The following is a 115343-nucleotide window of genomic DNA, read 5'->3' as shown; positions in this document are numbered from 1 at the left end:
TGATCGTCGCGCCGCTGTCGATGGTCTGTTCCAGTTCCTGTGCATCATGCACCTCCACCAGCGCATCGAGGCCGAGGCTTTCGGCAAACTCGCGCAAGCGGCGCAGCGATGCGGCATCGAGCAAGGCGGCGATCAGAAGAATCGCATCCGCGCCCCAGGCTGCGGCTTCGACAATCTGCGTCTCCTCAAGCGTAAAGTCTTTGCGCAAGACAGGCAGCTTCACCGCATTGCGTGCCGCGGCCAGATCCTCCAGGCTGCCCTGGAAGAAGTCGCGATCGGTCAGCACGCTGATCGCGCTAGCACCGCCGGCCTCATAATCGCGAGCAATCTGCGGCGGATCGAAACTCTCGCGAAGCAGACCGCGCGAAGGGGAAGCCTTCTTCACTTCAGCAATCACGGCAGTGCCGGCATTGCGGCGCAGATTGGCGCCAAAGCCTCGCTGCTTGCCGACGTTGTCCGCGGCACGCGCCTCCAGTTGCACCAACTGCGCGCGAGTGACCACCAGCTCCTGCTTTTTGCGATCAACAATCTTCGCCAGAATGTCGGGGACGCTCACATGTACTCCGGAACCGGAATGCCCAGCGTCGCAAGTGTTTTCTCAAGTTGTGCCGCGAAGTACTTGGTCATCCACAACAAAACGGTTCGGCGCGCCTCGTCGGTTTCGTCCAGAACCCGGAAGTCCGCGTAGAAGCGGCTGAAGGCTTGGGCCAACTGATAGGCGTACTTGGCCAGCGAGGCAGGCTCGCCGCTCTGTACGGCGCTGCGCAGCACCACGTCGAGACGCGAGATATCGAGCAGCAATTGCCACAGATCTTCGTTCTCCAGAACACGCGCGAACACTTCGCGGCTGAGGACGGCGCGGAAGTCCGGCATCGTCTCGCCACGTTCGGCAATCTTGCCCAGAATCTTGCTCGCACGCACAGCGGCATACTGCACATAGGGGCCGGTCTCGCCCGTGAAGCTAAGCGCTTCCTGGAGATCAAAGGCAATCACGGTGGTGCGCGTAAACTTCAGCATGAAGTAGCGCAGCGCACAGACGGCGATCTGGTGGGCGACAATCGCGCGGCTTGCCTCCGGCTTCTCGGCGTGCCGCGAATCCACCTCAGCACGAGCCCGTTCCGTGAGAGTATCGATCAGGTCATCTGCCTTTACACCCAAGCCTTTACGGCCACTAACCTCAACATAAGCACGAGCCGCATCTTCCTCGCTCAGCTCAATGCCAAGCTCGGTGCAAGTGCGCGGGCTCAGCGCCACCATCTCATAGCTGAAGTGGATCGAGCGATCGGCCTGCTCGTTGTAGCCAAGGGCGCGCAAGCCCGCCGCCACGACATCCTGCAGATAGCTCTGCCGCGAATCGATCACGTTATAAACGCTGCTGCCTGCCCCAAACTGCACCGGCTCGGCGCCCTCGGGCGTCGACTGCGACACATAGCAGCGATGGCCGCTCGGATAGGTGCGCGATTCGCGATAGTAGAAGTCCTTGCCCAGCAGACCGAACTTCCAGAGCTGATAGGCGATGTCCTTGCCGACATAGGTCACAATGCCGTTCGAGCGGACAATGACCTTCGAATCTTCCTCGCCTGCGTTCTCGCGGAACGCCGAACCAGGCATCACCCAGCAGCCCTTGTTCTTACCTTCTGTCTCAAGATAAATGGCTTTTTTCTCTTTGAGTTGCTCGAAACAATTCGACCAGAACTTGAGGTGCAGAATCTCGCTTTCACGCGGCAGCACGTCGTATTCAATGCCCAGGCGCAGCATCGTATTGAGGTGACACTCCACAATCGCGTCGGCGACCACATGCCCCATATCGGAGAGCGGCCCAACGCCTGCTTCAATCTCGTGCAGCGTCTCGGCACGCCACTGCTTACCGTCTTCGAGCTGCGAGATCTTCGCATAAAGATCCCAGCACAGATAGTCGAAGCGAGGCTGGCGGGTGAGCTCCAGAACCTCGGCGGCGCTCTTCTTCTCAAGAAAATGGAAGGCTGCCACAACGTCGGCCACCTGCACGCCGGTGTTGTCGATGTAGTTCTGCACCTCAACGCGCGTGCCCATCGCTTTCATCATGCGGACAAAGGTGTCGCCGAGGATCGCGTTGCGTAGATGCCCGATGTGCGCCGCTTTGTTCGGGTTGATGTTGGTGTGCTCGACAATCGTTTTCGCGGTGGAGAACTCCTGCGTGTCCTGATCGTGCCCGGTCAGAATCTGGCGCGCATACCAACCACGGTCGAAACGCACGTTGAGATAGCCATTGGCCACCTCGAGTGCGGCCACTCCTTCGATCTGGCCACTCAGGTCCGTCGCCAACTGCTCGGCGATGGCCTTGGGCGCTTTCTTCAACTGGCGGGCCAGCTGAAAGGCGACGGGCAGCGCGACTTCACCGAAACTCGTCTGCTTCGGCTGCTCGGCCACAACAGGAATTTCGACTTCAAACTGGCGCAGAAGGTATTGAGAAACGGCCCGTGAAATTGAGCGTTCGAGGCTATAAAACACTGTCTACGATGATAGCAATGCGTTCCTGATAGCCTAGTCTTTTCCGATGCCGAAAATCACACTCGCCAACGATGGCTCCACCTATGAGTTCAACCCCGCAGACGTGCCTTATGGCCGCCACGGCAAGCCGCTGAGCATCCTCGATCTGTCCATGCACTTCGACATTCCGCTCAATCACGATTGCGGCGGCAACTGCGCCTGCACCACTTGCCACATCATCATCCGCAAGGGCGCCGAGAATTGCTCAGAGATCGATCTGACTGAACAGGACACCCTGGGCATGGCCGACGGACTCACTCCCGATTCGCGCCTGGGCTGCCAATGCGTTATTTCGGGCGATGTTGAGTTCGAGATTCCAAGCTAAGCGGGATCGCAACGCTATACTAGGCTTTTAGCCTTCTCATGCCGAAAATTACTCTTCTGAACGACGGATCAACGTACGAATTCAAGCCTGAAGAGGTGCCATATGGAGGCCACGGGAAACCGCTCAGCCTCCTTGACCTGGCCGAGCACTTCGGCTTTCACATTGAGCACGCTTGCGGCGGAAGCTGCGCCTGCACCACCTGCCACGTCATCATCAAGAGCGGCGACGACAATCTTTCCGAGATGGAAGACGACGAACAGGACAAGCTCGACCTCGCTCCTGGCCTCACGCTCCACTCCCGCCTCGGTTGCCAGTGCGTTGTGACGGGTGACGTGGAATTTGAGATCCCAAGTTGGAATCGTAACTACGTCTCCGAAGGCGGCGGCTCGATCAACCTCGGCGATGCGATTCCTCTTCCGAAAAAGTAGACAGCTGTGTATTCTTGTAGCCGGACCCCAGCTACAGAATGCCGAATTCGAAGAAGCCGAGCATCACCCACCAGCGCGAACAGTTGAATCGCGACCTGATGAGGGCCGTGATTACGGAGCCCCTGCTTTCCAATGTCAAAAAGGAAACCAAGAAGCGCCACAATATCATCGTTGCGCTGAATGAGCAGTACCCCGACGGAATCGATGCAGCACGCGAGCAAGTGCTGGGCGTGCTGCGAGACTTTGACCCGAAGGCAAACGGCAGCCACCCCTCCTATGTCTTTGCCAATCTGACCGGCGAACAAATCCTGCAACTGGCCAAGGATTATGCGGCCTATCTGACCCAGGCGAATCAGCGTTGGGCAAGCCCCATCTACCGGATCTGGGAAGATCCGGCAATTCACGCCTGTGTCACCAAATCCATCGCGACAGTGAAGGCAGACGCAGCGCACCAATCCTTCCGCGCCCTGGGAGGAGACATCACCTTCGCCGTTCTCGATTCCGGCATCGATGGAACTCACCCCCACTTCAAAGATGTCATCGGCCCCGTCGAACGCAAGTTATCGAGCGACTTCCTCGCCGACCGTGATCACTACACCGACGAGTTTGGCCACGGTACCCACGTTGCGGGAATCATCTCGGGTTCCTATACGCCGAAAGAGCCGGAAGCGGTTGTCGCCGTCGAGTCGATGGTGGAGGGTTCGGATGATACCGAGGTACATCTCGAAAAGCTCACGGGCATCAGCGGCATCGCGCCGCAGACTCGCTTGGTAAGTCTCAAGATCCTCGATCGCGAAGGCGTAGGAAAAACCAGCGAAGTTCTGTTAGCCATCGAGTTCATCCAGAAGACAAATCAGTACGGCCGCCGTCTGCGCATCCACGGAGTCAATCTGAGTGTGGGCTACGAGTTCAATCCCCGCTGGTTCGGATGCGGGCAAAGTCCGCTCTGTGTCGAGGTCAACCGTTTGGTGAAAGCCGGGGTGGTAGTGGTTGTAGCCGCAGGCAATAGCGGCTTCTCCGCGCTGGGTCTGACAACGGCTGGCACCAATGAGCTCGGCTACCGGGCGCTGAGCATTAACGATCCGGGCAATGCCGAGTTGGCCATTACGGTGGGCGCCACCCATCGCGACATGCCTCACACCTACGGCGTTTCCTTCTTCTCCTCCCGTGGACCCACTGGCGATGGCCGCTGCAAGCCAGATCTGGTTGCCCCTGGGGAAAAGATCGTCTCTTGCGCGGCGGGCTCCTTCCGGGAGGGCTACGCCGCGAAACTCGGCAAAAAGCAGAAGGTCCTCTACCTGGACCAAAGCGGCACCAGCATGGCCGCTCCCCACGTCTCGGGGGCGATTGCCGCCTTCCTCTCCGTGCGGCGGGAGTTTATCGGCAAACCGGAAAACGTTAAAGAATTATTCCTGCAAACAGCAGTCAACCTGAATCGGGACCGCTCCTTTCAGGGCCACGGCTTGCTGGACCTATTGAAAGCACTACAGTCGATTTAAGGGGCATCACCAACATGGAGCAAATCAAAGGCTTTGACTTCCAGGCGCTAGCCTGCGACGGCGATGGCAATCTCAAAGGCAACGGGATCGAGATCTTAGCGCAGCACATCAAGAGCACCGGAACCACCGATGTGATTCTGATCTGTCATGGCTTTCGCAATGACGAAAACGATGCGCGCACGCTGTATTCCAACTTCCTGGAAAACTTCAAAAAGAATAGTGATCTGGCTGGTGTGTCAGGTCAGTTGCTGGCTCGCAAGTTTGCAGTCGGAGGCGTCTTTTGGCCCTCGATGGTGTTCCCCGAATCCAACGATAGCGGTGGCAAGGCGCTCTCCGCCAGCGGCATGGCCAAGGAGACGGCTCGACTCGAAGCGTTGAAGCCCATGCTCGATGCGGCAGGCAAACGGCGCATCACGCAGATGACGAAGCTGCTCGAAGCCGCGCGCAAAGATGAGGCGGCCCAGTTGAAGCTGGTGCAGCACCTGCTCGAGTTGCTCCAGCAGATTGGCGTCCAAGACTCGAACGAATTTGTGACTGCTTTTGAGAAAGCGGAAGCGCAGACGATTCGCGATTCCCTGGTGGCGGGCGAAACCATCGCCGTCTCCAAGCCCAAAGCCGGGTCCAGCGGAACCGGCATCCCCAGCCTGGCGGCAGCCACCACGCAGAACGGCGCAGCCGCTTCCTTCTTCGGCAATGCCTTCGGTTTTGTTCCGAAGTTCTTGAATCTGACCACCTTTCTCTTTATGTTCAACCGCTGTGGGAAGGTCGGGGAGAATGGAATGGCGGCAGCAGTGCGAAAGTGCAAGGAAGCAAAACCAGCCGTGAAGATCCATCTGGTGGGCCACAGCCTCGGCGGCCGCGCGGTGACCGCCTGCGCCAAGAGCCTGTGCACCGCTCCGATGGTGAAGATCGATAGCCTGATGTTGTTGCAAGCCGCTTACTCCCATTTCGGACTCGCCAAGCAAGGAACCAGCGATTCCGGCGTGAAGCACCCGCGCGGCTTCTTCCGCGACGTCATCGAGAAGAAGGTAGTGAAGGGGCCGATTCTGGCCACACACTCCGAGTTCGATTCGGTGGTCGGCTTTGCCTATACGACGATGGCCGCCGCCAGCCTGAATAACGCCAAAAAGTTTGGAGACCAAACCAGCGCCTTCGGCGGTATCGGCCGCAACGGCATTCTTGGTCCCATCGAGTTGACGGCCCTGGGGCTCAAACAGCCCGGCGAGGCTTACGCCTTTGAAGCCGGCAAGGTCTACAACCTCGACGGCAGCGCCAAGATCAACGGCAAGGCGCTGGTCTCCGAGCACGGCGATGTCACCAACCCGGTCGTCACCTGGGCCTTCGCCTCTCTCGTCGCCGGCACTTAAGCCTTAGAGGCGCGGAATGGGCGGCTTGATCACCGTCGATGCAATCAGCCCTTTCCGGCGCAACTTGCGGCGGAAGACCTTCTGCCGATTCGTCGTATAAAGATAATCGAAATTCGGTCCGCCAAAGCAGCAATTCGACGGCTGCAGATTTTGCGGGCAATTGAAGATGCCCACGACGCGTCCCGGCGGGTCCATCACCTGAATCCCCAGTCGCGTGGCGACATAGAGATGGCCGGTGGTGTCGATCGTCATGCCGTCGCCGCCCGACTGCGAATCCTCATCCCAAGTCTCGAGGTAGTAAAACCGCTCTCCATGCGCGAGCGAACCGTCGGGCTGCACCTGGAAGTTCCAGATCCAGCGCGAGCGCTTATCGACGCACTGCAACAGGCTCTGATCGGGCGACAGCATGATGCCATTGGGGAACTCGATGCCCTCGTGCACCACCCTCTTGCTGCCCTTGCCATCCGTGTACCAGATCCGATGGCTGGCCGGGTCTGTCCACCAGACTTCCCCCTTCGCGTTCACCACCAGATCATTGGACGCAACATCGGTCGCCAGCACGTCTTCTTTGCCGTCGGGACGGATCGCAATAATCTGCCGCTTCTTCGCCTGGCAGGCATAGAGCCGGCCATCGGGACCAAACAGCGAACCGTTCACACCACCGCTCGGGCTCTTGAACAGAGTCACCTTACCGCTGGCGTGGTCGATCTTGTGGATCTTGTCGTTTGGCGCATCGCTGAAGTAGACGTTGCCATCCTTGTCGGCTGCGGCGCCTTCCGTGTAGCTGTGCCCGGAGGAGATCTCCTCCCAGTCATGAGCCGGATCGAGGAACTCCGTGACATAGTGCCGCTCACTCTTCGGGTTTCCCTTCGAGGCCACAATCGGCTGCTTCCACTCCGCCCATAGCCACTGCAAAGACTCGACAAAGATCTTCGAAGAATGGTTCGAGTTATGACCATCCGTGCCCTGCACAAACTTGAAATCGTAACCGGCATACTCGAGCGAATTCGCCATCACCAGATTCGCCTGCCACCAGTTCCCTGCAAAGATATTCTGATCCCCTGACCCATCCTGCAGGAAGACGCGCAACGGCTTCGGCTCAACCTGGCGCAGCAGACTGGGATAAGCAGCGCCCCCGCGCAGATTCACATAGGACCCGATATAGGACAGCACGCGGCGGAAGGCATCCGGCCGATTCCAGGCAACCGTGAACGCGGCAATCGCGCCTGAGCTCGATCCGCCAATGCCGCGCCAATTCGGATCGCTCGTGAGCTTATGCTGCTTGCCGACTTCCGGAATCAGTTCGTCGATCAGGAACTTCGCCATGCGATCCCCCATCGCATCGTATTCGTAGGAGCGATTGTAGCGGCCCACCTGCGTCTCGGGAGACAAGGGGGGCATCACTCCAGGCGACAAGAAGAGCCCGGCCGTTGGAGGCATCTCGCCCGAGGCAATCAAGCGGTCAAACACCTCGGCCGCCTTAAAACGCCCCGTCTCATTGATGAAACCAGCCCCATCAAAAAAGACCATCAACGCATAGCCGCCCGGCGGCGCGGGAATGCCGGGCACATAGACCCAATAGTCGTGGACATTGCCCGGATAATTCTTACTGCCGGTGAACTGGGCTTTCGTCACCGTTCCTTTGTTGACGGTGACTTGAGAGAGCGCCGCGGTGGCGGCGGAGGCTTGGAGGAGCAGTCGGCGAGAGAGCACGACGCCTATTCTATCCGCAGCGCCATCATCGGTTCGATCGAGGCAGCGCGGCGCGCCGTGAGGAAGCCTGCCAGCATCCCAAATCCCGTAATCGTAGCGACGGCAATACTGAGACTCATCCAATCCATCGGCTGCACTCCGTACAGCAGCTTCGTCGAAAAACGCGCGAGCCCGAGCGCCAGCGGAATCCCCATCAATACGCCAATTCCCACGTATAGCAATGCCTCCCGCAGCACTCCGCCTAACACTCGCGACCGCTCTTCCCCGAGCGCCATGCGAATTCCAATCTCGCGCGTCCTGCGCTCCACCGTATACGCCATCACCCCATAGAGACCGATCACCGCCAGCAGCACCGCCACCAGCGCAAAGAAGCTGCTGACCCGGGCAACCAGACGTTCGAGCGAGATCTGATCCTCGAGTGTTGTCGCCATTGTCTGCTGTCTTGAGATCGGGACATTCGGGTCCACTCGCGCAACTTCCGCCTGAATCATCTTCAACAGAGCGACCGATTCCCCTTGCGCTCTCGCCGTGAGCGTCAAACTCGGCAGCCGGTTCTGCTGTGCATAGGGCACATACCAATAGCGCTCCGCTTCCGCCGTGATGCGTGCGTCACGCAGGTCTGCCACCACCCCCACGATGGTGAAACTTGGCTTCGTTTCCCGATTCCCCGGACCGATCATCCTGCCGATCGCCGAAGAATTCCCAAAGTAGCGGCGCGCAAAGGATTGATTCACAATCGCCACCTTCGGCGCAGTCTCCGAATTGTCAGCAAACTCAAAGTCTCGTCCTTCGATGAAACGCGCCCCGATCATCGAAAAGAACTTCGGCCCAACAGCGTTCCGCAGCGGCGCGGGCTCACCCTCCGGAATCACCACCCCCGCCACCTGAATGCCACTCCCCCATCGACTGCCCGCCAGCAGACCAACCGCATTGAAGCTTACGCCTGCCACACCCGGTACTTCGGCGACACGCTGCTCCACGTTGCGGTAGTAAGCCCGCAACTCCTCGGGTTTGCGACCGAGCAGGCCAGGCGTTAACTGCATCGTGACGAGTTGGTCGCGCACAAAGCCACTGTCAGCGGTTCGCAAATTCGAGAGCGTCTTCAGAAACAATCCCGCGCCCATCAAAAGCAGAATCGATAAGGCCACCTGGAGACTCACCAGCAGTTTGCGCCCCACCATACGACGTGGCGCACGAATCCCTTGCCGGTCGGCACTCAAGGCCGGTGCAAGCCCAAAACCAAACCCCGCCACGATTGTCAGTCCGAAACAGGCAAGTAAAACCAGCCAGGAAGGTCCACCATCCACCAGCAGTTGCGCATTCTTGCCATAGGCCTCGCGCATGAGCGCCCGTTCCAACGTCAACGCCAACGCCAACCCGGCAACACCACCGCTGGCAGCCAACAGCAGGCTCTCCGTCAAAAATTGCCGGACCAGACGCATCCGGCTCGCCCCGAGAGCAAGCCGGGTCGCAATCTCCCGCTGCCGGGCCGTCGCTCGCGCTAAGAGTAAGTTTGCGATATTGATACACGCAATCAGCAACACCGCGCCCACCACACAAAGCAAAAGTGTCAGAGGCTTCTGATCGCTTTCCACTCGAGAACGCGTCCCAAATCCCTGCGCGGCAGATTCCAGATGCACGATCAGAGTCGATTCCACTTTCTTTTGATACTCACTCTGAGACGTGCCGCCGTTCGCAGCGCGATATCGGCGATACCGTGCCGCTATTTCCGATTCCAGGCTCGCCAGCGAGACCCCTGGCTTCGTCCGCATCACCACACTAATCCAGTAACTCCCCGGATCCGTCGTCATCGTCGGCGAAGAACTGATGACCCCATCCATCACAATCGGAACGAAGAAGTTCGGAAGATTTCCTTTCGAGAATGAGAAGTAGTTCGGCGGGGTAATGCCCACAATCGTGAAGGGGTGGCCGTTGAACTCGACACGGCGGCCCACGATCTCCGGGTCCGAACCATACTCGCTGCGCCAATAATGATGCGACAACACGGCAACCGGATGCGCACCCGGATCCACGTTGTCCGCAGGCTGCAACAAACGGCCCAGCGCCGGCTGGATCCCCAACAGCGAGAAGTAGTTGCCACACACCTCCTCGACGGAAACAATCTTCGATTGCGCACCGCTACGTAGACTCACGGCCCCATTGGCAGAGCAGGTGACGCCTTGGAGCTGGGGGCTATTCTCCTGCAACTCTCGAATGAACGGATAAGAGTAGGAAGTATTAAATTGGCCAGCCTTTTGATTGCTGGTGCGAGAGAGGAGCTGGTACAGCTCGCTCGGAGCATGAACCGGCATCTCATCGATCAGAATCCGGCTGTACAGCGAATAGATCGCCGTATTGGCGCCAATCCCCAGCGCCAGACTCCCCACCGCGGCCAGCGTAAACACCGGACTCTTCCGCATCAGCCGGAGCGCAAAGCTCAGGTCCTGCGACAAGCCGGTCAGAAAGGCAAAACTCCGCTGGGCCCGCGTCTCTTCGCTCACCGCGGCCACCCGTCCCAGCGCCAGATGCGCCTGCCGCGTCGCCTCGGCAACACTTTCCCCGCCCGCCACCCGCGCGTCAATCTCATGCGCCAGATGAGCCGCCAGTTCGTCGTCCAACTCGACATCCCGGCTGCCGGAATGAAACAGACTGCTCCAAGCCCGTTTGAGCCGCCGCAGGGTGCGCATCAGGATTGCTCCATCACAAGCTGCACGGCACCCGACAAACGATCCCACTGCTTGCGTTCTTCTTCCAGGCGCGCCGCGCCTTCCGGAGTGAGCGAATAGAACTTCGCCCGCCGCTTGTTCTCGCTCTCTCCCCAAGCCGCCTCGATCCAGCCCTGCTCCTCCATCCGATGGAGCGCCGGATAGAGGCTCCCCTGCTGTACCAGCAATACATTCTTCGAACACTCTTCAATCCGTTGCGCAATCGCCCAGCCATGCAGCGGCTGCCAGGCCAGCGAACGAAGAATCAGCAGGTCCAGCGTTCCTTGGAGCAGATCAGCGGGTTTACCCATGCCGCCAGTCTGTCATCGCTCTTGTAGATAGTCAAGGGGAGCAACCAAATTGAACTGGGCCCAATGGGAACGTGTTTCAATTCGGGAACCAGATCGATGGAGTGTAATGTTTTCTTAGGTTTAGACTTTGGCATGCCACTTGCTAAAAGACAGATGTAGACGTGACCGATAGGCTCTCAGAACATAGGGTTGTTCACCGCATCACCCAATCCGCTGTCGAACCCACCACCAAACGACCTGCCAAACGAACCCACCATTACACCCCACCCAACCAGGTCTGAGAGCCTCATCGGGATATTTCTTCACTCCAATAGCTATTTTCATCTTCAGATTTTTGCCCAGTAGTCCGATTAGACACTCAGGCAAGATATGAAACAGCAATCTGCACAGGAAACAGCACAACAGGCTATGGATCAGGTACGCTTCCAACTGGATCTGATGCGGTTGACCGCAGTCCCTCTCGCGATGCGAGGACCCAAGAATGCGGCCCAGCAAGAACAACAGATTGAAGCCACACAAGTGATGGAAGAATTACAGTCCGTCGCCGCTCACGTTGCCAGCCGCTAACACTCGCGCCAAGGCCCTGCTCCATCTCTTAGACTAAAGATGGAATGGCGGAAGCAAGTGTCGACAATCGGATTGCGCTGGTGCCCCAAGGCCGGTGCAACCCCACAGTCAACCTGCGCGCCATCGGCCTTCCCCGCTCGTGAAATTCAACCCTACTCGCGCGGCGCTGCTGCTCTCACTCCTGTTAGTGGTGCATCTGACGCTGTTTCCGTTCCACTTCATTAGCAGACCCCGGCTTCCCTTAGCCTGGAGTTCTCCAGACACCCCGGGCGACTGGCTCGATGTGGTGATGAACCTCTATTTCTATCTGCCACTCGGCCTCTTTGGAGCCCTCAGCTTCCCGGGTTGGAGAGGGTTCCTTCTCACGCTGACTGGCGCGTCGCTACTCTCCACGGGTCTCGAATACCTCCAGGCCTTCGAGCCCATGCGCGTTTCCTCGGCTCGCGACGTGCTACTGAACTCCATGGGAGCCGCACTGGGAGCCCTGCTCGCGCGAACCAAGCTCGTGAGCTGGCTCTCCAAGCGCTTTCGTGGTTTGTCCTGGACCGAAGACCGGAGCGCCATCCTCGTCGTCTTCCTTTGGGCCATCGCCCGCTGGGCGCCCTTTGTCCCCAGCTTTCGCCGTTCGTCCCTTTACAGCATCCACTCCGAACCAGTCGATTCGCCGGAAGCAATCATCCAAATCCTCGGCCTTGCCTTTGCCGGTTTCGCCATTGCCACGCTGCTCAAAGAGACCTTTGCCCTACGCGTCGCCACCATCGCCGGCATCCTGCTGCTGGCCGCTCTTCCCCTCCAATTGCTGCTCATTGGCAGGCCCATGGGAGCGGAGAAGACGATTGCCTCTGCCGTGGGCCTGATCCTCGGGCTCATACTCCCTGTCGCCGGCAACCTTGTCCTGGCGCGATCGCTTGCCCTGGCCACGCTACTGATCCTCGCCCTCCGCCAGACAATGCCGTTCGAGTGGTCGGACCGCGCCGCCCATTCGTTCTCCTGGATGCCGCTTTCCGCCGCGCTCGGCCTGGCCCGTCCCGATGGCTTGTCTATCATCGCGGACAAACTCTTCTTTGCGATCTACGGCATTCGGCAGTTCCAGATCGCGTTCGCACTTCCGCTCGGGATTGCCACGCTTCTCATCACGGCGCTGGTCTTCGCAGGCGAAATCTCGCAAATCTATCAACCGGGCCGGATTCCGGATATCACCGACATCCTGCTCTGTCTGGTAGGAGCGCTGCTGCTCCGTTGGGCCCAAAGCGAGCAGCCGCTTAAGGCTTAAAGCGCGTCGACAAATACTCGATCAGACTTGTTTTCTGATCGGTTGGCACCTGTGCGCCCCAGCGCATCATCTTGTCGACCTCACGCTCCCACTGGCTTCGAGTCAGCTTCTGACCGCGAATGATATCTTCGCCATGGCAACTGGTACAGCTATTGCGATAGGTTGTCGACAACATCGGCGTCACTTCCACGCGGACCGTCTGGATCACATTCCACAGATACCCGCTCGGGTTCCACTCTTGCTCGGTCGGTTGGCTATAGCCATTGGCGTCAGTCGCCCGGGCCTGGATCCGGTAGCTGCCCGGCGTGGCGTTCCAGGAGTAGTCCCAGGTCTGCCACGCCCAGCGCCCATTCGAACTGGTCAGCCGGGCAATCGACCAGGAGCGTCCCCCATCCGTCGAGACCTCCACTTTCGCCAACGGCACTTCCCCCGACCACGCCGCACCGGCAATCCGGGTTGTTCCCTGCCCGATCACGGCATTGTCACGTGGCATGGCAATGACACTCTTCGCGCGTACGGATTCCACCGGCTTCATCTGCGCCGGATCGATGGCCGTACCAGGAACCACCGGCTTAGTTGGATAGCGATAGGCAGTCTTCATAAAGAAGCCATCAAACTCCCGGTCCAACGCTTGAATTCCCACCAACCACTTCACCCACGAGTCGCCGCCCCAGCCCGGCACGATCAGACGCAGCGGAAAGCCATGCGTGGGCGTCAGGGGCTTACCGTTCATCTCAAAGGCCAGCATCGTATCGGGATCCATTGCCTTCTTCAGAGGAATGCTGCGTTGGAACTTGGGCATCGATCCGATTGCCACATCGGCTCCATCAAAAAGAATATGCTTCGTGCTCGCTCTGACATTGGCCGTCTTCAGCACGTCCGCCAGCCGGACTCCCGCCCAGCGCGCATTCCCCACTCCGCCATGAGTCCATTGCAAACCGGGAAGTCGTGGCGTGTAAAAGCCGCGCCCATTCCCAGCGCACTCCATCACTCCCACTAACTCGATCCGCGGCAGCTTCTTCAAATCCCGCAAAGTAATCGAATAAGGCGATGCAACCTCGCCACCAACTCGAAGGGAGTGACGCTCCAGATCTACTTGAGGGGTGTAGTGATGACTACGCACATAGAACAGCTCTGTCGGAGTGATTGCCTGGAGAAAACCTTCCAGAGGCATCTCATAGTCCTCCGGCCTCCGAGAGTGAATGATCATGCTCGGAGACTTACCCTCAACCAATGGCCCTGTCATCTGCGCCGCCAACGAGGCAGCGAAGTTCGGAACAAAGAGTGAGCCCGCCATACCGAATAGAGAGCGGCGGCCGAGTTTCAACTGGGAGTACATATTATTGATTCCAATTTACGGTAAGAGTTTGTACCGCACCATTTCGGACGGTCAGTTCCTGCGACTGAACAGGAAAACCTTCTTTAACAACTTCTAATGTATATTTTCCAGGCGCCAATTTCAGCAAGGCTGGAGTTTTCTGCCCGGTATCTTTGCCATCGATCCGAATCGTAGCACCGCTTACATTGGAATTTACAGCAACCGTTCCTTGCGGTTTCTCGAATGAAAGGTACACCCGGCTCTGGTCCGGAACACGCACGCTCCGCACCACGTCCGGATAACCGGCCAGTTTCCCGCGAATCTCAAAACTCCCCGCCGGCAATTCGAGCGTGCAAGGGGTCTGAGGGCAACGATCCTGGACGCCCCCGCTCACCGCCACCTCGGCGCCTTCCGGACTGGAGAGGAAAACAACCGATTGCACGCCGCCTGGCACCGGCGGGCGCGTTTCCTGAATGGCTGCGGTTCTGGGCGGAGCAGCAGGCTTCGTTTCAGAAACCGTTTCTGGCGCGGGAGGATCCTCAGCGGGGGGTTCCTGCTTCGGAACCTCCACTTTCTCCCCCATGGCACTCGGCTTGGCTTCGCTGGCCACTGGCTCCGGCATCTTCGTGGCGGCCACAGGCGTCTCCTCGCGTTGCCCAAAACTGAGCCAAAGCACCGCCACAATCAGACTGGCGCCAAACAACACGCCCAGAATGGGCTTCCATCGCGAAGGGGCCGGCGGAGGCGGCAGATGCAACACCGGAAGAACCGGCGCGGCCATCTCGACCGTCTCCACCTGAGCGATCGTCGGTTCATCGCCGCTGGTCTCCCGGACAGGAGTCGCGGCAAAGGAGGTGGTGCCCAATGCCTGGCCGAGCGCCACCACAAAGGCGACACAGTTCGGATAGCGATCTTCGGCCTTCTTCGCAAGCACTTTCTGTAGAACCTGATTCACCGGCACGCTCAGCCGGTCAACAAAGGCGGGCGGATTCTGCGTGATTCGGAACAACAGATTCGCCAGATTCTCATTCTCGAAAGGCTTCACACCCGCCAGATACTCATACGCAATGATGCCCAGCGCATACTGATCCGCAGCGCCCGTAATCTCGCCGCCTGCCACCTGTTCCGGGCTCATATAGCTGGGCGTGCCCAGCAATGCACCCGATTGCGTCGAATCGCGATGGCGCAAGCGGGCAACCCCAAAATCAGTGACCTTCACCTGCTTGCCGGACAGCATCAGGTTCGCCGGTTTGATGTCGCGGTGGACAATTCCCTTCAAATGCGCATAATCCAGCGCCTGGGCGGTCTGCTCGAGAATTGCCAGAAGATCCGGCATCGGCATGCCACGCGCAAAGGAATCGAGCGTCGTCCCCTGGACATACTCCATGAAGATGTACGCATTCGCCGAATCCTCGGAGATGTCGTAAATCGTAACGATATTGGGATGGGAGAGAATGCCCGCCGACTGCGCCTCGCGCAACAGCCGCTCCCGCAGCGCCACCCGAGCCTGCGGATCGCCCAACTCATCGAGCCGGATGGTCTTAATCGCAATACGCCGTCCGATCGCGGGATCAAAGGCTCGATACACGACCCCCATGGCCCCACGACCCAACTCGTGTTCTACCTGATAGCGTCCAATTTTCTGCATCAGCCCGTCAACCGAGTTTCCCACACGCAGCGAAGTGACAAAATAGGAACTTCGATGAACGGACCACGATTGAAACATTGGGCGGCAATTCTGTTTCCCGTCGTTGTCACCCTAATTCTGTACCGTAAGAGCTTCCGCATCTGGTTCCTCGCAGATGATTTTGCCTGGCTCGGACTCCGCCTCAGCGTGCAGTCGCCGTCCGACCTCTGGCAGGCGCTCTTCAGCCCCATGGCTCAGGGAACCATCCGGACCTTGAGCGAACGCCTCTATTTTCTCAGCTTTGAGAGCATGTTCGGCCTGGAATCGCTGCCCATGCGCATTGGGATGTTCCTGACCCTGGCGGTGGCGGAGATTCTCCTGGTCCTCGTGGTACGCCGCCTCAGCGGCAGTCTGTTCACCGGCGTACTCGCCGCATCCCTCTGGGCACTGAACTTTGGCCTGAGTGTCGCGATGAGCTGGATTTCCGCTTACAACCAGGTCCTGCTCTCTGCCCTCGTCCTCGGGTCTCTGTTGTGCTTTTTGTATTACGCCGATACCAATCGCCGCGGCTGGCTTCTCGGCTCCTGGGCCTGTTACCTGCTCGGCTTTGGCGCGCTCGAGAATATCATTGCCCTGCCCGGCATCCTGCTGGCCTGGGCCATTCTTTTCGAGCGGCGGCGGATTTCTGCCGCGCTGCCTTACTTTCTCCCCGCCGCCGCCTTCCTGGCAGCACACCTGTGGCTGATTCCGAAGCTCAAAGATGCCCCGGCCTACCGGATGCACTTCGATATGGCGCTTTTTGAAACACTTGGGGTCTATTGGCAGTGGTTGCTGGCTGCGGTCAAGCTCAAAAACTTCGGTCCGGACTGGAACTGGCTCGAAATGCCGGTGCGCTGGATCCTCACCCCCGCCATCCTCGGTTTTACCCTCTGGCGCACCCTCCGGCGCGATTATCTTCCGCTCTTCGGCATGATCATCAGCTTGGCGCTCCTCACCCCTGTACTCCCCTTGCGAGACCATCGCACCGACTACTACCTCGGTTCCGCCGCCTTTGGCATGATGATCGTCCTCGCCACCATTCCCCTGCGCCTCCCGGGCCCGGCCCGTTGGGCGGGCGCAGCGCTTCTGATTCTCTACATCTGGCCGAGTTGGCTGGTACAGAATGCAACCTTTGATTGGTATCTCGCCCGCAGCGGATCGGGACGGGTTCTCGTTCGTGGTCTCCAGTATGTGGTGGAGCACCATCCCGGCAAGCTCATCCTTGTCGAAGGAGTCGATCCGGCCCTCTATGAAAGTGTTTTTGTGGACAATGCTCTCCGTCTCGTCCATGCAGAGGGCGTTCGCATCGCCCCTGATCCAAGCCTGCCACGGAATCCGCTCACAGCAGCACCGGGGATTGTCCGCACCGCGTTTGAACAGGATGCGATTCTCGTCTACCGTCTGGAAGGCGCTCATCTTCGGGATGTCACCCGGGAATGGGCGCACAATCAAGCACTCTCACTCGGCAACGGCTTCTCTGCCAATGTTCTAACCGGCGATCCCGCTTACGCGACGCAGTTTGGCAAAGGCTGGTATCAGATCGAAAGCGGCAATCGCTGGATCGGCCGCGACGCCCACCTCCGGCTGGGAGGTCCTTTTTCTACTTCCGCAACCTTGTTCGTGAAAGGCTACACCCCGGAAGCACTGGGCGAGGCGAAACTGACGCTCAAGGTGAATGGTGAGGAAATCACAACCACCCCAATCCACCCCGGCCCGCTGCAACTGAGCTTCCCGCTACCGGCGAAATTCCAGGGGCAGACAGAGCTCGAAATCGAGTTTCAAGTCTCAAAGACCTTCCACCCCCCGCAGGACAACCGCGACTTGTCCCTTGTACTGGGTCAAATTTCGATCCGCTAGAGGGGATCCCATAATTTTCAGCAACTTTCATGCGAAAACTACGTCATTAAAGAGACACGTTATTGAAGCGGACAGAACATCCGATATGACAATGCAAGCGTAGGATAAACAGCGCTTGCCGCAGTAGCGAATCGCCAGGGATTGGCGGAGATCTTTCCAGTTAGAACAAAAAAAATGACCCATCAAGAGCTCGTGTGACGCGGATTGGGAGGTGATCTTTTTATGGAATTTTCTTTAAGATCAGCAAGGACAGCTCTTGACAGCCATGCTATACTTCACTGAGTCGATTGGCGACCCGCGCTCGACCTTGACCCCACAAGCCTTTGTGGAGCGTCGTGAGTTTTGAGAAGCTTCGGAGCGCTGATTGAATCCTGCCTTGCGGATGAGGAGTTACCGGGATCGAGCCTTGGGCGCACCGGTGATTCCAACAAAACTGAAACAAATAGGCATTGACACTATGATAGGATTCGTGTGCCCAAGATTAAGATGCGTTAAGCAGATCTGAGCCCAATCTACTGAGATATTTTGAAACTTTCGCCGCGTTTTCTCGTCTACCTGATAACAAGAGGCGCGAGCGGAAAAAGAGCCTCCAGAAATGTGAGATTTCGGGAGGGCTCTGACGGCCAGGCGGGTGCCGGAGGCCGGTAGTACTAGGTAAAAGAACGAAGGAGAACAAAAACAATGACAAAACAAGAACTCAACAAATTCAAGGACACTCTCGAAAAGAAGCAAGCCGAGCTTTTGCGTGTAATCGTCAACCGCGAAGGCATCGAAATCGAAAAGAGCCCGGACGCCCTGGACGAAGTCCAGCAGGCTGGGGAGCGGGAACTCGCCATCCGGAATCTCGATCGGGACAGTGCGCTGCTGCGCAATGTCCGCGCTGCTCTCGAGCGCTTCAAGGACAACAGCTACGGCACCTGCCTCCACTGTGAAGAGGAGATCAGTCTCAAGCGCTTGCAAGCTGTGCCCTGGGCCGCTTATTGCATCACTTGCCAGGAGATTTCCGATCGCAACCAGGCCATGGGCCAGGAAAGTTTTGACGACCTGCTCGTCACCGCTTAACGACATCCCACACACGAGGGGAGCAAGGCGCTTTACTTTGCTCTCTTCGAACGCAAGCATAAAGCAAGCAAAAACAACCGCTCCAGGCACCTCCCTGGAGCGGTTGTTGATTTACAAACCGTTTTTTACGGCCGCAGGGCTTCGCAGGCCTCAATCAAAGTTTCCAGCTTCTCCGGCGTCAGTCCTGCCATCTGCCGGACATGCAAATCGCAGAGCGGCTCATCCATTTGGGACAGCAGCTCGAGTCCATGCTCGGTGATCGATGCCAGCACCACACGCCGGTCGACGCTCGACCGCTTCCGTAGAATCAACCTTCTCACCTCCAGCCGGTCAAAAAGCCGCGTCACGTCGGGATCATGCGTGATCATCCGCCGTGCAGCTTCCGTGCAATTCAGCCCCTCCGGACCAGCCCCCCGCAGAATCCGTAACATATTGTATTGCGTCATCGAAAGATGGTACTCGCGAAAAAACTCGGAGAGGGTCTGCGCGAGATATTCATAGGTGCGGGCAATATTGAGAAAGGCCTCTTCTTCCCGGCAGGTCCAGGGCTTTGCCTGTGCAATCTCTTGCAATAATTTTCCTGGCATCATGATCCAATCTATGGAATATTTAGCGTGCTTCCCTCGCGCACGCGAATCGTCTGGCTGCTCCCGTTTGCAACACGATAGCGGACGACGAGTTCCTTATCGGCGCCCACGGCCGGATCCCGGGAAAACATCGCATTCTCTGCCCGGATACTCAGCCGGTTGTTCTGCATCCGCCCTTGCAGCTCACGAGTTACATCCATCGTCCGATTCCCACTTCCCCAGGTAGCCGATTCGATCTGGAGCGCCGCATTGGAATTGGAGGAGCCATGCACCAGCCGGTCATTCTCGTTCGGCAGGTTCAGCAACATCCCCTCTTGGGTGTAGCTCTCATACTCACGTCCGCGATAGGAATAACGGACATAGAGCTCTTTATCGGGCCCTGGATAAGGGTCGCCCCCCAGATTCGCGTTGCTCACTCGCATGTTGAGACGATCGTTGCGCAACGCACTGTTGAGTTGGTTGGTGACGTTCTTCTTCCGGCCCTGCACGCCATAGCTGGCATCCAGAATCCGCAAACCGGACTCGTCCTGATTCCCGCTCCCCTCAGGAAGTACCAGTTGGCCACCTTCCGGAACCGTCAGATTCCGCTGCTGCCCCTCATAACGATACTCCACCCGCAGCGATTTCAGATTCGCTGGTGCCGGGTCCCCGCCCATCGTTTCATTCGTCACATTCATCCGAACGCCACCGCCTTGCATGGATCTGCTCACCAGATTCGTGACATCGGCCCAGCGATTGCCGGCCCCATACTCAGCGCGGGTGATTGCCAGCCCGCCCCGGTTGAAACGCCCTCCAGCATTGTTTCCTCGGGAAAAGTCGCGGCTCGGGTTCCCCAATCTCACATTCGCCAGATCGGGAAAACTCTCCGTGCGCATTCTGCCCTGGTAACTGTAACGGATACGCAAGGTTTTCTGCACACCGGGGAGAGGATCAATGAGAGTCTCCCCATCAACCCGAAACTCCACCCCATCCCCGCGGACAAGGTTCTGCACTCGCTCCGTCACATCGGTCCAACGGTTGTCGACACCGTACTCCGCTCTCAGAATTCGAAATTCCTGTTGCGCGAATAGCGAGAAGCAGAGGGCGCCAAATACCACAGCGCGGGTCAGAATCAGCATAAGCACCTCCAGGCAGAAAGCCCTTCACATTATAGTTCTGAAAAAATGCTCAGACTTCAAGCCTGCGATGGGTCACATACTGATAACTGCGCACTCGATTATATTTCCCCTCCACCCGTACCAGCACTTGGAAGTAGGGACTAGCCATCCGATCTTCTGCCAACTTCTGATGCAGTTCCCGCTGGTGGAGCGGGTCGAGGGCATATTCCGTCACGCCCAAAGTCGACCAGGTATGGGTGCCCGAAAGAGACAGAATCTTCGTCTCGCGGTCCTGCCCCGGCCAGACTGTGAGCAGTGCATGGGAGGTATCGACACCACCCCCGCCTCCGCTATAACGGAGAGGCTCCCCAGGACGGGGATCGAGATTCTTAAAACTGCCCGCAGCTTCAAAATCAAACTCAAACTTCGTCGGCAGCTTGTGCTCTGAAAACAAAGTCTGGAATCGAGTGGAAGAGATAATGACAAGGTTCTTTCCCACCAGCTCAGACATCCCCAGATAGTGCGAGTTGGCCACCGTAGTCTTCACCTGGTGTTCAAAGAGATATTGGCTGACGGCTTGTACCCCGGTGGCCTCACCTACCCCCAGATATACGTCCTCCTGCGGCACCAGATCGAGCCCGGATTTCCGCGCGATCGCCGCAATCCGCCCCTTCGATTGCTCGGTCGGCTGATTGACCAGGACGTCGCGAAAATAAATGCCATCCCCCGCATTAAAAAAGAGGGGCACGCCATAGCTCACAATCGTCTGCCGGCCCGGGACGAGAAAAGCGCCCCATAACTCGGCGCACTCCATTGAAGCCTCAGCCTGATTCCGGGCAAACAGCCAACTGGCCACTCCCCCGCCCAGGGCAAAGCCTCCCGCCGCCGTCAGCAGCGGCAAGAAATTCCGGCGAGATACGCTGGGTTCTACCGGCTCCACCGCAGAAACAAAAGCGGGCACATACCCGCCCCGGGGCAACTCGATTCGAAGCTCGCCGCGCACTCCCTCGTCGCGATAGAACAGGCTCAATTTCTTCCGCAGGGAACTCGCTTGTACCCGGACAATCGAGTCCGACCTCGGATCATAAGTCGCCGGACGATGGAAAACTCCGAGCCCTAAGGCATATTCCTTCAGACCTTCTTCCCGGCCGGCGAGAGTCTCTTCCACCACAAAACTAAGAAGACTGCGCAGCTGATGACTCTCTCGGAACAAACGGCTTTCGAGGATCCGAGCAAGCTCCTGCTGCACCAAAATTGGGGCGAAACGGCGTGTCACTGCGTCTTTCGAAGTTACGGCCACAATTGCTAACTCACACAATCTTAAAGCTTTTAACCGTTAAACCACTCCATTTTAACTCTTTCGTCACCCAGGTGGGCATATGATGCTCGGCCAAGGAGTATCAGGGTAACCATGAACGTACTGCGATTGCTCGCTCTCTGCTGGAGCACAATCTTTTAGCCACCATCTTTGTGACCGCCACCACCCGGCCCCTGGCCGCACAAGCACAGGCCCAGGTCACAGGTGTCATTCGAGACACTGCAGGTGGCGCTGTCCCGAATGCCAAGATCACACTGAGGAATCTCGCCACCGGAGTGATTTTCACCGCCACTTCCAATGAGGACGGCATCTACCGTTTCCTCTCCATCCCCGCCGCCCGTTATATGGCAAGCTCAACCGTCACCGGCTTCAAAACCTTTGAGCAGGGACCGATTACTGTACAGGTTGCAGACATCCTGAATCTGGACGTCACCCTCCAATTGGGCGAGGCGAGCGAAAAGATCGTCGTCACCGAGAGTGCCGAATCTCTCCAGACTCAAACCGCAACGGTCGGCGCCGTCGTCACCACGCGCGAAATTGAGAATCTTCCGCTGAACGTCCGCGATCCGTTGGCCCTCGTCGGTCTCACCCCGGGCGTCACCTTCGGCGCCAACTTCGGCAGTGGCGGCGGACAGGAGACCGGCCGTAACTTCTTCAAGAGCGACTTCAATGTCGGCGGTGGCCGCTCCGGCTCCCAGGAGCTCCTGCTCGACGGCGTACCCAATACAACCGCAGACGTCAATCGTGCCGTCATCAATCCCCCGGTCGACTCCGTCCAGGAGTTTAAGGTCCAAACCAACAGCTATGACGCGGAGTTTGGCCGCACTTCAGGCGGCGTGGTGAACGTCATCACCAAGTCCGGCGCCAATGATCTCCATGGCCTTGCCTACGACTTTGAACGCCATAGCTTCATTGAGGCGAACAACTTCTTCAACAACCGCTCCGGTATCCCCAATCCCAGCTTCAAACGCCATCAATTCGGCGGCAATGTCAGCGGTCCGATCATCAAGAACAAGACCTTCTTCTTTGCGGACTATGAAGGACTTCGCCAAGGCTTTCCCATCACCTTCATCAGCACGGTACCGACGGCTCTCCAACGCGCCGGCAACTTTTCACAAACCGTCGCGGCAAACGGATCGCCCATCACGGTCTATGACCCCAATACGCTGACCACTCTCGCCAATGGCACCCGGCAACGCAGTCCCTTCCCTGGGAACATTGTGCCAAGCGACCGCCAGGATCCCGTAGCCAAGAAGATCGCCAGCTTCTACCCGCTCCAGAACCTTCCTGGCGACTCCGTCACCGGGCAGAACAACTATGTCCGCAGCGCTGGATCCACCATTAACACCGACAAATGGGATGCCCGCGCCGATCAAAACTTTGGCGAAAACACTCGCCTCTTCGGACGCTATTCGCAACAGAAAGATGTCCGTCTGGTGCCGGGTCCTCTCGCTGGCGTCATCGGGGGTGGCCGCTCCACAACTGACACCTATCACCAGGCCGTCACCGACTTCACCCGCGTCCTCACGCCCAACCTCATCCTCACCGCGCAATTTGGATTCTCACGAGCCCTGGCCGCGCAGTTTGGGCTCTCCCGCGGATTCGATATAGCCTCCTTAGGAACTTGTTGAAAAATACCCCTCTACCGCGAATATGATGGTATCTGGATGAGGATGTATTGAATCATTGCTCAAAATTGAACCTGCCCGCGCTCCCGCGATAGGCCGAAAACCATTGATTTTGGGCCATTTTCCGTCATTTAGGCACACTGCTCCTGCAGGGTTTTGACTCGAAGCAGATTGTAAGCTGCGGCTGTATAAGTGACCAGCCATCCGACCTTATCGATTCCCCGCAGCTTGATCTTTTTCAGTCCGCCCGTTTGCTTCATCCATCCGAAGGCCTTCTCTACAAGCCACCTCTTGCTGAGGCTCATGCGATACCCTTCATGCCTTGTCGTACGCTGATCAATGGCGCTTCTGCGATTCTTGTTGTTCTGCGCCACATGTGGGGTCACTCCCAACTCGCGCACTGTTTTGACAAAGTCCTTGCGGTCATAAGCTTTGTCGGCCCCCAGCGTTATGCGTTTGCCGGGCCGCGCTATTTTGGCCGCCATCAATAAGGCGGCATCGGCTTCGCCATGACCATCGGCTTGCGTGCTCATCACCTCACGGATCAAACCATTGCGGTTCTCGATCACAATGTGGCCGAGGTAGCTGAGCTTGGCTTCCTGCCCATTCCCCTTCTTGTACAAGCGGGCATCTGGATCTGTCTTGGACTCGTGCGTTTCATTGCTGCGCTTCTCGCCGTGGAACTGCTTGCCATCTTTGGGGCCTTCGCCATCTTTTCGTTGAAATCTCTTCTGTCCTGCCCAGGCTTCGATCAGCGTTCCATCCACCGTGAAGTGCTCATCGGACATGAATCCAGAGGCCAACTCATTGACCCGGCTAAAGAACTTCTGCGCGACCTCTTCATTCAACAGCCGCTCCCGGTTCTTGCTGAATACGGCGTGGTTCCAAACCGGCTCATCGATCTCAAGCCCAATGAACCAACGGAACAACAGGTTGTAGTCCAACTGCTCCATTAGCAAGCGCTCGCTGCGCACCGAGTAGAAGATTTGCAACAACAACGCTCTGAGCTGACGCTCGGGCGGAATCGAAGGACGCCCCACTCGCGAATACATCTGCTCAAACTCTCCATCCATGCTCTTGAGCAACCCGTCTACCAGTTGCCGTACTTTCCTCAGTGGATGGTCCTCTGCGATCCGATCTTCAAGGTTCACGTAGCTGATCAGGGTTCTTTGTTGCTGGTCGGTTCCGCGCATAAAACATAGATGCTCTAAAATATTTCAGCGTCACATCCAGCGGCGAGTTTTTCAACAAGTTCTTAGGCTTTCCCGCAAGCTTCAACGCACTGGCGACCAACCAGTTCCCACAAGGGTCCGTTGCCGATATGACTGCAATTTCCAACGGCTCTGACTCCTTCATCCAATACCAACCCCGTAATAGCTATACAACACGAGCTGGCACGGCCTATACACATGGCTCGCACACGATCAAAGCCGGCGTCGATTGGCGCATCCTGAACTTCAACGAAGGACAGAACACCCAGCCTTCCGGCACCTTCAACTTCGCACGCACCTTCACCCAAGGCCCCAACCCGAATCAAAGCTCCCAAACCGGCGGCTTCGGTTTTGCAGACCTGTTGCTCGGTACCCCGAACAGCGGCTCGATTCGCCAACTGATGCCGATCTCCACGGGCGGCCGCTACTATGCCTTCTACTTCCAGGACGATTGGCGCGTCACCTCCAAGCTCACGCTCAACATCGGCGTGCGCTACGACATTGGCACCGGCAACTCCGAGAAGTACAATCGCCTCGCCTATTTCGACCCGAACACCATCAGTCCGCTCGCTGGGCCTGCCGGACTGCCGAACCTGCGCGGCGTCCTCCAATGGATCGGCGGAAGCAATCCTTCCTATACCCAGGCCACCCCGAAGCTGAACTTCGCACCCCGCTTTGGTCTCGCCTATAAGATCGGGCCCAATGGCGTTCTCCGCGCCGGTTATGGGATGTTCTACATTCCACGCAATATCCAGGGCAACGGCCAGGGCGCGGTTGCGGCCTTCCGGGACACGCCGATGAACACCACAATCGATGGCGGCCTCACTCCGGTGGACAAGATCAGCAATCCCTTCCCCAACGGAATCCTCCCCGCTCTCAACAATCGCGATCCGCTCACCAATGTCGGCGCCAGCATCCAGGCCGCAACGCACGACTTCAAAACCGGCTACACCCAGTTGTTCAGCATCGGCTACCAGCACCAGCTCCCGGGCCAGATCCTCGTCCAGGCAAACTATTGGGGCAACAAAGGCACCAGTCTGTTGACCAGCAGTTGGAATCTGAATCAACTCCCGAATCAATATCTAGCTCTCGGCACTCAGCTCAATGACCAGGTCACCAATCCCTTCTTTGGTCTCATTGCAAGCGGTGGCTTGAGCGGCCGCACCATCTCGCGCCGTCAGTCTCTCCTGCCCTATCCGCAGTATTTCGGCGATTCGGGCGTCCAACAAGTCCTCGTTCCCGCCGGCAACACCTCCTACCACGCCGGCACCCTGCAGGCCGACAAACGGCTTACGGGCGGCTTTACCTTGATGGCCTCCTACACATGGTCCAAAGCCATCGACGACATTTCCACTCCGATCGATTTCTACAATCGCAAGCTGAACAAGGCGCTTTCCGGCTTCGACACTCCGCACATGTTTGTTGGAAGCTGGGTCTATCAGTTGCCCTTCGGCAAGGGCCGCCGCTTTGGCAACAGCATGCACCGGGTGTCCAACGCCATCCTGGGAGGCTGGGACTGGAGCGGCATCGCCCGCATCCAGAGCGGCCAGCCGATCTCGGTCAGCACGCCAAGCCTCAACCTGGGCCGTAGCGCAAAGCTCGACAACCCCTCCATCGCCAAGTGGTTTGACACCTCGGCATTCACCAACGCCCAGGCTTTTACCTTTGGCAACATGGGCCCCCGGGTTCCTGATGTCCGCAACGACTTCATCATCGGGATCTTTGGGCGCGAAATCACCACGCAGTTCCGTGCGGAATGCTACAACGTCACCAACACCGTACAATTTGCCGCACCCAATGGCTCCGTCACTTCGCAGAGTTTCGGTGTCGTCACAGCCCAACGCAACACGCCGCGCCAGTTCCAGGCCGGTTTGAAGATTCGCTTTTAGGATGACTATGAAACCGTTTTTTCTTCTCCTCTGTACTCTCACTCTGAGCGCGCAGCGCAACTTTGATGTCGTGGTCTACGGCGGAACGGCGGCGGGGTTTACCACCGCCGTCTCCGCCGCCCGGCACGGCCAGAAAACCGTTCTTCTCGAGCCCCACAACCACATCGGCGGAATGGCGACTGGTGGCCTTTCGCGTACCGATGTCGGCCGGCGCGAAGTCATCGGAGGCATGGCTCTCGAGTTCTACTATCGGGTCGGCCAGCGTTATGAAATGGGCCGCTACAACAACCCTGTCGCCTGGTTCTATGAGCCCAAGGTGGGGGAAGACGTGATGCGCACCATGCTGAAGGAAGCTGGGGTAGAAGTGCTCTTCAACCAGCGGCTGAAAGAAAAGGATGGCGTCAAGAAAGAAGGCGCCAAGGTCACTGAAATCACAATGACCAATGGGTCTCGCTTCGCAGGCAAGGTCTTTGCCGATTGCTCCTACGAGGGTGATCTGATGGCCCAGGCGAAGGTCAGTTATACCTACGGCCGTGAAAGCAGTGCGCAATATGGCGAGACGCTGGCCGGCGTTCGCGACCGTACGCCCAAGCACCAGTTCGAAGTCGAACTGTCTCCGCGCGGCGCTGATGGAAAGCTCTTGCCAGAAATCTCGGACAAGCCTGTCCCGCCTCCCGGCACCGCCGACAAGGGCATCCAGGCCTATAACTTCCGCATCATTGCCACCAACGTGGCAGCGAATCGCCTGCCCTGGCCCAAGCCTGCAGGCTATGACGCCAAGCGCTACGAACTCCTCGCCAAGTTTCTCGAGGCCGATACCAAGCGCCGTGGCCGTGCCCCGGTGTTCCACGAGATGACGCTCATTGCGCCCATCCCGAACGGCAAAGCGGACTTCAACAACAACGGCCCCTTCTCCACCGATTACATCGGCAAGAACTACGGCTACCCCGAAGGCAACTACGCCGAACGCGACCGCATCTGGGAAGACCATGTCCGTTATGTGCAAGGCTATTACTACTTCCTAGCCAACGACCCGCGCGTCCCGAAGAGTCTCCAGCAGGAAGTCAACACCTGGGGTCTTCCGAAGGACGAGTATCTCGATACCAGGCACTGGCCGCACCAGCTCTATGTCCGTGAAGCGCGCCGCATGGTGGGCGAGTACGTCATGATCCAGAAGGATCTCCAGACCGATCTCAGCAAGCCGGACGTCATCGGCATGGGAAGCTACAACTCCGACAGCCACAACATCCAGCGCATCATCAATACAAAGGGTTTTGTCGAGAATGAAGGCGACATGCAGGTGGGTGTCAAGCCTTACCAGATTCCCTACCGGATGCTGACCCCCAAGCGGGATGAGGTCACCAATCTCCTGGTGCCGGTCTGCTTCAGCGCAAGCCACGTCGCTTACTCTTCGCTTCGCATGGAACCGCAGTATATGATTCTCGGCCACGCTGCCGGACTCGCGGCCAGCATCGCGATTCAGAATGCGCAAGCGGTCCAGAAGATCGACGTCGCCGCCTTACAGGCCACGCTCAAAAAAGAAGCGGGTGTATTCCAGTTCGTTGAAAACGACCAGATCAAGGCGATTGGAGCGATTCGCGAACTCCTCCGCCCGAAAGGCGTCCAGACCTTCAACTGGGAGTAGACTTCGTTCCCCAGCGCCTTTGCAAGAATCCACTTGCAAAGGCGCTTTTTTGTCTCGGAACTGTCACGCTATATCGATCGATCCGTAAGACTGGATTCCTAGACTAATAGCTTCCACGCTCCTCATGAAGTCCTTGAAACCCGCTCTGCTCCTCGGCCTTTGTCTCACTGGAACGGCCCAGGAGTTCCCCAAGACCTCTCCCCAGACCAAGCTCAACGAAATCCAGATCCTCGGCACACACAATAGCTACGCCCAATCCGTCGACCCACAATTGATGGAGTACGTGGAGCCGATCCTGGCCAGGCTGACCGCCGAGCGCGCCAAGCGCATGACGTCCGAACAAGTCCTTAGCTATGAAGAAGAACATCCCAATCGCGTGACCTTCACAGAAGCACTGAGCTATCGTCATCCCGATCTCAAGACGCAGCTCAACGCGGGAATGCGTGGCCTGGAGCTCGATCTCAATCCGGATCCTCAGGGCGGCCTTTTCCTCAATCCCGCCGGGTATCGTTTCCTTCGTTCCAAAGGGGCAAGCGACTTGGCGCCAGCGGATCAGACCGGGCTCGATCAACCCGGTCTCAAGGTGCTCCACATCGCAGACCTCGACTTTCGCAGCCACTGTCCCACTTTCAAGGGATGCCTGACGCAGATCCGCGAATGGTCCGATGCAAATCCCAAACACGTTCCCCTCTTCATCCTTCTGGAGGCGAAGAGCCAGGCGCTCCCAATCTTCCCCAATCCAACCCAACTGGCGCCCTTTGACAAGCAGGCATTTGACCGCATCGACGAGGAAATTCTGAGTGTGTTCCGCCGGGAGCGGCTGATCGTACCCGATGATGTTCGAGGTTCGCACGAGACGCTCAAGAAAGCGGTACTCGCCCAAAACTGGCCGAGCCTTGAGCAGTCACGGGGCAAGGTCCTGTTCCTGATGATCACAGCGAACGGCACAGCCTCGACAGCACCCTATCTCGAAGGGCATCCTTCTCTCAAGGGCCGGGTTGCCTTCTTACGCGCGTCTCCGCAAGACGACCATGCCGCATTCCTGATGTTCGACAACGCAATTCTGCGGGGTCAGGAGATCCAGGGCTATGTCCAGAGTGGCTACCTGGTGCGGACCCGCGCCGATATCGAAACCCTCGAAGCAAAAACAAATGACAAGAGCCGGGCGAATGCCGCCTTCGCCAGCGGGGCGCAGATCGTGTCGACAGACTTCTTCCGCCCGGGAAATGTCTACGGCACCAGCTATGTTGTCCTACTCCCGGATGGCGGCGTCGCCCGCTGCAATCCAGTCCTCAAGAGAGCTTGCTCCACAAAATAGTGGAGCGAGCCTCCTAAATTTGCGCGTCGCTGGCAGCCTGAAGAGTGGCTTGTACGGTGACCTTTTTGCCGCTCCGGATCAAAGCGATCTCAACGGAATCTCCCGCCCGCTTCCCACGCAGCGCCCGCGGAATCGAATTCCCATCCTCGGCCTGGCGGCCATTGATCTGCACCAGCAGATCGCCACCGATTTCAATGTAGTAGCGTCCAATCTGCACCGTGCGAGTACCACCCTTAATGCCGGCCTTTGCCGCCGCCGATCCTGCACGGACCTTCGTTACCAGCAAGCCACCTTCAGCCGGATAGCCAAGCTCCTGCGCCAGATCCCCGGCAATCGGCAGTACCTCGACACCGAGAATCGGCGGGGCATACTTGCGGCCGCTCGAGTAGGCGTCCAGCATTTCACGGGCGCGATTGATCGGCATCGCAAAACCGATTCCGATCGAACCGTTCGGGCCATAAATCGCGGTGTTGATCCCGATCACATTGCCCTGCGAATCCAGCAGCGGCCCACCAGAATTGCCAGGGTTGATCGAAGCATCGGTCTGAATCATACCCTCCAGCGTGCGGCCATTCTCATCGCCGATCGCACGTCCCATCGAACTCACAATTCCCGTTGTCAGCGTCCCCTCCAGACCAAAGGGATTGCCAATCGCCAACACCTTTTGGCCGATCTGGACTTTGTCGCTATCGCCCAACCGCAGATTCGCTAGCTTGGCGCCTTTCGTCTCCACCTGAATCAGTGCCAGGTCATTGTCCGGATCCTTATCGAGAACAACCGCTTTGTAATTCTTCTTGTCCGTTGTCGTGACGGTCAGTTCCTGCGATCCATTGACGACATGGAAGTTCGTAAGAATCTGGCCCCGGTCATTGATCACAAAGCCCGAACCCGTCGCCTTAGAGGGATAGACCTGGAGGAAAAAGTCCTGCCGCAGCGTTGTCGAGGTGATGAACACCGTCGCCGGATGCGCCATCTTGTAAATCTCGACGTTGTTCACTTCGTCGCTGGACAAACCAGCCCCCCGGGTCACCGAAGGCCCCGACCACAAGGGCGCGCCTGTATCGGCAACGGCCCCACCGGTGGCACGGCTCAACAGGCCCCGTGGATTCCACTTGGCAACCGAAGTTGCATAAACAAATCCACCTACAATCACCGCCACAAGTCCAATGATTCGCAATTTCATAAAGTCAGGCTCCGCAGCGCGGAATACACCGCGCGAGTTTGTTCCAATGTCGATTCCAGCGTATCCGACGTATCGATGACATAGTCGGCATACTTCTTCTTCTCATCGGCCGGCATCTGCTTAGCAATCCTGCGGCGTGCCTCCTCCCGCGACCAACCACCTCGCGCCATCGCCCGCTCCACCATCATGTCTTCAGGACACCAAGTCACAATCAGTTTGTCAAAATTCTTGTAATTCCCCGTCTCGATCAAAATTGCGGCTTCCACCACCGCAATCGCCTGCCCTTCCTCCTCTTCGCCCACTTGCCGCAACCATTCCGCCTCATAAGAAAAGACGGCGGGATGAATGATACTGTTCAATTTTTCCAGCGCGCCGCCCTCGTTAAATACCACCATCGCCAGCCGGCGGCGTTCGATATTCTCATTGGCGTCGAGTATCGCCCGCCCGAAAGCCCCCACCACGGCGTCATAGCAAGCCCCACCGCTCTCGAGTAATTTATGGCCCAATTCATCCGCTTTCAACAGATGACAACCCAGCCGCACGAGTTCCTGGCCCACCAGACTCTTGCCGGTGGCCATCCCACCGGTCAACCCCACCTGGATCATCCTGCGTTCTCGGCCGCCTGCACCGTATTCGCCATCAACATCGCAATCGTCAACGGACCCACCCCACCCGGCACCGGCGTATAGGCGGAGCTCAGCCGCGCCATCGCTTCCGGGTCCACATCGCCGGTCAACCGGCCGCTCACCCGGTTCATTCCGACGTCGATCACAACGGCGCCCGGTTGGATGTGATCGGAGCCAATGTACTCGGCCCGTCCGATTGCCGCCACCAGAATATCGGCGCGTTTGCACTCCTCCGCCAGGTTCACGGTGCGGCTGTGGCAGATGGTCACGGTTGCGTTTGCCTGCAACAGCAGAATCGCCATCGGCTTGCCGACAATCTCACTGCGGCCCACTACCACCGCCTTACGTCCCTCGATCGGAATCTTGTAGCGCCGCAGGAGTTCCATGATGCCCGACGGGGTACAGGGGCGCAAACCCGGTGCACCAGCCAGCAGACGTCCGGCATTGATCGGATGAAAACCATCGACATCCTTCGCCGGGGCAACCGCTTCGAGAATCCTTCCCGCGTCCACATGGGGCGGCAGCGGCAACTGCACGAGAATGCCGTGCACCTCGGGATCAAAGTTCAGTCCCCGGATCAGCGTCAAAAGGTCTTCGGTGCTGATCGAAGCGGGCGGCGACAACTGCCGGCTCTTGATCCCAATCGCCGCGCAGGCAGCGATCTTGTTCTTCACATAAACCTGACTCGCCGGATCATCGCCAATCAACACCACCACCAATTGCGGCGGCGCAGCCAAGGCCGCAACGCGAGGCTTCAGCTCACTCAAAATCTGGTCACGAATCAATTTGCCGTCGAGGATGGTTGCCAAACCGCGGCTCCTTTCAGTTGTCTTTGATAAAACAGCGCCCCCGCCCCAATGAAGAGACAGGCAACAAGTGCAATCTTCGGTTCAATCGTCAGCCCAAAGATGGTCATCCAGGCCCCCACCACGATGAACACAATGGGGAGTAAAGGCCAAAGGAACGAGACAGGCGCCAGCCGCTTCCATCCAGGACGCTTGCGGAAGAGAAACAGCGACGCCACGCTCATCACCGAGAAAAAATTCAGCGTAAACCCGATAAAAAAGAAGAGCGAGGGAAGCGTAGTGAGCGTCATCACCATCGCCACGATCGCTTGCATCAGAATCGCTGGTACCGGTGTCCGCCAATGGGGATCCACCTTCGCCGCCGTCGCAAAGAAGGCTCCATTGCGAGCCATCGCATACACCACGCGCGGCCCCACCGTCACCATGGCATTCACCATCGCCAACAGGGCAATGGCGATCAGCGCGCTAAACAGGCCTGCCACCTGCGATCCAAAGAGCCGCGAGGAGGCCAGCGACCCGATCGTCGCAATTCCCTTCATCGCACCCAACGGCGCGGCGTAGACATAAACCATGTTCAACACGAGAAATAACACGGTCACCAGCGAAGTTCCGATCATCAGCGCACGGGGCAGATTCTTCACCGGATCGCGAATCTCTTCCGCAATATAGGTCGCGGCATTCCAGCCGGAAAAGCTGACATAGACATAGAACAGGCTGATGCCAAACTGTGCCCCCAACGGGATGCTCGATTCGCGCAGAGTCGGTAAAGAGAAATTATCCCAATTACCGGTGCCCACCGTGAGCCCCAGCACCACAAACGTAGCAATGACGCTCAGCTTCAAACCAGTGAGAAACTTCTGCAGCGCAGCGGCCCGTTGCACGCCAAACAGATTGGCGACCGTCACCACGCCGACCGTCGCACAAGCCAGAATCTGTGCGCCGCCAATCTGCAAACTCCAGAGCCCGCTCCCCACATGCCAATACACATTGTTCTGTTTGAAAGCCGGAAAGAAGAAGCCGCAATAGTCGGCAAAGGCAAGTGAGGTGGCAGCGACAGGCGCGGCAAAACCGGCAATAAAACTCGTCCACCCGGTCATGAATCCCCACACCGGCCCATAAGCCTGCGTCAGAAAAACATACTCGCCGCCGGAAGACGGGAAATTCACACCCAGCTCGGAGTAGCAAAGAGCACCAATCAGCGCGATGATGCCCCCCGTAAACCAGATCGCAAAATAAAGCCGTGGATCGCCAAGATCCCGCGCCAGAAAGCCCGGAGTCGTAAAAATACCGGTGCCCACCATGTTCGAAACGACAAGGGCAACCGCAGCACTCAAGCTGATCTGTCGCAGAAGACTGGGGCCGGAGAGAGTCAAACTACTAGGATAGCGGTCCCCGGAAAAATCGGACTCACTCTGGCCCTATTGCAGCAGTTTCCCTACGGGAATTCCCGACAACTCGAGGCTCGGACCCAGCTCTCCCGGCAGCCGTTCCTTGCCAAACAGCATGCGCAGCCGCGAGTTGAAGATCTGAAAGGTCGGCGTGTCGCTCGCCAACTCCCACGCCTTGTTCACAAACTCTTCCGGCGTGCGCGGACTCTTCTTGCCTTCGGCAATCGCGAAATCCACGCAGTCGAAATAGAGTCCGATCGCCACTTGCGGATCAATTGCCGCATGCAGTTCGGCGAGCGTCGCCCACACCAGAATCGGAGCTCCACTTTCCCGTACAGCCGCAAGCGCTTCCGGCACTTGCCCCTCCAACAACAACACGTCGACATAGAGGCCGCGCGCATGTTCTTCGGCAAACTCCATCGCCCGGTCCCGCCACAGCTTCCCATGCCCGGTTTGCGCCGCCACGCCCAACAAAGCGTCATAGGATTCCCGAGTCGCATCCTTTTCAAATAGGAACCAGCGATACTCAAGCGCCTCGTTCACCTGCTGCTGCGCCTCCAGCCGCGTGGCCAGATAACGGGCCAGCGACGGGCTCGGCGCCTGCTCATAAGCCTTCTTCACCGCCTGAATTGCATCCATCGGCCGCTGCCGCGCATCGAGAAAATCGGCAACCCGCAGCACTTCATCCGGTAACCGCGCCATCGCCAGCAGAATCGTCACCTGCTCCTCGAAATCTTCGCTGATCACAGCCCATTCGTAGAGCATCATGCGCCGGTTGGAATACTTCCGCAATTCCGTCCGCGTTCTGGCGGTCTGCGCCGCCAGCTTCGCCACAATCCGGTAGGTCGGCTCGAGCAACTCGCGAAATCGCCGCAGTCCCGCGACACCCAGTACCGTTGCAAAACGCGCCGGCACATCTGGAAGGAGATTGGCCTCCGCATTCTCCCGCAACCCGAATAAGCGTTTGGCCAACTCCAGTGGCTCTGGCTGCAGCAACTCGCAAGTCGAAAGATATAGGGTCGTATACTCACGCTGCAACTGATCGAGCTGTGCCTGTGGCTTCTCATTGGCCACCATCTGATCCAGAGCCACCATGACGTGCTCAATCAACCCCAGCATCTCATCGCGAAAGCCATAGTCAAGGCAGGCCCGGATTGCTTCGAGCAGAAAGCGGCCGGTCTTCACAATCGAGGCCGGCGTCAGCTTCTTCCGCGAACCCACCAGCGCGCCAAACTCCGCAATCGCTCTGCGCACCGACTCCAACGCAACTTCCGGCGAAGTATGGGTTCCCGCATAGAACTCCAGCCGTTGCCGAAAATCAGAAGAATCCTTTGCGACTCCCAGAATCCATTCCGCCAACTCTTCCCTGGAGTGCGTCAGCAGAAACTGGCGCATTTCCTTCTTGATAAAAGCCACAGTTCTTTTAGGTTAACTTGAGCCATCGTACAAGCAATAGACCCGCCACAATCGCAAGTCCCGCACTGAGCCCAATCCAAAGCCCGGCAACCCCAAATCCGGCCCCGAAACAAAGCCAGGCGCCCAGCGGCAAGCCCAACACCCAATAGCCGACAATCCCCGCCAGAAACGGCGCATGCGTATCGCCCTTTCCCCGCAAAGCCCCGGTCGCCACAACCTGCACACCGTCAAACAATTGAAAGGCGGCAGCCCAGAACAGCAACGGAACGGCATACTCGATCACCCCGCGATCCACCGTATAGATCCCCAGAATGAATCGCGGCACCGTAAACATGAAGACGGCGGACAAGCTCATAAACAGGGCGCCCAACGCCAATGCCGTATTGCCCGCCAGGCGGGCGCCGCTCCCATTGCCCGCCCCAACCTCGTTCCCCACCCGCACTGCCGCAGCGCTCGAAATGCCCAGCGGCACCATGTAGGCCAGCGCCGCATGATTCAAGGTCACCTCATGCGCGGCAAGCGCAACCGGGGGAAAGCGGCCAGCCAGTACGGTCGCCGCGCCAAACACCGCAATCTCGAGAAAGATATGCCCCGCCGCAGGTGCTCCGAGCACGACCAATTGCCGCAGACGGGCCCACTCTGGCCACTCCCAACGCAGCAGACCGGTATCGGCCCGCCGCTCTCGCAGCCACAGCACCACAAATAGAAACAACGCCAAATAAATGCGAGCGCCCACCGTCGCCCAGGCGCTTCCGGTAACACCAAGTTGCGGAAAACCAAGATGCCCATAGATCAGCACCCAATTCAGAACCAGATTGATCAGGTTCGCACTCAAGAGTGCGGCCGTGATTGGCCGGACAATGTGCAGACTCTGCAGATAGCGCCGCTGCGCCGTATAGAAGGAAATCGGAAACACGCTCAGCGCCAGAACATAGGTGAAAGGCTCCGCCAGATCCATCACCCGTGCATCGATGCCCCAAAGGCGCATCAAAGGCACCAGCAACCACATCGCCACCAGCAACACCGGCGCACAGAATGCGGCGAGCCAAAGTCCCTGCCGCAGCGAATGATTCGCATCGTCAAGATCCCCGGCGCCATAAGCCTGCGAGATGAGCGTATCGAGCCCCAGCAACATCCCGATCGCAATCAGGCCAACCGTATGAAACAGAATGTTGCCAATGGCCACCGCGCCGATCGCCTCAGCGCCCAACCTTCCCACCATGATGGTGTCCACCACACCCATCAGCATCCAACCGAGCTCTGCCAGGATCACCGGAATCGCGAGCTTCGATAAAAGACGCAGTTCCCCCCGAATCGGATGAATTGACATTCTGTCAGTATCCCATCGGTCAGAACTTGTAATAATGCTCAGCAGTGCCTGAATTCGAATGGTGGCGATACGCCACGGGCGCGCTTTGCGCCTTCATGGTTGGGATCGCAAAAACGGGAGTTCCCGGCCTCAGCATTCTCACTGTCCCCGTCATGGTCTTAACCGTAGGAGATGCGCGCCTGTCAGCAGGCTGGATGCTCCCCATTCTCTGTACGGCGGACCTCTTTGCCGTCTACTATTGGCGGCATCACCCCGCTGCGGGCAAGCTTCTCTCCCTCGCCCCCTGGGTGCTCCTCGGCATGATCGGCGGCGCACTGACCTTGAGCCTGCCCGAAGCCTACCTGCGCCCCATCGTCGGCCTGATCATCCTCATCATGCTCTGCCTCTACCTTTGGAGGCGGCGTCATGCAGGTGAGGCCCCGGCCGCCCATCCCTTACCCTATGGAGTCGCGGCTGGATTCTCAACAACCGTCGCCAACGCCGCCGGACCGGTGATGAGCCTATACCTCTTGTCGAAACGCCTTCCCAAGGAAGAATTTGTCGCCACCGGCGCGTGGTTCTTCTTCTTTATCAATCTGCTCAAACTCCCGATCTACGTCTGGCAAGGCCTTATCAGCAAACAATCGCTCAGCTTTGGTGCCATGATGGTCCCCGCCGTCATTGCGGGCGCCCTCACGGGCCGCTGGGTCATCCAACACATCCCCCCCAAAGTCTTTGAGGCCACCATCATCGTTCTCACTGCTGTCTCGACGGTTCTTCTATTCCTGCGATAAAGAAGTCCACAAGAGATAAGCGAGCAGCGTCAGTACTGCTTAGGATAGACGCATGCAAATTCGGATACTTCTCGCGCTGACCCTCGCAATGGCGGGTGCCCTGCCCGCACAGAGTACATGGAATCAGTTGTCTTTCGGGATGAGTCTGGAGGAACTCCGCGCGGCTCTACTCCAGCAGCAACTCCACCTCCAGCAGTCGGACACAGAGTGGCAAGCCGTCCCCAGATGGGATCTCTCCTTGCCCGGCGTCAAGTTCCCCTTCCACTTTTCCGTTCGCTTCTCGTTCTCGAATGCCGATCGCCTCGAGCGTATTCGTCTCTTCCTGCAAACCGATCTGCACCGCGCCGAAGGAGTTTCCCCCAGCGACCTGGCAACCATCGCCGCCACCGCCATCCACGAACAGCTCCTTGCCAAATACGGAGCCCCCCTCAGCCAGTCCGGACTCTGTGATGCCCTCGTGACAGAGGATCTGAACGCAAAGTCACCGCACGCAGAATGCCGGGCTTTATGGCGAGCCGCCGACCAGACCATCACCTTGCAATGGAGCTACGGCGAGGAGAACGCGCGTGGCCGCAGATTTCTCCTCACCCTCAGCTACCTCGTCTCGCGCAGCGGCGGTCTCTAGCCAGCCTTCCCACGAGGCACAAACTTCAACGAGACCGAGTTCATGCAATAGCGCAGTCCGGTCGGCTTGGGACCATCCTCAAACACATGGCCAAGATGCCCGTCACAGCGGGCGCACAGATTCTCCACGCGCCTCATGCCGTAGCTTTGGTCCACCACGTCTTTGATGTTCTCCCGCGCGATCGGCTGGTAGAAACTCGGCCAGCCCGTTCCCGAATCAAACTTCGTTGCCGAATCGAACAAGGCCGTGTCGCAACAGATGCAACGATACAACCCATCCGCATAGTTCTTATTCAATTTCCCGGTAAAGGCCCGTTCCGTGCCGTGCTCACGCGCGACCTCAAACGATTCCTTGGACAGCAGCTTCTTCCACTCCGCATCGGTTTTGACAATGGGATCCACTTCCACTACACCAGTCCGATGGCCAGCGGCGTCGAACTCGACAATCTTGATCTTCTTCGGTGCGGCGGCCGCCGCACCGAGCCCAAATGTTCCCATGCTCATTAAGATACTCCTGCGATTGAAAAGGCGATCGAAGAGTCGCATTGCTATTTCCTCTTTCGGACACAACCCGGAAACATCTTCTTCAGCTTCTCCACCTTCGGATCGCTGACATTGACGATGTACGGATTCTGTCGATTCTGTACCGCGTAATTCTGGTGATAGCTCTCGGCGGTATAAAACTTGTCCAGCGGCTCAACCTTTGTCACGATCGGACTCTTGAAGACTTTGGCCGCATTCAATTGAGCGATATAAGCCTCAGCAATTTTCTTTTGCTCGGGATCCGTAAAGAAAATCTCACTCCGATACTGTGGCCCGACATCGGCGCCCTGCCGGTTCAGCGTCGTCGGATCGTGGGCAACACTGAAGAAGATCTTCAGCAGTTGTCCATAGCTCACTTTCGACGGATCGTAGGTGATGAGAATCGATTCCGCGTGCCCCGTGCGTCCTGTCGACACAATGTCGTACTTCGCCGTCTCCTTAGTGCCGCCTGCATAGCCGGAAATCACATCGTCTACGCCTTCCATGATTTCAAACACCGCTTCTGTACACCAGAAACAGCCGCCCGCCAGCACCGCGGTTGCTTTCCCTGGGCTCGTTGCCAGTTTCTGGTCGACTGCCGGTTCCGGAAAATCTGCTGCTGCCATCACGGTTCCTCCATGAACACTCATCAAAAGGCCCAATGCTGCGGGCATCCATCGCTGGCTAAAATTCTTCATTGCGTCGCTACCATCCATTCTCTTAGATGAAGATATCCTCTCTAAAATCTACATATTCTTCGCGAGGTGTGCGAAAACTTTCTTGCCTCATAGTGCATCCTATACTCAGCAGGCGCCTACGCAGCGCTGGAATCAAGTTCAAAGAGGGTAATAGTTTATGAAAATTAGTCAATTTTTCGTAGGAATTCTGGCCGCAACGCTCATGCTGTCAGCACAGAATGTCGCCAAGAAGGCCGCCGACGCAACCGGACACGGTGCGAAGGTGGCAGCCGAGAAAACCAAGGATGTCGCCAAGGACGTCGCGGAAGGCACTGAGAAGGGGACCAAGCACGCTGCAAAGAAGACGAAGGAAGTCAGCAAGGACGTAGCAGAAGGAACCAAAGAGGGGGCTAAGGAAACTGTCAAGGGATCCAAAGTCGTAGGCAAGGACATCGCCAAGGGGACAAAGAAGGTCGGCAAAGCCGTCGAGAAGCCCTTCGAAAAGAATTAAGTTCCAAAACAAGAACACCAAAACAAGAACAATCGAGAGGCGCTCCCACCGGGGCGCCTCTCTTGCTTTTGGATCGTCCCCGCCACCTCCCATTCCGGCGGATTGAAAATAGCCTCCAGAAGCGACATGTATTTTTTCGCCCACCGCGTCTTATGAGCAGGGAGGTTCCATAGAGAACTCATGAAAACAAAGATCACTTTTGCAACAACGATTTTGGCGATGAGCGCACTGTTCGCCCAAAGCACACCACCTGCAACAAACCAGGCTCCGACGAAGGCTGAGAGGTCCAAGTCCGGCAAGCATAAGAAGCACAAGAAGGACGCCGCCACGACTCCTCCGGCCCGCTAGACCGCCGATTCAAATTCGTTCTTGGAACCTGGGTGCCGCGCAAGCGGCACTTTTGGTGTTTCTCCTCCCTCCCAAGGCTTACACTGTTCACAATGCCTTTTCCCGCAAAAACAGAAGCTGCAGCAATTCTCCAGGCTGCGTTGGCCATTGTGGAGCAGCAGGGCTGGGAGTCGCTATCGATGCGGAATATCGCCGCTTCTCTGGGCGTCCGGGCCTCGAGTTTGTATCATCACTACGCGGACCGCGCAGCACTGGAATCCGCGCTCGGAGCGCTGGCCACCCGCTCTCTGCTCGAAGCGATGCAGTCCGCAAAAGGACTGAAAGCGATGTCTCTCGCCTACATTCGCTTCGCACAGGAAAACCAGTCGCTCTACCAACTCATCACCATCCCCAATGCCCAACCGGAATCAAAAGAGATCTGGAATGTGCTGCTCGCCGCGATCGCCAAACAGAACAAAACCCGGCGGGACCACACCCCTGCCATCCTCGCGCTCTGGTCCTATCTGCATGGCTACGTGACTCTGGAAAGAGCGGGTCAGTTTGGAACGGCCAACTCGCAATTGGCTTTTGAAAAAGGCCTTTCCGCACTCCTCAAGAGCTTTGCCTGAGGACCCGGTTATACTGACTGCACCGCCATGCTTCGTCGCAGTTTCCTTGCCTCCACCGCCGCCTCCCTGGCCTACGACCTCTCCGCCCAGACTTTCGATGTCCAGAAAAAACGCCGTGTCGGACTCATTGGTTCCGGCTGGTATGGCAAATCGGACATCCTGCGCCTGGTCCAGATTGCCCCTGTCGAGATCGTGAGCCTCTGCGACGTCGACACGGTCATGCTCGACAAGGCCGCTGACCTGGTCGCTTCCCGTCAGGCCTCAAAAAAGCGGCCCCGCCTCTTCACCGACTACCAGAAGATGCTTGCCGAAAAGGATCTCGACCTGGTCGAGATCGCAACTCCAGACCACTGGCATTCGCTCGCGATGATCGATTGCGCGCGTGCCGGCCTCGACCTGTATGTGCAGAAGCCGATTTCGGTCGACGTCATCGAAGGGGAAAGCATGCTGGCGGCTGCCCGCAAGTACAATCGAACGGTCCAGATCGGCACCCAGCGCCGCTCGACACCCCATCTGATCGAAGCCAAGAATCGCTACATCGACGAAGGCAAGCTCGGCAAAATCGGCCTCGTCGAAATTTATTGCTACTACCACATGCGCGCCACGCAGAATCCGCCAGACTCCACTCCGCCTGCGAATCTCGACTACGAACGCTGGACCGGGCCTGCGCCGATGCGTCCCTACAACTCGCTCGTCCATCCCCGCACCTGGCGCGCCTTCAATGAATATGGCAACGGCATCATGGGCGACATGTGCGTCCACATGCTCGACATGGTGCGCTGGATGATGAATCTTGGCTGGCCCCAAAGCGTCTCCTCGACAGGCGGCATTCTCATCGACCAGGCATCCAAAGCGAACATCCCGGACACCCAGGAAGCAAGCTTTGACTTTGGCAATGTGAAAGTCATCTGGACCCACCGCTCCTGGGGTGCCCCGCCCGATCCGAAGTACCCCTGGGGCGCCACCTTCTATGGAGACAAGGCAACACTCAAGGCGGGCGTCCAGGGATACGACTATATCCCGCTCGCTAAGGGCGAATCGCCGGTCCACAAGGACGTCACCTATGAGTTTGAGCAATACCCGGAAGACCGCACCGAAGCCGATCTCGAGCGTCATGTCGCGCCCGCCATCCGGGGACATATGCGCGATCTGCTCGCCGCCATCGACAATCGCTCGCGGCCCGTCGCCGATATCGAACAGGGCCACATCTCAACGGCATCCTGCATCCTCGCGAACATGGCAATGAAGCTCGGCCGCACGCTGCGCTACGATTCCCAAACGAGAACGGTCCTCAATGACAACGAGGCGACGGCAATGCTCCGGCGGCCCTATCGTGCTCCTTATATCCATCCGGAGCCAGACAAAGTCTAAGACTATTCCTGACTGCGAACCAGCGGAGCCGCCCCTTCAGCTCGTTTCCGTTTCAGGTGCAGAACCCGGGTCTTCTGGACTTCGAGTTCCGCGCTCCGCTCCGGATACAAGGTCAGGAAATGGTCGAGAATCTTCTCGCCCTCGTCATAGTCTTTGGCGGACATCTTCGCTTCATATAACAAGAGCGTGGCCTCAGGATGGTCAGGGGTGCGTGCAAGAATCCCCCGGAGCAACTTCTCCGCTTCGGGCAACTCCATGAGTTCCACCTGCATACTAGCCAGGCTCAGCCGCGCCGAGTTATTATCGGCAAACTCGATGGCGCGCTGGAAAAAATCACGAGCCTCGCGGTAGTTTCTCCGGCTCGCCTCAATGGTTCCAAGAGCGTTGAACCCGCGCCCGGCGAACTCCTTATCTTTGTCGGCAAGGGCATAATCGACTAACTTCCAGGCGGTCACAGTCGCCCGATCATACATGCCCGCTGTGAACAGCGATCCGGTAACGGCCTCTAACGCGGTGAGACTCTGCGGATCAACGGTGAGTTGCTGCTCATGCAGTTTCAAAGAGGTCTCGTAGTCGCGAGTCCGCAAATGGCTCACAACGGCTAAGGGAATCGCGACTACGGCAATCAAAGCAATCCGCGCCCAGGTGGGACGGACCCAGCGCCAGATCCCGATCACCAGCAAGGCCAGGAAACTGGCGCCCGGAAGATACATCCGATACTCCATTGCGGGTTCGTACGGAATCGGAATGAAAGTTGAAGTCGGCAACAGCACTAATAACGGAAATAACAGAACGATGCCAAGCCAGCGCGACTTCCGCAACAGGTAAACCGCGAGGCACAGGTAAAGAACAATTCCAATCAATTGCGGCACCCATTCCTGCCACTGCGCCACGGGCCGGTAGAACGGATAGAACTGCAGCTTCGTGGGCCAAAAGAGCTTCCGGAAATAGTCGCCGATGATGCCGCATTCCGTCTTGAAATACTCCCAGGGATGAGCAAGCGGCATTCCTGCTGCGCCGATCTGCGTCCGGCGCGAACCACGCAGATGGTAGGCAATCATCAACAGCCAGACCGAGGTCAACACGATGTAGTAGCGCATGCGCTGCAAGAGCGTCGGGATGATGCCAACCCCACTCCGCGCCCAGTCCACCATCAGGATCGCGCCGGGCAAAGTGACGGCCACCTCCTTTGATAGGATCGAGGCGACACCCAGCGGGATACTGATCCATTCCCAACCCCGCAGGAAGGCAAGCAAGGCGAGCACGTAGAAGAAGACCATCAACGATTCCGTGCGGCAGGTGACATAGGCAACCGGCATCGTGGAAAACGGATGCACGGCCCAGATGGTCATCAAGCTGATGCCCATCAAGACCCCTTGCAAAGTTAGATTCTTCTCAATCGTCTTCCAGACGGTGACAAAAAACAGGAGAATCAGCCCGCAGTTCGCCCAGTGGATGAACAAGTTAGTGAGGTGATAGCCAAAGGGATCGACACCGGACCAGGCATGATCCACCATGGAGACAAAGCCCGGAACGGCATGATGGTCATAGGCACGCGTGTCGGCATGGCCCCGGAAGAGCATCACCAGATTGTGAACGCTGAAGCTGCGGAACTCTGAGTTATTGACGATGCCAACCTGGTCATCGAGAAGAAATGGCGCCTGCAAGGCCGGGTAGAAAACGACCAGTAATAAAGGCAAAGTTGCGAGCCAGGCGAGCAGAATATAGAGGCGATTGCGATTCGGTGCAGCGAGTTCTTCCACGTCTCTAGCAGACTACCACCAAGCTAACGTTTTGGGACCTGAACCACCACTTCCCGCGGCTTCTCTGTCGCCGTCTTTGCCGATACCTGGATGCGATTGATCACCCGAGTCGCACCGGAACTCTTTGCCATCCGTGTTGCCGCGCCCTTATGCTGGGCGATCTTGACATTGCCCTCCCACTCCACGACGCCTTGCTTCACTTGGAACCGGAGCCCGTCACTCTTTAACTTGGAACGGGTCAACTTTGCCCGGAGCCGGGAGGAGATCACCGCATCAGAGTCGGCACTGTAAGCCAGGCAGCAAGCCAGCAACAGCCGAAGCACAAAGAACATCGCACGAGTATAAGCGATAATCAGGGCAAGGTGGCAGCGGAACTTAGCGTTGAAGAGCTCAGGCGCATCCCGGCATTTGCGGACTTGAGCGAGGCACAATTGCAGTGGTTTCTCGATCGCTGTGAGCTACTGACCTATGAAGCCGGGGACTATCTAAGCCATGCCGGAGATCCGGCCACCCACATGACGATCATCCTCGAGGGGAACATCCAGGTACGCAGCGACCGGCCCGATGGTCCCTTCTTCACCCTCCATGCGGGAGCGATTTCGGGCGTGCTTCCCTTCTCCCGGATGACAGCCTACCCGAATCCCTCCCGTGCCACGGCACACACACGTGTTCTGCGCTTTCCCAAGCAAGACTTCTCCGCCCTCTACCAGGAGTTGCCTGAGCTCATCCCCCGCCTTGTCGGGATCCTCACCGATCGCGTTCGCGAAGTAGCCCGCCAGACCACCCAGACGGAGAAACTGGCCGCGATCGGCAAGCTCTCCGCCGGTCTTGCACATGAGCTCAATAACCCTGCCGCCGCCGCGCGGCAAGCGACCACCAGTGCACAGAATCTTTTCGCCTGTTACCGGGAGACCCTCGACGAACTTGCGGTCAAGTGCGCTTCCGCCGAAATCTACGAACAGGTGCGCGCCTTGGAAGCGCGCGCCACACAAGCGGTGGCGAGTCCACCAGTGATGGATTCCCTCACCCGCAATGACCTTGAGGAGTCCATTGCCGAGTGGTTCCGGTCTATTGGAGTCGAAGAGAGCTGGCGTTGCGCTCCGGCCTATGTTGATGCTGGTTTTAATCTCCAGTCGCTCCAGGAAGCAGTGTCTGCCTGGCCGCCCGACATTCGCGAATTGGCAATCTATCGCGTGAGTTCCTCGATCGAGATGGCCCAGGTGCTCACCCAGATGGATCATGCCACCAAGCGGATCAGCGATCTGGTTTCGGCGATGAAGAGCTATTCGTTCATGGATCGTACGTCCTTGGCGGAATTCGATCTGAATCAGAGTCTCGAAACAACACTCACACTGTTCAGCTTCCGCACCAAGCATGGCTTCCAGGTGGTCAAAGAGTATGACTGCAAACTCCCGAAGATCTGTGCGCATGGCGGGCAGTTGAATCAGGTCTGGACGAATCTGATCGACAATGCGCTCGATGCCATGGAGAGTGACAAGCATCGGAAGTCCCCCTCCATTCTCCGCATCACCACCCGGCTGGAGGTCGACTATGCGGTGGTCGAGATTGCGGACAACGGCCCCGGAATTCCGGTAGAGTTGCAGGGGAGAATCTTCGACCCCTTCTTTACCACCAAAGACCAGGGAGAGGGCACGGGCCTGGGCCTCGATACGGTGTACCACATCGTCAAACAACACAACGGCGACATCCGCTTCACCTCTTCTGAAGAAGGCACCAGCTTCTGTATCCGCCTGCCGCTGCATCCATGATCCGCTTCACCGACGTCTTCTTTGAAAGCCGCATCCAGGGAGTGAGTTGCGAGTTTCCAGAAGGCCGCACCACCGCCGTGCTCGGAGGCAGCGGCAGCGGCAAGAGCACCTTACTGCGGCTGACCAATCGCCTGCTGCTGCCGACCAGCGGGACCATCCAAGCCACCGGGAAGATGGGATTTGTGCCCCAGCAGCTCGGACTCTTTCCGCATTGGACCGTGCGCCGCCAGATCGAACGCTTCGGCGGCGACGCCAGGCAGCTTGCCGCGGCGGTCGGCTTGAGTGAAAATCTGCTCGATCGCTATCCCCACCAACTTAGTGGAGGCCAGCAGCAGCGTGTTGCGCTCGCGCGCGCCTTATCCGGCAACCCACCGACCCTGCTGCTGGACGAACCCTTCTCCGCCCTCGATCCGATCTTACGGAGAGACCTGCAGCAACTTGTCCTTGGTCTCCAGCGCACGGTAGTATTTGTCACGCATGATGTGCGCGAAGCCTTACGAGTGGCAGGCCATTTCCTCTTTCTCCGGGAGGGCCGGGTGATCTATGAGGGTGCAGACATCCAAGCTTGTACAGACCAGGAAGTGCAGGCTTACTTCGCATGACGCGCACCATTGTGGCCCTGAGTCTTGAACATCTGGTGCTCGTGTTCGCCGCCGTCAGCTTGGCCTGCCTGGTTGCGATTCCTTTAGCGGTGTGGTGTTTCCGCCATCGATCGCCGGGGAGCCTGGTGTTGCGGCTGGCGGACATCATCCAAACCGTGCCGAGCTTGGCACTGTTTGGACTGTTGATTCCTTTTGCCGGGCTCGGGCCGAAGCTGGCGATCTTTGCCCTCTTTCTCTATGCGCTGCTCCCCATCTTGCGCAGTACCGTTGTTGGACTGGAGGGCGTGCCTGTCGATGTCTTGGAGGCGGCCACCTCTCTCGGGATGACCGCATCGGAACGTCTGCGGGAAGTTGAGTTGCCACTCGCTGCCCCATCGATTCTGTCGGGCCTGCGCATCGCTACCGTCACCACGATCGGCACAGCAACAGTGGCTGCGGCGATCGGCGCCGGAGGATTAGGCGTCTTGCTCTATCGAGGTCTCGCTACAGTGGAAACGAGCCTGCTGATTGCCGGCGCTGCACCGGCGGCGCTGATGGCAATTGCGGCAGATTTGGGGTTCCAATGGATCGAAGGAAAGTACTCTTACTCACGCCGCTCGCACTAACACGGTGTGGGCCCCACAGCGGGATCACCGTGGGTGCGAAGAACTTTGTGGAACAAGACATCCTGGGTGAGATTCTCGCGAAACAACTTGCCTCATTCGGCGTCCGAAAGAAGCTCCATCTGGGGGGCAGCTTTGTCGCGCATGAAGCGTTGATCAGTGGGGCGATCGACCTCTATCCGGAATACACTGGAACCGCGTTGAGCGCCTGCTTAAAGCTTCCGCTCACGCGGACCGGAGTATTTGAAACGGTGAAGAAGGTCTATGCGGAACGGTACCAGGTGGAGTGGGGTTGGCGGCTGGGTTTCGCCAATACTTTCGCCATGGTGGTGAAGCAAAGTGAGGGCATCAGGAGTCTGAGTGATGCAGTGCAACGGAAGAAGGGTTGGCGGCTGGGCGTTGGGTATGAATTCGAACAAAGGCCCGATGGCTGGCAGAGCTTCCGCAAGACTTATCCGCTCAGAACTAGTGGGGAATTAAAGACGATGGACCTGGGATTGATCTATCGCGCGCTCGCAAACGGGGATGTCGACATGGTGGCCGGCAATTCGACAGACCCGGCGTTGGTGGACGGCAACTTCGTCGCCCTGGTGGACGATCAGAACTTTTTCCCTCCCTATGAAGCGTGTCTCGCCGTGCGGCAAGACGCCTTGCAAAGAGTCAGTGGCCTGCGCGCAAAACTGGACCAATTGACAGGGAAGATCCCGGTGGAGCAGATGCGAAAATGGAACGCAGAGGTGAGTTCCGGACGCGCGAGTGCGGAATCCATTGCCGCGGGAGTGACCTTTGCCTAAGCCTTTCTTGCTGACTGTCGACGATGATCCAGCCGTCCTGCGGGCGATTGAGCGCGACCTGCGCAACCACTATGCAGCAAGCTATCGCATCCTCCGCGCGGACAGTGGCAAGGCAGCGCTCGAGTTGTTGGAGCAACTGGCGGAACGCAAGGAAGACCTGGCGCTGATCCTTGCCGACCAGCGGATGCCGGAGATGGACGGCGTACAGTTTCTAGTGAAGGCGCGTGAGATCTTTCCCGATGCGCGGCGGGTGTTGCTAACCGCTTATGCCGACAACAGCGCCGCGATCGCGGCGATCAATGATGTCCGCCTCCATCACTATCTGATGAAGCCCTGGGACCCGCCCGAGCAGAACCTCTATCCTGTGCTCGACGACCTGCTCAACGATTGGAAGGCTGAGTACGAGCCGCCCTTTCGCGGGATCAAAGTGATTGGACAACGCTGGAGCCCGGAGGCGCATCGCATCAAGGATTTCCTCGGCCGGCATCATGTTCCGTTCCGCTGGGTGGATGTGGCCGAAGCCGAACGGGACCCGGCCTTCATGGGCTTCCTGACCGACAAGAAGAAACTACCGCTGCTCGTCTTTGCCGACAACACTTGCGAGGACTGCCCGGCATCTGAGGCGCTCGCCGAACGGTTGGGCCTGCACATGCGCGCCGATACGCAGTTCTATGATCTGGTGATTGTCGGTGGCGGGCCGGCTGGGTTGGCCGCCGCTGTTTACGGAGCAAGCGAAGGATTGAAGACCCTCATGATTGATCGCGAGGCGCCCGGCGGACAGGCCGCGCTCAGTTCGCGCATTGAGAACTATCTTGGCTTCCCGGCCGGGCTGAGCGGCGGAGATCTGGCACGGCGCGCTGTCGCGCAGGCACGTAAGTTTGGGGTGGAGATTCTAGCTCCGCAAGAGTGTGTGCAGCTTCGGACCGATGGCGAGTACCGTTATTTGAAGATGGCGGATGGGGCAGAGGTTGCCGGTTCCGCCGTCTTGCTCTCGACAGGTTTGTCCTGGCGGCGGCTCAATGTGCCGAATATGGATCGGCTGACCGGCGCCGGGGTTTACTATGGCGCTGCCACCACCGAAGCCCCGAGTTGCCAGGGCGAGGAAGTCTATGTGATCGGTGGAGCGAACAGTGCGGGACAAGCCGCCATGCACTTCTCGAATTATGCAAAGAAAGTGATCATGCTGGTGCGTGGCGATGGACTCTCCGCAACCATGAGCAAGTATCTGATCGATCAGATTGCCGCAACGCCAAACATCGAAGTGATCTCGCATACCGAGGTCGTAGGCGTCGAGGGCAAAGATCAGCTCGAATGGATGACGCTAGCCAACCGGCAGACAAACGAAGAGCACCGCGTCCCGGCGAGCCTCCTATTTATCTTCATTGGTGCGCAACCCTGTACGGATTGGCTCCAAGGGACCTTGTGTCTCGACGACCATGGCTTTGTGCGCACGGGCCCGATGCTGAAGAAGGATGGGCAGGTGACGCAACGCTGGCCGCTCACGCGAGAGCCAATGCTCCTGGAAACTTCGATGCCCGGCGTGTTTGCGGCTGGTGATACGCGGAGCGGGAGCGTCAAGCGCGTAGCCAGCAGCGTGGGCGAGGGCAGCGTGGTGGTGCAGTTTGTCCACCACTTTCTAGCCGGAGTCTAAGCCATCCGGCCGAACTTGAACCGCTTCGGAGGCGTGGAGGGAGAGGGTGCCGGTTTATTCTGACGCAGGCGCAGAATGAGCGCCATGATGGCACTCTCAATCTGATCGCGAACCTCACGATGGACGGCTTGCACTTCTCCGATAGGGTCCCGGACCCGCCAGCTTTCTGTTGGGATGCCAGCGGCAAAGTGCGGCAGAGGCGCACCGCTCATGTTGATGATGAGAGCGGGCGGCGGCTTCATCGCGAGTTCGATCGGCTTCGGAAACTGCTCGTCGAGCGAGATCGATCTTTCCTGCATCACGGCCTTGGTATTGGGGTCGATGATCATGGCAGGCGAGAGACCGGCGCTGACGGCTTCGATGCAATCGTGGCCGTAGGCGCGGGCAAAGCCTTCCGCCATTTGGGAGCGGCAGGAGTTGCCGACGCAGAGAAAAAGGACGCGGGTCTTCATTGGGGTAGCGAGTTGAGAAAGTGGCGGTGGACCTGGATGTCGTCGGTCAACTCCGGGTGGAAGGTGGCGGCCAGGTGCATGCCCTGTTGGACCAGCACCGGCGTATCGAGATAGCTGGCTAGAACTTTGACCTCAGGCCCAATGCTGCGGATGATCGGCGCGCGGATGAAGACTGCCTCCAGCTTGCCGATCGTGGAATCGAGTTCGATGATGCGTGAATCGACCTGCCTGCCGTAGCCGTTGCGCTCGACTGCGATGTCGAGGACACCGAAGGATTTCTGCGCCGGAGAAGTGACTTCATTCGCCATCAGAATCGCTCCCGCGCAGGTGCCGAAGACCGGCTTCTGCTGGCAGAAGTGCTGGAGCGGCGCAAAGAGGTCGAAGTACTCCATCAAGCGCAACATCGTCGAGGACTCGCCCCCCGGCAGGACAAGCGCGTCGACCTGCGCGAGCTGTTCTGCCGTGCGGACCTGGATGTGTTTGGCACCAGCACGCTCGAGGGCGTGCTGGTGCTTTTCAAAATCACCTTGCAGGGCAAGGACGCCGATGACTTTGCCGTTACCAGCCACGGCCCGCCATCAACTCCTCTTGCGGGATCTGCTTGACGTCGAGACCCTTCATGCCGTCGGGCAGGCCGATCATCGACTCCATGACCTTCTTCGGGTCCTTGTAGTGCAGGGTGGCCTGCACGATTGCCTTCGCAAAGGCTTCGGGCTCCGAGCTCTTGTAGATGCCTGAGCCGACGAAGACGGTTTCCGCGCCGAGGCTCATCATCAGCGCGGCGTCGGCCGGGGTGGCGATGCCACCAGCCGAGAAGTTTGGCACCGGCAACTTGCCGTGCTTGGCACAGTACTCGATCAGTTCAAAGGGCGCCTGGTGGTTCTTGGCGGCAACCATCAGTTCGTCGTGATTGAGCACGGTCAACTGGCGCATTTCGCGGACGATGGTGCGCATGTGCCGTACAGCTTCGACAACGTTTCCTGTACCAGCTTCACCCTTGGTGCGGATCATCGCCGCGCCTTCGCCGATGCGGCGGAGCGCCTCACCGAGGTTGCGGGCACCGCAGACAAAGGGGACGGTGAAGGGGTGCTTGTCGATGTGATTCTCGTCGTCGGCCGGGGTGAGCACTTCGGATTCGTCGATGAAGTCGACTTCGAGCGCTTCGAGAATCTGCGCTTCGACAAAGTGGCCGATGCGGGCCTTGGCCATGACGGGAATCGACACGGTCTTTTGGATCTCGCGGATAGTTTCGACGGGCGACATGCGCGCCACGCCACCTTCCTTACGGATGTCCGAGGGGACCTTGATGAGGGCCATGACGGAGACGGCGCCGGCACGTTCGGCAATGAGGGCCTGCTCGGCGTTGGTGACGTCCATGATGACGCCGCCCTTGAGCATTTCTGCCAGGCCGATTTTCTTACGGAATGCTTCGTTGAGAATCATGATATTTGCTCCGGAGAGTGAGAGTTCTAGACCATTGCCATTGCGGGCAGAGGCTCTTGGTATCGGGAGGCGATGCGCGCCTCCTCTTCGAATAATGGGGCGAGCCGGCGGAGTCCTTCTGTGATCTGTTGGGGACTGAGACCGGCAAAACTGAGGCGGAAACTTTCGTTCATCGGGGCGCTGAGGCTGAAGTAGCGGCCCGGCAGATAGTTGACGTCAACGCGGCGCGCTTTCTCGAGCATCGACGCCGTGTCGCAGCCGCGCGGGAGGGTGACCCAGAGGTTCATGCCGCCTTCGGGACGGGTGAAGGTGGAGCCTTGCGGCAGAACTTGCTCGAGAGTTTTGATGGTGGTTTGCAGCCGAATGCGACCGGCTTCGAGTACGTTGCCGAGATGCTGCTGCAGGCGGCCGGAGCGCGCGAATTCGAGCATGATCGCCTGCGAGAGCTGATCGGAATGGAGGTCTGTCCATTGCTTGGCGAGGGCCAGCTTCTGGATGAGTGGCTTTGCTCCGATCACCCAGCCGACACGGAGCCCCGGGAAGGCGATCTTCGAGAAGCTGCGCAGGAGCAGGGTCTGGTTGCTTGTGCTGAGGGAGCGGATGGTGGGCAAGGCGTCGCCGGTATAACGGAGGCGCGAGTAGATGTCGACTTCGATCAGCAGTTCGGGTGAGGCAGCCAATTGGCTTCGTTCAGCGAGAGTCATCGTTTCGCCGGTCGGGTTGTGGAAGCTGGGCGTGACGATGCGGGCCTCGATACGCGGCGCGGACGGATCGACCGTTACCGATTGCGAAAAGGCGTTGCGCAGACCGGGGTAAATGGGTTCGCTGGTGAGAACGGCGGCACCGGCGGGGATGAGCGCCTTTTGGATGAGGTCGAGGGCCTGCTGGCAGCCGGAAGTGATGAGCAGGTCGTCGCGATCGGGGTGGAAGACGCCTTCTGCGATCGCTTCTTCGATCAGAAAATTGCGCAGCGGCGCGTAGCCGTGCGGGGAGCCGAGCTGGAGAATTTTCAACAGGTCGCGAGAGAGGACCTCCTGCGCAGTGGCCTGGAACTCGTTGACAGGAAAGAGGTCCGTGGAGGGCCGCGAGGTGGCAAAGCTGATCTCGCCGTCTTCAGTGGCTTTGTTTTGAACGAAACTGCCGCGGCCGACCTGGCCATTGACGAGACCATCTTCTTCGAGCAGCGCATAGGCGGCGCTGACGGTGGCGCGGTTCAGATTGAGCTGCTGGGCGAGGTCGCGGGTGGGAGGAAGACGGTCGCCGTGCTGGAGATCACCAGCCAATATTGACGATTTTAGAGCAGCATAGAGCTGCCGGTAGACCGGAATGTCCGATTGGCCGTCGATTGGTGGCAATTGGATCATGTCAATACAGGATTATGGTAGTCCAATTACGACGCGAAGGCAATCCAATTCTATTGAGAGTATTGCCAGAGCGGAGAAAGTCTGCGTAGTTGTCGATTTCCCCAAGTGGCTGGTTGACGGAGCAGTCCGGGTTAAAAAGCCAGTACCAGACCCACTCGCCAACGAACTTGAATCGTGACTGCAGCCCAACGCTTTTGCCTTGGAAGCGAATTCCATCGCTGGTCTGATTCCACTGCGGGGAGCTGATGGTGGTCCCGCGATGGTTCCCGAGAAAGAACGGGCCGTCGATGTTTCTGTGGAGACGTCCATCCGGATTTGCGGTAATCCGTAGGGTGGCTTCGTCGACGCTGGCCAGCCACTGGCCGGAGGGAGATCGATCGCTTGGGGACTGGAGTATGGAGCGCAGAATCGGAAGATCCAGCCGGGTGACAGGTGGCGGAGTTCGATCTTGCTGCTTTCGAAAGGCGGCAAGATCGAACTCATCGCCGATTGGACCGAGTTCCTTCCCATCGGCATCGAGCAGCCAATACCAACTCCAACGATCTGACCATTTGAACCGTCTCTCCCGCGCAACGATGTGGCCTTTGTAGGGTCCGGTTTGCAGGACATCGAGACTCTCGAGGTTGTCGATGAGCGAGATGCAGGCGCCCTTCAGGTCGCAGCGAACCAGAAAGTAGGACGTGTCCGTGAAAGAGGACAAGAAATAGATGTGGTCGCTCGCCGGATTCCATTGGAGCCCGCGGATGCGAACGCCCTTGTAGTTCTTGTAAGAGAAGGGCCCTTGGATCGTCAAAACGGTAGCTTCTCCGGGCAGCGATTGGATGGAGAGAGAAGGGTGATCCGATTCGCTCCCCACCACTGAGGCTCGCAGTTGCGCCGACTTGGGACACACTTGAGGGTTCTTCCTGAAACTGTGGATCTGGCGCGAAAGCGGTGAGCAGAATGGAGAGCCAAAGGGGTGTCATTGCCGTTTCTGGATTGAGTGTAGGGTAGGACAACACTAGAGGCCTTGATCTTTGGCCCATTGCAGAAGGTCGTCGACCGATTGTGGCGGCATTGGGTTTGCTTTCGCGTTTCGGAGCATCTCGTCCGCAATTTGCTTTACTTCCTCGGTCTGGTAAAGCAGGAACTGCGCGAGGTAGTTTGGGTTCGTTCGCTGCAAATTGGATTTTCGGATCTCTGTGATGGGCAGACTCTTCGGAATCGGCGCGTCCTGACCTAAAAGAGTGAGTTCAGCCTGGACCTCGTAGGCGGCGAAGCGGTCCTGTTGGAGAAGACGGAGCTGGCGGAGAGCGCGGTCGGCACGGCGTTCGTGGAGCGCGGCGATTTTGGCGATTCGCTCGAGGGCAGATAAGTATTGGGGGGCGTCGGCATTGGCCAGCCAACGCTCCTCAGTGAGAGTTTCGAGAATCCGGACGCGCTCACACTGATAGTTCGCCCAGACATAGCGCTGAAAGGCTTGCTCCTCGAGTGCGCTGCCGGGTTGGCAATCAGCGCGGAGCTTCGCTTCCAGGTTCTCGAGTATCGCATTGGATTCGGTGCTTTGCGCTGCCATCCCATCCTCTTTCTGATTCTGTTTTCGTTCGGCTCTCGCGAACAGTATAAGAATGGGGACCGAGCAGATTCGGCATCTGTTGGTTTGCTGGAGAAGCTAGGTGGTTGTGAGGATGGGAGTTAGGGCACGCGAAGAATATTTACTTTTCGTGTGACCGGGATTCTGGGGGATTGCGAACAGTATGATCGAGTGATGGAAATGCGGCCGATTGAGTTTTGGATGCAAGTAAGCCCAAAGGATGTCCTGTGCTTTCAATACGCTAATGCTTACAAGCACGCACATTCTCAACGCATATTCTCTATCTGCTGAGCACTTCTCTTTTCGGACTTGGGAGCTCGAAGTCATTCCGCTTCGTCGAGCTTCGATTACCAGTGGCAACGGATTCAGGATGTTACTGACTAGACCATTTCTTTCTGCTGTACTACACGCCCCGGCTGGCGGTGGTCTGCCCGAAGCGATCCTTCCGGGATGCGGGAGTTTCGAGCACTACTGCAAGTGAAAGCGGGCTTGCAACACAGGAGTGCGAGAGCGGTTGGTGCGCATTAGATAAAACAGGACTGAATGGTATAGTGACGTGAAATGGTTGCTTCCCGGATGGGTCGGCCAATGATTTTCAACCATACGCTGCGTTGGTATCGACATACTCGAAGCCCGCTGACCATTGATCGGCTCTCCTGAGGAGGATGGAATGATAGACACAGCATCGATTGAAGCGAGCATTCAATTAGAGTTTCATGATTTTTTGCGATTTCAGTACTTCCATACGCTCAGGCGGCTCTGGATCGGGCTCATTCTCCTTTTGCTCCTTCTGGTTGGTCTCATTCTGCTACTCGCCTTGACTTGGATTAGTTCCCCCAGGGAGATTTTTACAAACGTCTTTTCCAATTTTGGTCAGATGTTGTTTTTTGCTGGATTAGGGATCTTTTCGCTCCTTGGAGGACCTTACATCCACGCGCGTCGGATGATGCGGACAACTCCAGAGCTCCAGGAAATGACTGCGTTCCGAATTTCACCTGAACTGATCCAGACACGCAGCGCAACAACACGTATGGAATGCCAATGGGAGCGTGTCCACTTTGTGCAGGAGACGGCTAGCTTTTTCCTACTCTACTTTGCACCACAGATCGCGACAATCCTACCCAAACGGGCGTTTCATAGCCAGCAAGAGGTTCAGCAATTTCGAGAACTGGTCCTGGCGCAATTGGGACAGAAGAAGTTTCGCAAGCCAGGCGTAGTGGGACGGTGGTGTTAGGTTCTCCGCCTGAACCTAGACATCTCGCCCTTTCCATCGCGGATCTGAACCTGTAAAGTTCAGTTATTAGGAGTGGTTCGAGTATGAACTGGCTTCGATGGATCCAGGCCGGAGCGATTGCCACCACAATCCTCGTTTCCGGACAACAGGCCGACCTCGACATGCATTTCGAGCGTGAGGATCTGACCTTCAGTTTGCACGAACCTATTCTCGCTTCTCTTCGGGTTAGCAACCGCAGCAGTCAAAGTCTCAAGGTCGATTTTGGCGCAGGCTATCGCGAGGCTTTTCGGTTGAGCGTGATCGAACCCGATGGACAGAGGCGAGCGCTACCGCCCTATCCAATTCAAGAAGGAATGACAGAAGTTGGCCAGGAAGAGATTGCGTCTGGAAAGAGCTATACCCGGATGATGATCCTGAATGAATGGCTGGGGTTTACTACACCTGGTATCTATCAGTTGAGCGTTGCGTTGCCTGAGATTAGAGCGTCCGCTGAAATCCGCATCACCATCCTTGCTCGCGATGCCCGCCGTTTGAACAAGGTTTGTGCGGAACTCGCGCAGGCTGCGCTCAAGACCGATGATTTTGGCGAGGCGCTGCTCTTGACTCGCGCGCTTGGGTTTGCTGTCGACCCCGAAGCGGTGCCCTACCTGCAGAAGGTCGCCTCAAAGAATGATGGATTGACGCCACTTGCCGTTGAAGGGCTGATCCGCATCGGAAACCGCAATGCTGTCGACGCACTCCAGGATCTGGCCGGGCATCCTTCCGCCTCCATCGCCACCATTGCTCGCGGCGGCTTGGGAATGATCCGGCACAACACAAAAGACGCATCCCTGAAGAAGGTCATCGATCGGTTCCTGGCCAATGAAGTTCGGCTCTAAGGCGTCAAGCCGCACGTGATGGAATGGAGACTCTATGGGTCTTCCCTTCATTCGTAGCATTCGCGCTTATACCGTTCGGGGCGGCGGTGGAGATTATCATGACCAGGCATCCGGACATTGGATCGATGGCCAAGTGGCGACGCCGATGAGCAAGTACCCCGAGTATCGCCAGACCCGGCGGAGCTTTGGCTTGAATGTGCTCGGTTCCCTGGTGGTCGTCGTTGAGGCGAGCGATGGGAGCGTGGGATTTGGGGTCTCCACCGGCGGCGACATTGGTTGCTTCATTGTCGAAGAACACTTGTCTCGCTTTGTGATCGGAAAGCCTGTCGATGCAATGGAATTGATCTGGGATCAGATGTTCCATGCCACCTTGTTCTATGGGCGCAAGGGGATCGTCCTGAGTGCGATTTCTGCTGTGGATCTCGCGCTTTGGGATCTGCTCGGCCAGGTACGCCGCGAGCCGGTTTATCAGTTACTGGGCGGTCCGGTTCGCGAGGAGATCGAGTTCTATGCGACCGGAGTTCGACCGGATATTGCCAAGGAGCTGGGATTTCTTGGAGGCAAGATGCCACTTCGCTTTGGCCCGAGCGATGGGGATGCGGGGCTGCGGCAGAATCTTGAGGCACTCGCCCGGGTTCGCGACAAAGTGGGCGATGCCTTTTGGTTGATGCTCGATTGCTGGATGGGCCTCGATCTCGACTATGCCGTTGCGTTGGGGACGGAGGGCCGGAAGCTTGGCCTGAAGTGGATTGAAGAGTGTTTGCCGCCCGATGATTATTGGGGCTATGCAGAGCTGAAGAAACGGGTGCCGCGGGGCTTGCTGGTGACGACTGGGGAGCATGAGGCGACACGTTGGGGCTTTCGCATGCTGGTGGAAATGGAGTGTTGCGACATCATTCAGCCCGATGTGGGTTGGTGCGGCGGATTGACTGAGCTGTTGCAGATCACGAAGTTGGCGGCCGAGCGGGGCCTGCTGGTGATTCCGCATGGTTCGTCTGTTTATAGCTATCACTTTGTGGTGACACAGCAGTGCAGTCCGTTTGCCGAGTTCCTCATGATGTCGCCGGGAGCGGATGTGCTAGTGCCGATGTTTTCTCCTTTATTGCTCGATGAGCCTGTGCCTGTGGGGGGACGATTGCGGGTGCCGGATCGTCCGGGCTTTGGCGTGCGGCTGAATCCGGAGGTGAAATTGATCCGCCCGGTATCATGCAATCGATGATCGTTCGTGAGTTGAGTGAAACGCAGCGCCTGGCTGTCGATGCCTGGCAGCGTCCCGTGCTGGTAACCGCGCCAGTGGGGACCGGCAAAACGATGGCGCTGGCCGAGAGAGCTGCCGCCGCTATTGCCGGTGGGGTGAGCCCGGAGCGCATGCTGTGCCTGAGCTTTACGAACCGTGCGGCACGCGAGGTGGGGGAGCGGCTGCAGAATCGGGTGCAGTGCGCGACCTTTCATGCGCTTTGTTCGACGATCCTGCGGGGGGAGGCGGAATCGCTAGGCTTGCCGGGGGACTTTGTCATCTATGACGAAGAGGATGCGACCGAACTTTGTGGACGTCTGGCGAAGAAGTTTGAACTCGAAGTGCCGCAGATGTCGAACCGCGTTCGTTTTGCGATCTGGCAGGCGCTGAGTGCGGCCCGGATGGCGAAGTATGAGCAGCGCGAGCCTCGCAAGGCGAAGGATGTGTTTGCTGAGGAGTTGCTCAAGAGCGGCATCTGGCCTGCTTATCGCATGCCGGAGCTGAACTATGCGGCGATGGTGACCGAGTATGTCGCACTACTGCGCGAAAGCCATGCGGTGGACTTTACGGACCTGGTGCTGGGAGTGGTGACGCGCTGGGAGGAGAATCCGGAGAGTCTGGCCTTTTGGCAGCGCAAGTATGAATGGATCCAGGTGGACGAGGTGCAGGACACGTCTCGTGCGGAGTATCGGATTCTCGATGCCTTGGGCCGCGAGCATCGGCAGCTCAGTTTCTTTGGGGATGTCGATCAGACCATTTATGAGTGGCGGGGTTCTGCTCCGACTGAGATTCTGCAGGCTTATCAGCGCGATTACGCGCCGTTGGTGATTCATTTTGTCGAGAACTTTCGCTCGACGAAGCGGATTCTGGAGGCTTGTGAGCGGGTGATTGTGTCGCATCCGCAAGCGCTGACGACGCGCATCGTGCCGATGGTGGCTGCCGAGGGCGAGCCGGTGCTGGTGAAGAAGTTTGGCAGCGCGCAAGAAGAGTATGCCTGGATTGCCGATTCGATTCGCGGCTTTCAAGAAAGCGATGCAAAGCGGTGGAGCGATTTTGCGGTGCTGGTGCGGACGAACTTTACGGCGCGGGATGTCTCTGAGGCGCTGGAGCAGCGGCAGATTCCGCATGTGCGTGTGGAGGAGGAGAAGTTCTTCCAGCGGGCGGAGATCAAGACAGCGATTGCGCATTTGCGGATTCTGCGGAATTCGTATGAGGCGAATGCGCTGCATCGCTTTTTGCAGACGCCACCGAAAGGGATTGGTGAGATGACGCTACAAAAGCTGGCCGCCTTGCCCAAGCAGGCGGGCTTGCGTCTGGGAGACCTGTTGCGGCCCGAGACTTTCCGGAATGGCGAGCCGTTTGGGGCCTTATTGCGCCTGGATACGGTGGTGATGGATACGGAGACGACGGGGCTCGATGTCGAAAGCGATGAGGTGGTGGAGCTGGCGGCGCTGAAGGGAGGCGTTGAGTTTTACCGGCTGATCCGGCCTTCGAGCGCGGAGCATTGGAGGCGCCTCGAGGAGACTTCGCGGATTCATGGCGTGACGCGGGAGCGTGTGGAAGCCGAAGGGATGGACGCGGCGACGGCCTATGCGGATTTTGCTGCCTTTGTGAAGGGTTGCGTCGTGGTGGGCCATAACCTCGAGGCTTATGACTGGCCGCTGCTGCTGCGGCATAGCGGGCTTGATTTTGAGATTGCAGGCACCGCCGATACGCTCGACATCAGTCGGCGGATGTTGCGCTTGCCGCGCTACAAGCTGGAGAGCATTGTCGAGGCGTTGGGCTTGCCGAAGCGCGAGGCGCATCGGGCGATGGAGGATGTGCGGATGACCGTCGATGTGCTGGAGGTGTTGCAGGGCAAGCTGCGGGGGAGCGTCTCCGAACGCATGGATGTCGTTGCGGTGCTCGAGAAGCGCTTTGTGGAGCTGGCCGATCAGGTGTCAGAGTGGCGGAAGCGTTGCCGCAGACAGACGCCGCTTGAGAGTCTTGATATGGTGCTGCGTGAAGGGATGATTCGAGAGCATTTTAGCCGCGAAGAGAATAGCGAAGAGCGGTTGGAGCATATCGAAGAATTACGCCGGATTGTAGGGCGAACTACAACGCTGGACCAGGCGCTGGAGCTGGCCTCGCTGGGTCTCGATCTCGAACGGCAGTTGGGGGAGGATGACCGGGTTCGGATTCTGACGGTGCACCAGGCGAAGGGCCTCGAATTTGACACGATCTTTGTCGCCAAGACCGTCGATGGCGAGTATCCGAGTTGGCGGAGCATTCGCGAGGGACGTCTCGACGAGGAGCATCGGCTGTTCTATGTCGCGGTGAGCCGGGCCCGGCGGCGGCTTTGCGTTAGTTGGCAGATGCGGGATGCGAGCGGGAGAGCGCAGAGTGCGAGCCGGTATTTGGCGCATTTGAGCTAGGATCTCTCTACCTCATTAGCTGGAGCCGAGGGGAACACAATCGCCTTCTTCTTTTCAAACGGAGCGGACGGCCCGTTGTAGACAGTGAAGCAGTCATTGATTGGTTACCCGCAACTGACGTGTGCCGGCCCAGAGGGCTGGTTCAGGCCGGTGTCGTTTCAGCCAGGCCCACGGGAATCTCCCGGTCCAGATGCGCCGCCATGACCTCGTTCATACAATCCAGGAATTCGCGCCGCCGATTATAATGGCTTGCTGTTGAGATACAGGCCGACCACGTCGGCGGACTTGGGACTGAAGTCCGGACTGGTGCTGATTCGTACTGCCGCAGAATGGGCCAACCTCAGACGCACTGACTCCCTGAAGCAACAGGCAGCAATTGCACGTAGCCTTTTGGCGAGGAGCGCCAACTCCTGGCTATGCCGAAACGCTCAGCGTCGTCTCAACCCACCAGGCAGGGGCGCCTTGGAAACGAGTGTCCAGGGTGTCGGCGATCTGCTGGTTGACGCAACCTGATGGGCCGGCGGAGACGATGGCCAAAGGATGATCCTAGGACTTCGTCATTTCGTTGAAGCGGCGCTGCATTTCTTCCGGAGTGACGTCTTCGATGTGCTGGCCGAGCAGCCATTCGTGGCCGAAGGGATCACGCACTTTTGAACTGCGCTCTCCATAGAACTGGTTCTGGAGGGGCATGAGCAGCGTGGCGCCGGCGTCGAGAGCTTGCTGGGTGAGCGCGTCGACATCATCGGTGTGGAGGTGAACAGCCATGCCAACACCACCGAGCTTGAGAGGGCCCAAGATCTGGTACTCGGGATATTCGTCGGAGAGCATCAGCGTGGTGGGACCAATCTGGAACTCGGCGTGGCCGATGCGGCCGTTGGGCTCTGTCAGGCGCATACCTTCGACAGCTCCGAAGGCGCGTTTGTAGAAATCAAGAGCCGCATTCGCATCATGGGCACGGAGATAGGGGAAGACCTCAAGGACTTTCATGCGGCCAGTTTACTGACTTGCAGCGTTGCCGTCTTGGATGTTTTTTCCCAGAACCTGTAATGAACTTCCCAGACTGGAGAGGAAGTCCGTTTGAGAAACAGGCAAGCGAAAGCAGAACAAACCCATTCTTAGGCCTTGAGCAATTTCGCCACATCCCGTTGAATGTCGTGCTGGCTGCCACGGAACCGGCCTTGATCCTCGCACATACAATACCAGCAGATCCCCGAGTCTCGACAGTCAGATGGTTTTCCGGAGTGGATTGCTGAGTGCCACAGTCAAAATCATGGCTGGAAGTTGCACTTTGTGCCCTTCCCTCAGATCAGGCAGCTGGGTCTCAAAGACCCGCCCCGAATCTGCTGGTCTATCGAGAGGCAGGCCACACCTCGCCACTCACGGCCGCCGGGTATCGCTTCCTATGCCGGAAAGAAAGTTCTAGGACAAGATCGCGACGTGGTTGTGCCAGTCTGGCCGCAGCGGCCGGTATTGCGTGGGCGTGATGCCGGCGAAGTGGAGGAAGTCGCGATTGAGGTGAGATTGGTCGCAATAACCGGAGTCGAGGGCGACTTGCGCCCATTCGATCGCTTGGCCCGCGGCGATTTGCTTGAGGACGCGCTGGAAGCGTTGGATGCGGCTGAAGCGTTTGGGGGTGAGCCCGGTGGATTGCGCAAAGAGGTGGATGAAGCGCTTGGGGCTGTAGCCGGTTTCGCGTTCGAGAGACTGGATGGTGGTGAGCTTTGGGCCACGTGCCAGTGCCGCGATTGCGTGCTCAATTGCGGGGTGGAGGGGCCTGAGGGATCGGGCGAGGAAGTGGCGCTCTAAAAGCTGGATCGCGGCGATGGGGGTATTGCAATCAAGAAGCTGCTCGCGCGGGGCGAGGGATTCGTGGGTGGTGTGCGAATCGGTGAGGTGTTCGATCTCGAGAAAGGCCGAGGCGCCACCGGGTTGGAACTGCACACCGAGCACAGGACCCAGACGAGAGCTATCGCGGACAACGTAGTGCGATTGGGCACCCCAGAGGACGGAGTGGCGGAAGGTGTGGGTCTGATCGCCATTGAAGATACGGATGGGATCGCCTCCCAGGTGGATGGTGAGCGACATTTCGCCCGTGGGCAGAGCGAGCTCCCGCAGATGCGTGGAGACGCGGCGATTTGAGTACCAGAAGGATTTAATGTAGGGACGGAGCGCGGCAGTGGGCTGGCAGCTAAGATCCATGGCCGGAGTGGATGCGCGGGCCGGGAGGCTGTTGCGCAAGAATCTTTGCTTCGGCGGCCAGCATCTGCTGCCAGCGCGCTTCGGCAGTGGCCTTGTCGGTCATCTTGAAAGCGAGCTTCAGGAAGACTTTATAGTGTCCGAGTTCTGAGGAGAAGAGCGCTTTATAGAAGGCGGCCAGATCTTCGTCCGGAGCGCTGGCGGCGAGGATGGCGAAGCGTTCGCAGGAGCGGGCTTCAATGAGAGCAGAGATGAAGAGGCGATCGATGGTGTCGCTGGTGCTGCCTTTGCGAACCAGCATGCGGAGGGCGCTCGCGTAATCGCTTTTGTGGGTACGGTCGAGACGGCCGCCGCGACGGATGAGCATGCGGGTGACCTGGGCGAGGTGAGCCGCTTCGTCGCGGGCCACAGACGTCATCGTTTCGACCCAACCGGTTTGCCATTCGTCCGGCCAGCGCGTCATCAACTCCATCGCGTTGTTGCAGGCTTTCTTTTCGAGAAAAGCGTGGTCAATGAGGAGGGCAATCGGATCGCTGAGAGCGGTGGCGCCCCAGGCCAGCGGAGTTCGCGAATGGAGGGGAAGCGAGTCGAGAGAAGTGAGAAAATCCGCAGCCACCTTATTACGGTATCGCGTTCTTGATGGACTTTCGGCCTAGTACCCTTGGGTTGACAGGTCCGTGCCAGGATTGCTAGCCTGTTCGTTTGTCCGCGAAGACCGGGCAATTCTCAGGCTCCGTCCGAGATGCAGCAACCCTACTTCATCCTCGTGGTCGCGCATTCCCTGCACGGCCGGCTTAGGCGCATTCATGTGCCTTACAGCGTTTGCTACGGCATTCTCGCGCTGGCGCTACTTGGAACGATCAGCCTTGCCGGCATTGCCGCATCCTATGCGCGTATGTTCTGGAAGGTCAGCAACTACAACACCTTACGCTCTGAAATCGATACGATCCGGACCCGCTATCTGCGGCTCCAGCGCGAACATGACGAGGGCAAGCAGCAGCTTGCGACGCTCCAGGTGTTGGCCAGCGAGATCACAGTGGCCTATGGCATCAAGCGGGAACTGGCGGCGAAAGAGCCGCTGAGTCTTGAGGCGAAGCTAGTGCCGACCCTGCATGAATCGATCGAAGACTACAACTTCCTGCGCAATATCAACTTCACCTCGGCGATGCGCAATAGCTACCAGACAGGGAGCCCGATCCGCTCTGGCATCGGTCTCGAAGACCGGCCGAGTCTGTGGCCTGTGCAGGGGAAGTTGACGAGCTTCTTTGGGCAGCGCACGGACCCGTTCAACGGCATGGGTGCGTTTCATTCCGGCCTTGATATTTCGGTGCCTATAGGAACGCCGGTAGTTGCTACCGCCGGGGGACAGGTGAAGTTTGCCGATACCTTCTCGGGCTATGGACGGTTGCTGGTGCTGGCGCACGGCAATGGGATGGAGACCTATTACGGCCATATGTCGCGCTTCAATGTGATCATTGGACAGCGGATTTCACGCGGAGAAGTGGTGGGCTGGTCGGGACAAACGGGCCGGGCGACTTCGCCGCATGTGCATTATGAAGTGCGGCTTTCGGGATCTCCGGTGAACCCTTATACCTATCTGAAATCGCAATCCTTACTCGCCGAAGCCTCCAAGCAAGAGAAGAAAAAGGAACTCCCTTTCTAAGCTTTGCTTTTTTGATAGACTCGCCTCGTGCGATCTACGATTCTTCGGATTCTTCTTGCCGGCGCCTGTGTCGCCATTCTTGGTTCTGCTTACGCCCGCTTGAGCGTGCAACATCAGATGTCCGATGCGGCGAATCATTTTCTTGCCTCGCTCGATGAGGGACAGAAGGCCAAGGCGACCTTCAAGTTTGAAGAGGATGAGCGGGAATTCTTCCACTTCATTCCGGCGGAAGATGTCGCCAAGCGCTATGGCCGTCCGCGCAAGGGCGTTGCCTTTCTCGAGCTGAATGCGCCGCAACGGCATCTGGCCCAGGCCTTGATTGCAGCCGGCCTCTCCCAGCAGGGTACGGTGAAGGCCAACACAATCATGAGTCTGGACGATGTTCTCCGCGTAATGGAGAAAGACACGACGGGACGGCGGAATTCGGATAAGTACTTCCTGTCTGTGTTTGGAACTCCTTCGGAGACCGGGACCTGGGGCTTCCGCTTTGAGGGGCACCATATCAGCCTCCACTTCACCTTTGTCGATGGAAAGCCTGCCTATAGCCCGACCTTCTTTGGATCGAATCCGGCTGAGGTGAAGGAAGGCCCACGCAAGGGTTTGCGTGCCCTGCCCCGCGAAGAAGATCTGGCTCGCGATCTGGTGCGCGCTCTCAACCCGGAACAGTTGAAGACCGCACTGGTTGCCGAGAAGGCGCCGGACGATATTCTGACCAGCGCCGACCGCGTCGCGGCACTGAAGGGACAGCCGAATGGTCTGGCCGCCAGCAAGCTGACTGTGAAGCAGAAGGAATTGTTGAAGAACCTGGTGGAGGAGTACGCGAACAACTTCCCCGAGGAGTTAGCCCAGTCGCGCAAGGCACAGTTTGCCAAGCTCGCCAACCAGACCTACTTTGCCTGGGCAGGCGGTACGGAAAAGGGCGCGCCGCACTATTATCGCGTGTCGACACCGGAGTACCTGATCGAGTATGACTGCACCCAAAACGGGGCAAATCATATCCATGCGATGTGGCGCGATTTGAACAATGACTTCGGCCGGGATTTGATGAAGGAACATTACAAAAAATCTCACTAACCATGCAAATTTAAAGTTGAAGTTTAAATTTACATGGTTGATTGGGGAGGAACCATGCAAATTTAAAGTGGTGTGTTAAAATTGGATGGATGGTTGGACACGTTTATGGACGGTTCAGAACCAATGACGTTGATCTTGCCCTGAGTGAATCTCCTGCGGTGGTTCTGCTAGGACCTCGGCAATGCGGCAAGACCACGATGGCTCTGGTGAAGCAGGACCTCTCGGACCAGGAAGTCATCTATCTGGATTTGGAAGATCCGGAAGATGCACGGAAACTCGACGATCCCTCTACGTTTTTTGCGTCCACTGAGGGTAGGCTCGTCATCATCGACGAGGTCCAACGGATGCCGGCCTTGTTCCCCATCCTGCGCAGCGTGATCGATAAACGGCGGCGCAAGGGGATCCGGACGAATCAGTTTCTGTTGCTCGGCTCCTCGACGCTGACCTTGTCCCGGCAGGCTTCAGAATCGCTCGCCGGGCGCGTGATCTACCTCGACCTGCAGCCGTTTCATTACTTGGAAGTTGCCGATACCGGAGACGTCCACCTCGATCATCATTGGCTCTATGGCGGCTTTCCGGAGAGCTATTTTCCGTTTGACGTCGATCGCAGCTATCGCTGGCGGAAGTCCTTTATCCGCACCTACCTGGAGCGCGATATCCAGCTCTTTGGGATGCAAGTGCCGATCGAGACGCTTCGGAACTTTTGGACCATGCTCGCGCACCATCAAGGTGGAGAGTTCAATAGCTCCCGGATGGCGACAGCATTGGGAATTTCGAGTGTGACCGTGTCGCGCTATCTCGATCTGATGCAGGAATTGTTTCTCGTGCGCAAGTTGCCGCCCTGGCGCTTAAATGTGGGCAAGCGCTTGACGAAATCACATAAGGTCTATGTCCGGGATAGCGGCATCACGCATGCCTTGCTCGAGCTTCGCACTTTTGACCAGGTGCTGGGACATCCGGTAGCTGGCTTTAGCTGGGAAGGTTATGTGATCGACAATGTGATCGCCCTGCTTGGTGAGGACGCACCGGTGAGCTTCTACCGCACCTCAAACGGCGCGGAGATTGATTTGATTCTGAACTTCTCGCCAACGGATCGGGTGGCGATTGAGATCAAGCGCAACCTGGCCCCCAAGCTTTCCAAGGGCTTCCATATCGGCGCGAAGGACATTGGGGCAACCGAGAAGTACCTGGTGTATCCGGGCACGGACACCTATAAGATTGACGATCAGACCTGGGCGTTGCCGTTTCCGGAGTTGATGCGTAGGCTGGCCGCCAGGCGATCCCATGAGGCGCCTCCTAAGCTCGAAGCGCTGCGCAAGTAAGCGCCTTCGACGAGTTGGAAGCCTGGTTGCAGCACGTAGCGATTTGCCATTTCGACGACGCTCGGATTGAATTCGCATAGCGTCGCATTGGGGATCGCTGCGGCCGTTTCGATGGCGGCGTGGAGTTGGGGCGGCATGGCGATTGAGACGTGAGGAACAATTGCGATGCCGGCTTGCTTTGCCATTTTGGCCAAGACCAAAGTTTCTGAGATGCCGCTGCGCCCTAGATCCGGCTGCCAGTAACTGAGGATTTCTTTCTCAAAGAAGGGCTCCGCCTCGTAGCGCGTGCGGTAGCTTTCGCCGAGGGCGAGGCGGACGCCCGTTTCATTGACCAATTCGACGTGGCCTTTGAGATCTTCCGGCGGCAGCGGGCATTCGAGCCAGAGCACGCGGCGTTCGGCAAGGTCGGCCGCGCAATCAATCGAAGGCAGGTGCCAGAGGGCATCGACGGCAATCTCGATATCGTCAAAGCGTTCCTGCATCGCGTCGATCTGGGCGAGTAGATCGTCCCAGTCGCTCTCGAAGTAGAGCTTGAAGATGTGGAAGCCCGCCTCGCGATACTTTTGGACAAAGCGGAGCTTGTCTTCGAGCGTGCGTCCCGGCGTTCCGCTGACATAGGCGGGCACGAGACTCTTTGGCTGGCTGTAACCGAGGATTTCACGCAGCGGTTTCTGCTCGATTTGCGTTGCGATGTCCCAGAGCGCCAAGTCGACGCCAGCGATCGCGTCGAGCATGAAGCCGCCGGTTTGCCCGCGCACCCGCATTGTCGAGTACATGCGCTGCCAGAGCGTGGCGATGTCGAAATCCTCTCCGACGATGGCCGGGGATAAGAGACTTTGGACAATCTGCGCCGGTACTTCGGGAGCAAGTGGGGCTTGTGCTTCGCCCCAGCCAATGAGGCCATTGTCGAGCGAGACACGGACGAGGCAGGTCTCGAACTGCGTGCTGTAGAGCGCAGGATAGTGGGCACTCCAGCGATACTCACCCGCACCGTCCGTGAGACGATGCGGGCTTCCAGCGCTTCCTTGTGCCGCCTGATGATCCCGAGGAATGCGGACCGGGAAGGCCGTAACAGATGCGATTCTCATCTCTGACTAGAAGATCAGTTTCAGAGCGACCTGTCCAATGCGGGCATCGCGCGCCGAGGTGATGGTGCCGGCCGCGCCGTTGACGTTTTGTCCGTTGGCACCAGCCGTGAAAGTGGTGGCGGGCTGGCCGTAGTTCACGTGGTTGAAGACGTTGAAGTATTCAAGACGGAACTGCAGATTGACGGTCTCGCGGAGGCGAGTGTTCTTGATGGCGCTGAGATCCCAGTTGATGGTGCCGGGTCCGCGAACATCGGGGAGGACGCGGCCGACGTTGCCGAAGGTGAAGTCCGTGGGGTTCACGAACTGCAGCGGATCGAACCAGCGTTGCGGCGTGGGGTTGTCGAGCTTGGCACTCTTGCCAGTGGAGTTCGGACGATTGGCCGTACCGATGGTGCTGGTGGCGCCGCGCACGATGAGAGGCAAGCCAGTTTGCATGACGCCGATGGAGTTCAGCTGCCAGCCGCCGAGGACGGTGTTGATCGCGGCATGCGAGGACTTGAAGCGTTGGCCCTGGCCGAAGGGCAGTTCGTAGAGCAGGCTGAGGGTGCCGCGCTGGCTGACGTCCGAAGGATCGGTGCTGCGGTTGGAGCGGCGGTCAAACTTGCCGTTCTGGTAGCCGGTTTCGGTCACCTGCTCTACACCACCGAAGTCGATGGGGCTGGCGAGCGAATCGCTGATGATCTTGCCCCCGGTGTAGCTGAACATCACGGTGAGTCCCTGGCGCATCCGGCGCTCCACACTCATCAGGAAGAGGTGAGAGATGTAGCCGCCGAGCCGGGGATTGTTGGTGCTCACCCCGCCGAGATACGGATAGGGCCGCAGGCTCTGGGCACGGGTGATGGTGGCGCCCCCGAAGGCACCGCCGACTTTGCCTGCGTAGGGATTGACCACGTTGTCGCGCAGCGAAGCGCCGAGCGAAAGGTATTGCGGGTCCATCTGGTTCACGTCGTAGCCGGCGGCGTTGAAGTGAGTGCCTTTATTGCCGGAGTAAGCGGTTTCGATGACCCAGCCCTTGCCCAGCACGCGCTGGATGGCCAGGTTCCATTGCTGCGACATCGGAGTGCTCTGCTTGGCCTCGGTAAAGCTGACATTTTGCCCGATGAAGGGGTTGGGGCCGAGCTTGGAACCCTGAGGCTGCACCAACGGAGTGGGAAAGCCCTGGCTGAGTTGGAAGGCAGCGTAATCGCTATTGCCCCCAGGTGCAACATAGGTGGTTGTCGTGCTGCCAAAGCCGGACGTGGAGTAGAAGTTATTCCGGAAAAAGATGGCAGGGTAGAAGATGGCGTAACCGCCACGGACGACTGTTCTTGCATTGCCCCCGACGTCATAAGCGAAGCCGAAACGCGGCCCGAAGTCGTTGTAGTCTTCCTTGCGGAAGCTGGTGGGTGCGCCATCGACCCCGGCGTAGATCATGCGGCCTGGGAGCCCGGTGGTAGGATCGTTGAGCGACAGCGAATAGTTGGACACGCCGTTGTTCATCTCGGTGGGCTGCTTCTGGAAGTCGTAGCGCAGGCCGAGATTCAGGGTGAGACGGCGCGTGACGCGGAAGTCGTCCTGGATGAAGGCCGTATAGGACGGCGCGCGCATGGTGCTGCCAACAACGCGGTCTGCGGAAGCGCTCGCGGTTTGGCCCAGGATGAAGCTGGCGAGGCCGTTGCCGTTATTGGTTCGATTCTGTGGATTGCTGGTGAGCGTCGCGTTGAAGTTGAAAGTGCCGGAAGGTTGGCTGGTCTGCTGGTTGCTGCCTTGGTTGAGACGCAGCTCAAAACCGGCGCGGAGCGTGTGCTTGCCAGCAACCTTCGTGACGATGTCGGTGAACTGCCAGTTCAGGCTGCCCCGAGTGCCGACCGTGGGGTTGCCGATATTCGTGTAGCCGAACGCAAAGGTGGGCATGACGTCCGAGGGCACGCTCGCAGGAAGGCCGAGCTTTTGCGGGATGCCGAGACCGTAGCTGGAAGAAATGAAGGTAAAGTACTGGCGGCTGCCGCCCGCACGGAATTCGTTGATCAGCGTCGGTGAGAAGGAGTGGATATCCCCCATGACGAAATTGTGATTCTGGACTATGTCGGTACGGCTGTTGCCGATGGGATCTTCAAAGAAGCCGGTGCTGAAGGGCTTGTGATTGAAGAAGCTGTAGCGAGCAAAGGCGCTGTTCTGATCGCTGAAGCGGTGATCCACTTTGATGTGATACTGCCGGGAATCGACCTGATTGATCCCCTGGCGTTGGTAGTTGTTCGCCTGCGTGAAGCTATTAGTGGGAGTGCGGTTGGGGAGCGGGTAGTATTTGAGCACAGCTTGCGCGACAGGGTCGAGGCGATTGGTGGGAATGATATTACCGGGGAAAACATCGCGGATGAGGCCAGAGCCGTTGGGGTTGGTGCGGGTGGTGGCGGGGTCGTAGATCTGGACGAGGTCGCCCGTGCCATTCAGGAGGCGGCTGAAATTGCCCTGACGCCATTCTGCAAGCGGAGTGGAGGCAACGGTGGGGCTGCCCTGGCGGAGCTTGTACTCTTCGAAATTGCCGAAAAAGAAAGTGCGGTCGCGAATGATGCGGCCACCGAGAGAGCCGCCGTACTGGTTGTAGCGCAGCGGATTCTTCTGGGGCGCAAAGGTGTTGCGAGCATCGAGTTTGTCGTTACGAAGGAACTCATAAGCGTTGCCATGGAAGGCGTTGGCGCCACTCTTGAGAACGAGGTTGATGACGCCACCGGCAGTGAAGCCAAACTCCGCAGGCATCGTTCCGCTCTGCACTTTGAACTCCTGTACGGCATCGACCGCGGGCGGAATGCCAACCTCGCCGACAAAGCTGAGGATGTTGGTATTGCCATCGAGAATCTGGTTGTTCATGCCGTTGGGGCCACCGTTGATCGAGATGGAGGAGATGGTAGTGCCACGATCGGTGAAGCCGCTATTGGTGGGGCCGGCATTGGACTTGACGCTGGGGGTGAGCAATGTGAGCGCAAGAGCATTGCGGCCATTGAGAGGCAAGTCTTTGACCACACGTTCTTCCACCACTTTGCCGACCGTGGCGCTGGCCGTATCGAGCATGGCGATCTCGGACTTGACCTCAACCGTTTCACTGACCTGACCGAGGTCGAGCGTGAAGTCGACCTGAGCACGCTGGTCCACCTGGAGCGTGAGATCGCGGCGTACGGAGCGCTTGAAGCCGGTCTTCTCGCAACTGATCTCGTAGGAACCCACGGGCATGGTTGGAGTTGTAAACAGGCCATCGGCATTGGTGAGCGATTCAAATGTCGCGTTGGTCGCCAGATTGCGGACGATGAGCTTAGCGCCTGAGACCGGGGAACCTTGCGGATCTGTGGCAGCTCCAGTGAAAAGACCGCCGCCTTGCTGAGCGGAGAGTGAGACTGCCAGGATTGCAGCGATAGAAAACATGTTCAGACGTTGAAGCATCAAAAGACCTCTAGCGGCAGATTATTTCAGATTCTTGATAGTCTGTCTAGGTGCGGATTATTTCAGATTGCTGATAGCCTGTCTAGATGCCGCTTGAACCTTTGATTAAAAAACGGGCAACGGACGAGGTGTATGAATCGCTCCGAGCCGCCATCTTGTCGCGATTTTTTCTACCAGGACAGCGATTGATGGCAGAGGATCTGGCACAAGAACTGGGTGTGAGCTTGACCCCGATCCGCCATGCGTTACAGCAACTTGCCGTCGAAGGGTTGGTGGAGATTCACCCACGCTCGGGAACCTACGTCGCCTCGATTTCAGCAGAGGATCTGGCGGAAACCTTCGAGATCCGGCTGGCCCTGGAACTGTTGGCCGGGAAACGCGCGATCACTCGCGCGAATGCCAAGAATCTCCAGCGGCTGCATACTTTGCTTGCGGGGCTGAGGAAGGCTGTGCGTAACGAGGAGGAGATGAAACACCACGAAGCGTTGAATCTTGACTTCCATCGCGCGCTGTTTGAAGTAGCCGGATCAAAGCGTTTGAGCGATCTCTATGAGAGCCTGAATGCCCACATCCAGATTGCCCGCATCCATGCGAGCGAGGGCCCGCGCCTCCCCGCCCTACGCAATCGCTTGAGTCAGGAACAAGCCGAACACGAAGCGATTGTGAAAGCGCTCGAGGCGGGGTCACTGCCGCAGTTGGAAACGGCACTGCGTGCCCATATCCTTCGGGCGCAGGAAAGCCTAATGGCTGCCCTCAGTGCTCGCGAGGCGCAAGGGCTCACGGACGAAGCCTCGAAAAAGAAGAAACGCTAGCGGGTGCAGGATGCCCATCAAAGCAAAGACCCAGAAATAACCTGAGTACTGCACCAGCCAGCCGGTAAGAGCTGTAAAGAGCAAGCCACCAAGTCCATTGCCAAAGGCGAAGACGCCGCTGACGCTGCCAATCACCTGCACCGGGTAGAGGTCATTGGTGACGGTCGAGAGGTTTGTTTTCCAGACCATGTGGGCGAAGGTCACGATGCAGATGCAGGCGATCGCAATGGCGCTCGATTGCACAAAGGCAACGACGATACTGATCGGCATCACCAAGGCGGCAGGCAACATCACCGCGCGCCGGGCACGCAAGGTATCCCAGCCGCGCCCGATCAGATGGCCGCTCATCCAGCCGCCAAACATCGCACCGAGATCGGAACTGAGATAGGGCATCCAGGCAACCAGCGCCATGTCCTGCATGGAGAAGCCACGGCCTTCCACCAGATATTTCGGAAGCCAGAAGAGATAGAACCACCAGACCGGATCGCTCAGAAAGCGCGCACTCAGGAGGCCGAAACTTTGAGGGAGCCGGAGATAGGCAGTCCAGCCGGCGGGCTTCTCCTCCGGAGCTTGCGCGATCGGCAGGAGTGGACGATAAATCAACCACCAGGGAATGATCCAGAGGAGGCCAAGAGCGCCGCAGACGACAAAGGCGCCACGCCAACTGAGCTGCGCGTAGAGCCAGGTGATGAGGAAGGGCGCAATCATCGCGCCGACGCTGCTGCCGGCGTTGAGCAAGCCATTGACAAGCGCTCGCTCCTGCTTGGCGTAGCACTCGCTGATCACGCGGAAACCAGCCATGAAGTTGCCCGGCTCTCCCAGGCCGAGGAGGAAGCGGGAGGCGCCCAGACCAAAAGCGTTAGTCGCAAAGGCGTGGAGCGCGTTGGCGATACTCCACCAACTCATAAAGACCGTGAGACTGATCTTGGTGCCCCAACGGTCCACGAGCAGACCGCTGCCAACGTACATGAAGGTATAGGCGGCCTGGAAGGCGTTGAGGATGGTCGCGTAGCCCGTAGGGCTCAGATTGAGCTCTTTGGTGATGATGGGAGCCAGTACGCTGAGGCACTGGCGATCGATGTAATTGATGACCACCGACAGGAACAGCAGCCCGGCAATCCACCAACGGAGGTGCATCAGAGGCGCTCGCGGAGATACTTCAATTCGGCCAGGCTGGTTGCGTCCAGGCTGGCAGTGGGATGACGCACCGTGGCCGATTCGATGATGCCAGCGGCGACGAGATTGTTCTTCATCGCGCTGACGCCCATCCCAGGTTGGAGCTCAAAGCGGAGCAGCGGGAGGACGTGGGTGAAGAGATCCCAGGCCGTGGACTTGTCTCCGCGTTCGAGGGCGTTCCAGATCTGCACCAGTTGCGCGATGCAATCGCTGCCCGGCATGGTGCCACGCGCCCCACGATCGTATTCCTCAATGAAAAACTGCGCATTGAGGCCTCCGAAGATTTTGAGGCTCTCTCCGGCAGCTTTGGCGGTCTGTGTCACTTTGGGCGCCGTCGGCGGAGCTTCGATCTTTGCCATCGTGACGAACTCAATCTCGCGCGCCATCCGGGCCAACAGCGGAGGAGGCATCGCCACCTGGGTGAGCAGCGGAGCATCCTGAATCATGATCGGCGTGCGGGCGCCGTTGCTGATCTCAGAGAAGTAGTGCAGGAGTCCTTCGCCATCGGTCTTGAGAAAGTAGGGCGGCAACACCATCAGCCCGGTGGCTCCGAGCCCGGCCAATTGCTTGCTGAGCTCGACAGCAGCGCGCGTGCCTGTGTGGCCGCTCGAGGCGATCAGCGGGACACGCCCGTTGACGTGGCTCGCGATCGCTCGCATCAACTCAATTCGTTCCGAGCCTTCGAGGGCATAGCCTTCGCTCGCATTGCCAAAGAGGCCAAGACCATGAGCGCCTTGCTCGAGCAAATGATCGACAAGCCGAAGCTGGCTTTTGATGTCGAGCGAGCCATCTTCTTTGAACGTGGTAACAAGTATGGGATAAACACCGGCCATGATAAGGCCATGATGCTATCACGGGTATCGCAGAGTCCAGCGCGCGCGTCTTATTCTAGAGATGAACGTGACGCGACGTAAGTTTGCGCTCGGCATGGCTGGTGCGGCCGCAGCGAGCGCTCAAAGCAATCCAATCCGGCGCTATTTCGATCCTTCGACCGAGGTCGAGGTCCTTGCCCTTTCCGATCCCGCGCAGGCGAGCTATCTGCCGCATCATGGAAATCGTTCTGTGTCCTCGCGCAACGGGTTTCTGGTTTATTCGACGGAAACAGCAAATGGATTCCAGGCACAGAGGCTAGAGGTGAAGGGCGGCGCCACCCGCTTGCTCACCACCGCCTCGGCGCTGGAGCCGAGATCGCTCGCACTCTCCCCCGATGACCGGACCCTGTATTACGCAGACGGGGACCTGTTGCTGGGAACCGGGATGAGCGGCGGCAAGCCCAGGCAGCTCTATCAGGGCAGCGCCCCGGAGATCTTTCAGCGGGGATTGTCGCTGTCCGACGATGGAACGAATCTGGTGCTGATTGACCAGAAGAAGCTGGTTCTGGTGCCAACAGCAGTGGGACGCGTTTCGAGAACGCTGGCGGAAGTGGAAGCTTCGCAAGCAACGATCAGCAAATCGGGACAGGTATTTGTCCGGGGAACGGACGCTTCGATCTCGGTGATCGCCACGACCGCGGGAGCAAAGATGCGCAAGCTGCCGATCGAGGGAGAACTCGGCCCGGCGCTTTGGAGCCCCGATGGACGCAGCATCCTTTATCTAAAAGTGAACCAGGGCAAGGGGATTCCGAATGCGCTCTTTGAATTCTCACTCGATGCAAACAAAGAAGCGCTGGTGGGGAAAACCAGCCAGTTTGTCGACTTTGGACGCAACGCCGATTCAAGCGTCTTTGTCGGAGCGTCGGGGTCGAAGGCCCAGCCCTTTATCCTGATCATGCTGCGCATTACGAGGCGGGAAATGGCACTTTGTGAACATAAGAGTTCGGATCCAGGATCGGTGTCGCCGGTCTTTTCCCCCAGTTCCCAGCGCATCTATTTCCAATCGGATCGTTTGGGAAAACCGGCGATCTTTTCGGTGGCCGTTGAGAAATTGGTGGAGCGGACCGAGCAGGACGATCCCCCAGGAAAGAAGAGCTAGCCCCATCGAATCGATTGATGCCATCTGGCAAGTCCGTGGCGACGGACGTGCCTATGCTGTGGACCCCGATGGGTGCATGGATTTGATTTTCGATGAAGAGAATCGGGTGCGGATCGTGGGATCGATGACGGTTCGGAAACAAGTACTTCTCCCGGTGGGTGTGCGCTTGCGGGGAATCCGCTTCCGGCCAGGAAGATTGGCTTCTTTTCTGAAGATGGACGCCTGCGAATTGGTGGATAAGCTTCAGGAGCTTCGTACTTTTCCGCTCGAAGAATGGTTGCAGCGGAGTTGCGTCCTCACACCAGGACAGCGGGCCCTCGATTTTCTGGCAGAACGGCACGGCAACGTCGATTTGGATTGGGTCGCCGGGCAGGCAGGCCTTTCGGTGCGCCACTTTCGGAGGGTGTCGCTCGAGCGAACCGGACTTTCGCCGAAACATCTGGCGCGGGTGCTCCGTTTTCGCCGGGCGCAGAGCTTGCGCCGCCACAGCGGAACGGCATGGAGCGCGCTCGCCGTCGATTGCGGGTACTACGATCAGGCCCATCTGATTCGGGACTGGCGCGAGTTCACAGGGATGAGCCCGATGGCCGAATTTTCCAATCGCGCCGCGGAACCAAGCGATTAGTCTCAGAAGATGAAACTAACACCAGTCCTCCTGATGGACGACATAGAGAGTTCTCTTCTTTTTTGGAGAGAGGGTCTGGGATTTACAGTTACGTTGGAGGTCCCGCACGAGGGGCATCTGGGCTTCGTCATCCTGGTGCGTGAAGGCATCGAAGTGATGCTGCAGACTTGGGCCAGCGCGAAGGCGGACGCACCAGAAGCGGTTCTCGAAGGAAAAGGACAGCCGACGAACTTGTTTCTCGAGGTGCAAGACTTCCATTCGGTTCGATCCGCATTGTCAGCGTTTCCAGTATTGATGCCAGAGCGGGTTGCTTCTTATGGAATGCGTGAGATGGGGTTTCTCGCGCCCAGTGGACATCCGGTTTGGATTGCCACTCGCGTCTAGGTGTGCTCGACAATTGTCGGGGTGGAAGCACGCCAACCGAAATCTTTGCGGCCCAAGTTTTGGAGTTGGTTGGTCTTGATGGCTTCCTTGCGTGCTTCTTTCGCCTTGTACATACGCCGGTCGGCTTCGCCAAGCAGGGTCTCCGCGTCCCGGCCATCCTCGGGCGCCTGGACCGCTCCGATGCTGATGCCAACCACATCTTCGCCGATCACGGCCCGCGCCGTGTCCGCAATCATAGTGGAGATGCGCGAAGTGCGTAGATGAAGGTCTTCCCGCTTGAGTCCAGGAAGGACCAGCACGAATTCGTCACCGCCCATACGCGCCACATAGTCGTACTCCCGGCAGTTCAGCTTGAGGCATTGTGCGACAGCCTTCAAGAGCTTATTCCCCTCGAGATGGCCAAAACGGTCATTGACGGCCTTGAAGCCATCCAGGTCTGTGACCAGAACCGTCACGCTTTCGCCGCTGCGCGCCCGCCGGGCGAGTTCCGTATCCAGATGGACAAAGAGGCTACGGGCGTTGGGAAGATCGGTCAGGAAGTCCGTGGTCGCATTGCTCTCGGCAGCCTTCAGACGCAGTAGGTGGTCAATCGTGATCCCGACCTTGGAAGCAATGGCGAGCATCACCCGGAGGTTGTCGCGCGAGAAGGCGTCTTTCTCCGCGCGGTAAAGGGCAAGAACCCCCACAATGCCAACCTTGCCTTCCAGAGGCACCGCGAGCGCACTGCGCAAAGTGCTGAACTTAGCCGGATCGTTCAGATAGCCCGGCTCGACACTCGGGTTGCCATTCACAATTGCTTTATTATTGTCGGCCACCCAGCCACTAAGACCCTGTCCCAAGGGAATCTGAAGCGAAGAGAACAAACGGAAGTTCTCACCACAAACGTATTCCGGAACCAGCCTGTCGCCGCGCCGGATATAGACCGCCAGCGAATCGTAAGTCACCATCCGCTTGACGCGCAGGGAAAGCACACTCAACATTTCGTCGAGACTCAGTGTCTTGCCAATATCCTGGGAGATTTCAAAGAGCTGTTGGACTTCATCCCGGGCGGACGCAATCGAATTGATAAACTCGCCGGGGTCCCCGTTGGAAACAGCCTGGATCGAGCGTTTGGTCTGCTCGAAACCGGCTGCCGGAGCGATGCCCGCATCGATCTTGATGTCTTTGGAGAGCCTTGGCGGAGGAGCAATGTTCCGAATGGCGGCACGGGCTAACTCTTCCAGTTCGACGTAGCGTTTCTTCAGAATTTCAACGACACGCGGATCGAAGCTCGTGCCGCTTTCGCGTTCCACAACCGCCATCGCCTCATTGAGAGGCAGCGCGCGGCGGTACTGACGATCACTCGCCAGTGCATCAAGACAATCGACAGCACTGAGAATCCGGGCTCCCAAGGGAATATCTTCGCCGCGAACACTATAGGGGTAGCCACTGCCATCCCACTTCTCGTGATGGGCGAGTACGATTGGGGACACATCGTATGGGAATTGCACACGCTCAAGAATCTCAGCACCGACAATCGGATGGATCTTCATCTTGTCGAACTCTTCGGGCGTGAGCTTTCCCGGTTTCGAGATGATGTGTTCGGGCACTGCAAGCTTGCCAATATCGTGAAGAATCGCCGCAGCGCGCAGGGCTTCCAATTGCTCGTCCTTCATGCCAAGGTCGCGGCCCACCTCGAGAGCATAGACCTGGACGCGTTGGAGATGCTCATGCGTGGTTTCATCTTTCGACTCAATGGCCAGGGCGAGCGCTTCGATGGTGCGCAAGTGGAGCGCCGCCATCTGTTCCGCATGCTGCATCTCTTTATCGATCCGCGCCAGATGCATCGAATAGACCTTATAGAGAAGGTAGAAAAAGAAGAGCGCGAGCATCGAATAGCCCCAATCGAGATAACGATTGACGAAGCTGAAGAGCCCGGCGGCGGCAGTGCCCACCACGTAAAAATTCAGACTCCAGATGTAGCGTTCGCGCCAGATGCGGCGGAGGCTTTTGTGTTCAGTGAGCGAAATGACCGCGGCAACAGGGAAGGTATTGAAGAGGTAGAAGACCGCCGCAGCCAGCACGAGACGAACCGGAATATCCGCCATGCTGAGGCGAAGCGAGGGATGGAAATAGACAAAGTGCGAGATCCAGGTTGCGGTGGCGATGTTTGCAACGTTGAAAAAGGTAAGAAAATTCCGGCTAGGGCCCTTGAGGATTTGGATGCATTGGATGGCCGTTGTCACGCCGCCAATGATGATGGTCTCTGGAAGACTGAGTTCCATGATCCCGATCAGGACAAACAGGATGTTGACCGGCATCGCGGCGCCACTGCCTGAACTGACGCCCACACGTAAACCCGCCGCCACAAGCGCTACCAGAAAGTAGCAAATGAAGCGAATCATGTTAGCCGATTCCCAACCCAACAGGCTGAAAATCCCAACGATCGTGCCAATGAGGCTGATCAGCAGGACATAAGCACGAGCGGGCAAGCTCAGTAAATTCATAGGAGCACAATGTGATGGCAGGAGAAAAATTCCACTCCCATAAAGAGAATCGGCAATTTGCAGTAGAACCTTTAGTCAGACGTATCAAATCGTAACTCGGGCAGTTTCTTGTCAGAAAGGATCCGATCTACAGCTAAGGTCTTTCGCAGGAATCTATCAGGTCAAGCGCTCATGCGAGTTTTTGACTGGCAACCGTAACATCGAATAGCACCTAGCGCTGAATATGGTGGAACATTTTCAATTTCTTGGAGTGGATGCAGCGATTGCATCCCCGCGCATGCGTCTTCTCTTGAATCAAGTGAGGGAGGCTGCGCGGAGTGGACGGCCTATTGTGATTGCGGGGGAATCCGGCAGTGGCAAGGAAATTGTGGCCCGGGCAATTCACCATTATTCAAACCGAAAATCAAATCCTTTTCTGGAATTCTGCTGCGGCGCATTACCAAAGGAACTGGTTGAGTCCGAGTTATTCGGACACGAAAAGGGTGTATTTTCAGGGGCTTCTGCAATGAAACCAGGCCTGCTTGAACTGGCGAATCACGGCACCTTGTTTCTCGATGAAGCCGGAGGTTTAGACCAACGTTTGCGGGCGAAAGTCGTACGAGCCGTTGAGCATGGAGCCTTACACCGGATTGGCGCGGCCCGCTCCACACGGGTGGATGTCCGGCTGGTGGCTGCGGGGAGTGAACACCTGAAAGACGAGCTCGGCGCTTGCCAGATTTCGGTGCCGGCATTAAGGGAAAGACCCGAAGATATCGAGGTGTTAGCCTGCCACTTTCTGAGTCAACAGAATCCGGAATTACGCTTCGCCTCGGACGCGATGATGGCCCTCTATTCTTACCAGTGGCCCGGAAATGTCAGGGAATTGAGAAACACCGTTCTCCGTTCTGCCATGATGGCAAAGGGTCCCTTGTTACACGCAGACGATATCGTTTTTTCTCCGCAGCCCAACCTCACCGAACGTGTGCATGATTTCGGCGTGGACGGGGTGGAACCAGCAATGATTCGTCTCGCACTGGCAGAAGCCCATGGGCACCGGCAAAGAGCAGCGGATGCGTTGGGAATTTCCAAGGCGACGCTTTCACGGCGTATGCGGCTACACGGGCTGCACGGGAATGAAACCATTGCCGGGAGAATTGGGTGAGTGTTGTGAAGACGGATGCCCGAGGCTGGGAGGAGCGACGCTCGGAAGCCCGTCATAAGGCCAGCGGAAGTGTCTCACTGCGCTTGAACGAGGACTATCAAACAGCCTTTGAAGCACGCCTTCTAGATATCTCCACTTCTGGCTTTCGAGCCCGCCATGCCAACTCTCAACTGCGCTCGGGGCAAGAGTGTGACTTCGCCCTGCCAGGCACACGAGGACGGGCCAAGGTAGTTTGGAATCGCACCACGCCCGAGTTTGTCGAAAGCGGCTTTCTGATTCTGAAGTACGAAACGGCCTAAATCGCCCCAGAGCGTCAAGTGTCGCGATATGATCGCAAGCGAAATGAACCGAAGATCTGCGCTTACCGTATTTGGAGCCTACTTGGCATCTTCGCCTTTGTGGGGGGCTGAGGAGGATGTACTCGGTCCGGTTAATCTGCACGAGTTCGAAGAAGTAGCCAAGAAGAAGCTGCACAAGCTTGCTTACGACTTTATTGCGGGCGGCGTTGAAGATGAGCGCAGCCTGCGGGCCAATTTTGAGGCTTATGGACATTGGGACCTGGTCCCGCGGGTGATGGTCGACGTCTCGAAGGTAGACACCAGCACGAAGCTTTTCGGCATCCAGATGGATCAGCCCATCATCATTGCCCCCACCGGCGGCAAAGAACTGGTGATGCCCAAGGCCGATGAAGTGGTGGCCAAAGCTGCACTCAAAATGAAGACGGTGCTCTGCTCAGCAACCGGCGCACGGAAGTTGATCGAGGACGGCGAGCCGCTCCATTGGTGGGTAAACGGGATCGGACAAGCAACGCGCCAGTTGGCCACCGATTTTGCCCGGCGCAGCGAGGATAGCGGCGCCAAAGCCATTGTCCTCACGGTCGATAATGCGTACCAGTCGAACCGCGACCGGAACAACCGGAACCGTTTTGACTACGGCATGATGCAAGGCGGAGTGCCGAAGGAGGGCGAAACCAGAAAGCTCGTCAATCCTGCATTGGCGGCCAACTGGCAGCCGCACACGCCGAGCCTGAGCTGGGACTACATCGATTGGGTGCGCGGGGTGAGTCAGTTGCCCGTGATCCTGAAGGGAATTCTTGCACCGGAAGACGCCGAAACGGCTGTAAAGCGCGGCGCCGCGGGGATTGTCGTTTCAAATCACGGAGGCCGCCAGTTGGACGGTGTGATCGGAACACTGGATGCCCTGCCCGACGTGGTGGACGCCGTGGGCGGCAAGATTCCGGTGCTGATGGATGGAGGCTTACGGCGCGGCACGGATGTGCTGAAGGCGCTGAGCCTGGGGGCGAAAGGCGTGCTCATTGGCAGGCCGCCGCTGTGGGGGCTGAGTGCTTACGGCCAGGCGGGTGTCGAGCGGGTGCTGTGGATGCTGGGAGCAGAGCTCAAGCTGGCGATGGCGCTAGCCGGCCAGCCGAGTCTGGCGACAATCAACAGGCGGCTCGTGAGGAAACACGCTTGAGAGGGTTGCTCCTATTCGTGGGGCTTTTGGCCTGGGGACAGGGAGTTCATCAGCTTTGCCAGCAGTGCCATACCGAGGCGGCCAGCGACGTTGAGGAACACGCACACTTTCGCAAGGGGGTGACCTGTGCTTCCTGCCACGGAAGCAGCGAAAAGCATCGCCTGGCGACAGGGCATGCCCCGCCAGACCGGGTGGCGACCCGTGCGCAGGTGGTGGCACTCTGTGGGAGCTGCCATCCGGCCGAGCGCAAGAGCTATGAGACCAGCAAGCACTGGGCGGCGCTGCAAGCGGGCGCCAAGGCGGCGCAATGCGCCACCTGCCACGGAAATCACGCGCCCCGGGCAGTCGCCAAGATGGAGAGGACCTGCCTGAGTTGCCATGCCAGCCTTCCGGCAGCCTGTGCAGGCGCCGGCAAAACAGACGCGAAGCTCCGCTGCGCCACTTGTCATCCGGCGCACGGCTTCGCCAAGCGCTAAAGTTTCGATTCCACATCTATGGGAAATGGAATTTCGATACAATCACAAGGGAGATATCAGGTACTGATGCAAGCTTACCGGTCGGAGCCTGGCCTTAGACCCCCCTTACAAACACAGACGAAAGTACTGACGCCGGATGAACTGCTCCGCGCCTTCCGTTTGATGTACCTGAGCCGGCGGATTGATGACCGGGAAATCCTTCTCAAGCGCCAGAACAAGATCTACTTCCAGGTGAGCGCAGCAGGCCACGAGGCCATTCAAGTTGCTGCCGGACTCGCCTGTGAGCCCGGATTTGACTGGTTCCACTTGTATTACCGGGATCGTGCCCTCGCCCTGACGCTGGGGATCACTCCCGAACAGATGTTCCTGCAAGGCGTGGGAGCGGCGGCCGATTCGATGAGCGGCGGCCGGCAGATGCCCAGCCACTGGAGCTCGCCCGATCTGCACATTGTCAGTGGAAGCTCGCCGACAGGATCGCAGTACCTGCATGCGATTGGCTGCGCCCAAGCATCCAAATTATTGAAAATAGAAGGCGAAGTCACGCTCGTCACCAGCGGCGAAGGTGCAACGAGCGAAGGCGAATTCTGGGAGGCGATCAATCTCGCCTGCCTCCACCGCTACCCGGTGATCTTCTTGATCGAAGACAACGGCTACGCGATCAGTGTGCCGGTTGAGTTTCAGACTCCCGGCGGCAATATTTCGAAGCTTTTAAGCGGCTTTCCTGGACTGCTGCGGCTCGATGTGGATGGGCTCGATTTTGAGGCAAGCTATCGCACGATGCGGGAAGCCGTGGAGCACTGCCGCGAAGGCCTGGGGCCAGTGCTGGTCCATGCAACGGTGGTTCGCCCTTACTCCCACTCGTTGAGCGACGACGAGAGGTTCTATAAGTCAAAGGAAGAGCGGAGTTCGGAAGCCGAGCGTGATCCCATCGAGCGCATGTACCGCTATCTGCTCGAAGAGGGCCTGATCAGCGAGACCGGGTTGCGGGCCATGATGACGGAATGCGACCGCGAAGTGACCAGTGCCGCCGACCTGGCGCTCCAGCATCCGGCGCCGGCGTCCGATCGTGTTTATGAGCATCTCTATTCTCCCGACATTGATCCCACAAGCCATGAGTTTGCGGTAGAACCACAATTCCGTGGCGAGCCGCGCACGATGGTGGATACGATCAACCAGACCCTGGCCGAGGAGATGCGGCGCAATCCGCGGGTTCTCGTGTTTGGCGAGGACGTCGCCGATTGCAGCCGGGAAGAATTGCTCGAAGAGGTCAAAGGCAAGGGCGGTGTTTTCAAGACCACCTTAGGGCTCCAGCGTGAGTTTGGGAGCGCCCGTGTTTTCAATACACCCATTGCGGAAGCGGGCATTGTCGGGCGTGCGATTGGCTTGAGCCTGCGGGGCTTGAAGCCCGTGGGTGAAATTCAGTTTTTCGACTATATCTGGCCTGCAATGATGCAGATTCGCGACGAGCTTGCGATCATGCGCTGGAGGAGCAATGGCGCCTGGAGTTGCCCGGCGGTGATCCGCGTGCCGATCGGCGGCTACCTGACCGGCGGTAGCATTTATCATAGCCAGTGTGGAGAATCGATCTTTACGCACATTCCGGGACTGCGGGTGGTTTTTCCCTCCAATGCTCTCGATGCGTGCGGACTGTTGAGGACGGCGCTGCGGAGCGACGATCCTGTGCTATTTCTGGAACATAAGAAACTTTACCGGGAGCCCTATAACCGTAGCCCGCATCCTGGTGAAGAGTTTACAATCCCGTTTGGGAAAGCCAATACGGTGAAAGAGGGCAAGGACCTCACCATCCTCTGTTATGGGGCGCTGGTGAAGAAGGCCCTCGACGCGACACAGTTGGTGGAGAAGCAGCAGCCAGACAAGACGATCGAGGTGATCGACCTGCGCAGCTTATCTCCTTACGACTGGGCCGCGATCGGTGAGAGCGTGCGGCGCAATCACCGCGTGCTGATTGCCCATGAGGATGTTCTGAGTTGGGGCTTTGGCGCCGAGATCGCAGCGAGGATCGCGAACGAACTGTTCGAATTTCTCGATGCGCCGGTGGGCAGAGTGGCCGCAAAGGACACATGGGTTGCGTATAACCCTGCTCTGGAAGATGTGATTCTTCCGCAGGTTGAGGACTTGGTTCGCGAATGCGAAAGGCTATTGGCTTACTAAGATCCGGCAAATTTGCCATACTCAAGGAAAGAAGGAACGAAATATGCCGAATCTAGGACCGATGGAACTTGTGCTGATTCTCGGAGTTGCGCTGCTGCTGTTTGGCGGCCGTAAGCTGCCTGAGCTCGCAAAGGGAATGGGAGAAGGGATCAAGAATTTCAAGAATGCCCTGAAGGAAGAGACGCCTCCTCCTCCCACCCAGCCGTCGCAGCCGACGGAAACGCCGAAACCGTAACGCGCGCTTTTCCAATTTCAATTTCAATCGTGAAGGAGTTCTGGGCATGCCTGGAACTCCTTTATGCTTTCCGGATTCGCAAGTGCATTCTGGTTTGCCAGCGGGCGGCCATGAATGGCATCGCGCACCGCCGCCTCAGAGATTTTTCCGCTGACCGTTCTCGGAATCGCAGTCACAGCCAGGATTTTCTTTGGCACATGATGCGGGCTGGCCTTCTGGCGGAGTGTGCGGCGAATCTCATCGCGCAGTTCCTGGGTGAGGGAATGCCCTGCTCTGAGTTTCACAAACAAAACAATGCGGACGTCGCCATGCCAATCCTGGGCCACCGCAATGGATTCTTCAATCGCTTCCATCGTCTCCACCTGACGGTAAATCTCAGCAGTCCCGATTCGGATCCCGCCTGGATTTAGCGTCGTATCAGAGCGCCCGTAGATCGTGAAGCCCTTGGTCGTAGAACTCTGCGCGGCCCAGTCTCCATGGTGCCAGATGCCGGGAAAACGCTTGAAATAGGCCGCTTCGTAACGCTCTCCGGCCGGATCGTTCCAGAAGCCAAGCGGCATGGAAGGGAATTGGTTGCAGCAAACCAGTTCCCCTGCTTCATCCCAGACGCGCTCTCCTTTTTCATTCCAGATCTGCACGTCCATGCCGAGACCGGCACACTGGATTTCCGCTCCATGCACCGGCAGCAACGGATTGCCCAGGACAAAACACGAGACGATGTCGGTGCCACCCGAAATCGAAGCCAAATGCACGCCAGCCTTGATCTCCCGATCGACAAAGAGCGCGCTCTGCGGGAGCAGCGGTGAGCCCGTCGACAGGACCTGCCGCAGTACGGTGAGATCGTGTTGCAACCGCGGCTGGTACCCCTTGCTTTCAAGGAGTGCGAGGTATTTTGCACTCGTGCCAAAGTGCTGGATCCCCTCCTGCTCGGCGAGCCGCCAGAGAACGCCGGGATCCGGATACATGGGCGAGCCGTCATAGAGGACCAGGGTTGCTCCAGAGACCAGTCCTGTGGCCAGCCAGTTCCACATCATCCAGCCGCAGGTCGTGTAGTAGAACAGCCGCTCGCCCGGGTGGATATCGGCGTGGAGAAGCTGCTCCTTGGCAATCTGCAGCAGCGTTCCTCCCGCAGAGTGAACAATGCACTTGGGAAGGCCCGTGGTGCCACTCGAAAAGAGGATGAAGAGCGGATGCCGATGAGGAAAGAGTTCGAAGTGCAGCGGCGGTGCCGGGTCGAGCGCGATCTCTTCGATCCGGTGGATGGCCAGCAGACTCGGGATCGCCGCACGGATTTCGTCGAGACGGGCGGAAAGCGAGTGGGTCTTGCCGGCAAAGCAAGAAGTACCAGTAGAGAACAACAGTTTCGGTTCCATCTGCTGCAAGCGATCGATCACGCCCTGCGATCCGAAATCGGGAGAGCAGGAGGACCAGATGGCGCCCAGACTGGCCGTCGCCAGCATCAAGGCAATCGTTTCGGGGCGATTGGGGAGCAATGCGGCCACGCGGTCTCCCGCCACAATGCCGTGATGGCGAAGCAAATGGGCATAGGAGCCAACGGCGGTGCGCAAATGACCTCGGGTCCATTCCACTTGTTCGTTCGATTCTGAGCGGAACAGAAGCACCGTGCCGGCCTCGTTGCCGCGCAAGAGAAGCTCGGCAAAATTGAAAGGCTCGCCCGGAGCTGGAAGATCGGCAAAGTGGCTGAAAGCACTCCAGAACTCTGGACTCGACTGGATCGACCAGTCATAAAGAGACCAATAATCGGTATGGCCAGTGAAGGTCAGAAACTGCGAGAGATGCGTTGGCATGGAGACGGGCTGCGCCTCCATTTTAAGATCAGGCGGAGCGGGCCAGCTCAAAACTGCGCGGGCTGGAATCCGCAAAGAGGCCCGGAATATTCTTGGCCGGCATCGGCCGCGACAGATAGTACCCCTGCAGCGCCTCAAAACCCATGGCCCGGAGTGTCTCAAACTGCTCCACAGTCTCCACCCCCTCCGCAATGGCCTGCATGCCCATCCCGCGAGCCAGGCTAAACAGCGAAGAAAGGACGACGCGAGACCTGGGCTGATCGGCACAGGAACGGACGAAACAGGAGGCAACCTTCAGACCATCGATCGGGAAATGAGTCAGGTAACGGAAGGAGGAGTAGCCTTCGCCAAAATCATCGAGCCAGATTTGTACCCCGGCATCGCGAAGCCCTTGGAGCCCAGCGCAAGTCCGGTGGCTTCCTTCGACAAAGACGCTTTCCGTGATCTCGAAAATAATGCGCGACTCGCGCAAAGGCGACTGGCGCAACAGCCGGTGGAATTGCTTCTCCAAGACAAAATTGGGGAAATGACGGCCTGAAATGTTGATGCTGACGGGGACTTCCGCCATACGCGGGCACTCCACCCGCCAGGCGCTCATCTGCCGTCCGAGCCGTTCAAGACCCAGCATATCGAGCTTGAGGACCAGTCCGGAATCTTCGGCAAGGCTAATGAAGGACGCTGGAGAAATAATCCCAAGCCGGGGGTGATGCCAACGCAGAAGAGCCTCGAGGATCCGCACTCGCCCATTCCCCGGATCAAAGACAGGCTGAAATTCAAAAAAGAACTCATCCTGGCTGATGGCCCGGGCAAGATCGAATTCCAGAGAGGACTGCACCAGCGACTTCAGCGATCCCGGCTGTTTACTCGTGACCAGGCTCTCCCGTTTCTGCTTCGCTTGCTGGTGTGCCGCATCAGCGTCCCGCAGGAGCGAATCCGTAGAACAGTCCATTCCATTGGGGAATGCCAATCCGGCACGAGGAACAACGTTCACAGTAGTACTGCCGACAGAGTAGTTTCCGCTGATCTGCAGCAGCAGATTCCGCATGCGCGTCTCCGCGTCCGCAATGTCCTGCGGCGAACCGAGCAGCACCGCATAGAGATCGGCGCCAAAACGAGCCAGAGTATCTCCCGTGCCCAGAGCCCCGCGAGCCCGGCGGGCCACCTCGCGCAATAGCCCATCTCCGGCGGTGTAACCGAAAGATTCGTTGATGGATCGAAACCGGGCCAGATCGAGGAAGGCTACGGCAAAGAAGGGCGGGTTCGGCGTCGTGCCCCAGATCCGGATTCGATCTTCAATGGCCCGCCGGAAGTGGCTCGCGGAATCGCAGGCACGGACGGGATCAGAAAGAACCTGGAGAATCGGATGAGGTTCGGATCTCTCGGTTATGTCCTCAGAGAGAGAAACGATGAGCAGTTCGCCGCTCTGCTCATCGACGATCGGCCGCATCTGGTTCCAGAGCTTCCTGATCTCACCCGAAGGTTTCACAATCCGGAATTCATGATCGACAGCGGCCCCCTCTTGCACCTTGGCAAAGTGCTTTTCTGTCACGGGGCGATCCTCATGGTGTACAAAATCGAGCAACGAGGAATGGCCCTTGTGCAAAAGGGTCGATTCCCGGCCAAATACACGGCCAAAGGAGGGGCTCACATAACGCAAGCCTTCTGCCGAGCCAATCAGCAATACGAAACCCGCAGCCACCGGAGCGTGTAACACGCGGAATTTTTCCGGCTCCGGTAATGTAACCAGAAATTCTTTGTAATTCTCGGGCATCGCACGACCGGTCTGCCCTACCCTTAACTGCGCAGTGCGGTTGCCGAATAAAATTCTTTCCGATTCATCTACCACGATCACTGGCTCGTCGAACTGATCCATCAGTTCGCAGATTGCAGGCCGCATACGGGCCTCCTTGGCGAGGGTATTTGAGTTACGAATCGATAAAGGAACTGCTTTTCACTTCCAGGAATCACGGCGAGACCGAATGATAGTGCATCTACCCGGCACATGAAACCGCAACCCAACCAAGTCCAGCGGTTACAGCCACACCGCCCAACTCGCTCACACCGTGGATATTAGCACATTTACCCATAATCTCAAGAGATTTCCTTCACCAATATACAGTTCAGGAGTTAAGAGAATCACGTCTGAAGCAACACAAAACGAATGCTGGAATGTTTTTAATCATCTAGGAAGTTAGGCTGGAACTTAGCGGGTGCCGAGCATCTTTTCGACATACTTAGCAATTACGTCCGTCTCCAGATTGATCCTGTCGCCGGACACCCGCCGGGAGAGATTGGTGTGAGTCCAGGTGTGGGGAATGATCGTGACGCTGACCAGCGAATCTTCCACCGCAGCTACGGTTAGACTGATGCCATCGATCGCAATCGAACCTTTCAAGACCACGTAGCGCTGCAGTTCATCAGGAATGCGAATGGTGAGCCACCAATTCCCCTCCCCAAGCTGCCGGATCTCCGCAACCTGCCCCACGCCATCGACATGCCCCTGGAGAATATGACCGCCAAGACGCGTGGTCGGGAGCAGAGAGCGCTCGAGATTCACGAGGTCATGGGCCTGAAGCGCCGCGAGCGCCGTGCGAGCCAGAGTTTCAGGCGCAAGATCTGCGGAAAATGCTTCGGCATCGACCTCAAGAGCAGTGAGACAAACTCCATTGACGCAGATGGAGTCTCCCTCTTTCGCGTCGCTGACAATGTAGGGGGAACGGATCCGCAAACGGGCGCCGGTCGGCTGCGGCGTGAAGGAAACAACTTCCCCTAGAGCTTCGATGAGACCAGTAAACATTTAGTCCTTTTGCACCCAGCCTTCCACGGCAAACTCTTCAGGCGCCACAGGATGGAGCCGGATGTCGCGCATCTGAATTGCGTCCGCGCGGCGTCGCCTGCCGAGGCCTCCGGCAACCGGCAGAGACTGCAGCCCACCGAGAATCTTTGGAGCGTAATAGAAGAAAATCTTGTCAACCACCTCGCTGTCGAGCGCAGCCCAATTGACCTTGCTGCCCGCCTCGATCATGGCCGAGAGATACTTGCGCCGGCCTAACTCCTGAACCAGAAGTTCGAGGCTGACGCGGCCATTTGCCGCATCAAACACAACCACCTCAACCCCCTTTGCCTCGAGAGCATTTCTGCGCTCCACAGAGGAAGCGGTCGTAGTGGCCACCATGACGGAGGGCTCGCCCGTGTGCACCATGCGCGAGGAGAGAGGCAAGCGCAGTTGAGAATCGAGAACCACCCGGAGAAGGGGGCGCGAGCGTGGGATGCCCGTACGGTCGGTGAGCATGCAGTCGTCCGCCAGGACGGTGCCGATGCCGGTGATCATGACGTCGGTGTGGTGGCGCAGACTTTGGACGTGAGTACGCGCGGAGATGCTCGTGATCCAGCCTTCATTATCTTCGGGCGCGGCGATCTTGCCATCGAGCGTAACAGCACTCTTGAGCGTGACGAGCGGACGCTGGGTCCTCATATAGTGCAGGAAAGGCTCATTAATACGAGCCGCTTCCACGCCTGCGGCGTGATCGATCACCACTTCAATTCCGGCCTGGCGCAGACGCGTGAACCCCATTCCTGCCACCAGCGGATTGGGGTCCTGCATGGCGGCGATGACCCGCCGCACTCCAGCAGAGATCAGGGCCTCCGCACAGGGGCCAGTACGCCCCTGATGGCTGCACGGTTCGAGCGTGACATAGACATCGGCGTTGCGGGCGGTCTCCCCGGCCATCGCCAGCGCGACAATTTCCGCGTGATCGCGCTGGGCATAATAGTGAGCTCCACGGCCAACCACCACCTCGTCACGAACGATGACACAGCCGACACTCGGGTTCGGACTGGTTTGGCCCATGGCCTCTCGCGCGAGGTCCAGTGCCGCGCGCATGTAGGGATTCAGAGCGAGATTGCGCTCAATTGTCGAATAGGGATGCAACAAACTTATCTGCCTCGAAGGGAATGAGATCGTCCATCTGCTCGCCGATTCCAACATAGCGAATGGGGAGGTTCATCTCACGCGCGATGGCAACAACGACACCGCCTTTGGCAGTTCCATCGAGCTTGGTGAGAACGATGCCGGTGACACCGGCGCTTTCCGTAAACTTTTTTGCCTGCTCCAGGCCATTTTGCCCGGTGGTGGCATCGAGCACGAGCCAGACTTCATGTGGAGCGTCCGGAATGACACGGCTTGCCGTGCGCGTCATCTTCTCCAGTTCAGCCATCAGATGCGCCTTGTTGTGCAGACGGCCTGCCGTATCCACCAGCACAAGCGTGGAGTTGCGGGCCTGCGCCGCCTGGAGCGCATCGAAAAGGACGGCGCTCGGGTCTGCTCCATGTTGCTGGCGGATGAGATCGACGTTGCTCCGCTTGGCCCAGACTTCGAGCTGCTCGATTGCCGCGGCACGGAAGGTGTCGGCTGCGCAGATGAGCACAGACTGGCCATCCGATTTGAAGCGATGGGCCAGCTTGCCAATGCTGGTGGTCTTGCCGACGCCATTGACGCCGACGATCATCACCACGGTGGGAGGCTTGCTTGCCCAGAGGATGGGCTTCTCGTTGGCTTCGAGAATTTCGAGGAGTTGCTGGCGGATGAGAGAACGGAGTTCCCCGGCGTCGGAGAGTTGTTGGCGCTCGACGCGTTGCCGGATCCCGTCGAGGATCTCCGTTGCCGTGCGGACACCAATGTCCGAACCGATGAGATTGAACTCGAGTTCTTCGAGGAGATCCGGATCGATCTCCTTCTTTCCGTAGATGAGATTATCGAGCGATCCGACGAGTCCGCTGCGTGTCTTTTGGATGCCCTGCTTGAGGCGGTCCAGGAGGCTGGTCATGTGAGGTAAAGATCCAGTGTAACCGGGCGAGGCTTGTTAGAATACGGTTTGATTCCGTCGGAAGTTTCTACCACCAGCGATTACACCGTCCGCGACCAGCAACGGATGTCCCGAGCCGTCAACTATTTTGAATGGCAGGCCAGGCTTGCCATGGCGCCGCTCGGACGCCGGATTGTCGAAGTGGGCTGCGGAATCGGCAACTTTACGCGCATGATCGCGGATCGGGATCTGGTCATCGGAGTGGATATTGAACCGGCCTGTATCACGGAACATCGCAAGCGATTTGCCGAATACCCGCATGTGAAATCGCATGTCCTGGACGCGATGGATCCGGCATTTCTCCAACTGAAGGACGAAGAGCCCGATAGTGTGGTCTGCCTGAACGTGCTCGAACACATCGAAGACGACCTCGGAACGCTACGTGCATTCGCTTCGATACTTCCTCGCGGTGGCAAAGCAGTTCTGATGGTGCCCGCCTTTATGTCGCTCTACGGGCCGATTGACAAGCATCTGGGCCATTACCGCCGCTACACGACCAAGAGCTTCGCCCAGACGGCGCGAGCTGCCGGATTTGCCACTCCGGTGTTGCGCTATATGAATGCCGTAGGGTTCTTTGGCTGGTGGGCCAATGCAAAAGTACTGAAACGCGAAGAACAGAGCGAAGGACAAATTGAGTTCTTTGACCGCAAGGTCGTGCCGATCCTTGAGAAGCTGGAGAACGCGATGACGCCGCCGTTTGGGCAAAGTGTCTTCGCCGTGCTCGAGAAGCGTTAAGATCCGATTGAACGCGTTGAAAATCTCAATCATCATTCCCGTCTACAACGAAGTGAACGTCCTCCCGATGGTTCTGGAGCGCGTCATGAAGGCCCCCCTGCCTGCAGGCTGCGAGAAAGAGATCGTGATTGTCGACGATGGCTCGACAGACGGCACCTCAGAACTCCTCACTCATTATCGCGATCTGGTCACACTGCACCACTCCGTGGAGAATTTCGGCAAAGGTGCGGCCTTGCGCATCGGGATTCGCAAGGCAACAGGCGACATCGTTCTCGTGCAGGATGGCGATCTGGAGTATGACCCTAATGACTACCTGCAAGTGCTGCAACCCATCGTCGATGGCACCGCGACCGTCGTGTATGGCAGCCGCTTCCAAGGCAATTTGAAGGGGATGAAGTTCGCCAATTGGGTGGCAAACAAGCTGCTGACCTTCACAACCAATGTCTTATACAAAGCAAGGCTCACCGACGAGGCGACTGCGTATAAGGCTTTCCGGATTGATGTGCTGCGTTCCATGCGGCTGCGTTGTGTAGGGTTTGAATTCTGCCCGGAAGTCACCGCAAAGGTACGGCGGCTGGGCCACACGATCCACGAAGTGCCGATCCGCTACAACGCGCGCGGCATTCTGGAAGGCAAGAAGATCCGCTGGCAGGACGGCTTCCACGCGATGTGGACGTTGTGGAAGTATCGCTTTGCCCCGATGGAGAAACCAATGCCAGAAACCATACAGTCGCTCGAACAAGGGTCGAGCACGGTGGCGTGACGCCCGCAGAGTGGAGCTGGATTCCCGATTGGTGGCTACCGCATCTGGAGACCCTGATTGGAGAAATGCGCGAGCCAAGCTTCGATGGCGTACTGCTGGCTCGCTACACGCTGCAAGCACTGCTGACCAGTGCTCCCATCTGGCTGGCTGACTTCCTTTTCGGCCTCGGCTTATTACGGCTCTTGAAGTTACGCCTGGCAGGGGGCTTGAGGATCGCGACGGCTCTCGCCCTCGGGATGGGAGTTGCGGGCACCGGGATCTTCTTTTTCGGAGTCTTCGGCAGGCTTACAGGCAAGGGGCTCCTCGCGTTCACGATCATCCAGGGACTGCTTGGGTTATGGTGGTCCCGCGGAGAATGGCCCCGCCTGCGTTGGCGTTGGAGCTATCTGCTTTTACTCCTCCTCGTCCCGAATCTCATGCTGCCGGTGATCGAATACGACAGCACGATGTATCACATGGCCGCAGCCAAATGGTACATGCTGCACCACAAGATCGTCTATCACGAGGGGATCCGCTTCAACGCGCAACCGCATCTCTCCGTACTGCTCTATATGCGGCAGTGGTGGTTGACTCAGGATGCGAATCTGATCAAGCTGCAGAATCTCGAGTACGTCGCGATTCTGCTTGGAATTTTTCACTGGCAGGTCCGGCGCTATCGCGTTCGCTGGGGCATGTTAGCGGCGCTCGGCTTTGTGTTTGGCGCACCGATCTTCAGCTACATCGTGCAGCAGGAGTACGCAGACCTCGCACTCACCGCTTTCCTGAGCGCGGGAGTGTCGCTTTTGCTCGCCCGTGGTGGGCGCTGGCACCGCAATCGTCTTCTGGCTGCCGGGCTTTTGCTGGGGTTTGCTGCTGCCTGCAAACTACAGGGTCTGGTAGCGGTAGGCAGCTTTGTGCTGGCGGACCTGGTGGTGTTCTTCTGGAAGCAGCGCTCGTTACCGCTTGTCTTTTCAAGAGCCGTCTTACTTGGGGGTGGCGTGGTCGCGGCAGGAGCCGGCTGGTGGGCGAGAAGCTGGAAGCACACGGGAAGCCCGGTCTTTCCCTTCCTCACCTCCTCCCCCGACGTGCCCGCCCTTTTCGAGGTGAATTCACACTATGGCGTGGGCCGGGATTGGCTGAGTTTTCTGGCGCTTCCCTGGAATATGATCATCATCGAGCCCCACGTCTTTGCGGATTCCTTTCGCTTCGGACCCGCTTTCCTGATCTTGCTGCTCTTTTGCCTGATCGCACTGGTCCTCCGACGCCGGAAGCTGGATTTCGCAAGCCTGGTTGTAGCGCTCGGAAGCATCCTCTTCACCCTATTGTGGTTCCGTTCCGGACAGGTGATGCGCTACGAGGCCTGCCTGTTGCCGATCTGGACCATCCTGCTCTTGGGTTCGATTTCCCGCTGGCGTTGGGGAGGGCCAGTGCTCGGATTGCTCTTGTTGCCTTTGCTGCTCTCCAGTTATGCGATGACAAGCAACGTAGTCCGCTATGGAGTACCACCGCCGGTGACCTGGCCCGCAACCCAAGGCGTACTCAATGCCGTGCTGCCTTATTACCGTGCGACACAAGCCCTGTCTCACTCTGCCAAGCTGGGGGACAAGGTATACACCTGGTTCTGCGATGACATCCGCTACTATGCGCCTGGCACCTCTTACGGCGATTGGTTTGGGGGCTATACCTATACCTGGCTCGGCGATGTCCATACCGGACCACGTGTGCAGAACGCAGTTGAAATGCTGGCCCGGCTGAAGTCCGAGGGCTTCCAATATGTGATTGTCGATCGAGATCGCGCCTCCCGCCATGGTTCCATCTACGGTAGCGCGTTTCTGCAGACCGGTTTGGCCAAGCGCTTTCTGGAAATTCCAGGAACAGAAGTGCTCTTTGATGACGGCGGATACGTTGTATTTCGACTACTCTGATAAAGAATGAAGCACTTCTACTTGGCGGCTCTGCTGGCCGCGCTGTTTTTGAATTCGTGTGTGAGCGAAAAGGAAAAGTCGCCGACCTTACCGGAAGCCAGGATCGACAAACTGCTTCCCGATAAGGTGATGGAGGGCCAGCCTTTTCAGCAACAGCCCAACGGAGCCAGTGCGATGAGCATCCTGGGCAGCAGCCTGGTGAAAGGATCGCGGATCAAGATGAATGGGATGCCGCTTGAGACCTCTTCAGGCGATGGAACCTCCCTTGCCGCGCTCGTGCCCAATGAGATGTTTGCAAAGCCTGGGAATTTTGTTGTCACAGTAGAAACTCCAGACGGCCGAACCACCAACAGCCTGACCTGGACAGTGCTCGCCAAAACAGGCCCGGCCCCGGAAATCCGTACGATGCACCCCAACACCACCCTAGCCGGGAAAGGCTTCAACGTGCAGCCGAACGGGATCTCCGCACTAGGAATGACGGGCCTAAATTTCCGGCCCGGAGCGAAAATCTTCTTTGATGGCAAAGAACTCGCAACGAGCTTTGGAAATGTCGATCAGCTCGCCGCCGTTGTGCCGCCTGAATTTTTCCAGAAAGCCGGCAAGATCAAGGTTACGGTGCAGAATCCGGATGGCAAGACGAGCGCCTCGCGCGAGTTCACCGTCACCCAGTAAGCACCGCTTCGATTTCAGCCTTGACGAAACCGGCTCGCGCTAATCTTCGACTCAATCCAAAGTAGAACCAGCAACAGGAAGACGAGCAAGCTGCACCACAGTGGTACCGTCATCGCCGAGGTTTCCCCAGACAGAGAAGCCCAAAAAGCGATGACGGTGGGGGCAAGAAAACCACCGATCATTCCCAAACCGAAAATTCCGTGGAACATGCTCGAGTGGTATTCCCGGAAGCGGCTGCCAATGCGCTCCACCAGTAGCGGGTAGACAAAGGAGAAGCCACAGGCCGAGAGGGCGAGTCCAAGCCCTGCGCCTAGAAAGTTGCTGGCACTCCCGAGAATGAGAATCCCAAGCCAGGACATCGCGGCACTTGCCAGAAGCAAGCGGCGATGAGGAAAACGCTGCAACATCGCCTGCGCAGCAAAACGTCCCCCGAGAAGGGAAAGGAAATAGAAGGAGAGGAAGTACAGCGCAGTCGACGGGCTCATGCCGGCATGCAACACCAGGTGCAGTGCGGCCCATTGCGCCACCGAGAGTTCGGCCGCCGTCTCAAAAAACAGCAGCGCCGCAAAAAGAATGTGTACCGGACTCCGCAATTCACGTAGAGCCGCCACAAAACCAAGATCGAGACGGCTCGGCTCGGCAGTGGACTTCTGTGAGAGCAGGAATGCAGCGGCTGCCGCAGGGGCAAGAGCAAGGAATCCAAAGAAACCCTGGAAGGCAGTCCAAGAATAGGCGAGGGCGCTCATCAATGCAGGCACCAAGGCGCCTGTCCCAATCAAGCCACCGGCAACATTCACAGTGGCAGCAGGATCGCGCTCATAAAGACGCTGCATAAGCTGAAAGGTGGAGGCAATGATGCCACCCAGGGCGAGTCCGAGCAGTGCGAATGAGGTGTGCCGCAGAGCACTCGAGGCCGGCGGAGAGGCGTATTCGAGTAAAGCCATCCCCACTGAGGCGATCAACAAAGCAGCAGCAAGCACCCGATGCGCACCTAAGATCGCCAGCCAAAAGTTCCCGAGCCGCAGTGCACAGAGTACGCCCACTGCATAGCTAAGGAAGTGAAACCCGATCGAGAGATAGGGAGGCTGGAAATGATAGTCCCAAACCAGCAGCGCAGTTGCTGGGGTGGAAATCAAGATTCCGATGACAAAGAAGCCCAGAAACGAGCGCCTGCTCGTATTGCCGTAAAGAGGACGAGCCACTTCGGTCTGGATCGGAGCTGTCGCAGGCGAAGCCACCACTCGATTCTAGCGGGACTCGTCGTTTCTTGTGCACTTCTCGCAAAAACGAATTGTGAGTAGAAGATGTCCGCGGCTACCCATAGACACAAAAATAGTCGCCCCACAAGATCTTGCGGATGAGCCCGGAAGAGGCTTGACGGCGCTCGCCGCCGGGTCTATGATCAAAACATCACTGAGGAAGGAGGTGATCCAGTCTAAATGTTAAATGGTTGTAATTCAGACGAGATCTTGCGTGAGGTGATCGACTGCTGACGCAGCTTCGGTCATTCTGACGGCTCCCCAGTGCTTTGGAGCCGCTGTGAATGTGGCCCGGTCGCTTCGCGCGTAACGGTCTTGTAGAATCCCGCCAACCTGATTCGATCAGATTGGCGGGATTTTCATTTGCGTCCTTACTTCTATAAGCCGGTTTCTGTGATCGAGAAGGCAAGCCTCCCCAATCGGCAATCATTCCTCTAGACGGCCTATTACTAAGCCGTTCCAGCAGCCTACCCGGGAGTCGTAATGAGACGGGCCGCCTCTGCTCCCCTATTTGGCCTTGCTCCGCGTGGGGTTTTCCCTGCCAGGTACGATTGCTCGTCCCGCGGTGCGCTCTTACCGCACCATTTCACCCTTACAAACCCCGACCGAAATCGAAGAATGCGGTATATTTTCTGTGGCACTTTCCGTCCAAATCGCTTTGAGCGATCCAGCCCGGCCGTTAGCCGGCACACTGCCCTACGGAGACCGGACTTTCCTCTCCATGCCTGGAAAAAACAAGGAATGAAGCGATTGCCCGAAGAAGGACTAAAGTAATGCTAGCATGGGGCCGATCAACGGATTGGGAATTTGTACTAGCATTAGGTACTGCAAGGGTCCATGTAGGGTGTTTCCCCGAATCTGCATCAAAACAGGCGCTTTTCCGTTTTTACTATTGCGATCAAGGACAACTTGTACTAATATCAATACTTCGCAGGCTAAGACTTTAGTACTGTGACAATGGAGGAATGAATGAAGCGTTTTTTAACTACACTTAGCCTGGTGATTGGGGTCTCTGCGGCCTCCTACGCAGGCGTAATCACGTCTGCTAATAGCAATCTGAGCGGATCAGGCGTCACGCTGATCGACTTTGATTCAGGCACAGTTGGAGCGATTCCGCTGGGGGCTTTCAGCTCGATTCCCTTTACAGTAGGGAGCAATGCTGGCACCATCACCACTGCTGGTACTTCGAGCGGCACCTACGATAAAGGAAACCAGGCTTCCCTTTCGAGCGGTCAGTCCTCGTACTATGCAGGTAGCGGTGCAGCGCAGCTGACCGGGCGTTACATCAGTACCTTTAGCCAGGCGAACGATCCATATCCGGTGACATCCAACCCGAACAACTTTGTTCACACGATCACCATCACTTTTGGAGGCGGTGGAGTGTCAGATTTCCTGATCGACTACTTCAGCAATAACTCCACGCTCAACACCATGACCATTTACGGTTTGGGTGGGTCTTCCTACCAGACCACGCTGCCGCAAAATGCCGCCTGCAGCACCAATTGCAACAATACTGGTGCACAGATTGGTTACACAACCACTGGCGACACGAACGGAATCGCAGCCATCACTTCGATCGTGTTTACCTTCAACGGAACCGATTCTGCTAGCGGCTGGGGCGGTGACCAAGTGTTCTTCGACAACCTCCGTGCATTGGGTCTCGGTTCCGGTAGCAGCTCTTCTTCCTCCGGCACCGGTGGTCCTGGCGCCGTTCCCGAGCCCAGCACCTATGCCCTGATTGGCACGGGTCTTGCAGGTCTCGCTTACGCTCGCCGTAAGAAGTAAGATTAGTCTTAACTTAGAAAAGGCCGCCTTCGGGCGGCCTTTTTCTTTTGTGTTTTGTTGCATATAATGTCTGCATGCTGCGCTCCCTATTGGCTTCTTTCTCGCTCATTTCCATTGCGCTCAGCCAGGATGGAACGCAGATCATTCGAGAGAACTGCGCTCCCTGCCATGGCGCCACTGGCTTGGTGTCTTCAGGACTCAACCTCACCAAGCGAGAACTCGCCTTGCAAGGTGGCGAACGTGGTCCGGCAATCGTCCCAGGCAAATCGACGGAGAGTCGCATCTACCGATTTGCCGCAGGTTTGGAGGCACCCCAGATGCCTCCAAATAAACCACTGAGTGCCGAGCAGCTCAAAGTCTTAAAGGATTGGATCGACGGAGGCGCGGAATGGAACGAAGCTGCGAACCTAGGCCCCATTAATGTCGATGCGGCACTGGCGCGCCTGGAAGACCGGCCGATCAAGCCTCAGGAACGCGCTTGGTGGGCATTCCAGAAACCGGTCCGGAAAGCGATTCCTGGAGCGAAGACGAATCCTGTCGATGGCTTCCTCGCTGCCCGTTGGACTGAACGCGGACTCACTCCTTCTAACGAGGCCGACCGTCGCACGCTGATCCGCCGCATCTACCTCGACCTCACTGGAATCCCGCCAACTCGCGATGAAGTCGCGACATTTTTGAACGATCAAGCTCCGAATGCCTGGGAGAAAGTCGTCGACCGGCTTCTTGCCTCCCCACGATATGGAGAACGTTGGGCGCGGCATTGGCTTGATATTGCGCGCTATGCCGATTCGGGCGGCTATGAGTATGACCGGGACCGCGATAATTCCTGGCGTTATCGCGACTATGTCGTGAATAGTTTCAATAGCAACAAGCCCTATGATCGTTTCTTGCAGGAACAGATCGCCGGCGACGAGATGTGGCCGAATTCGAATGAAGCCAGAATCGCCACGGGATTTTTACGGCTCGGCCCGGAAAACAATATTCGGAATGAGCAAACTCGCCTCGATGAACTCGATGACGTAGTCGCTACCACTTCCAATTCCTTAATGGCGCTGACCGTCGGTTGCGCCCGTTGCCACAACCACAAGTTCGACCCCATTCCGCAAAAGGATTACTACCGCATCCAGGCCGTTTTCTGGCCAACAGTGAGCGAGGAACGCCCCATTGTCGGCGCCGACGAGGTCGCCCAGCACAAAGCGGAAACCAAGCGAATCCAGGATCTCCAGACGCCGCTCAAGAAGGAAGTCGATGCGTTAATCAAGCCGTATAAGGACGCCTATGTCGCCGAAAAGAAAGCTGCCCTGCCCGACTACATGAAGGCCGCCTTAGCCACTCCAGTAGAAAAACGAACGGAAGGCCAGAAGCTGAATGTGATCCAGGTAGAGAAGACTCTCTCGGGCACTCCGGAGACGCTGCCCGCTCGCTTCAGCCTCGCCGACAAGACCCGCTACGACCGTCTCCAAAAAGAGATTGCAGATCTCGCCGCGCAAATGCCTAAGCCGCTCCCAACAGCGATGGCGATTACGGAGAAGGGCCCTGTTCCTCCTCCGTCATACTTCTTGCACCGCGGCAGCCAGAAGGGTTCGGTGATGCAGCCTGGAGTACTCAGTGTGGCGCAGGAGACCGAGTGGGCCTTCCCTGCACCGCCAGAAGGCGCAACCACCAGCCATCGCCGCGAGGCCTTTGCCAAGTGGCTCACCAACCCGGACAATCCACTCACGGCGCGCGTGATGATCAATCGCATCTGGCAGCATCACTTCGGTGAAGGTCTGGTGCGTACGCCCAACAATTTCGGCAAGATGGGCGAGCGGCCCACCCATCCCGAATTGCTCGATTGGCTCAGCGTCGAATTCATGTCGAATGGCTGGCAGGTCAAGCCGATCCACAAGCTGATTCTGATGTCTGCCGCCTATCGCATGGCAAGCAATGACATCGAAGCAAATCTCGCCAAGGACCCGGAGAATCGCCAACTGTGGCGCATGCCGCGAGTGCGTCTCGAAGGGGAAGCAATTCGCGATTCCGTACTGGCAGTCGCCGGCTCACTCGACTCTACCGTCGGTGGCCCGGCGATCTTCCCCTGGATCGATCCGTCGCTGTTTCAGGCCTCCTCCAAACGCACCTGGAACGGAAAGCCAGACGACGATCCCTCCACCTGGCGCCGCAGCATCTATGTCTTCTCCAAGCGTAGTATTCCACTGCCGATGCTCGAGGTTTTCGACAAGCCGGACACGATCGGCTCCTGCGCTCGGCGTACCCGGTCTACAGTAGCCCCCCAGGCCCTGATGCTGATGAACAACAGCTTCTTCGGCCTCCACGCCAAGCGCTTTGCCGCACGCCTCACCACGGAATCAGGTGGTGATCACAACAAGCTGATCTCACTTGCTTTCGAGCATGCACTGGCGCGGCAGCCCAGTGCGACGGAGCGCAAAGAGGCGCTCGCCTTCCTCGCCAAGGGCGACACCTCGTTGGTGGACTTCTGCCAGACGCTCTTCAATCTCAACGAATTCGCTTATATTCTCTAAGGAACAACGCCATGGATCAACGCTTCTGGTCAAGACGTCAGCTTCTCAACCGTGTCGGCGGTGGCATTGCCGGAATGGCGGCAGCGCAGTTGCTTCATACCGAGTCCGCCTCGGGCGCCTCGCTTATGTCTCCGCGTGCGCCCCACTTCCCTGCCAAGGCGAAGAGTGTGATCTCGATCTTCTGCTACGGCGGGGTGAGTCACATCGATACCTTCGACCCGAAGCCTTATCTGGTCAAACACGCAGGCGAAACCATCCCGGGCAAAGATATCACTCCCTCCCAAGGCACGCCGGGCGGTCTCATGCCGTCCTTGTGGGAGACAAAGAAACACGGCCAGTGCGGCATGGATGTCTCGACTCTGTTTCCCAACGTGGCACAGCATGTCGACAAGATCGCGCTCATCCGCTCCATGTATTCGAAGTCGAACGACCACGCACCGGCGCTGTACCAGATGAACACCGGATTCATCCAGGCCGGCTATCCCAGCATGGGCAGTTGGGTGACCTATGGCCTCGGCACAGAGAATCAGAATCTGCCGGCATTTGTGGTCTTTAGCGACCCGCGTGGCGGACCGATCGGCGGCGCACCCAACTGGGGCAATGGCTTTATGCCCGCCGCGTATCAGGGCACGCAGTTCCGGTCGACAGGCGACCCGATTGTCGACCTCAAACCGCCAAAGGGCATGGACGACGCACGGCAGCGGCGCTGGCTCGCCTTCCTGCAGAAATTGAACGAAGAGCACCTGGCGAAGAATCCGCACGACAACGAACTCTCCGCGCGCATCGCCTCTTATGAGCTGGCCTACAAGATGCAGACCGAGGCCAGTGACGCCGTCGATCTCACCAAGGAATCGCAGGCCACACAGACCATGTATGGCATCGACAACAAGGTCAGCGAGTATGTCGGCAAGCAGTGCCTGATGGCGCGGCGTTTGGTGGAACGCGGCGTCCGTTATGTGCAGGTCTTCTCGGGTGGCGGCAACTTCCAGGAAAGCTGGGATGCGCACTGGGACATGCGCGAGAATCATGGCTTGCATTGCGCCGAAACCGACAAACCGATTGCCGGGTTGTTGGCGGACCTTGCCGCGCGCGGCATGCTCGATTCGACACTGGTCATCTGGCACGGCGAGTTCGGCCGTCTGCCCATCTCCCAGCGCATGGATGGCCGGGATCACAATCCCTATGGTTTCTCGATGTGGATGGCTGGTGGTGGCGTCAAGGGCGGTAGCATCATCGGCAGCACCGATGAATTCGGGCTCGCGGCGCAAGAAAATAAGAAGTCCGTCAACGACGTGCACGCGACCGTGCTGCATTGTCTGGGCTTCGATCACACACGGCTCACCTATCCCTACAATGGCCGTCAGATGCGCCTGACCGATGTGGAAGGCGAAGTGATCAAGGAGATTCTGGCCTAGAGCCAGTCATTCCTTATTGAGACGCTGAGGTCGGTCTGGCCTCGGGAGGCGACGCCAGACCGATCGCAATAACGAAGAGTGGAGGTTTCTATCTGCCATTGATGGATAACTCCACACCGCAGCAGAACTTGGATCCGCGAGAGGGCTGCACCGGGCTTCGCTCCATCGTTAAGACTGGTGACCCTGGCGGTGGATGCCGAATGATCTGCCACATTGGGAGGTGATGTACCTGCAGCCGCAACGTTGGATCTGCGCAGAGTTTTTGCGCATGACTTCGAGTGAAAGCGCAGCGCAAGGCCGACCGACAGCAGCGATTCTCGCTAGGCCTACTCTGCAGTCGATGATGGAGAGTGGGGCGCTTGGTGGCGACGGCGGAGCCAAGAGAAGAAAAGGCACCAGGGTGCATCTATTGGCCCTCATGTCACCCTGCCGAGGAATAGGGTCTTGCCCAAGCCAGTGAGTTGGCCGCCTAAATCCAGCATATGACCGGAGAGAATGTCCCTCTGGCCTGGGTGGACCAGGGCTACACCGGCCAATCCGAGATGAGTCCCAACCTTGACAGCTTCCAGTTCGATGCCATGTTCGTGTACGACCTCGGCTGCTGCTGACTGTATCACGCTAGCCCACCCAGACAAGCTCTCCCGTCACTTGCTGGAGTACGATGAAGATCCAACAGATATTCCAGACTGTCCACAACCATGTGCAACTTGAGTCTTCTTCGTCATCACCACTACGCGCTCTCTGGCCTCTGCTAAAGCGCGTGACTATCGAGAATTGCTGCCATCGGCTGCGTTTGCGTGATGCAAAGCCCCCTCTCCGTATCCCTTGCTGGGGATTGGGTCAGGTCATTCGGCATCCGGATGAATCGCGTGCAGCCTCGATCCGGCAGTTGCGAATCGAATCCCCGGTGCACCGGCCAATCTAACTAGTCGTCACGAGAATCTAGCTCAGATCACTGAGCAACCCTATCTGGAACACCAGGGACAATAGAACTCCGTCGGCCTCCCTGCAGTTGCGAGGCGGGGACTCAGTCTCCCAAATCCATGGTGATCCTCCCGGGCTATCAGCGCTAAAAGCTGGCAATGTAATCCGTGTCGCGCCACGCGGACTCTCGCGATGCGAAGACTGATCGTCGAGTATCTGGATCGGTATCGCTCCAATCGCATGCAGAAATCCGATTCCCGAACCGGGTGTTGGTTCCTACCTATTAAGGCGTCAAAAGATTCCCTGGACGCAGCAGCAAGGAGCGCACCAGCGAGCCGAACCGGGTAGCAACTCCGTCCTGCTGCAGATGCGGAAAATCACGCCAGCTCCATGCAGTCCAGCCCATCTCGCGCTCTTCAAAGTAGTGGGCCAGCTTGCTTCCCCAACGAAGATCATCGTCCCCGCCGCCCCATTCCCCGGCAAAGACCGGCACTTCCCGGGCACGGTCGCCAAAAGCCCCATCCCAATCCTTCCCCTTCACGCGGTAGACATGCGTGGAATAGATAAGATTTGGCAAGCTGAGCACAACGCCCCGCAGATCATAAGCCCAATCGAGACCACCCACCATCAGCACCCGGCTCTCCTCCACGCTCCGCACCGCCCCAGCAAGTACATAGGCCCAGTCCACCCAACGGGAGGCCGGGATGCCGTGTGGTTCATTGAAGAGATCGAAAATCACATGCGGCACACCGTGGAATTCTCGCGCCAGAATGTCCCAGCAAGCGATTGAGCTGTTCGTTGGTTCCGGAGGCACCCGGTTCTCACCCGGACCAACCACGGTTTCCTGATCGAGCCATTGCAAATCAAGAATCGTGTAAGCACCCAGATCCGCCAACCACTGTACGATTGTCTTTAATTCCCCAATGTAGTCCCGTGATCCCGTACCCGCAACAACAAGGGATTGCACAAAGGGAATCCGCACGATATTCGAGCCCCAGCCCTCCACCACCAGACGCAGTTCGTCCGGGTTCATCCCCGCATAGGCATATGGCGAATATTCCATGCCACTCACATTCACACCGCGTAACAACACGGGAAGCCCCGTACCAGCATCGACAATCGATCGTCCACTGGTGGCAAGAGGAGCAAGCATCAGAAGAGCCGGCCTACTCCAAAGAACCATTTGCGATGACCCGAGTCCCCCATGCTGGCTCCGATAAAGATCGGTCCGAAAGCACTGCGCACGACCACCGCACCGGTCGCACTCATAGGGAAACGAACGTCGTCAAACACATCGCGGGATCGTGCAAACTGCCCGAAGCCTGCCAAATACACCCGGCTCCCAAGTAGCGAGGGCTGGCTCTTCAACTCATGCACCACGCCGAAGGTTCCCATCGCATAGTTGCGCGCCAGAATCTCATTGAGCCCGTAGGCGCCAAGGCGCTGCGGCCCTCCTAGCGAGAAGGTGAAGAAACTCGACCGGAGCGGACCCGCAGTACCTCCTGCCGAGGCCCCCAGGAGCAATGAGTTCTGTTTTGAAATGGGAATGAAATTCTGGAATGCCGCCTCCGCCAAGCCATAGCCGCTGAAAGAATTGCTCAGATTGGGATAGTATTCCGCACGTGAATTGAAGCGAATCCCACGTCTCGGAACAACGGCATCATCCTGGCCCTCGTAGTTATAGCGAAGCGTCACGGCATCCCGATGGATGGAGAGCGGCCCAAGCAAGGGAAGCCCCACACGCAGATTTGCTTGGATCCAATTGAACTGATAGCCAAGCCGCAGTTCCGAAAAACGATTCAGACTCATGCCCGTGTCGAGAGCCAGGCCTTGCTGCCGCAGCCGGTACTCTGCCAGGCGGCTGCCAAACAGATAGAAATCAAAGGGATTGCTATCGACATAAAGTCGCGGCGCCACAAAGAAGCGGCTGTTTCGGCGCAGAGGCTTGTAGAGCTCCGAGGAGGCTCCAAAGTGAGCGCCAAACCAGAAGTCGTTACGCCACTCACTCCGGTACCCGAGAATGTCCAGCCAGGTAATACGAGTTCCGATCGAGAAGCGGGTATTGCTCGTGTCCACACCATTGATCTCGATGGCCGGGTTCATCACAATCGAGCCATTCTCCTTCTTGGTCATCACGACTTCTAATTCCGGAGAAGCTGCACCGGCTTTTTGTTGGTAGCGGATGCTGGCGTAACGGCCCAGACCAACGGTCTTGGTCAGCTCGGTTTCAATTTCCTGGATGCTCGCGTGATGCTGCACCAACGCTGTGAGTTGCTCCTGCACCGCGCCCCCTGTATCCCGGGACGGCCCTTCCACCACCACCTTCGAGAAGGAAGGGGGCACGCTGCGCGTTCTTTGGGCACGGGTCCGTTGGTAGTCTGCCCAGGCGGCATCGTCCAGCGCAAAACGCTTCAACAACTTCGCTTTTGCCTCAGCCGCCGCCACTCCGGCATCGACAATCTCTTGATTGCGGTGGTAGGCGGTCGATTCGAACTGCGCCAGATCGGCCACCAGCACGATATCCGCTTCGCGAATCGTTCTCATCTCGTCAGCACCCACCATTACACTGATGCTGCGCCCCATCACCTCCCCGAAACTGCTCAAGCTCTTCGGGTCAACCGGCCCCTTGCTGAGATGAACAGCAATGATCAGATCCGCCCCCACCTTCTTGGCCACATCCACAGGCAGGTTATCGAGGGTTCCTCCATCCACATAGACGGCATTGTCCTTGCGCACCGGCGAGAAGACTCCAGGAATCGACATCGTGCTCCGCAACGCTTCATTCAGCGACCCGGAATCCCACACCTTGGTTGAGCCACTCACCAGATCTGCGGACACACAACGAAAGCGGGTGGGCAACTCATCGAAACTTTGCAGCGGCGGATAAGCGAGCGTCAGACGGCTCAGCAGGAGGCCAATCTGATGCCCATCATTCAAGCCGGGCGGCAACGAAAGACCCTTCCGCGTAATCCCGACCTCAATCCGGTTCGGGTATGCGAGCTTGTCTTGCTTGCGGCGGTAGGCGAGATCGGCGAAGGCGGTTTCGCCTCCCAGTAGCATGGCCCAATCGGCAGTCCGCGCAATCTCCCGGATCTCGGTTGGAGGAATTCCGATGGAATAGAAGCCGCCGATGAGACCGCCCATGCTGGCCCCAGTGATCAGGTCAATGGGGATGTGATTCGCTTCGAACCATTCCAAAACTCCAATATGCGCAAATCCAAGGGCGGCGCCTCCTTCCAGAACGAGAGCTACGCGAGGCCTGGACTTCGGAGTTTGCGTTTGCCCATGACAGAGCATCGCCAGAATGGCGCTGAAGGAAACGATTCGCAAGAACATGGTTTAGCTATTTCTAAGGCGCTGCGTGAATAGGCCAGCTCCCGTAACATCCCGTAGCGTCACAGTGAGTTCTTTCGTGCGCGCATCAATCTCAACTTCACCAAAGAACTGTAAATTTGCTGCCGGAGATGCATTCGATTTACCCTTCTCCGCACCTTTTGAGAATACAACGTCAATCCCAAAACTAGGATCAGTAGTACCGGGACTCCCCGTCCCGGCATTCATCGGCCCACTGACAAACTCCCAGAATGGATCAAAGTCCTGGAAACTGGCGCGTGACGGATGATAGTGATGCGCTGCCGTGTAATGCACGTCAGCCGTCAGCCAAACCGTATTGCGAATCTTCTCCTGCTTGAGATAACGCAGCAAGTCCGCAATCTCCAACTCCCGTCCCAGCACGGGGCCCGGACCGTTTGCCACCGCTTCAAAAACCGGACGCCCCGCCGCGTCTTTGCCATCGCCAACCAGCAGACCGATCGGCATATCGCTGCCAATCACCTTCCATGCGGCTCTCGAAGCTTTCAGTTCCCGCTTCAACCAGGCGCGTTGTTCCGCACCCAGAAAAGTGGTCTCATCACTTTCCGTCTCTTGCCGGTTGTAGCTGTTTCCAGCACGATAGCTTCGCATATCAATGAGAAAGACATCGAGCAACGGGCCGTAGCTGATCTTGCGATACACCCGCTCGCTTTCAACAGCATTGCGCCGCATTGGCGCATACTCACGAAAGGCTTGTCCGGCGCGGGAGGCCAGCAACGCGATGCTTTTCTCTCCGTAGAGGTTGTTCTTACTGAGATCCTTCGACGGCGACCAGTTGTTCAGCACCTCGTGGTCATCCCACTGCCAAACCTGCGTCACCTGCGCATTGAAACGCTTCACGTTTTCATCGAGCAGGTTGTATTGGTAGCAGCCCCGAAAGTCGGTGAGCGTCTCTGCCACTCTACTCTTCGCTTCGGTGACAAGATTCTTCCAAAGCACGCCGTCGGGGGTCTTAAACTCCGAGGGACAAGGCGAATCGGCATAGATTGTATCTCCCGAGTGGAGAAAGAAATCCGGTTGCCGGGAGAGCATCTGGCTGAACATCTGGATGCCGCCTCGATCGGGATTGATACCGTAGCCCTGCCCCACCATATCGCCACTCCAAAGAAAGCGGAGATTGCGCGGCGTCATCGAGGCCGTACGCAAATGACCGGCAACAGGCGCACTCAAAGCCCGGCTCTCGCGCAAGTCTTCGAGCGTCACACGATAGTGAAGATCTGCTCCGCTGGGCAGACCGCTCAGCACGTGCCGGGCGGTGTAATCGTTGCTTTCCAGCACATGCGGCCCGCGAATCCGCTGGATCACCTTGCGGAACTGCTCATCCGTCGCCACCTCGATGCACATCCGGCTGGGCCGATCCCCGCGCACCCATACGAGGGCCGAATCAAGATCCGGATCTCCACTCTGCACGCCATGTGTGATCTGCGGCCGGGACTCTTCTGCCCGCACAAACGCAGGAGCAAGCAGGCTCCCCAACAAGCTGCGACGATTCATTACTTCACCTTCTTCAAGAGCGCCTTCGCACGGTCGATGATCATGTCTTCGGCATTCACGGAGATGGGCGCAGGCTGGCCATAGTAAACAAAACTATCTTTGCCCTCATAGCCTCCTTCCTCCACTTGCCGGCGCGTTGGAATGTAACTCATGACGTCATTGGAGTAGCCGAAAACAATCAGCTTCTCATTCCCCGTCTCCTGCCGAAGCCGCAGGCAATAGCCCACCACCACTTCGCCCCCCAGCGCGACGATATCGGCTTGTCCCAGCTTCAAGACCTGAATTGGATAGGGCAGACTGCGGGGAATCGTCCGGTTGTCCATCGCCCGCAACATGTCTTTTGCCCGGGCAGCGTTGTACTTGTTGGGCGACTTCAGTTCTGCTTCAAAATCACTACGGCTAAAGGGCTGGAACGGTAGCTCGATCAGGTGGAAGCCGCTGCGGATCCGCCCGGACAACACCTCGCCTTTCCCGTCGGCCACCTTGGCCACCGCGTTAGCCAGTGCGCGTCCGTGCTCCTTGGCGTGATCGAGAGAACTGCGCGGATTGGGATTCTGATCGCCCCCACATCCCGTGGCAAAGAGAGCGACGCTGCCGGGATAACGCTGCTCCAACTCGGCTTGTGCAAAGCCGGCATAGTCAGCGTTCAGTTCGTAGAACTCTCCGGTCATCGTCGTGTTGTGGCAGGCATAACTGAACAGGATGGCAATCGGCTTGCCTTCTTTGCCCATCACCTTCAAAACCGGCACAGAATGGTCCGTAGGACCCGCTGGATTCGGGGCAAGCTTGTAATTTCCCTGGCCATCCGGCAGACGGCGGTAAATCGCGAAGTCCGCGCTCCCACGACTATACTCGACAGAGGCATTTTGCAAAGCACCGAGCGCCGCGCCAATCGCCTCGCCAGCCTGCAGCACGAGCTTACGGGTGAAGGCTTCGACGCTCGCGCGCTGCGCATCGTTCATCGGATACATCGTGGATAGATTCGGCCAGACCACGGGCCCGGAGTGCGTGTGCGAAGCGTTGATCACCAGCTCATTGCGCTGCAGTCCATAGCGCTTGAGCGCCGCAATCGCAATCTCGTCGGCCACGCTCCGCGGAAAGCCAATCAGATCGGCAGTCAGAAAAACAACGCGCCCCTTCTTGCCATCCTCAATCGCCAGCGCCTTCAAATACAGTGGCTGGAGCACGCCTTCACTGGGGCGATTGCGAGCGCCGTAGCCGCCCATCCAGATGGGCCCGGACGGCGTGATGTCTACTTTTGCGACACCTGCCTTCCATCCCTGCGCGCCGGCACAGAGCACGGCAACCAGCGACAACAGCATCAAACGCATCATCATTTCACCTCGGAAATTTCAGCGGGAGCAATTTCGATTGGAACCAGTCCGATAAGGCGACGGCCGGCCTCAAGACGCAGGATTTTCGATCCGACACCTGCCTCGGCCGCAATGCGGAAGTTGATTTCATGGCGCGGCGGCAATGGGTCCGTACACAGGATTGAGTACTCATAAGCGGGCTCCCCGTCAATGGTGGCCACCAGGCTCTCGGGTTCCAATAACTCCTCGACAAAGAGCTTCACACAACCACTGATGATTCGCTGGCCCGACAGATAGTCCATCCCATCCACCGCCTCCACCAGACGTGGTACCGCGGGAGGCGCAGGAATAATCCGAAAACTTGATTCGGCTTTCAGTTCCCCATCGATGCGGAGTTGTAGCGGCTGCAGCCCGGTTGAGAGCCCGGCAGGCAGCACGGCATTCAGTTGCACAAGGCCATCCATTTCAGGCGGACTGAGATAAGTAAGCCGCGCCCGCTCGCCGCCCACCGCAAGCGTGAGGCGCAACAGATCGGCGTCGGCCGGCAAGTGCTCCACCCAAAGCGAGAGCGCCGCGTAGCGTCCACGATTCGGAGCCACAGGCTCGCTCGATTCGCTATTCGTAATCCGCCGGATCCGGATCGCGGCAGTGGACGGGCGCCCCTCGCCTGCCGGTTTGCGCAGCGTCACCCACATGTACTGTGTACGAATCGCCTCCAGAGCCAGCAAGCTCAACCCGTGCTCCGCCGCATAGGCACGAACGTCTTCGGCACTGATCGAACAACCATGCCAGGTGGCCGCCGAAGTCCGTTCGGCATCGAGATTATTCGCCTGAAATCGCATCAGTCCGCCGGGCTTCAGCACCCGCGCCGCGTCCCGCAAATAGGACATCACAACCGCCGGATCGGGGATGTGCTGGAAGACGGCATAGCTGTAGATGAAGTCGAAGCTTTCGTCGGCGAACTGGCGCAGATCCGCGCCACTACCCACATGGGGATGCGCGTGAGGAATCGCCTGCAAGCGGCGGCGAGCAATCGCGATCATCTCATCGGAGACGTCCACGCCATGGATCTCACCAAAGTCCTGCGAAAGGGGTTTCATCAGACGGCCAGGACCGCAGCCGATCTCCAGTGCGCGGCGGGCCCGGGGATTCTTCCCTGGCAGCCCGCGTTTCATTTCTCCGCGCAGACCACGCAACACATCGGCGCCGGTGGCCAGAAACTCAGCCTCATCCTGTTCATGGCGGCCAAAAGCGACATAGTAATGCGCATCTTCTTTGGCGCGGCGGTTCCAGTCCTCGCGCATCGTCTCGGCCACACTCATTTTGCCTGCTTCCCTCGCATCTCCGGGTCGACATCGACGCAGATATTATGTTGAATCGTGACAGTGGCGGTATCGACCAGCGGCGAGTGTCCGACACAGCGTTCTTTCATTTTGTAGCCGGTGATCAGATTGTTCTCGATCACCACATCGCGCGTCCGGTCCGGACGCTCCGCGCCCTTCCCCAGATAGATGCCGCTGCGCAAAAGATCCGGCTCATCTTCTCCGAAATAGCACTCAAAACCCTTGCCATGGCTCTCCGTACAGCTCGCCATGTTCAGATAGCGCATCCGGTTCTTGCGAATCACATGTCCGCGGCCAATCACAAAGATTCCGCCGAATTTCATCCCTTCGATCTCGTTTTCTTCAATCAGAATATTGCGGCTCTGCATATCCGGATTCGTATTGTTCATGACAATCCCGAAATGCCCTTGTGGATAGGCCGCTGCGGGCTTGCGATTGAAGCAGCGATTCGCTCGCACCTCACCATCATGGAAGCCATCGAGATCGATACATTTTCCGTTGATTTCCTGCATCAAATTGCCGGCATAGAGGCTGTTGTCTACGTTGCCAGCGGTATCGATCCCCACCGGAATGCCGCCATGCTCCACATCGATCAGGTCCGCCGGATAGCCGATGTTTGCCATCACATTCTGCAACACCCGGACATTAGTCGCATGGCCGATCTGAATCGCATCGCGAGCACTGCCGTTCACTTCGTTCTCCTGGATCAGACCATCCCGGTTCCGCGGCCGTTCATAGCGAGAATGCGTCCAGATGCCATTGCCGCGAATCGCCCGCAGCTTCACGAAACGGACTTCAAAGTCAGAAGTCCCATCTTCGAGCAGAATGCCGCCAGTGGTGTTGTTGCGGCCCTTTTCGTCCCGCGAGCCCGAGTACTCAATCCGCATCGTTTGCAAGCGCACTTGCTTCGAGCGGCTTACCAGAACCGGAAAATTCACCACATTGCGCAGTTCCAGATCCCGCAGGATCACGCCTTCGCATTGCTCAATCAGAACTCCGTTCAACGGGTAGAACTCGGCAAAGCTTTTGTTGTAGGGCGCGATGGGAAAGCGACGGTCCAGCAACTGCCGGTTGCCATCGAACTTCACTCGCTCGATCGTGACATTCTTGATGCCACGCGCGACTAGAAGAGCCTCACCTTGGAACTTCGCGGAGGCCTTCAGAGTCGATCCCCCGGGCGCGCCCATGACGTGCAAGCCATCGGCAGCAGCCTCCAGCACCATCGGAGCGTCCAGCTCCGTCGTGCCCGGCGGCAAGACAAGGTCTTTTGCGGCGAGCACCCCCGCGAGCGCCAGCACCGCTATCCTGAGAATAATGTCCATTCGCTTCGATAATGTGACGTCGGGAACCCTTCATCAGTTTAGCGCCAGCGCCCCCTCGGGGAGCGTCATCGGGCTCATTGGGCATGGAGATTCTGGCATCGCACAACTCCTGGCCGCTGCGCCGGCCTCGACGATTCTCTGCCCGAACCTCGCCGCGCTCGACCTGCCGGCACGGCTCCAGTGGCTCGGGCGCCCCCGCTCGGGAGCGGTTACCCTTGTCGCCTCTACCGATCCGGAACTGCTCCGCAACGCGGTCGACGAGATCTGGTGGCTCGATCAGGGTCAACTCGCACAACGAGGCGACCCTGGCGAAGTGATTGCCGCCTACATCACCAGCGTCATCACCCATCTCCGCACCCAGCCCTCGGCCGCCTTGCATCCCAGCCTCCGCCGGGGCGACGGACGCGCCGAGATCCTCTCCGTGGTGGCGCTCGATCACCACAATCATCCGACTGCGCTGCTCCAGTCGGGAGAAGCCGCTTGCTTGCGAGTCGAGGTCCGCTACAACGCGGCAGTGGAGGATCCCGTCATCGGAATCATGATCCGTACCCGTATCGGCATGGAAGTCTATGGAACGAATACGGAACTGGAAGCGCTAAAGCTCGGCCCGGTGGCCGCTGGGGACACGCGTACGGTGTCCTTCCGCTTCCAGTGCATGCTTTGCCCGCAAAGCTACACGGTCACAGCCGCCTCGCATGATCCCAATGGGGTCTGGCACGAATGGATGGAAGATGCGATCAGTTTCTCGGTCGCCGACACACGTTACACCGCGGGTGTCGCGAATCTCCGTGCGAAGGCGGAACTTTCCTAGAGAGCACGCGTATTGGATAGCAGGAGACAATAGGATGTTTTGCACGCAATGTGGGAACTCGATCGACGAGAAGGCAAATTTCTGCCCAAACTGCGGAGCGAGAACCGCAAGTGCCGGACCAGTCTTGCAGGAGGACCCGAGGAGAGAGAAAAAACTCCTGCGGCCGCGCGAAGATAAGTGGATTGCGGGCGTCTGCGGTGCGTTTGCAAACTACTTTCAGGTCGATCTCACCCTCGTCCGGCTCCTCTGGGCCGCCTCCATCATCTTGGCGGGCACAGGGCTTCTGGTCTATCTCCTCTGCTGGATCATCATCCCTCGCGAACCGATTTATGTATCAGAAAGAACTCAGACCTTCTCTGCCTGACTCCTTGCTGAAATCATGATTCACTAGATGCATGAAAGCCTCTAACCCTGTCGTCACGGCGGCTGTCGGTGAGCTCATCAAGAAGCTCAACAGACTCGGTTGGTATCATTCCATCGAGTTACCTGATGGCTCCCTGATTGAGGGTTTGCAAAGCATTGACCAGTTAAAACATCGCATTGCGCAGTTTGACTTACCAGAGCGCATGGATGGCCTTCGTGTTCTCGATATTGGCGCGTGGGACGGCTGGTTCACCTTCGAAATGGAGCGGCGAGGCGCCACGGTGACAGCGATTGACCTCGTAGAGAATCCACGCTTCCTGGAAGCACGCTCCTTACTTGGATCAAAAGCCGAATACCTCACCATGGGGGTCTATGATCTAGACCCTGCCAAGATCGGCCGCTTTGATATCGTCCTGTTCTTCGGTGTCCTTTACCACCTGAAACATCCGCTGCTTGGCCTGGAGAAAGTCTGCTCTGTCGCGACTGGAACCGTGTGTGTCGAGTCCTTTGTCTCCGATGACGGCAGCGAGCCCAATCGCCCTCCGGTTATGGAATTCTACGAAGGCACCGAGTTATGCGGACAATTCGATAACTGGGCGGGTCCCAATACAAGCTGCCTGCTGGCCTTTTGCCGCACCGCAGGCTTAGTCGATGTCCGGCTGAAGAGCGTCCTGGACCAGCGCGCGCATATCCAATGTGACCGCCAGTGGCGGCTTCCCATCGGACCGGAAAGTGCGCCCAAGATCACCGCGATTGAGAATGCGATCTCCTGCGATTTCCGCTTTGAGAGCAACGAAGATCCCTATGCCTCGGTCTGGTTCAAGGCAACACAGCTTGTCGAGAGGAATACGATCTATGCGCAGTTTGGCCCTTACGCATCGAGCGCTGTGTCGCTGACCAGTGCAGGCGAGGGAGGCTGGCACGCCGTCTTCAAGATTCCGCTCGGCCTTGACCCCGGATGGATCCCCGTCACCTTGCGCGTCGGCAACAGCGCAGTCAGCAATACGGTCACGATTGGTCTTGATGTCTCCGACTTACAACGGTTAGGACGAGCAATCCCAAAGACCAGCGGATCGCCCGTGATCGAGACCCTCACGGACGGATTTACCTGGGAGCGGAACGTCATTGAGGTACAAACAGGAGCCGCGTTTTCGATGTGGGTACGGGATCTGCCAACGGGTGAAGTGAAGGTAAGGATCAACGGTACGGACGTACCAAGTAGCTTTGTATCAGAACCAGAGGATGGGGTCACGCAGGTGAATGCGCTGCTTCCTTCGGGCATCGCCGAAGGGACACTCACGATCAATGTGATTGGCGGCGAGCAGATGTCGCCGCCAGTCGAGGCAATTGCTAAGCGGCGTCCAGCGTATTCAGCGTAGAGTCGCGGTGCACTTCATAGGCGGCGATCTCGGTGGAGTGCTTCAGGATGAAGCCGAGTTCGTCGACCCCTTCAAGCATGCACTGCTGCGAGAAGCTGTCCACCGGGAACTCGGCGGTGCTGCCGTCCGGTAGCGTCAGCGTACGCGAAGCCAGATCCACCTTCACGGTGCCCTCCGGCATCGAGAGCAGCTTCTTATGCGTCTCCGGACTCACCACGATCGGCAGCAGGCTGTTCTTCAAGGAATTGCTCTTGAAGATGTCTGCAAACGAGGTGCTGAGAATCGCACGGAAGCCATATTGCGTCAGCGCCCAGGGAGCATGTTCGCGCGAGCTGCCGCAACCGAAGTTGTCTCCGGCCAGCAGCACCTTGCATTCCTTCGCCCAATCCTGATTCAACACAAAGTCCGGCTTCGGCGCGCCGTCGGCCTCATAGCGCCAGTCGTTGAAGAGCAGCTCTCCCCAACCCACGCGATCCGTCTTCTTCAAGAAGCGCGCCGGAATCACCTGGTCGGTGTCGATGTTGTCGATCGGCATGACGACCATCCGGCTTTCAAACGGTACAAACTTTTCCATCTCTCGCTTCCTTTCCTTAGCCCAACAGCGTCCGTACGTCGGTGACCTTACCAGTGATCGCGCTGGCAGCCGCAGTCATCGGACTGGCGAGGAAAGTCCTGCCACCCTTGCCCTGACGGCCTTCAAAGTTGCGATTGCTCGTCGACACGCTGTACTGACCCGGCGTCAACTGATCGCCGTTCATCGCGATGCACATGCTGCAGCCCGCTTCGCGCCACTCGGCACCCGCCGCGCGGAACACTTCGTGCAAGCCCTCGGCTTCCGCCTCACGCTTGATCTGCTGCGAACCAGGAACCACCATCACGCGCACCTGATCGGAGACCTTGCGGCCCTTCAGAATGCTCGCTGCATTGCGCAGATCGCTCATGCGCGAATTCGTGCAGCTTCCGATGAAGACAACGTCGATCTTATGACCCAACAGCGGCTTACCCGCTTCAAGATCCATGTAGCTCAACGCCTTGCGCAAGCTGTCCCGCTCGAGCGCATCGCCAATGTCGCTCGGGTTCGGAATCACGCCTGTGATGCCCATGCCCATGCCCGGGTTCGTACCAAAGGTGATCATCGGCTCCAGAGCCGCGCCATCGATGCTGAGCGTACGGTCGTAGGTAGCGCCTTCATCTGAAGGCAGCTTCTTCCAACGCGCCACGGCTTCTTCCCAGGCGGCGCCCTTCGGGGCAAACTTGCGGCCTGCGAGGTATTCAAAGGTCTTGTCGTCAGGCGCGATCAGGCCGGCGCGCGCGCCGCCTTCGATCGACATGTTGCAGACCGTCATCCGCTCTTCCATCGACAGAGCGCGGATCGTCGAGCCCGTGTATTCGAGCACACAACCCGTACCACCGCCAATGCCGATCTTCGCAATCAGCGCGAGAATGATGTCCTTTGCGCCAACACCATTGGCCAACTGGCCTTCCACCTTCACTTCAAAGCTCTGTGAAGGACGCTGCAGCAGGCACTGCGTCGCCAGCACATGCTCCACTTCGCTGGTGCCGATGCCAAAGGCAAGCGCGCCAAAGGCGCCATGCGTCGCCGTATGGCTATCGCCGCAAACAACGGTCATGCCCGGCTGCGTCAGGCCGTTTTCCGGTCCGATGACGTGCACGATGCCCTGGTGGTCGCTATGAAAACCGTAGAACGGAATGCCAAACTCGGTCGCATTGCGCTCGAGCTTCTCCACCTGGCTCTTCGCAATCGGATCGAGAATCGGCAAATTGCGCGGCGTCGTCGGCGTCGAGTGATCGGTGGTGGCAAAGGTGAGATCGGGTCTGCGCACCTTCAACCCACGCGCCCGCAGGCCGTCGAAGGCCTGTGCGCTGGTCACCTCATGCACGAGGTGCAGATCGATGTAGAGGAGCGAAGGCGCCCCGGCAGGAGTCGCCACAACGTGCGAATCCCAGAGTTTTTGGATGATTGTTCTTGGCTGGCTCATACTTCGTTATCCGATCGCTTCACAAACTGCCTGACCCACCTGCACCGTCGTCGCTGTCCCCTTCAGGTCCCGCGTGACGTTGCCGGAATTCAACACGGCTTCCATCGCCGCGTTCACAGCCGCCGCCTCCTCAAGCAAGCCGAAGCTGTACTCGAGCATCGCCGCGATGCTGCCAATTGCGCCCAACGGATTCGCAATCCCCTGGCCCGCAATGTCCGGTGCGGAACCATGCACCGGCTCATACAATCCGACCCAGGCGCCGCTCGGCTTCTGGCCACCGATCGAGGCCGACGGCAACATGCCGATCGAACCCG

Annotated in this window: 101 protein-coding genes and 1 other RNA gene (2 of these 102 cut by a window edge); 51 read left to right on the top strand and 51 right to left on the bottom strand. The window is 58.0% G+C overall.

Annotated elements, in window-relative coordinates; translation table 11 throughout:
* Together trpC and argS are read right to left on the bottom strand one after the other, a co-directional pair.
* Nucleotides 1-556, bottom strand: partial view of an indole-3-glycerol phosphate synthase TrpC gene (gene trpC, locus M017_RS0118620; RefSeq protein ID WP_031499658.1) — the 5' portion only. 227 nt of this gene lie to the left of the window's left edge; only the first 556 of its 783 coding nucleotides appear in the window; it begins with the start codon at nucleotides 554-556; its stop codon lies off the left edge, out of view.
* Nucleotides 553-2490, bottom strand: coding sequence for an arginine--tRNA ligase domain-containing protein (argS, locus tag M017_RS0118615; protein WP_031499657.1), 1938 nt, complete (start codon nucleotides 2488-2490; stop codon nucleotides 553-555). The genes trpC and argS overlap by 4 nt, the downstream gene beginning before the upstream one ends.
* Before the next feature lie 46 nt (nucleotides 2491-2536).
* Here argS and M017_RS0118610 point away from each other — a divergent pair, with 46 nt between their 5' ends.
* The 4 genes from M017_RS0118610 to M017_RS27950 are packed head-to-tail and all read left to right on the top strand — an operon-like array spanning nucleotide 2537 to nucleotide 6148.
* On the top strand, nucleotides 2537-2854 hold the full coding sequence (locus tag M017_RS0118610; protein WP_031499656.1) for a 2Fe-2S iron-sulfur cluster-binding protein: 318 nt from the start codon (nucleotides 2537-2539) through the stop codon (nucleotides 2852-2854).
* 38 nt (nucleotides 2855-2892) lie between these two features.
* Entirely contained in the window at nucleotides 2893-3282 is a 390-nt protein-coding gene (locus M017_RS0118605) for a 2Fe-2S iron-sulfur cluster-binding protein (RefSeq protein WP_051670464.1), read from the top strand.
* 38 nt (nucleotides 3283-3320) lie between these two features.
* The gene (locus M017_RS0118600; RefSeq protein ID WP_051670462.1) at nucleotides 3321-4781 is read left to right on the top strand and encodes a S8 family peptidase; all 1461 of its coding nucleotides are present in this window, start codon (nucleotides 3321-3323) and stop codon (nucleotides 4779-4781) included.
* 14 nt (nucleotides 4782-4795) lie between these two features.
* Nucleotides 4796-6148: an alpha/beta fold hydrolase gene (locus M017_RS27950; RefSeq protein ID WP_031499653.1), complete on the top strand. Its 1353-nt coding sequence runs from the start codon at nucleotides 4796-4798 to the stop codon at nucleotides 6146-6148.
* 3 nt (nucleotides 6149-6151) lie between these two features.
* Here M017_RS27950 and M017_RS0118590 read toward each other — a convergent pair whose 3' ends face one another.
* From M017_RS0118590 to M017_RS0118580, 3 genes are read right to left on the bottom strand one after another with little or no spacing between them, the layout of a single operon-like run.
* Nucleotides 6152-7861, bottom strand: a complete 1710-nt coding sequence (locus M017_RS0118590) for an SMP-30/gluconolactonase/LRE family protein (RefSeq protein ID WP_031499652.1) — start codon at nucleotides 7859-7861, stop codon at nucleotides 6152-6154.
* Between the two features lie 5 nt (nucleotides 7862-7866).
* A complete protein-coding gene (locus M017_RS0118585) occupies nucleotides 7867-10548 on the bottom strand; it encodes an ABC transporter permease (protein ID WP_031499651.1) in 2682 nt (893 codons plus the stop codon).
* Nucleotides 10548-10877 carry a PadR family transcriptional regulator gene (locus tag M017_RS0118580; RefSeq protein WP_031499650.1) on the bottom strand — a complete coding sequence of 110 codons (330 nt, stop codon included), beginning with the start codon at nucleotides 10875-10877 and terminating at the stop codon, nucleotides 10548-10550. The genes M017_RS0118585 and M017_RS0118580 overlap by 1 nt, the downstream gene beginning before the upstream one ends.
* A 369-nt stretch (nucleotides 10878-11246) precedes the next feature.
* Between M017_RS0118580 and M017_RS29440 the strand changes: the two genes are divergently transcribed.
* Complete coding sequence (locus tag M017_RS29440; RefSeq protein WP_155121488.1) at nucleotides 11247-11444, top strand: hypothetical protein; 198 nt, start codon at nucleotides 11247-11249, stop codon at nucleotides 11442-11444.
* 139 nt (nucleotides 11445-11583) lie between these two features.
* Nucleotides 11584-12717, top strand: coding sequence for a VanZ family protein (locus M017_RS0118570; RefSeq protein ID WP_162179978.1), 1134 nt, complete (start codon nucleotides 11584-11586; stop codon nucleotides 12715-12717).
* Here M017_RS0118570 and M017_RS0118565 read toward each other — a convergent pair.
* Together M017_RS0118565 and M017_RS27945 are read right to left on the bottom strand one after the other, a co-directional pair.
* Nucleotides 12707-14056, bottom strand: a complete 1350-nt coding sequence (locus M017_RS0118565) for a molybdopterin-dependent oxidoreductase (RefSeq protein ID WP_051670458.1) — start codon at nucleotides 14054-14056, stop codon at nucleotides 12707-12709. The two genes, M017_RS0118570 and M017_RS0118565, sit on opposite strands and share 11 nt — an antisense overlap.
* Before the next feature lies 1 nt (nucleotide 14057).
* Nucleotides 14058-15683: a serine/threonine-protein kinase gene (locus M017_RS27945; RefSeq protein WP_162179977.1), complete on the bottom strand. Its 1626-nt coding sequence runs from the start codon at nucleotides 15681-15683 to the stop codon at nucleotides 14058-14060.
* A 54-nt stretch (nucleotides 15684-15737) separates the two neighbouring features.
* Here M017_RS27945 and M017_RS0118555 point away from each other — a divergent pair, with 54 nt between their 5' ends.
* Both M017_RS0118555 and M017_RS0118550 read left to right on the top strand, forming a co-directional pair.
* Nucleotides 15738-17558 (top strand): hypothetical protein, encoded by a 1821-nt coding sequence (locus tag M017_RS0118555; RefSeq protein ID WP_155121487.1) that lies wholly within the window; start codon nucleotides 15738-15740, stop codon nucleotides 17556-17558.
* A gap of 681 nt (nucleotides 17559-18239) precedes the next feature.
* Nucleotides 18240-18620 carry a TraR/DksA family transcriptional regulator gene (locus M017_RS0118550; RefSeq protein WP_031499645.1) on the top strand — a complete coding sequence of 127 codons (381 nt, stop codon included), beginning with the start codon at nucleotides 18240-18242 and terminating at the stop codon, nucleotides 18618-18620.
* A gap of 125 nt (nucleotides 18621-18745) precedes the next feature.
* Here the strand turns inward: M017_RS0118550 and M017_RS0118545 are convergent, their stop codons facing one another.
* Genes M017_RS0118545 through M017_RS27940 form a run of 3 tightly spaced genes read right to left on the bottom strand, consistent with a single transcriptional unit; the run spans nucleotide 18746 to nucleotide 21580 of the window.
* Nucleotides 18746-19210 (bottom strand): MarR family winged helix-turn-helix transcriptional regulator, encoded by a 465-nt coding sequence (locus tag M017_RS0118545; protein ID WP_031499644.1) that lies wholly within the window; start codon nucleotides 19208-19210, stop codon nucleotides 18746-18748.
* Nucleotides 19211-19218: 8 nt separating this feature from the next.
* A complete protein-coding gene (locus tag M017_RS0118540; RefSeq protein WP_031499643.1) occupies nucleotides 19219-20325 on the bottom strand; it encodes a DnaJ-like protein C-terminal domain-containing protein in 1107 nt (368 codons plus the stop codon).
* Nucleotides 20326-20374: 49 nt separating this feature from the next.
* The gene (locus tag M017_RS27940) at nucleotides 20375-21580 is read right to left on the bottom strand and encodes a hypothetical protein (protein ID WP_155121486.1); all 1206 of its coding nucleotides are present in this window, start codon (nucleotides 21578-21580) and stop codon (nucleotides 20375-20377) included.
* A 194-nt stretch (nucleotides 21581-21774) separates the two neighbouring features.
* Between M017_RS27940 and M017_RS0118530 the strand changes: the two genes are divergently transcribed.
* Nucleotides 21775-23253: a TonB-dependent receptor gene (locus M017_RS0118530; protein WP_031499641.1), complete on the top strand. Its 1479-nt coding sequence runs from the start codon at nucleotides 21775-21777 to the stop codon at nucleotides 23251-23253.
* Nucleotides 23254-23381: 128 nt separating this feature from the next.
* Here the strand turns inward: M017_RS0118530 and M017_RS0118525 are convergent, their stop codons facing one another.
* Nucleotides 23382-24443, bottom strand: coding sequence for an IS5 family transposase (locus M017_RS0118525; protein ID WP_031495380.1), 1062 nt, complete (start codon nucleotides 24441-24443; stop codon nucleotides 23382-23384).
* Nucleotides 24444-24448: 5 nt separating this feature from the next.
* Between M017_RS0118525 and M017_RS0118520 the strand changes: the two genes are divergently transcribed.
* The 3 genes from M017_RS0118520 (at nucleotide 24449) to M017_RS0118510 (ending at nucleotide 29313) form a co-directional block, all read left to right on the top strand.
* The gene (locus M017_RS0118520; protein ID WP_474939340.1) at nucleotides 24449-26350 is read left to right on the top strand and encodes a TonB-dependent receptor domain-containing protein; all 1902 of its coding nucleotides are present in this window, start codon (nucleotides 24449-24451) and stop codon (nucleotides 26348-26350) included.
* Nucleotides 26351-26357: 7 nt separating this feature from the next.
* Nucleotides 26358-27995, top strand: a complete 1638-nt coding sequence (locus tag M017_RS0118515; RefSeq protein ID WP_155121485.1) for an FAD-dependent oxidoreductase — start codon at nucleotides 26358-26360, stop codon at nucleotides 27993-27995.
* A gap of 124 nt (nucleotides 27996-28119) precedes the next feature.
* Complete coding sequence (locus tag M017_RS0118510) at nucleotides 28120-29313, top strand: Ca2+-dependent phosphoinositide-specific phospholipase C (RefSeq protein ID WP_031499638.1); 1194 nt, start codon at nucleotides 28120-28122, stop codon at nucleotides 29311-29313.
* A gap of 13 nt (nucleotides 29314-29326) precedes the next feature.
* On the opposite strand, the gene M017_RS0118505 is transcribed toward M017_RS0118510, so the two are convergent.
* The 6 genes from M017_RS0118505 to M017_RS0118480 are packed head-to-tail and all read right to left on the bottom strand — an operon-like array spanning nucleotide 29327 to nucleotide 36062.
* Nucleotides 29327-30496, bottom strand: coding sequence for a S1C family serine protease (locus M017_RS0118505; RefSeq protein ID WP_031499637.1), 1170 nt, complete (start codon nucleotides 30494-30496; stop codon nucleotides 29327-29329).
* Nucleotides 30493-31101 (bottom strand): dephospho-CoA kinase, encoded by a 609-nt coding sequence (gene coaE / locus M017_RS0118500; RefSeq protein WP_031499636.1) that lies wholly within the window; start codon nucleotides 31099-31101, stop codon nucleotides 30493-30495. The genes M017_RS0118505 and coaE overlap by 4 nt, the downstream gene beginning before the upstream one ends.
* Complete coding sequence (folD, locus tag M017_RS0118495) at nucleotides 31098-31931, bottom strand: bifunctional methylenetetrahydrofolate dehydrogenase/methenyltetrahydrofolate cyclohydrolase FolD (protein ID WP_031499635.1); 834 nt, start codon at nucleotides 31929-31931, stop codon at nucleotides 31098-31100. The genes coaE and folD overlap by 4 nt, the downstream gene beginning before the upstream one ends.
* On the bottom strand, nucleotides 31904-33301 hold the full coding sequence (locus M017_RS0118490) for an APC family permease (RefSeq protein ID WP_051670453.1): 1398 nt from the start codon (nucleotides 33299-33301) through the stop codon (nucleotides 31904-31906). The genes folD and M017_RS0118490 overlap by 28 nt, the downstream gene beginning before the upstream one ends.
* 45 nt (nucleotides 33302-33346) lie before the next feature.
* Nucleotides 33347-34732, bottom strand: coding sequence for a hypothetical protein (locus tag M017_RS0118485; protein ID WP_031499633.1), 1386 nt, complete (start codon nucleotides 34730-34732; stop codon nucleotides 33347-33349).
* A 7-nt stretch (nucleotides 34733-34739) separates the two neighbouring features.
* Complete coding sequence (locus M017_RS0118480; protein ID WP_035957868.1) at nucleotides 34740-36062, bottom strand: MATE family efflux transporter; 1323 nt, start codon at nucleotides 36060-36062, stop codon at nucleotides 34740-34742.
* 44 nt (nucleotides 36063-36106) lie between these two features.
* On the opposite strand from M017_RS0118480, the gene M017_RS0118475 reads away from it, so the two are divergent.
* Nucleotides 36107-36835, top strand: a complete 729-nt coding sequence (locus M017_RS0118475; protein WP_031499631.1) for a sulfite exporter TauE/SafE family protein — start codon at nucleotides 36107-36109, stop codon at nucleotides 36833-36835.
* A 52-nt stretch (nucleotides 36836-36887) separates the two neighbouring features.
* A complete protein-coding gene (locus tag M017_RS0118470) occupies nucleotides 36888-37460 on the top strand; it encodes a hypothetical protein (protein WP_155121484.1) in 573 nt (190 codons plus the stop codon).
* Here the strand turns inward: M017_RS0118470 and msrB are convergent.
* The gene (msrB, locus tag M017_RS0118465; RefSeq protein ID WP_051670632.1) at nucleotides 37457-37963 is read right to left on the bottom strand and encodes a peptide-methionine (R)-S-oxide reductase MsrB; all 507 of its coding nucleotides are present in this window, start codon (nucleotides 37961-37963) and stop codon (nucleotides 37457-37459) included. The two genes, M017_RS0118470 and msrB, sit on opposite strands and share 4 nt — an antisense overlap.
* A gap of 44 nt (nucleotides 37964-38007) precedes the next feature.
* On the bottom strand, nucleotides 38008-38679 hold the full coding sequence (gene msrA, locus M017_RS0118460; protein ID WP_080508025.1) for a peptide-methionine (S)-S-oxide reductase MsrA: 672 nt from the start codon (nucleotides 38677-38679) through the stop codon (nucleotides 38008-38010).
* 157 nt (nucleotides 38680-38836) lie between these two features.
* On the opposite strand from msrA, the gene M017_RS0118455 reads away from it, so the two are divergent.
* The 4 genes from M017_RS0118455 to M017_RS0118440 all read left to right on the top strand — a co-directional run bounded on the left by M017_RS0118455 (nucleotide 38837) and on the right by M017_RS0118440 (nucleotide 41496).
* Nucleotides 38837-39169: a hypothetical protein gene (locus tag M017_RS0118455; protein ID WP_031499626.1), complete on the top strand. Its 333-nt coding sequence runs from the start codon at nucleotides 38837-38839 to the stop codon at nucleotides 39167-39169.
* A 180-nt stretch (nucleotides 39170-39349) separates the two neighbouring features.
* Nucleotides 39350-39517 carry a hypothetical protein gene (locus M017_RS29435; protein ID WP_155121483.1) on the top strand — a complete coding sequence of 56 codons (168 nt, stop codon included), beginning with the start codon at nucleotides 39350-39352 and terminating at the stop codon, nucleotides 39515-39517.
* Nucleotides 39518-39609: 92 nt separating this feature from the next.
* Complete coding sequence (locus tag M017_RS0118445; RefSeq protein WP_051670448.1) at nucleotides 39610-40125, top strand: TetR/AcrR family transcriptional regulator; 516 nt, start codon at nucleotides 39610-39612, stop codon at nucleotides 40123-40125.
* A 27-nt stretch (nucleotides 40126-40152) separates the two neighbouring features.
* The gene (locus M017_RS0118440) at nucleotides 40153-41496 is read left to right on the top strand and encodes a Gfo/Idh/MocA family protein (RefSeq protein ID WP_031499623.1); all 1344 of its coding nucleotides are present in this window, start codon (nucleotides 40153-40155) and stop codon (nucleotides 41494-41496) included.
* A gap of 2 nt (nucleotides 41497-41498) precedes the next feature.
* Here M017_RS0118440 and M017_RS0118435 read toward each other — a convergent pair whose 3' ends face one another.
* Both M017_RS0118435 and M017_RS0118430 read right to left on the bottom strand, forming a co-directional pair.
* Entirely contained in the window at nucleotides 41499-43259 is a 1761-nt protein-coding gene (locus M017_RS0118435; protein ID WP_031499622.1) for a tetratricopeptide repeat protein, read from the bottom strand.
* Nucleotides 43260-43282: 23 nt separating this feature from the next.
* A complete protein-coding gene (locus tag M017_RS0118430) occupies nucleotides 43283-43591 on the bottom strand; it encodes a BON domain-containing protein (RefSeq protein WP_080507931.1) in 309 nt (102 codons plus the stop codon).
* Nucleotides 43592-43621: 30 nt separating this feature from the next.
* Between M017_RS0118430 and M017_RS0118425 the strand changes: the two genes are divergently transcribed.
* From M017_RS0118425 to M017_RS0118405, 5 genes are read left to right on the top strand one after another with little or no spacing between them, the layout of a single operon-like run.
* Nucleotides 43622-45028 carry a sensor histidine kinase gene (locus tag M017_RS0118425; protein ID WP_080507930.1) on the top strand — a complete coding sequence of 469 codons (1407 nt, stop codon included), beginning with the start codon at nucleotides 43622-43624 and terminating at the stop codon, nucleotides 45026-45028.
* The gene (locus M017_RS0118420; RefSeq protein ID WP_031499619.1) at nucleotides 45025-45630 is read left to right on the top strand and encodes an ATP-binding cassette domain-containing protein; all 606 of its coding nucleotides are present in this window, start codon (nucleotides 45025-45027) and stop codon (nucleotides 45628-45630) included. Before M017_RS0118425 ends, M017_RS0118420 begins: the two co-directional genes overlap by 4 nt.
* Nucleotides 45627-46235 carry an ABC transporter permease gene (locus tag M017_RS0118415; RefSeq protein WP_031499618.1) on the top strand — a complete coding sequence of 203 codons (609 nt, stop codon included), beginning with the start codon at nucleotides 45627-45629 and terminating at the stop codon, nucleotides 46233-46235. The genes M017_RS0118420 and M017_RS0118415 overlap by 4 nt, the downstream gene beginning before the upstream one ends.
* The gene (locus M017_RS0118410) at nucleotides 46193-47026 is read left to right on the top strand and encodes a glycine betaine ABC transporter substrate-binding protein (protein ID WP_080507929.1); all 834 of its coding nucleotides are present in this window, start codon (nucleotides 46193-46195) and stop codon (nucleotides 47024-47026) included. The genes M017_RS0118415 and M017_RS0118410 overlap by 43 nt, the downstream gene beginning before the upstream one ends.
* Nucleotides 47019-48677, top strand: coding sequence for an NAD(P)/FAD-dependent oxidoreductase (locus M017_RS0118405; protein WP_031499616.1), 1659 nt, complete (start codon nucleotides 47019-47021; stop codon nucleotides 48675-48677). The genes M017_RS0118410 and M017_RS0118405 overlap by 8 nt, the downstream gene beginning before the upstream one ends.
* Here M017_RS0118405 and M017_RS0118400 read toward each other — a convergent pair.
* The 6 genes from M017_RS0118400 to M017_RS0118375 form a co-directional block, all read right to left on the bottom strand.
* Nucleotides 48674-49129 carry an arsenate-mycothiol transferase ArsC gene (locus M017_RS0118400; protein ID WP_051670440.1) on the bottom strand — a complete coding sequence of 152 codons (456 nt, stop codon included), beginning with the start codon at nucleotides 49127-49129 and terminating at the stop codon, nucleotides 48674-48676. The two genes, M017_RS0118405 and M017_RS0118400, sit on opposite strands and share 4 nt — an antisense overlap.
* Nucleotides 49126-49698, bottom strand: coding sequence for a pyridoxal 5'-phosphate synthase glutaminase subunit PdxT (gene pdxT / locus M017_RS0118395; RefSeq protein ID WP_031499614.1), 573 nt, complete (start codon nucleotides 49696-49698; stop codon nucleotides 49126-49128). The genes M017_RS0118400 and pdxT overlap by 4 nt, the downstream gene beginning before the upstream one ends.
* Complete coding sequence (gene pdxS / locus M017_RS0118390) at nucleotides 49688-50572, bottom strand: pyridoxal 5'-phosphate synthase lyase subunit PdxS (RefSeq protein ID WP_031499613.1); 885 nt, start codon at nucleotides 50570-50572, stop codon at nucleotides 49688-49690. Before pdxS ends, pdxT begins: the two co-directional genes overlap by 11 nt.
* A 26-nt stretch (nucleotides 50573-50598) precedes the next feature.
* Nucleotides 50599-51936, bottom strand: a complete 1338-nt coding sequence (locus tag M017_RS0118385) for an aminotransferase-like domain-containing protein (RefSeq protein ID WP_051670438.1) — start codon at nucleotides 51934-51936, stop codon at nucleotides 50599-50601.
* A 1-nt stretch (nucleotide 51937) separates the two neighbouring features.
* Nucleotides 51938-52828 (bottom strand): hypothetical protein, encoded by an 891-nt coding sequence (locus tag M017_RS0118380; protein ID WP_031499611.1) that lies wholly within the window; start codon nucleotides 52826-52828, stop codon nucleotides 51938-51940.
* Nucleotides 52829-52936: 108 nt separating this feature from the next.
* Nucleotides 52937-53491, bottom strand: coding sequence for a hypothetical protein (locus tag M017_RS0118375; protein ID WP_031499610.1), 555 nt, complete (start codon nucleotides 53489-53491; stop codon nucleotides 52937-52939).
* A gap of 661 nt (nucleotides 53492-54152) precedes the next feature.
* On the opposite strand from M017_RS0118375, the gene M017_RS0118370 reads away from it, so the two are divergent.
* The 4 genes from M017_RS0118370 (at nucleotide 54153) to M017_RS0118355 (ending at nucleotide 59272) form a co-directional block, all read left to right on the top strand.
* Nucleotides 54153-54743 carry a YcxB family protein gene (locus M017_RS0118370; RefSeq protein ID WP_031499609.1) on the top strand — a complete coding sequence of 197 codons (591 nt, stop codon included), beginning with the start codon at nucleotides 54153-54155 and terminating at the stop codon, nucleotides 54741-54743.
* 83 nt (nucleotides 54744-54826) lie between these two features.
* Nucleotides 54827-55621: a HEAT repeat domain-containing protein gene (locus M017_RS0118365; RefSeq protein ID WP_031499608.1), complete on the top strand. Its 795-nt coding sequence runs from the start codon at nucleotides 54827-54829 to the stop codon at nucleotides 55619-55621.
* Nucleotides 55622-55655: 34 nt separating this feature from the next.
* Nucleotides 55656-56840, top strand: coding sequence for an L-rhamnonate dehydratase (gene rhmD / locus M017_RS0118360; protein WP_031499607.1), 1185 nt, complete (start codon nucleotides 55656-55658; stop codon nucleotides 56838-56840).
* Nucleotides 56828-59272 carry a 3'-5' exonuclease gene (locus M017_RS0118355; RefSeq protein WP_031499606.1) on the top strand — a complete coding sequence of 815 codons (2445 nt, stop codon included), beginning with the start codon at nucleotides 56828-56830 and terminating at the stop codon, nucleotides 59270-59272. Before rhmD ends, M017_RS0118355 begins: the two co-directional genes overlap by 13 nt.
* 546 nt (nucleotides 59273-59818) lie before the next feature.
* Here the strand turns inward: M017_RS0118355 and M017_RS0118350 are convergent.
* The 3 genes from M017_RS0118350 to M017_RS0118340 form a co-directional block, all read right to left on the bottom strand.
* Nucleotides 59819-60259 (bottom strand): VOC family protein, encoded by a 441-nt coding sequence (locus M017_RS0118350; RefSeq protein WP_031499605.1) that lies wholly within the window; start codon nucleotides 60257-60259, stop codon nucleotides 59819-59821.
* A 432-nt stretch (nucleotides 60260-60691) separates the two neighbouring features.
* Entirely contained in the window at nucleotides 60692-61471 is a 780-nt protein-coding gene (locus tag M017_RS0118345; RefSeq protein WP_031499604.1) for a helix-turn-helix domain-containing protein, read from the bottom strand.
* The gene (locus M017_RS0118340; protein ID WP_051670436.1) at nucleotides 61461-62084 is read right to left on the bottom strand and encodes a MiaE family protein; all 624 of its coding nucleotides are present in this window, start codon (nucleotides 62082-62084) and stop codon (nucleotides 61461-61463) included. The genes M017_RS0118345 and M017_RS0118340 overlap by 11 nt, the downstream gene beginning before the upstream one ends.
* Before the next feature lie 126 nt (nucleotides 62085-62210).
* Between M017_RS0118340 and M017_RS26865 the strand changes: the two genes are divergently transcribed.
* From M017_RS26865 to M017_RS0118325, 3 genes are all read left to right on the top strand, one after another.
* The gene (locus M017_RS26865) at nucleotides 62211-63131 is read left to right on the top strand and encodes a M23 family metallopeptidase (RefSeq protein WP_051670435.1); all 921 of its coding nucleotides are present in this window, start codon (nucleotides 62211-62213) and stop codon (nucleotides 63129-63131) included.
* A 27-nt stretch (nucleotides 63132-63158) separates the two neighbouring features.
* Nucleotides 63159-64205, top strand: coding sequence for a DUF3500 domain-containing protein (locus M017_RS0118330; protein WP_051670433.1), 1047 nt, complete (start codon nucleotides 63159-63161; stop codon nucleotides 64203-64205).
* 89 nt (nucleotides 64206-64294) lie between these two features.
* On the top strand, nucleotides 64295-65527 hold the full coding sequence (locus tag M017_RS0118325) for an ATP-binding protein (protein ID WP_080507928.1): 1233 nt from the start codon (nucleotides 64295-64297) through the stop codon (nucleotides 65525-65527).
* Here the strand turns inward: M017_RS0118325 and M017_RS0118320 are convergent.
* Nucleotides 65431-66615, bottom strand: coding sequence for a mandelate racemase/muconate lactonizing enzyme family protein (locus tag M017_RS0118320; protein ID WP_031499599.1), 1185 nt, complete (start codon nucleotides 66613-66615; stop codon nucleotides 65431-65433). The genes M017_RS0118325 and M017_RS0118320 overlap by 97 nt on opposite strands.
* A gap of 6 nt (nucleotides 66616-66621) precedes the next feature.
* Complete coding sequence (locus M017_RS0118315; protein WP_031499598.1) at nucleotides 66622-70029, bottom strand: TonB-dependent receptor; 3408 nt, start codon at nucleotides 70027-70029, stop codon at nucleotides 66622-66624.
* Nucleotides 70030-70115: 86 nt separating this feature from the next.
* Between M017_RS0118315 and M017_RS27935 the strand changes: the two genes are divergently transcribed.
* On the top strand, nucleotides 70116-70841 hold the full coding sequence (locus tag M017_RS27935; RefSeq protein ID WP_051670431.1) for a GntR family transcriptional regulator: 726 nt from the start codon (nucleotides 70116-70118) through the stop codon (nucleotides 70839-70841).
* Here M017_RS27935 and M017_RS0118305 read toward each other — a convergent pair.
* Both M017_RS0118305 and M017_RS0118300 read right to left on the bottom strand, forming a co-directional pair.
* On the bottom strand, nucleotides 70770-71978 hold the full coding sequence (locus M017_RS0118305; protein WP_031499596.1) for an MFS transporter: 1209 nt from the start codon (nucleotides 71976-71978) through the stop codon (nucleotides 70770-70772). The genes M017_RS27935 and M017_RS0118305 overlap by 72 nt on opposite strands.
* Entirely contained in the window at nucleotides 71978-72850 is an 873-nt protein-coding gene (locus M017_RS0118300) for a dihydrodipicolinate synthase family protein (RefSeq protein WP_051670429.1), read from the bottom strand. The genes M017_RS0118305 and M017_RS0118300 overlap by 1 nt, the downstream gene beginning before the upstream one ends.
* Before the next feature lie 67 nt (nucleotides 72851-72917).
* Here M017_RS0118300 and M017_RS0118295 point away from each other — a divergent pair, with 67 nt between their 5' ends.
* The 3 genes from M017_RS0118295 to M017_RS0118285 all read left to right on the top strand — a co-directional run bounded on the left by M017_RS0118295 (nucleotide 72918) and on the right by M017_RS0118285 (nucleotide 74997).
* Nucleotides 72918-73988 carry a TolB family protein gene (locus tag M017_RS0118295; RefSeq protein ID WP_162179974.1) on the top strand — a complete coding sequence of 357 codons (1071 nt, stop codon included), beginning with the start codon at nucleotides 72918-72920 and terminating at the stop codon, nucleotides 73986-73988.
* The gene (locus M017_RS27930; RefSeq protein WP_337588906.1) at nucleotides 73933-74613 is read left to right on the top strand and encodes a helix-turn-helix domain-containing protein; all 681 of its coding nucleotides are present in this window, start codon (nucleotides 73933-73935) and stop codon (nucleotides 74611-74613) included. The genes M017_RS0118295 and M017_RS27930 overlap by 56 nt, the downstream gene beginning before the upstream one ends.
* 93 nt (nucleotides 74614-74706) lie before the next feature.
* The gene (locus M017_RS0118285; RefSeq protein ID WP_031499592.1) at nucleotides 74707-74997 is read left to right on the top strand and encodes a VOC family protein; all 291 of its coding nucleotides are present in this window, start codon (nucleotides 74707-74709) and stop codon (nucleotides 74995-74997) included.
* Here M017_RS0118285 and M017_RS27925 read toward each other — a convergent pair.
* Nucleotides 74994-77483, bottom strand: coding sequence for a diguanylate cyclase (locus M017_RS27925; protein ID WP_051670427.1), 2490 nt, complete (start codon nucleotides 77481-77483; stop codon nucleotides 74994-74996). The two genes, M017_RS0118285 and M017_RS27925, sit on opposite strands and share 4 nt — an antisense overlap.
* A 223-nt stretch (nucleotides 77484-77706) precedes the next feature.
* On the opposite strand from M017_RS27925, the gene M017_RS0118275 reads away from it, so the two are divergent.
* The 6 genes from M017_RS0118275 to M017_RS0118250 all read left to right on the top strand — a co-directional run bounded on the left by M017_RS0118275 (nucleotide 77707) and on the right by M017_RS0118250 (nucleotide 82980).
* Nucleotides 77707-78624 carry a sigma 54-interacting transcriptional regulator gene (locus M017_RS0118275; RefSeq protein ID WP_051670425.1) on the top strand — a complete coding sequence of 306 codons (918 nt, stop codon included), beginning with the start codon at nucleotides 77707-77709 and terminating at the stop codon, nucleotides 78622-78624.
* A complete protein-coding gene (locus tag M017_RS0118270) occupies nucleotides 78621-78923 on the top strand; it encodes a PilZ domain-containing protein (RefSeq protein WP_031499589.1) in 303 nt (100 codons plus the stop codon). The genes M017_RS0118275 and M017_RS0118270 overlap by 4 nt, the downstream gene beginning before the upstream one ends.
* An 82-nt stretch (nucleotides 78924-79005) precedes the next feature.
* Nucleotides 79006-80097, top strand: a complete 1092-nt coding sequence (locus M017_RS0118265) for an alpha-hydroxy acid oxidase (protein WP_162179973.1) — start codon at nucleotides 79006-79008, stop codon at nucleotides 80095-80097.
* A 5-nt stretch (nucleotides 80098-80102) separates the two neighbouring features.
* Nucleotides 80103-80573 (top strand): cytochrome c3 family protein, encoded by a 471-nt coding sequence (locus M017_RS0118260; protein WP_162179972.1) that lies wholly within the window; start codon nucleotides 80103-80105, stop codon nucleotides 80571-80573.
* 66 nt (nucleotides 80574-80639) lie between these two features.
* The gene (locus M017_RS0118255; protein WP_035957866.1) at nucleotides 80640-82745 is read left to right on the top strand and encodes an alpha-ketoacid dehydrogenase subunit alpha/beta; all 2106 of its coding nucleotides are present in this window, start codon (nucleotides 80640-80642) and stop codon (nucleotides 82743-82745) included.
* A gap of 43 nt (nucleotides 82746-82788) precedes the next feature.
* Nucleotides 82789-82980, top strand: coding sequence for a Sec-independent protein translocase subunit TatA/TatB (locus M017_RS0118250; protein WP_031499585.1), 192 nt, complete (start codon nucleotides 82789-82791; stop codon nucleotides 82978-82980).
* Nucleotides 82981-83003: 23 nt separating this feature from the next.
* On the opposite strand, the gene M017_RS0118245 is transcribed toward M017_RS0118250, so the two are convergent.
* The 5 genes from M017_RS0118245 to ftsY all read right to left on the bottom strand — a co-directional run bounded on the left by M017_RS0118245 (nucleotide 83004) and on the right by ftsY (nucleotide 89614).
* Nucleotides 83004-84788, bottom strand: a complete 1785-nt coding sequence (locus M017_RS0118245; protein ID WP_051670631.1) for an acetoacetate--CoA ligase — start codon at nucleotides 84786-84788, stop codon at nucleotides 83004-83006.
* A gap of 28 nt (nucleotides 84789-84816) precedes the next feature.
* A complete protein-coding gene (locus M017_RS0118240) occupies nucleotides 84817-86685 on the bottom strand; it encodes a putative bifunctional diguanylate cyclase/phosphodiesterase (RefSeq protein WP_031499583.1) in 1869 nt (622 codons plus the stop codon).
* A gap of 306 nt (nucleotides 86686-86991) precedes the next feature.
* Nucleotides 86992-87585 carry a riboflavin synthase gene (locus M017_RS0118235; RefSeq protein ID WP_031499582.1) on the bottom strand — a complete coding sequence of 198 codons (594 nt, stop codon included), beginning with the start codon at nucleotides 87583-87585 and terminating at the stop codon, nucleotides 86992-86994.
* Nucleotides 87586-88719 (bottom strand): bifunctional diaminohydroxyphosphoribosylaminopyrimidine deaminase/5-amino-6-(5-phosphoribosylamino)uracil reductase RibD, encoded by a 1134-nt coding sequence (ribD, locus tag M017_RS0118230; RefSeq protein WP_238325943.1) that lies wholly within the window; start codon nucleotides 88717-88719, stop codon nucleotides 87586-87588.
* Entirely contained in the window at nucleotides 88697-89614 is a 918-nt protein-coding gene (gene ftsY, locus M017_RS0118225) for a signal recognition particle-docking protein FtsY (protein ID WP_031499580.1), read from the bottom strand. The genes ribD and ftsY overlap by 23 nt, the downstream gene beginning before the upstream one ends.
* A gap of 48 nt (nucleotides 89615-89662) precedes the next feature.
* Between ftsY and M017_RS0118220 the strand changes: the two genes are divergently transcribed.
* The 4 genes from M017_RS0118220 to M017_RS0118205 are packed head-to-tail and all read left to right on the top strand — an operon-like array spanning nucleotide 89663 to nucleotide 93727.
* Nucleotides 89663-90388 carry a class I SAM-dependent methyltransferase gene (locus tag M017_RS0118220; protein ID WP_031499579.1) on the top strand — a complete coding sequence of 242 codons (726 nt, stop codon included), beginning with the start codon at nucleotides 89663-89665 and terminating at the stop codon, nucleotides 90386-90388.
* Nucleotides 90389-90404: 16 nt separating this feature from the next.
* Nucleotides 90405-91151 carry a glycosyltransferase family 2 protein gene (locus tag M017_RS0118215; protein WP_080508024.1) on the top strand — a complete coding sequence of 249 codons (747 nt, stop codon included), beginning with the start codon at nucleotides 90405-90407 and terminating at the stop codon, nucleotides 91149-91151.
* Nucleotides 91148-93055, top strand: coding sequence for a hypothetical protein (locus tag M017_RS0118210; protein WP_031499577.1), 1908 nt, complete (start codon nucleotides 91148-91150; stop codon nucleotides 93053-93055). The genes M017_RS0118215 and M017_RS0118210 overlap by 4 nt, the downstream gene beginning before the upstream one ends.
* Nucleotides 93056-93061: 6 nt before the next feature.
* Nucleotides 93062-93727, top strand: a complete 666-nt coding sequence (locus M017_RS0118205) for an IPT/TIG domain-containing protein (RefSeq protein WP_031499576.1) — start codon at nucleotides 93062-93064, stop codon at nucleotides 93725-93727.
* A gap of 14 nt (nucleotides 93728-93741) precedes the next feature.
* Here the strand turns inward: M017_RS0118205 and M017_RS0118200 are convergent, their stop codons facing one another.
* Both M017_RS0118200 and rnpB read right to left on the bottom strand, forming a co-directional pair.
* Nucleotides 93742-94965 carry an MFS transporter gene (locus M017_RS0118200; RefSeq protein WP_162179970.1) on the bottom strand — a complete coding sequence of 408 codons (1224 nt, stop codon included), beginning with the start codon at nucleotides 94963-94965 and terminating at the stop codon, nucleotides 93742-93744.
* A gap of 384 nt (nucleotides 94966-95349) precedes the next feature.
* An RNA gene (gene rnpB, locus M017_RS28000) (RNase P RNA component class A) lies at nucleotides 95350-95752 on the bottom strand.
* A gap of 203 nt (nucleotides 95753-95955) precedes the next feature.
* Between rnpB and M017_RS0118195 the strand changes: the two genes are divergently transcribed.
* The 4 genes from M017_RS0118195 to M017_RS30440 all read left to right on the top strand — a co-directional run bounded on the left by M017_RS0118195 (nucleotide 95956) and on the right by M017_RS30440 (nucleotide 101316).
* Nucleotides 95956-96771 (top strand): PEP-CTERM sorting domain-containing protein, encoded by an 816-nt coding sequence (locus tag M017_RS0118195; RefSeq protein WP_080507926.1) that lies wholly within the window; start codon nucleotides 95956-95958, stop codon nucleotides 96769-96771.
* A gap of 74 nt (nucleotides 96772-96845) precedes the next feature.
* Nucleotides 96846-99293, top strand: a complete 2448-nt coding sequence (locus M017_RS0118190; protein ID WP_051670420.1) for a DUF1553 domain-containing protein — start codon at nucleotides 96846-96848, stop codon at nucleotides 99291-99293.
* Nucleotides 99294-99304: 11 nt separating this feature from the next.
* Nucleotides 99305-100708 carry a DUF1501 domain-containing protein gene (locus M017_RS0118185; RefSeq protein ID WP_031499572.1) on the top strand — a complete coding sequence of 468 codons (1404 nt, stop codon included), beginning with the start codon at nucleotides 99305-99307 and terminating at the stop codon, nucleotides 100706-100708.
* 482 nt (nucleotides 100709-101190) lie between these two features.
* Nucleotides 101191-101316 (top strand): hypothetical protein, encoded by a 126-nt coding sequence (locus M017_RS30440; protein ID WP_272945395.1) that lies wholly within the window; start codon nucleotides 101191-101193, stop codon nucleotides 101314-101316.
* 599 nt (nucleotides 101317-101915) lie between these two features.
* On the opposite strand, the gene M017_RS0118175 is transcribed toward M017_RS30440, so the two are convergent.
* Genes M017_RS0118175 through M017_RS0118150 form a run of 6 tightly spaced genes read right to left on the bottom strand, consistent with a single transcriptional unit; the run spans nucleotide 101916 to nucleotide 110476 of the window.
* Entirely contained in the window at nucleotides 101916-102785 is an 870-nt protein-coding gene (locus tag M017_RS0118175; protein ID WP_031499571.1) for a glycoside hydrolase family 5 protein, read from the bottom strand.
* Nucleotides 102785-104929: a patatin-like phospholipase family protein gene (locus M017_RS0118170; protein ID WP_272945406.1), complete on the bottom strand. Its 2145-nt coding sequence runs from the start codon at nucleotides 104927-104929 to the stop codon at nucleotides 102785-102787. The genes M017_RS0118175 and M017_RS0118170 overlap by 1 nt, the downstream gene beginning before the upstream one ends.
* A 42-nt stretch (nucleotides 104930-104971) precedes the next feature.
* On the bottom strand, nucleotides 104972-106498 hold the full coding sequence (locus M017_RS0118165) for an alkaline phosphatase D family protein (RefSeq protein ID WP_031499569.1): 1527 nt from the start codon (nucleotides 106496-106498) through the stop codon (nucleotides 104972-104974).
* Nucleotides 106498-107835 (bottom strand): neutral/alkaline non-lysosomal ceramidase N-terminal domain-containing protein, encoded by a 1338-nt coding sequence (locus M017_RS0118160; protein ID WP_031499567.1) that lies wholly within the window; start codon nucleotides 107833-107835, stop codon nucleotides 106498-106500. The genes M017_RS0118165 and M017_RS0118160 overlap by 1 nt, the downstream gene beginning before the upstream one ends.
* Nucleotides 107832-109133, bottom strand: coding sequence for a methyltransferase domain-containing protein (locus M017_RS27920; RefSeq protein WP_051670418.1), 1302 nt, complete (start codon nucleotides 109131-109133; stop codon nucleotides 107832-107834). Before M017_RS27920 ends, M017_RS0118160 begins: the two co-directional genes overlap by 4 nt.
* On the bottom strand, nucleotides 109130-110476 hold the full coding sequence (locus M017_RS0118150) for a right-handed parallel beta-helix repeat-containing protein (protein WP_080507925.1): 1347 nt from the start codon (nucleotides 110474-110476) through the stop codon (nucleotides 109130-109132). Before M017_RS0118150 ends, M017_RS27920 begins: the two co-directional genes overlap by 4 nt.
* Here M017_RS0118150 and M017_RS0118145 point away from each other — a divergent pair.
* From M017_RS0118145 to M017_RS27915, 3 genes are read left to right on the top strand one after another with little or no spacing between them, the layout of a single operon-like run.
* Nucleotides 110469-111287, top strand: coding sequence for a Wzt carbohydrate-binding domain-containing protein (locus tag M017_RS0118145; RefSeq protein WP_031499564.1), 819 nt, complete (start codon nucleotides 110469-110471; stop codon nucleotides 111285-111287). The genes M017_RS0118150 and M017_RS0118145 overlap by 8 nt on opposite strands.
* Nucleotides 111288-111321: 34 nt before the next feature.
* Nucleotides 111322-111651: a PspC domain-containing protein gene (locus M017_RS0118140; RefSeq protein ID WP_080508021.1), complete on the top strand. Its 330-nt coding sequence runs from the start codon at nucleotides 111322-111324 to the stop codon at nucleotides 111649-111651.
* 31 nt (nucleotides 111652-111682) lie between these two features.
* A complete protein-coding gene (locus M017_RS27915; protein WP_051670416.1) occupies nucleotides 111683-113029 on the top strand; it encodes a methyltransferase domain-containing protein in 1347 nt (448 codons plus the stop codon).
* Here M017_RS27915 and leuD read toward each other — a convergent pair.
* The 3 genes in view from leuD to leuB are tightly spaced (at most 16 nt apart) and all read right to left on the bottom strand, a layout consistent with a single transcriptional unit that may run on beyond the window.
* Complete coding sequence (leuD, locus tag M017_RS0118130; protein WP_031499560.1) at nucleotides 113001-113603, bottom strand: 3-isopropylmalate dehydratase small subunit; 603 nt, start codon at nucleotides 113601-113603, stop codon at nucleotides 113001-113003. The genes M017_RS27915 and leuD overlap by 29 nt on opposite strands.
* A 16-nt stretch (nucleotides 113604-113619) precedes the next feature.
* Entirely contained in the window at nucleotides 113620-115029 is a 1410-nt protein-coding gene (leuC, locus tag M017_RS0118125; RefSeq protein ID WP_031499559.1) for a 3-isopropylmalate dehydratase large subunit, read from the bottom strand.
* Nucleotides 115030-115035: 6 nt separating this feature from the next.
* On the bottom strand, nucleotides 115036-115343 hold the 3' portion of the coding sequence (leuB, locus tag M017_RS0118120) for a 3-isopropylmalate dehydrogenase (RefSeq protein ID WP_031499558.1). 769 nt of this gene lie beyond the right edge of the window; only the last 308 of its 1077 coding nucleotides appear in the window; its start codon lies beyond the right edge, outside the window — the gene reads right to left on this strand; it ends in the stop codon at nucleotides 115036-115038.

This window comes from Bryobacter aggregatus MPL3, assembly GCF_000702445.1.
Taxonomy (GTDB): domain Bacteria; phylum Acidobacteriota; class Terriglobia; order Bryobacterales; family Bryobacteraceae; genus Bryobacter; species Bryobacter aggregatus.
Note: the sequence above shows the minus strand (reverse complement) of the source record. Positions and strands in the feature narration are given on the sequence as shown.

What these genes read in the sequence shown, in the direction of transcription:
- M017_RS0118610 (WP_031499656.1), top strand. Translation starts at nt 2,537, where the DNA reads ATGCCGAAAATCACACTCGCCAACGATGGCTCCACCTATGAGTTCAAC.
- M017_RS0118605 (WP_051670464.1), top strand. Translation starts at nt 2,893, where the DNA reads ATGCCGAAAATTACTCTTCTGAACGACGGATCAACGTACGAATTCAAG.
- M017_RS0118600 (WP_051670462.1), top strand. Translation starts at nt 3,321, where the DNA reads ATGCCGAATTCGAAGAAGCCGAGCATCACCCACCAGCGCGAACAGTTG.
- M017_RS27950 (WP_031499653.1), top strand. Translation starts at nt 4,796, where the DNA reads ATGGAGCAAATCAAAGGCTTTGACTTCCAGGCGCTAGCCTGCGACGGC.
- M017_RS0118585 (WP_031499651.1), bottom strand. Translation starts at nt 10,548, where the DNA reads ATGCGCACCCTGCGGCGGCTCAAACGGGCTTGGAGCAGTCTGTTTCAT.
- M017_RS0118580 (WP_031499650.1), bottom strand. Translation starts at nt 10,877, where the DNA reads ATGGGTAAACCCGCTGATCTGCTCCAAGGAACGCTGGACCTGCTGATT.
- M017_RS29440 (WP_155121488.1), top strand. Translation starts at nt 11,247, where the DNA reads ATGAAACAGCAATCTGCACAGGAAACAGCACAACAGGCTATGGATCAG.
- M017_RS0118565 (WP_051670458.1), bottom strand. Translation starts at nt 14,056, where the DNA reads ATGTACTCCCAGTTGAAACTCGGCCGCCGCTCTCTATTCGGTATGGCG.
- M017_RS27945 (WP_162179977.1), bottom strand. Translation starts at nt 15,683, where the DNA reads ATGCAGAAAATTGGACGCTATCAGGTAGAACACGAGTTGGGTCGTGGG.
- M017_RS0118555 (WP_155121487.1), top strand. Translation starts at nt 15,738, where the DNA reads ATGAACGGACCACGATTGAAACATTGGGCGGCAATTCTGTTTCCCGTC.
- M017_RS0118550 (WP_031499645.1), top strand. Translation starts at nt 18,240, where the DNA reads ATGACAAAACAAGAACTCAACAAATTCAAGGACACTCTCGAAAAGAAG.
- M017_RS0118545 (WP_031499644.1), bottom strand. Translation starts at nt 19,210, where the DNA reads ATGATGCCAGGAAAATTATTGCAAGAGATTGCACAGGCAAAGCCCTGG.
- M017_RS0118540 (WP_031499643.1), bottom strand. Translation starts at nt 20,325, where the DNA reads ATGCTGATTCTGACCCGCGCTGTGGTATTTGGCGCCCTCTGCTTCTCG.
- M017_RS0118525 (WP_031495380.1), bottom strand. Translation starts at nt 24,443, where the DNA reads ATGCGCGGAACCGACCAGCAACAAAGAACCCTGATCAGCTACGTGAAC.
- M017_RS0118515 (WP_155121485.1), top strand. Translation starts at nt 26,358, where the DNA reads ATGAAACCGTTTTTTCTTCTCCTCTGTACTCTCACTCTGAGCGCGCAG.
- M017_RS0118510 (WP_031499638.1), top strand. Translation starts at nt 28,120, where the DNA reads ATGAAGTCCTTGAAACCCGCTCTGCTCCTCGGCCTTTGTCTCACTGGA.
- M017_RS0118505 (WP_031499637.1), bottom strand. Translation starts at nt 30,496, where the DNA reads ATGAAATTGCGAATCATTGGACTTGTGGCGGTGATTGTAGGTGGATTT.
- coaE (WP_031499636.1), bottom strand. Translation starts at nt 31,101, where the DNA reads ATGATCCAGGTGGGGTTGACCGGTGGGATGGCCACCGGCAAGAGTCTG.
- M017_RS0118480 (WP_035957868.1), bottom strand. Translation starts at nt 36,062, where the DNA reads ATGTCAATTCATCCGATTCGGGGGGAACTGCGTCTTTTATCGAAGCTC.
- M017_RS0118470 (WP_155121484.1), top strand. Translation starts at nt 36,888, where the DNA reads ATGCAAATTCGGATACTTCTCGCGCTGACCCTCGCAATGGCGGGTGCC.
- msrB (WP_051670632.1), bottom strand. Translation starts at nt 37,963, where the DNA reads ATGAGCATGGGAACATTTGGGCTCGGTGCGGCGGCCGCCGCACCGAAG.
- msrA (WP_080508025.1), bottom strand. Translation starts at nt 38,679, where the DNA reads ATGAAGAATTTTAGCCAGCGATGGATGCCCGCAGCATTGGGCCTTTTG.
- M017_RS0118455 (WP_031499626.1), top strand. Translation starts at nt 38,837, where the DNA reads ATGAAAATTAGTCAATTTTTCGTAGGAATTCTGGCCGCAACGCTCATG.
- M017_RS29435 (WP_155121483.1), top strand. Translation starts at nt 39,350, where the DNA reads ATGAAAACAAAGATCACTTTTGCAACAACGATTTTGGCGATGAGCGCA.
- M017_RS0118445 (WP_051670448.1), top strand. Translation starts at nt 39,610, where the DNA reads ATGCCTTTTCCCGCAAAAACAGAAGCTGCAGCAATTCTCCAGGCTGCG.
- M017_RS0118440 (WP_031499623.1), top strand. Translation starts at nt 40,153, where the DNA reads ATGCTTCGTCGCAGTTTCCTTGCCTCCACCGCCGCCTCCCTGGCCTAC.
- M017_RS0118430 (WP_080507931.1), bottom strand. Translation starts at nt 43,591, where the DNA reads ATGTTCTTTGTGCTTCGGCTGTTGCTGGCTTGCTGCCTGGCTTACAGT.
- M017_RS0118420 (WP_031499619.1), top strand. Translation starts at nt 45,025, where the DNA reads ATGATCCGCTTCACCGACGTCTTCTTTGAAAGCCGCATCCAGGGAGTG.
- M017_RS0118415 (WP_031499618.1), top strand. Translation starts at nt 45,627, where the DNA reads ATGACGCGCACCATTGTGGCCCTGAGTCTTGAACATCTGGTGCTCGTG.
- M017_RS0118410 (WP_080507929.1), top strand. Translation starts at nt 46,193, where the DNA reads ATGGATCGAAGGAAAGTACTCTTACTCACGCCGCTCGCACTAACACGG.
- M017_RS0118400 (WP_051670440.1), bottom strand. Translation starts at nt 49,129, where the DNA reads ATGAAGACCCGCGTCCTTTTTCTCTGCGTCGGCAACTCCTGCCGCTCC.
- pdxS (WP_031499613.1), bottom strand. Translation starts at nt 50,572, where the DNA reads ATGATTCTCAACGAAGCATTCCGTAAGAAAATCGGCCTGGCAGAAATG.
- M017_RS0118385 (WP_051670438.1), bottom strand. Translation starts at nt 51,936, where the DNA reads ATGATCCAATTGCCACCAATCGACGGCCAATCGGACATTCCGGTCTAC.
- M017_RS0118375 (WP_031499610.1), bottom strand. Translation starts at nt 53,491, where the DNA reads ATGGCAGCGCAAAGCACCGAATCCAATGCGATACTCGAGAACCTGGAA.
- M017_RS0118365 (WP_031499608.1), top strand. Translation starts at nt 54,827, where the DNA reads ATGAACTGGCTTCGATGGATCCAGGCCGGAGCGATTGCCACCACAATC.
- rhmD (WP_031499607.1), top strand. Translation starts at nt 55,656, where the DNA reads ATGGGTCTTCCCTTCATTCGTAGCATTCGCGCTTATACCGTTCGGGGC.
- M017_RS0118355 (WP_031499606.1), top strand. Translation starts at nt 56,828, where the DNA reads ATGCAATCGATGATCGTTCGTGAGTTGAGTGAAACGCAGCGCCTGGCT.
- M017_RS0118350 (WP_031499605.1), bottom strand. Translation starts at nt 60,259, where the DNA reads ATGAAAGTCCTTGAGGTCTTCCCCTATCTCCGTGCCCATGATGCGAAT.
- M017_RS0118345 (WP_031499604.1), bottom strand. Translation starts at nt 61,471, where the DNA reads ATGGATCTTAGCTGCCAGCCCACTGCCGCGCTCCGTCCCTACATTAAA.
- M017_RS26865 (WP_051670435.1), top strand. Translation starts at nt 62,211, where the DNA reads ATGCAGCAACCCTACTTCATCCTCGTGGTCGCGCATTCCCTGCACGGC.
- M017_RS0118325 (WP_080507928.1), top strand. Translation starts at nt 64,295, where the DNA reads ATGGTTGGACACGTTTATGGACGGTTCAGAACCAATGACGTTGATCTT.
- M017_RS0118320 (WP_031499599.1), bottom strand. Translation starts at nt 66,615, where the DNA reads ATGAGAATCGCATCTGTTACGGCCTTCCCGGTCCGCATTCCTCGGGAT.
- M017_RS0118315 (WP_031499598.1), bottom strand. Translation starts at nt 70,029, where the DNA reads ATGCTTCAACGTCTGAACATGTTTTCTATCGCTGCAATCCTGGCAGTC.
- M017_RS27935 (WP_051670431.1), top strand. Translation starts at nt 70,116, where the DNA reads ATGCCGCTTGAACCTTTGATTAAAAAACGGGCAACGGACGAGGTGTAT.
- M017_RS0118305 (WP_031499596.1), bottom strand. Translation starts at nt 71,978, where the DNA reads ATGCACCTCCGTTGGTGGATTGCCGGGCTGCTGTTCCTGTCGGTGGTC.
- M017_RS0118300 (WP_051670429.1), bottom strand. Translation starts at nt 72,850, where the DNA reads ATGGCCGGTGTTTATCCCATACTTGTTACCACGTTCAAAGAAGATGGC.
- M017_RS27925 (WP_051670427.1), bottom strand. Translation starts at nt 77,483, where the DNA reads ATGAATTTACTGAGCTTGCCCGCTCGTGCTTATGTCCTGCTGATCAGC.
- M017_RS0118275 (WP_051670425.1), top strand. Translation starts at nt 77,707, where the DNA reads ATGGTGGAACATTTTCAATTTCTTGGAGTGGATGCAGCGATTGCATCC.
- M017_RS0118255 (WP_035957866.1), top strand. Translation starts at nt 80,640, where the DNA reads ATGCAAGCTTACCGGTCGGAGCCTGGCCTTAGACCCCCCTTACAAACA.
- M017_RS0118250 (WP_031499585.1), top strand. Translation starts at nt 82,789, where the DNA reads ATGCCGAATCTAGGACCGATGGAACTTGTGCTGATTCTCGGAGTTGCG.
- M017_RS0118245 (WP_051670631.1), bottom strand. Translation starts at nt 84,788, where the DNA reads ATGCCAACGCATCTCTCGCAGTTTCTGACCTTCACTGGCCATACCGAT.
- M017_RS0118240 (WP_031499583.1), bottom strand. Translation starts at nt 86,685, where the DNA reads ATGCGGCCTGCAATCTGCGAACTGATGGATCAGTTCGACGAGCCAGTG.
- M017_RS0118235 (WP_031499582.1), bottom strand. Translation starts at nt 87,585, where the DNA reads ATGTTTACTGGTCTCATCGAAGCTCTAGGGGAAGTTGTTTCCTTCACG.
- ftsY (WP_031499580.1), bottom strand. Translation starts at nt 89,614, where the DNA reads ATGACCAGCCTCCTGGACCGCCTCAAGCAGGGCATCCAAAAGACACGC.
- M017_RS0118205 (WP_031499576.1), top strand. Translation starts at nt 93,062, where the DNA reads ATGAAGCACTTCTACTTGGCGGCTCTGCTGGCCGCGCTGTTTTTGAAT.
- M017_RS0118195 (WP_080507926.1), top strand. Translation starts at nt 95,956, where the DNA reads ATGAAGCGTTTTTTAACTACACTTAGCCTGGTGATTGGGGTCTCTGCG.
- M017_RS0118190 (WP_051670420.1), top strand. Translation starts at nt 96,846, where the DNA reads ATGCTGCGCTCCCTATTGGCTTCTTTCTCGCTCATTTCCATTGCGCTC.
- M017_RS0118185 (WP_031499572.1), top strand. Translation starts at nt 99,305, where the DNA reads ATGGATCAACGCTTCTGGTCAAGACGTCAGCTTCTCAACCGTGTCGGC.
- M017_RS30440 (WP_272945395.1), top strand. Translation starts at nt 101,191, where the DNA reads ATGACCGGAGAGAATGTCCCTCTGGCCTGGGTGGACCAGGGCTACACC.
- M017_RS0118175 (WP_031499571.1), bottom strand. Translation starts at nt 102,785, where the DNA reads ATGCTTGCTCCTCTTGCCACCAGTGGACGATCGATTGTCGATGCTGGT.
- M017_RS0118170 (WP_272945406.1), bottom strand. Translation starts at nt 104,929, where the DNA reads ATGCTCTGTCATGGGCAAACGCAAACTCCGAAGTCCAGGCCTCGCGTA.
- M017_RS0118165 (WP_031499569.1), bottom strand. Translation starts at nt 106,498, where the DNA reads ATGAATCGTCGCAGCTTGTTGGGGAGCCTGCTTGCTCCTGCGTTTGTG.
- M017_RS0118160 (WP_031499567.1), bottom strand. Translation starts at nt 107,835, where the DNA reads ATGATGATGCGTTTGATGCTGTTGTCGCTGGTTGCCGTGCTCTGTGCC.
- M017_RS27920 (WP_051670418.1), bottom strand. Translation starts at nt 109,133, where the DNA reads ATGAGTGTGGCCGAGACGATGCGCGAGGACTGGAACCGCCGCGCCAAA.
- M017_RS0118145 (WP_031499564.1), top strand. Translation starts at nt 110,469, where the DNA reads ATGTCCATTCGCTTCGATAATGTGACGTCGGGAACCCTTCATCAGTTT.
- M017_RS0118150 (WP_080507925.1), bottom strand. Translation starts at nt 110,476, where the DNA reads ATGGACATTATTCTCAGGATAGCGGTGCTGGCGCTCGCGGGGGTGCTC.
- M017_RS0118140 (WP_080508021.1), top strand. Translation starts at nt 111,322, where the DNA reads ATGTTTTGCACGCAATGTGGGAACTCGATCGACGAGAAGGCAAATTTC.
- M017_RS27915 (WP_051670416.1), top strand. Translation starts at nt 111,683, where the DNA reads ATGAAAGCCTCTAACCCTGTCGTCACGGCGGCTGTCGGTGAGCTCATC.
- leuD (WP_031499560.1), bottom strand. Translation starts at nt 113,603, where the DNA reads ATGGAAAAGTTTGTACCGTTTGAAAGCCGGATGGTCGTCATGCCGATC.
- leuC (WP_031499559.1), bottom strand. Translation starts at nt 115,029, where the DNA reads ATGAGCCAGCCAAGAACAATCATCCAAAAACTCTGGGATTCGCACGTT.